At 69.8% G+C, this 115343-nt stretch carries 113 protein-coding genes and 3 tRNA genes (2 of these 116 only partly in view); 34 read left to right on the top strand and 82 right to left on the bottom strand.

Annotated features, from left to right (window positions below; all coding sequences use genetic code 11):
• From PIR02_13180 to paaA, 14 genes are all read right to left on the bottom strand, one after another.
• Positions 1-1488 carry the 5' portion of an MDR family MFS transporter gene (locus PIR02_13180; protein ID WZH35719.1) on the bottom strand. It extends 276 nt beyond the left edge of the window, so the window shows 1488 of its 1764 coding nt (coding positions 1-1488); the start codon lies at positions 1486-1488; its stop codon lies off the left edge, out of view.
• A 1-nt stretch (position 1489) separates the two neighbouring features.
• Entirely contained in the window at positions 1490-2815 is a 1326-nt protein-coding gene (locus PIR02_13175; GenBank protein ID WZH39004.1) for an NtaA/DmoA family FMN-dependent monooxygenase, read from the bottom strand.
• Between the two features lie 5 nt (positions 2816-2820).
• Complete coding sequence (locus PIR02_13170; protein ID WZH35718.1) at positions 2821-3474, bottom strand: cysteine hydrolase; 654 nt, start codon at positions 3472-3474, stop codon at positions 2821-2823.
• Positions 3471-4532: an LLM class flavin-dependent oxidoreductase gene (locus tag PIR02_13165; protein WZH35717.1), complete on the bottom strand. Its 1062-nt coding sequence runs from the start codon at positions 4530-4532 to the stop codon at positions 3471-3473. Before PIR02_13165 ends, PIR02_13170 begins: the two co-directional genes overlap by 4 nt.
• Before the next feature lie 63 nt (positions 4533-4595).
• Positions 4596-5705, bottom strand: coding sequence for an ABC transporter substrate-binding protein (locus tag PIR02_13160; protein WZH35716.1), 1110 nt, complete (start codon positions 5703-5705; stop codon positions 4596-4598).
• Between the two features lie 111 nt (positions 5706-5816).
• Positions 5817-6680: an ABC transporter permease gene (locus tag PIR02_13155; protein WZH35715.1), complete on the bottom strand. Its 864-nt coding sequence runs from the start codon at positions 6678-6680 to the stop codon at positions 5817-5819.
• A gap of 13 nt (positions 6681-6693) precedes the next feature.
• Positions 6694-7512 (bottom strand): ABC transporter ATP-binding protein, encoded by an 819-nt coding sequence (locus tag PIR02_13150; GenBank protein ID WZH35714.1) that lies wholly within the window; start codon positions 7510-7512, stop codon positions 6694-6696.
• A 224-nt stretch (positions 7513-7736) separates the two neighbouring features.
• Positions 7737-8156, bottom strand: a complete 420-nt coding sequence (locus PIR02_13145) for a hypothetical protein (GenBank protein WZH35713.1) — start codon at positions 8154-8156, stop codon at positions 7737-7739.
• Positions 8157-8205: 49 nt separating this feature from the next.
• Entirely contained in the window at positions 8206-8976 is a 771-nt protein-coding gene (locus PIR02_13140) for an enoyl-CoA hydratase-related protein (protein ID WZH35712.1), read from the bottom strand.
• 7 nt (positions 8977-8983) lie between these two features.
• A complete protein-coding gene (gene paaK, locus PIR02_13135) occupies positions 8984-10162 on the bottom strand; it encodes a phenylacetate-CoA oxygenase/reductase subunit PaaK (GenBank protein ID WZH39003.1) in 1179 nt (392 codons plus the stop codon).
• A gap of 5 nt (positions 10163-10167) precedes the next feature.
• A complete protein-coding gene (gene paaJ / locus PIR02_13130) occupies positions 10168-10650 on the bottom strand; it encodes a phenylacetate-CoA oxygenase subunit PaaJ (GenBank protein ID WZH35711.1) in 483 nt (160 codons plus the stop codon).
• A complete protein-coding gene (gene paaC, locus PIR02_13125; GenBank protein WZH35710.1) occupies positions 10647-11483 on the bottom strand; it encodes a phenylacetate-CoA oxygenase subunit PaaC in 837 nt (278 codons plus the stop codon). Before paaC ends, paaJ begins: the two co-directional genes overlap by 4 nt.
• 65 nt (positions 11484-11548) lie before the next feature.
• Entirely contained in the window at positions 11549-11854 is a 306-nt protein-coding gene (paaB, locus tag PIR02_13120) for a 1,2-phenylacetyl-CoA epoxidase subunit B (GenBank protein WZH35709.1), read from the bottom strand.
• Positions 11854-12837 (bottom strand): 1,2-phenylacetyl-CoA epoxidase subunit A, encoded by a 984-nt coding sequence (gene paaA, locus PIR02_13115; protein WZH35708.1) that lies wholly within the window; start codon positions 12835-12837, stop codon positions 11854-11856. The genes paaB and paaA overlap by 1 nt, the downstream gene beginning before the upstream one ends.
• A gap of 104 nt (positions 12838-12941) precedes the next feature.
• Between paaA and PIR02_13110 the strand changes: the two genes are divergently transcribed.
• On the top strand, positions 12942-13604 hold the full coding sequence (locus tag PIR02_13110) for an HAD family hydrolase (GenBank protein WZH35707.1): 663 nt from the start codon (positions 12942-12944) through the stop codon (positions 13602-13604).
• A gap of 215 nt (positions 13605-13819) precedes the next feature.
• Here PIR02_13110 and paaF read toward each other — a convergent pair whose 3' ends face one another.
• From paaF to PIR02_13070, 8 genes are all read right to left on the bottom strand, one after another.
• A complete protein-coding gene (gene paaF / locus PIR02_13105; GenBank protein ID WZH39002.1) occupies positions 13820-15124 on the bottom strand; it encodes a phenylacetate--CoA ligase in 1305 nt (434 codons plus the stop codon).
• A 2-nt stretch (positions 15125-15126) separates the two neighbouring features.
• Positions 15127-15621 carry a hydroxyphenylacetyl-CoA thioesterase PaaI gene (gene paaI / locus PIR02_13100; GenBank protein WZH39001.1) on the bottom strand — a complete coding sequence of 165 codons (495 nt, stop codon included), beginning with the start codon at positions 15619-15621 and terminating at the stop codon, positions 15127-15129.
• Positions 15622-15632: 11 nt separating this feature from the next.
• The gene (gene paaZ, locus PIR02_13095; protein ID WZH35706.1) at positions 15633-17684 is read right to left on the bottom strand and encodes a phenylacetic acid degradation bifunctional protein PaaZ; all 2052 of its coding nucleotides are present in this window, start codon (positions 17682-17684) and stop codon (positions 15633-15635) included.
• Positions 17684-18577: a 3-hydroxyacyl-CoA dehydrogenase family protein gene (locus tag PIR02_13090; GenBank protein WZH35705.1), complete on the bottom strand. Its 894-nt coding sequence runs from the start codon at positions 18575-18577 to the stop codon at positions 17684-17686. Before PIR02_13090 ends, paaZ begins: the two co-directional genes overlap by 1 nt.
• A complete protein-coding gene (locus PIR02_13085; GenBank protein ID WZH35704.1) occupies positions 18574-19311 on the bottom strand; it encodes an enoyl-CoA hydratase/isomerase family protein in 738 nt (245 codons plus the stop codon). Before PIR02_13085 ends, PIR02_13090 begins: the two co-directional genes overlap by 4 nt.
• Positions 19304-20494, bottom strand: coding sequence for an acetyl-CoA C-acyltransferase (locus PIR02_13080; GenBank protein WZH35703.1), 1191 nt, complete (start codon positions 20492-20494; stop codon positions 19304-19306). Before PIR02_13080 ends, PIR02_13085 begins: the two co-directional genes overlap by 8 nt.
• A 286-nt stretch (positions 20495-20780) precedes the next feature.
• On the bottom strand, positions 20781-21029 hold the full coding sequence (locus tag PIR02_13075; GenBank protein WZH35702.1) for a hypothetical protein: 249 nt from the start codon (positions 21027-21029) through the stop codon (positions 20781-20783).
• Between the two features lie 22 nt (positions 21030-21051).
• Positions 21052-21180, bottom strand: coding sequence for a hypothetical protein (locus PIR02_13070; GenBank protein WZH35701.1), 129 nt, complete (start codon positions 21178-21180; stop codon positions 21052-21054).
• 154 nt (positions 21181-21334) lie between these two features.
• On the opposite strand from PIR02_13070, the gene PIR02_13065 reads away from it, so the two are divergent.
• Positions 21335-22300 (top strand): NAD(P)-dependent oxidoreductase, encoded by a 966-nt coding sequence (locus PIR02_13065; GenBank protein WZH35700.1) that lies wholly within the window; start codon positions 21335-21337, stop codon positions 22298-22300.
• Positions 22301-22306: 6 nt separating this feature from the next.
• On the opposite strand, the gene PIR02_13060 is transcribed toward PIR02_13065, so the two are convergent.
• From PIR02_13060 to PIR02_13020, 9 genes are all read right to left on the bottom strand, one after another.
• The gene (locus tag PIR02_13060; GenBank protein ID WZH35699.1) at positions 22307-23533 is read right to left on the bottom strand and encodes an LCP family protein; all 1227 of its coding nucleotides are present in this window, start codon (positions 23531-23533) and stop codon (positions 22307-22309) included.
• Positions 23534-23606: 73 nt separating this feature from the next.
• On the bottom strand, positions 23607-24863 hold the full coding sequence (locus PIR02_13055; GenBank protein WZH35698.1) for a ribulose-bisphosphate carboxylase large subunit family protein: 1257 nt from the start codon (positions 24861-24863) through the stop codon (positions 23607-23609).
• Entirely contained in the window at positions 24860-26611 is a 1752-nt protein-coding gene (locus PIR02_13050; GenBank protein ID WZH35697.1) for a hypothetical protein, read from the bottom strand. Before PIR02_13050 ends, PIR02_13055 begins: the two co-directional genes overlap by 4 nt.
• A 17-nt stretch (positions 26612-26628) precedes the next feature.
• Entirely contained in the window at positions 26629-27462 is an 834-nt protein-coding gene (locus PIR02_13045) for a phosphogluconate dehydrogenase C-terminal domain-containing protein (protein WZH35696.1), read from the bottom strand.
• Positions 27463-27490: 28 nt separating this feature from the next.
• Entirely contained in the window at positions 27491-28858 is a 1368-nt protein-coding gene (locus PIR02_13040) for a four-carbon acid sugar kinase family protein (GenBank protein WZH35695.1), read from the bottom strand.
• Positions 28855-29841: an ABC transporter permease gene (locus PIR02_13035; GenBank protein WZH35694.1), complete on the bottom strand. Its 987-nt coding sequence runs from the start codon at positions 29839-29841 to the stop codon at positions 28855-28857. Before PIR02_13035 ends, PIR02_13040 begins: the two co-directional genes overlap by 4 nt.
• Complete coding sequence (locus PIR02_13030) at positions 29838-31370, bottom strand: sugar ABC transporter ATP-binding protein (GenBank protein WZH35693.1); 1533 nt, start codon at positions 31368-31370, stop codon at positions 29838-29840. The genes PIR02_13035 and PIR02_13030 overlap by 4 nt, the downstream gene beginning before the upstream one ends.
• Entirely contained in the window at positions 31367-32488 is a 1122-nt protein-coding gene (locus tag PIR02_13025; GenBank protein ID WZH35692.1) for an ABC transporter permease, read from the bottom strand. The genes PIR02_13030 and PIR02_13025 overlap by 4 nt, the downstream gene beginning before the upstream one ends.
• A 32-nt stretch (positions 32489-32520) precedes the next feature.
• The gene (locus PIR02_13020) at positions 32521-33585 is read right to left on the bottom strand and encodes a sugar ABC transporter substrate-binding protein (protein WZH35691.1); all 1065 of its coding nucleotides are present in this window, start codon (positions 33583-33585) and stop codon (positions 32521-32523) included.
• 187 nt (positions 33586-33772) lie between these two features.
• Between PIR02_13020 and PIR02_13015 the strand changes: the two genes are divergently transcribed.
• Both PIR02_13015 and PIR02_13010 read left to right on the top strand, forming a co-directional pair.
• Positions 33773-34492: a FadR/GntR family transcriptional regulator gene (locus tag PIR02_13015; GenBank protein ID WZH35690.1), complete on the top strand. Its 720-nt coding sequence runs from the start codon at positions 33773-33775 to the stop codon at positions 34490-34492.
• On the top strand, positions 34489-35235 hold the full coding sequence (locus PIR02_13010) for an SDR family NAD(P)-dependent oxidoreductase (protein ID WZH35689.1): 747 nt from the start codon (positions 34489-34491) through the stop codon (positions 35233-35235). Before PIR02_13015 ends, PIR02_13010 begins: the two co-directional genes overlap by 4 nt.
• Before the next feature lie 22 nt (positions 35236-35257).
• Here the strand turns inward: PIR02_13010 and PIR02_13005 are convergent.
• Positions 35258-35330, bottom strand: a tRNA-Arg gene (locus tag PIR02_13005).
• 14 nt (positions 35331-35344) lie between these two features.
• Positions 35345-36079 (bottom strand): NRDE family protein, encoded by a 735-nt coding sequence (locus PIR02_13000; protein ID WZH35688.1) that lies wholly within the window; start codon positions 36077-36079, stop codon positions 35345-35347.
• 119 nt (positions 36080-36198) lie between these two features.
• Between PIR02_13000 and coaBC the strand changes: the two genes are divergently transcribed.
• Positions 36199-37401 (top strand): bifunctional phosphopantothenoylcysteine decarboxylase/phosphopantothenate--cysteine ligase CoaBC, encoded by a 1203-nt coding sequence (gene coaBC, locus PIR02_12995; protein WZH35687.1) that lies wholly within the window; start codon positions 36199-36201, stop codon positions 37399-37401.
• Positions 37402-37408: 7 nt separating this feature from the next.
• Here the strand turns inward: coaBC and PIR02_12990 are convergent, their stop codons facing one another.
• The 9 genes from PIR02_12990 to PIR02_12950 all read right to left on the bottom strand — a co-directional run bounded on the left by PIR02_12990 (position 37409) and on the right by PIR02_12950 (position 48895).
• A complete protein-coding gene (locus PIR02_12990) occupies positions 37409-38074 on the bottom strand; it encodes a peroxiredoxin-like family protein (protein ID WZH35686.1) in 666 nt (221 codons plus the stop codon).
• Positions 38075-38235: 161 nt separating this feature from the next.
• The gene (locus tag PIR02_12985; protein ID WZH35685.1) at positions 38236-39462 is read right to left on the bottom strand and encodes a DUF2510 domain-containing protein; all 1227 of its coding nucleotides are present in this window, start codon (positions 39460-39462) and stop codon (positions 38236-38238) included.
• Between the two features lie 58 nt (positions 39463-39520).
• Entirely contained in the window at positions 39521-42934 is a 3414-nt protein-coding gene (locus PIR02_12980; protein WZH35684.1) for an error-prone DNA polymerase, read from the bottom strand.
• 243 nt (positions 42935-43177) lie between these two features.
• On the bottom strand, positions 43178-44722 hold the full coding sequence (locus PIR02_12975; protein WZH35683.1) for a DNA polymerase Y family protein: 1545 nt from the start codon (positions 44720-44722) through the stop codon (positions 43178-43180).
• Positions 44722-45378: a hypothetical protein gene (locus PIR02_12970; protein WZH39000.1), complete on the bottom strand. Its 657-nt coding sequence runs from the start codon at positions 45376-45378 to the stop codon at positions 44722-44724. The genes PIR02_12975 and PIR02_12970 overlap by 1 nt, the downstream gene beginning before the upstream one ends.
• Before the next feature lie 167 nt (positions 45379-45545).
• Positions 45546-46103, bottom strand: a complete 558-nt coding sequence (locus tag PIR02_12965; protein WZH35682.1) for a cysteine hydrolase family protein — start codon at positions 46101-46103, stop codon at positions 45546-45548.
• A 50-nt stretch (positions 46104-46153) separates the two neighbouring features.
• The gene (locus PIR02_12960; protein WZH35681.1) at positions 46154-46651 is read right to left on the bottom strand and encodes an HNH endonuclease; all 498 of its coding nucleotides are present in this window, start codon (positions 46649-46651) and stop codon (positions 46154-46156) included.
• Positions 46652-46992: 341 nt separating this feature from the next.
• The gene (locus tag PIR02_12955) at positions 46993-47700 is read right to left on the bottom strand and encodes a M23 family metallopeptidase (GenBank protein ID WZH35680.1); all 708 of its coding nucleotides are present in this window, start codon (positions 47698-47700) and stop codon (positions 46993-46995) included.
• A 496-nt stretch (positions 47701-48196) separates the two neighbouring features.
• Positions 48197-48895, bottom strand: a complete 699-nt coding sequence (locus tag PIR02_12950) for a metal-dependent transcriptional regulator (protein WZH35679.1) — start codon at positions 48893-48895, stop codon at positions 48197-48199.
• A 99-nt stretch (positions 48896-48994) separates the two neighbouring features.
• Here PIR02_12950 and serC point away from each other — a divergent pair, with 99 nt between their 5' ends.
• On the top strand, positions 48995-50116 hold the full coding sequence (gene serC, locus PIR02_12945) for a phosphoserine transaminase (protein ID WZH35678.1): 1122 nt from the start codon (positions 48995-48997) through the stop codon (positions 50114-50116).
• 54 nt (positions 50117-50170) lie between these two features.
• Here the strand turns inward: serC and PIR02_12940 are convergent, their stop codons facing one another.
• Both PIR02_12940 and PIR02_12935 read right to left on the bottom strand, forming a co-directional pair.
• A complete protein-coding gene (locus PIR02_12940) occupies positions 50171-50854 on the bottom strand; it encodes a DUF3027 domain-containing protein (protein WZH35677.1) in 684 nt (227 codons plus the stop codon).
• A complete protein-coding gene (locus PIR02_12935) occupies positions 50838-51221 on the bottom strand; it encodes a cold shock domain-containing protein (protein WZH35676.1) in 384 nt (127 codons plus the stop codon). Before PIR02_12935 ends, PIR02_12940 begins: the two co-directional genes overlap by 17 nt.
• Positions 51222-51329: 108 nt before the next feature.
• On the opposite strand from PIR02_12935, the gene PIR02_12930 reads away from it, so the two are divergent.
• The 6 genes from PIR02_12930 (at position 51330) to PIR02_12905 (ending at position 58442) form a co-directional block, all read left to right on the top strand.
• Positions 51330-51596, top strand: a complete 267-nt coding sequence (locus PIR02_12930; GenBank protein WZH35675.1) for a multidrug ABC transporter ATPase — start codon at positions 51330-51332, stop codon at positions 51594-51596.
• A 2-nt stretch (positions 51597-51598) separates the two neighbouring features.
• Positions 51599-53320, top strand: a complete 1722-nt coding sequence (locus PIR02_12925) for a helicase-associated domain-containing protein (GenBank protein ID WZH35674.1) — start codon at positions 51599-51601, stop codon at positions 53318-53320.
• Between the two features lie 45 nt (positions 53321-53365).
• Positions 53366-55015, top strand: a complete 1650-nt coding sequence (locus PIR02_12920) for a DEAD/DEAH box helicase (GenBank protein ID WZH35673.1) — start codon at positions 53366-53368, stop codon at positions 55013-55015.
• A gap of 69 nt (positions 55016-55084) precedes the next feature.
• Positions 55085-55777 carry a response regulator transcription factor gene (locus tag PIR02_12915; GenBank protein ID WZH35672.1) on the top strand — a complete coding sequence of 231 codons (693 nt, stop codon included), beginning with the start codon at positions 55085-55087 and terminating at the stop codon, positions 55775-55777.
• Positions 55778-55907: 130 nt separating this feature from the next.
• A complete protein-coding gene (locus PIR02_12910) occupies positions 55908-57569 on the top strand; it encodes a HAMP domain-containing sensor histidine kinase (GenBank protein ID WZH38999.1) in 1662 nt (553 codons plus the stop codon).
• 45 nt (positions 57570-57614) lie between these two features.
• On the top strand, positions 57615-58442 hold the full coding sequence (locus PIR02_12905) for a MerR family transcriptional regulator (protein ID WZH35671.1): 828 nt from the start codon (positions 57615-57617) through the stop codon (positions 58440-58442).
• A 65-nt stretch (positions 58443-58507) separates the two neighbouring features.
• Here PIR02_12905 and groL read toward each other — a convergent pair whose 3' ends face one another.
• The 5 genes from groL to PIR02_12880 all read right to left on the bottom strand — a co-directional run bounded on the left by groL (position 58508) and on the right by PIR02_12880 (position 62510).
• Positions 58508-60127, bottom strand: coding sequence for a chaperonin GroEL (gene groL, locus PIR02_12900; GenBank protein ID WZH35670.1), 1620 nt, complete (start codon positions 60125-60127; stop codon positions 58508-58510).
• A 170-nt stretch (positions 60128-60297) separates the two neighbouring features.
• Positions 60298-60501 carry a cold shock domain-containing protein gene (locus tag PIR02_12895; GenBank protein WZH35669.1) on the bottom strand — a complete coding sequence of 68 codons (204 nt, stop codon included), beginning with the start codon at positions 60499-60501 and terminating at the stop codon, positions 60298-60300.
• 134 nt (positions 60502-60635) lie between these two features.
• Positions 60636-61220 (bottom strand): LytR C-terminal domain-containing protein, encoded by a 585-nt coding sequence (locus PIR02_12890; GenBank protein WZH35668.1) that lies wholly within the window; start codon positions 61218-61220, stop codon positions 60636-60638.
• Between the two features lie 35 nt (positions 61221-61255).
• Positions 61256-61510, bottom strand: coding sequence for a DUF3263 domain-containing protein (locus PIR02_12885; GenBank protein WZH35667.1), 255 nt, complete (start codon positions 61508-61510; stop codon positions 61256-61258).
• 10 nt (positions 61511-61520) lie between these two features.
• Positions 61521-62510 (bottom strand): DUF2332 domain-containing protein, encoded by a 990-nt coding sequence (locus tag PIR02_12880; protein ID WZH35666.1) that lies wholly within the window; start codon positions 62508-62510, stop codon positions 61521-61523.
• Between the two features lie 73 nt (positions 62511-62583).
• Here PIR02_12880 and msrB point away from each other — a divergent pair, with 73 nt between their 5' ends.
• Positions 62584-62991, top strand: a complete 408-nt coding sequence (msrB, locus tag PIR02_12875; GenBank protein ID WZH35665.1) for a peptide-methionine (R)-S-oxide reductase MsrB — start codon at positions 62584-62586, stop codon at positions 62989-62991.
• Positions 62992-63005: 14 nt separating this feature from the next.
• Positions 63006-63542, top strand: coding sequence for a nitroreductase family protein (locus PIR02_12870; protein ID WZH38998.1), 537 nt, complete (start codon positions 63006-63008; stop codon positions 63540-63542).
• Between the two features lie 228 nt (positions 63543-63770).
• Here PIR02_12870 and PIR02_12865 read toward each other — a convergent pair whose 3' ends face one another.
• Entirely contained in the window at positions 63771-64709 is a 939-nt protein-coding gene (locus PIR02_12865) for a DMT family transporter (GenBank protein ID WZH35664.1), read from the bottom strand.
• A gap of 161 nt (positions 64710-64870) precedes the next feature.
• Between PIR02_12865 and PIR02_12860 the strand changes: the two genes are divergently transcribed.
• Complete coding sequence (locus PIR02_12860; protein ID WZH38997.1) at positions 64871-66709, top strand: alpha-amylase family protein; 1839 nt, start codon at positions 64871-64873, stop codon at positions 66707-66709.
• Position 66710: 1 nt separating this feature from the next.
• On the opposite strand, the gene PIR02_12855 is transcribed toward PIR02_12860, so the two are convergent.
• The 5 genes from PIR02_12855 to PIR02_12835 form a co-directional block, all read right to left on the bottom strand.
• Positions 66711-67388: an SGNH/GDSL hydrolase family protein gene (locus tag PIR02_12855; protein ID WZH35663.1), complete on the bottom strand. Its 678-nt coding sequence runs from the start codon at positions 67386-67388 to the stop codon at positions 66711-66713.
• Between the two features lie 30 nt (positions 67389-67418).
• Positions 67419-67622 (bottom strand): hypothetical protein, encoded by a 204-nt coding sequence (locus PIR02_12850; protein ID WZH35662.1) that lies wholly within the window; start codon positions 67620-67622, stop codon positions 67419-67421.
• A 69-nt stretch (positions 67623-67691) separates the two neighbouring features.
• Positions 67692-67874 (bottom strand): alternative tryptophan synthase beta-subunit, encoded by a 183-nt coding sequence (locus PIR02_12845; protein ID WZH35661.1) that lies wholly within the window; start codon positions 67872-67874, stop codon positions 67692-67694.
• Positions 67875-68017: 143 nt separating this feature from the next.
• Positions 68018-68093 (bottom strand) — tRNA-Thr (locus PIR02_12840).
• Between the two features lie 46 nt (positions 68094-68139).
• On the bottom strand, positions 68140-69147 hold the full coding sequence (locus PIR02_12835) for a thioredoxin domain-containing protein (protein ID WZH35660.1): 1008 nt from the start codon (positions 69145-69147) through the stop codon (positions 68140-68142).
• A gap of 214 nt (positions 69148-69361) precedes the next feature.
• Between PIR02_12835 and ugpC the strand changes: the two genes are divergently transcribed.
• Entirely contained in the window at positions 69362-70465 is a 1104-nt protein-coding gene (gene ugpC / locus PIR02_12830) for a sn-glycerol-3-phosphate ABC transporter ATP-binding protein UgpC (protein WZH35659.1), read from the top strand.
• An 84-nt stretch (positions 70466-70549) separates the two neighbouring features.
• Positions 70550-71872 (top strand): DUF4032 domain-containing protein, encoded by a 1323-nt coding sequence (locus PIR02_12825; protein WZH35658.1) that lies wholly within the window; start codon positions 70550-70552, stop codon positions 71870-71872.
• Positions 71873-72078: 206 nt separating this feature from the next.
• Here PIR02_12825 and PIR02_12820 read toward each other — a convergent pair whose 3' ends face one another.
• From PIR02_12820 to cysS, 3 genes are read right to left on the bottom strand one after another with little or no spacing between them, the layout of a single operon-like run.
• A complete protein-coding gene (locus tag PIR02_12820; GenBank protein WZH35657.1) occupies positions 72079-72720 on the bottom strand; it encodes an NAD(P)H-binding protein in 642 nt (213 codons plus the stop codon).
• 30 nt (positions 72721-72750) lie between these two features.
• Entirely contained in the window at positions 72751-73749 is a 999-nt protein-coding gene (rlmB, locus tag PIR02_12815) for a 23S rRNA (guanosine(2251)-2'-O)-methyltransferase RlmB (GenBank protein WZH35656.1), read from the bottom strand.
• Positions 73742-75136 (bottom strand): cysteine--tRNA ligase, encoded by a 1395-nt coding sequence (gene cysS, locus PIR02_12810; protein WZH35655.1) that lies wholly within the window; start codon positions 75134-75136, stop codon positions 73742-73744. The genes rlmB and cysS overlap by 8 nt, the downstream gene beginning before the upstream one ends.
• A 68-nt stretch (positions 75137-75204) precedes the next feature.
• Between cysS and PIR02_12805 the strand changes: the two genes are divergently transcribed.
• On the top strand, positions 75205-75666 hold the full coding sequence (locus tag PIR02_12805) for a GNAT family N-acetyltransferase (protein ID WZH35654.1): 462 nt from the start codon (positions 75205-75207) through the stop codon (positions 75664-75666).
• On the opposite strand, the gene ispD is transcribed toward PIR02_12805, so the two are convergent.
• Together ispD and PIR02_12795 are read right to left on the bottom strand one after the other, a co-directional pair.
• On the bottom strand, positions 75663-76844 hold the full coding sequence (ispD, locus tag PIR02_12800) for a 2-C-methyl-D-erythritol 4-phosphate cytidylyltransferase (protein WZH35653.1): 1182 nt from the start codon (positions 76842-76844) through the stop codon (positions 75663-75665). The genes PIR02_12805 and ispD overlap by 4 nt on opposite strands.
• A 61-nt stretch (positions 76845-76905) precedes the next feature.
• On the bottom strand, positions 76906-77388 hold the full coding sequence (locus PIR02_12795) for a CarD family transcriptional regulator (GenBank protein ID WZH35652.1): 483 nt from the start codon (positions 77386-77388) through the stop codon (positions 76906-76908).
• Positions 77389-77531: 143 nt separating this feature from the next.
• On the opposite strand from PIR02_12795, the gene PIR02_12790 reads away from it, so the two are divergent.
• Positions 77532-78131 carry a DNA modification methylase gene (locus tag PIR02_12790; GenBank protein ID WZH35651.1) on the top strand — a complete coding sequence of 200 codons (600 nt, stop codon included), beginning with the start codon at positions 77532-77534 and terminating at the stop codon, positions 78129-78131.
• A 66-nt stretch (positions 78132-78197) separates the two neighbouring features.
• Here the strand turns inward: PIR02_12790 and PIR02_12785 are convergent, their stop codons facing one another.
• Entirely contained in the window at positions 78198-78881 is a 684-nt protein-coding gene (locus tag PIR02_12785) for a response regulator transcription factor (GenBank protein WZH35650.1), read from the bottom strand.
• Entirely contained in the window at positions 78878-80095 is a 1218-nt protein-coding gene (locus PIR02_12780) for an ATP-binding protein (GenBank protein WZH35649.1), read from the bottom strand. The genes PIR02_12785 and PIR02_12780 overlap by 4 nt, the downstream gene beginning before the upstream one ends.
• A 169-nt stretch (positions 80096-80264) precedes the next feature.
• Between PIR02_12780 and phoU the strand changes: the two genes are divergently transcribed.
• Positions 80265-80942, top strand: a complete 678-nt coding sequence (phoU, locus tag PIR02_12775; protein WZH35648.1) for a phosphate signaling complex protein PhoU — start codon at positions 80265-80267, stop codon at positions 80940-80942.
• A gap of 59 nt (positions 80943-81001) precedes the next feature.
• Here phoU and PIR02_12770 read toward each other — a convergent pair whose 3' ends face one another.
• Positions 81002-81748 carry a phosphoglyceromutase gene (locus PIR02_12770; GenBank protein ID WZH35647.1) on the bottom strand — a complete coding sequence of 249 codons (747 nt, stop codon included), beginning with the start codon at positions 81746-81748 and terminating at the stop codon, positions 81002-81004.
• A 50-nt stretch (positions 81749-81798) separates the two neighbouring features.
• On the opposite strand from PIR02_12770, the gene PIR02_12765 reads away from it, so the two are divergent.
• Positions 81799-82596, top strand: coding sequence for a class I SAM-dependent methyltransferase (locus tag PIR02_12765; protein ID WZH35646.1), 798 nt, complete (start codon positions 81799-81801; stop codon positions 82594-82596).
• 60 nt (positions 82597-82656) lie between these two features.
• On the opposite strand, the gene PIR02_12760 is transcribed toward PIR02_12765, so the two are convergent.
• The 4 genes from PIR02_12760 to PIR02_12745 form a co-directional block, all read right to left on the bottom strand.
• A complete protein-coding gene (locus tag PIR02_12760; protein ID WZH35645.1) occupies positions 82657-83769 on the bottom strand; it encodes an FUSC family protein in 1113 nt (370 codons plus the stop codon).
• Entirely contained in the window at positions 83766-84854 is a 1089-nt protein-coding gene (locus PIR02_12755) for a glycine cleavage T C-terminal barrel domain-containing protein (protein ID WZH35644.1), read from the bottom strand. Before PIR02_12755 ends, PIR02_12760 begins: the two co-directional genes overlap by 4 nt.
• Before the next feature lie 2 nt (positions 84855-84856).
• A complete protein-coding gene (locus PIR02_12750) occupies positions 84857-85456 on the bottom strand; it encodes an FABP family protein (GenBank protein ID WZH35643.1) in 600 nt (199 codons plus the stop codon).
• 133 nt (positions 85457-85589) lie between these two features.
• Positions 85590-85880, bottom strand: a complete 291-nt coding sequence (locus PIR02_12745) for a hypothetical protein (protein ID WZH35642.1) — start codon at positions 85878-85880, stop codon at positions 85590-85592.
• A 115-nt stretch (positions 85881-85995) separates the two neighbouring features.
• On the opposite strand from PIR02_12745, the gene PIR02_12740 reads away from it, so the two are divergent.
• The 4 genes from PIR02_12740 (at position 85996) to PIR02_12725 (ending at position 90362) form a co-directional block, all read left to right on the top strand.
• On the top strand, positions 85996-86688 hold the full coding sequence (locus tag PIR02_12740) for a response regulator transcription factor (protein WZH35641.1): 693 nt from the start codon (positions 85996-85998) through the stop codon (positions 86686-86688).
• 70 nt (positions 86689-86758) lie between these two features.
• Entirely contained in the window at positions 86759-88927 is a 2169-nt protein-coding gene (locus PIR02_12735; GenBank protein ID WZH35640.1) for an RNA degradosome polyphosphate kinase, read from the top strand.
• The gene (locus PIR02_12730) at positions 88924-89862 is read left to right on the top strand and encodes an NUDIX hydrolase (GenBank protein WZH35639.1); all 939 of its coding nucleotides are present in this window, start codon (positions 88924-88926) and stop codon (positions 89860-89862) included. Before PIR02_12735 ends, PIR02_12730 begins: the two co-directional genes overlap by 4 nt.
• Complete coding sequence (locus PIR02_12725) at positions 89859-90362, top strand: hypothetical protein (GenBank protein ID WZH35638.1); 504 nt, start codon at positions 89859-89861, stop codon at positions 90360-90362. Before PIR02_12730 ends, PIR02_12725 begins: the two co-directional genes overlap by 4 nt.
• 94 nt (positions 90363-90456) lie before the next feature.
• On the opposite strand, the gene PIR02_12720 is transcribed toward PIR02_12725, so the two are convergent.
• Both PIR02_12720 and PIR02_12715 read right to left on the bottom strand, forming a co-directional pair.
• Complete coding sequence (locus tag PIR02_12720) at positions 90457-91758, bottom strand: M1 family metallopeptidase (GenBank protein ID WZH35637.1); 1302 nt, start codon at positions 91756-91758, stop codon at positions 90457-90459.
• Positions 91755-95693, bottom strand: a complete 3939-nt coding sequence (locus PIR02_12715; protein ID WZH35636.1) for an amino acid adenylation domain-containing protein — start codon at positions 95691-95693, stop codon at positions 91755-91757. Before PIR02_12715 ends, PIR02_12720 begins: the two co-directional genes overlap by 4 nt.
• A 158-nt stretch (positions 95694-95851) precedes the next feature.
• On the opposite strand from PIR02_12715, the gene PIR02_12710 reads away from it, so the two are divergent.
• The 4 genes from PIR02_12710 (at position 95852) to pstB (ending at position 100042) form a co-directional block, all read left to right on the top strand.
• Positions 95852-96979: a phosphate ABC transporter substrate-binding protein PstS gene (locus tag PIR02_12710; protein ID WZH35635.1), complete on the top strand. Its 1128-nt coding sequence runs from the start codon at positions 95852-95854 to the stop codon at positions 96977-96979.
• A 224-nt stretch (positions 96980-97203) separates the two neighbouring features.
• A complete protein-coding gene (pstC, locus tag PIR02_12705) occupies positions 97204-98157 on the top strand; it encodes a phosphate ABC transporter permease subunit PstC (GenBank protein ID WZH35634.1) in 954 nt (317 codons plus the stop codon).
• The gene (gene pstA, locus PIR02_12700; GenBank protein ID WZH35633.1) at positions 98154-99242 is read left to right on the top strand and encodes a phosphate ABC transporter permease PstA; all 1089 of its coding nucleotides are present in this window, start codon (positions 98154-98156) and stop codon (positions 99240-99242) included. The genes pstC and pstA overlap by 4 nt, the downstream gene beginning before the upstream one ends.
• A gap of 20 nt (positions 99243-99262) precedes the next feature.
• Positions 99263-100042, top strand: a complete 780-nt coding sequence (gene pstB, locus PIR02_12695) for a phosphate ABC transporter ATP-binding protein PstB (GenBank protein WZH35632.1) — start codon at positions 99263-99265, stop codon at positions 100040-100042.
• 104 nt (positions 100043-100146) lie between these two features.
• On the opposite strand, the gene PIR02_12690 is transcribed toward pstB, so the two are convergent.
• The 4 genes from PIR02_12690 to sigK form a co-directional block, all read right to left on the bottom strand.
• On the bottom strand, positions 100147-101031 hold the full coding sequence (locus tag PIR02_12690) for an aminotransferase class IV (GenBank protein ID WZH35631.1): 885 nt from the start codon (positions 101029-101031) through the stop codon (positions 100147-100149).
• Positions 101032-101363: 332 nt separating this feature from the next.
• The gene (locus PIR02_12685; GenBank protein ID WZH35630.1) at positions 101364-102002 is read right to left on the bottom strand and encodes a DNA-directed RNA polymerase subunit beta; all 639 of its coding nucleotides are present in this window, start codon (positions 102000-102002) and stop codon (positions 101364-101366) included.
• 199 nt (positions 102003-102201) lie between these two features.
• Complete coding sequence (locus tag PIR02_12680; GenBank protein ID WZH35629.1) at positions 102202-102987, bottom strand: anti-sigma factor; 786 nt, start codon at positions 102985-102987, stop codon at positions 102202-102204.
• Positions 102984-103586 carry an ECF RNA polymerase sigma factor SigK gene (sigK, locus tag PIR02_12675; protein WZH35628.1) on the bottom strand — a complete coding sequence of 201 codons (603 nt, stop codon included), beginning with the start codon at positions 103584-103586 and terminating at the stop codon, positions 102984-102986. Before sigK ends, PIR02_12680 begins: the two co-directional genes overlap by 4 nt.
• A 310-nt stretch (positions 103587-103896) precedes the next feature.
• Between sigK and PIR02_12670 the strand changes: the two genes are divergently transcribed.
• On the top strand, positions 103897-104568 hold the full coding sequence (locus PIR02_12670) for a fasciclin domain-containing protein (protein WZH35627.1): 672 nt from the start codon (positions 103897-103899) through the stop codon (positions 104566-104568).
• A 111-nt stretch (positions 104569-104679) separates the two neighbouring features.
• Here PIR02_12670 and PIR02_12665 read toward each other — a convergent pair whose 3' ends face one another.
• Complete coding sequence (locus PIR02_12665) at positions 104680-105732, bottom strand: iron-siderophore ABC transporter substrate-binding protein (protein ID WZH35626.1); 1053 nt, start codon at positions 105730-105732, stop codon at positions 104680-104682.
• Between the two features lie 23 nt (positions 105733-105755).
• Between PIR02_12665 and PIR02_12660 the strand changes: the two genes are divergently transcribed.
• From PIR02_12660 to PIR02_12645, 4 genes are all read left to right on the top strand, one after another.
• Positions 105756-106805: an iron ABC transporter permease gene (locus PIR02_12660; GenBank protein ID WZH35625.1), complete on the top strand. Its 1050-nt coding sequence runs from the start codon at positions 105756-105758 to the stop codon at positions 106803-106805.
• A complete protein-coding gene (locus PIR02_12655) occupies positions 106802-107818 on the top strand; it encodes an iron chelate uptake ABC transporter family permease subunit (protein WZH35624.1) in 1017 nt (338 codons plus the stop codon). Before PIR02_12660 ends, PIR02_12655 begins: the two co-directional genes overlap by 4 nt.
• Before the next feature lie 39 nt (positions 107819-107857).
• Positions 107858-107933, top strand: a tRNA-Lys gene (locus PIR02_12650).
• Positions 107934-108657: 724 nt separating this feature from the next.
• Positions 108658-108858 (top strand): hypothetical protein, encoded by a 201-nt coding sequence (locus tag PIR02_12645; GenBank protein ID WZH35623.1) that lies wholly within the window; start codon positions 108658-108660, stop codon positions 108856-108858.
• Positions 108859-109839: 981 nt separating this feature from the next.
• On the opposite strand, the gene PIR02_12640 is transcribed toward PIR02_12645, so the two are convergent.
• The 8 genes from PIR02_12640 to PIR02_12605 all read right to left on the bottom strand — a co-directional run.
• Positions 109840-110286: a hypothetical protein gene (locus PIR02_12640; protein WZH35622.1), complete on the bottom strand. Its 447-nt coding sequence runs from the start codon at positions 110284-110286 to the stop codon at positions 109840-109842.
• Entirely contained in the window at positions 110283-111140 is an 858-nt protein-coding gene (locus PIR02_12635) for a replication-relaxation family protein (GenBank protein ID WZH35621.1), read from the bottom strand. Before PIR02_12635 ends, PIR02_12640 begins: the two co-directional genes overlap by 4 nt.
• Positions 111141-111357: 217 nt before the next feature.
• Positions 111358-113535, bottom strand: coding sequence for a type IV secretion system DNA-binding domain-containing protein (locus PIR02_12630; protein WZH35620.1), 2178 nt, complete (start codon positions 113533-113535; stop codon positions 111358-111360).
• On the bottom strand, positions 113528-113788 hold the full coding sequence (locus tag PIR02_12625) for a hypothetical protein (protein WZH35619.1): 261 nt from the start codon (positions 113786-113788) through the stop codon (positions 113528-113530). The genes PIR02_12630 and PIR02_12625 overlap by 8 nt, the downstream gene beginning before the upstream one ends.
• A gap of 13 nt (positions 113789-113801) precedes the next feature.
• Entirely contained in the window at positions 113802-113996 is a 195-nt protein-coding gene (locus PIR02_12620; protein ID WZH35618.1) for a hypothetical protein, read from the bottom strand.
• Between the two features lie 53 nt (positions 113997-114049).
• Complete coding sequence (locus PIR02_12615; GenBank protein WZH35617.1) at positions 114050-114712, bottom strand: MT-A70 family methyltransferase; 663 nt, start codon at positions 114710-114712, stop codon at positions 114050-114052.
• A 327-nt stretch (positions 114713-115039) separates the two neighbouring features.
• On the bottom strand, positions 115040-115324 hold the full coding sequence (locus tag PIR02_12610; protein ID WZH35616.1) for a hypothetical protein: 285 nt from the start codon (positions 115322-115324) through the stop codon (positions 115040-115042).
• Between the two features lie 4 nt (positions 115325-115328).
• Positions 115329-115343: the 3' end of a hypothetical protein gene (locus tag PIR02_12605; GenBank protein WZH35615.1), read on the bottom strand. 294 nt of this gene lie beyond the right edge of the window; only the last 15 of its 309 coding nucleotides appear in the window; its start codon lies beyond the right edge, outside the window — the gene reads right to left on this strand; the stop codon is at positions 115329-115331.

Raw genomic sequence — 115343 nt, 5'->3', positions numbered from 1 at the left:
GAACCATCCCGCGTACACCCCGTCGGCCGGCAGCGCGCTGTCGGCATCCAGGCGAAGGTTCGCCGTCGGGTAGGACAGCCCCCGGCCGCGACCGGCACCGTGGACGACCTCTCCGCGCAGAACCCGCGTCGGATCGCCGCCCCGATCGGTCGACAGCCCCGCGGCGGCGACGACGGCGATCAGCGACACCCCCGCGAGCATCGCGAGAGCCGCGGTGCTGGATCCGAAGCTGAGGACGAGCGCCGTGGCGGCCGACCCGACGACGGCCCCGCCCTGCTTGATCGCGTTGAAGGCCCCGGAGGCCGCGCCGAGCAGCGACGCGGGCACGGTCGAGACCGCGCTGATCGACAACGGAGACCAGACGAAGGAGTTCGCGATGCCGAACGCGGCGAATGAGACGGCCACGGTCCACAGGGGTGCGCCGACCGCGACCAGGAGCGCCGTCGCCGCGATCGAGACCACCAGGGACGTCCCACCGATCAGGCCCACGAACCTCAGACCGCGCCGGTTGTTGCAACGCGCGGCGAGCGGTGCGCCCACGATGCACACCACCCCCATCGGAACCAACAGCAATGACGCCGCCCCCACACTCAGCCCGCGCTCGGTCTGCACCACCAGCATCACCGGCACGGCCGCCGAACCGACCGCGAAGGCGGACGCGGCGGCCCCCGTCGACGCCACGACGAAGGAGCGCTCGCGCAGCAGGCGCACCGGGAGGAGCGCCGCGTCTCCCCGCCGACGTTGCAGGAACACGACCGCGACGACCAGAGCGATTCCGGCGACCGCCCAGACGACGCGCGGCACCCCCCACACATCGGCGGCGGCCTCGTCGAGACCGTGCACCCCGAGGACGAAGGCGGCGCCGCCCGCCGCGTTGAGCACGATCGCCCACGGGGCGAGGGGCACGGCGACCCGCGAGGATGCCGGGAGGAAGAGGAGAGCCGCCCCGAGGGTGAGCACGCCGATCGGAAGGTTCACGGCGAAGATGGCCCTCCAGTCCCACGTCTGCACGAGCAGACCGCCCAGCAGGGGTCCCGCTGCGGCGGCGACCCCGCCGATGGACCCCCAGAGGCCCAGTGCCAGCGCGAGACGCGGCGGCTGGAAATGCGTCCGGATGATCGCCAGACACTGCGGCGTCATCAACGCCGCTCCCAGTCCCTGCAGACCGCGCCAGACGACCAGCCAGGTCGCGGTCGGAGCGATCGCGCACAGCAGTGAGCCGAGCACGAACACCGAAAGCCCCCCGACGAACAACCGCCGGTGGCCGTACCGGTCCCCCACGCGCCCGGCGACGAGCAGAGGAACCGAGTAGGCCAGGAGGTAACTGCTGTTCACCCACAGCACCGCGGATGCACTCATGCCGAGTTCGGCAGCGATGTCGGGCAGGGCGACCGAAGTGATGGTGCTGTCCAGCAGCAGCATGAAGAAGCCCGCGCACAGGGTCGCGAGCGCCAGCCACTCGCGCCGGGCACCGATCGTCGCCGCCACCTCAGACCGCCAGGTTCTCGCGAAGGGTGCGGCCGGCGTACATCGGCGCGAGCGCGCCGCGCCGGCGCAGCTCCGGGACGAGGAGTTCGCTGAAGTCCTGGAAGCCCGACGGCGCCGCTGCCGGGCTCGACAGCATGTAGCCGCCTCGCTCACCCGTCGCCGCGAAGTTCTCCTCGAGGTGGTCGGCCACCTGCGCCGCGTCGCCGACGAGGGTGTGATCCATCCCGGATGCCGCGAGGAAGCCCCGCTCGAAGAACTCGGCTCTCGTCATCTGCGTCTCGGCGCCCAGGGTCTGCACGAGACCTCCGACGAAGCCGGCGGGACTCGCGTTCGCCCGCACGATCTCTTCGTGCAGTTCCCCCAGGCGGAAGGTCTCGGGCAGACGCGAGAAGTCGAACCCGGCGTTGTGGGACAGCATCACTCCGACCGCCTCCGGGGTCCAGAACTCCAGCGCTGCGTCACGACGGGCGGCGGCCTCGGCGGGCGTCCGCCCGACGATGGCCTGGGTGGCCCACAGGATGCCGACCCCCTCGGCATCACGACCGTTGGCGACGAGCGCCGCATCGAGCTCCCGACGGTGGCGCTGCTGACCGGCGAGGTTCGCCCCGAAACCGAAGACGACGTCGGCGAACCGCGCCGAGGCGGCGATGCCCCGGGGGCTGTTTCCCGCCTGGACCAGGACGGGGTGTCCCTGGGGGCTCGGCACCGCCGACAGGGGCCCACGCACCGTGAAGTGCGCACCGGCATGATCGATCGCGTGCACTTTGCTCGGGTCGGCGAACCGTCCCGTCTCGGGGTCGGCGACGATCGCGTCCGCTTCGACCGAGTCCCAGAGCGACTGGCAGACCTCGACGAACTCCTCCATGCGCTCGTACCGTTCGCCGTGATCCGTCAAGCTCGCGTAGCCGTAGTTGGCGGCATCCGCTCCCCGCGTCGAGGCGACCACGTTGAAGGCGATACGCCCCTGGGTGACGTGGTCGAGGGAGTTCAGCAGCCGAGCGACGTAGAAAGGATGCAGGAAGGTCGAGGAGTAGGTCAGCCCGAACCCGATGCGAGTCGTCGACATCGCCAGCGCCGCGATCACGGGGGCCATGTCGTGACGCGGCCACTGGATGCCGAGCTCGACAGCCGTGTCCAGCGAACCGCGCCACGTGTTCGGGATTCCGGAGCCGTCGCCGAAGAACAGCATGTCGACGCCGGCGCGTTCCGCGGCGGACGCGATCTCGGCGAAGAGGCGCAGGTCGGGAAACGCCGTCCCGGCCCACGACCCCGGCTGATTCCAGCGCCCCTCGGTATGGGTGAACGACAGGTCGTACGCCACGTGCATCCCGCTCACGCGTCGCCCCCCGCCCAGAGCGAGACGACTTCGTCGACGGATGTCACGAGGGCGACGTTCAGCGCGAGCGCGGTCAGCGCGGCCTCGTGGAGGGGGGTCTCGTACGCCGCGGTCGCGTCGGCGGGCACGACGACAGGCCAATCCGCCTGCATCGCATCCTGCGCGGTCGCCGCGACGCAGCACTCGGTCGTGACCCCGCACACGCTGACCCACCCGACGCCGTCGGCTCGCAGCCGCTCGGCGAGGTCGGTGCCGAAGAAGCCGCTGTATCCGGTCTTCACGACCCGCTGTTCACCGAGCGCGGGGGCGACACCGAACCACTCCGCACCGTCGGTGCCCACCACGCAGGGCTCCCCCTCGACCGGTGAGACGTCGCCCGATCTCAGCCACCGGCTCGATCGCCACGGGTGGTCGGGGTCGCTGCCCAGCTCGACCCAGAACACCGGCACACCGGCCTGTCGCGCTGCGGCCACGAGGTCGCCGATTCGCTCGACCGCCGCGGCGAGCGCGACGAACACGTCGTCGGTGAGGCCGTACTCGCTCAGACGTTCGGGATCGGCGAAGTCGCGTTGCACGTCGACCACGATCAGCGCGGGTCGCCCGGCGCGCGAGCGCAGGAAGTCGTCTTGGTTGCGGCGAAGGGGGTTCATCGCTCTCCCCTGTCGATCGCGCGCAGAGCGGGCAGCACCGTCTCACCGAAGAGCACCATGTCGCCGTCGTACTCCGGGAAGATGAGCATGAGTCCGTCGAGGTGCGCCTCCGCCACGATGTAACGGATGTGCTCGGTGATGGTCGCCGCCGACCCGGCGACGTAGGGGGTCTGGAATGCCGCTTCGCCTACGGCATCCGCCGCCCACGCCCGCGCCTGCTCCTCGGCGATGCCCCACGAGGCGCGCATGAGCGCGAGCGCCTCACGGTCGAGGCCCGCGCCCCACTGCGCGACCTTCTCGGCCGCGGCGGCGTCGGTGTCGTCCTGCACGACCGTCAGCATCGAATAGGTCTTGCACTCGCGACCGAGCGCCCGCGCCCGCTCGTGCACGTCGTCGGACAGCTCGCGCATCTCGTCGAGGCTGTCGCTGGCCAGGAAGGCCCCGTCGGCGAACCGGGCTTGGAAGGCGCGAGCGGCGTCGCTGCGCCCGGCCGAGATGATGGTCGGCCGCGTGTCCGGGTGCGGGCGCGACTCACAGTCGACGAGGTCGAAGTAGGGCGTCTGCATCGTCACGCTGTCCTCGCTCCACAGGCGTGTCACCGCTTCGGTCCACTTCTCGGCGAGGTCGTAGCGGTCGTCGTGAGTGAGCGAGGTGTCCCACTCGCCGAACTGCGCGAACTCCGCGGCGTACGAGCCGTTGACGACGTTCATTCCGGCGCGGCCGCCGGAGATGTCCTGCAGGGTCGTGAACATCTTCGCCGCGATCGCGGGGTTGTGAACGTTCGCGTGCATGGTCGCCCAGATCTTGACGTTCTCGGTGGCCTCGGCGAGGGCCGCCATCATCGTCATCGACTCCAAGGACCGCCCCCAGTGATCGGTCGTTCCCCCGAAGCCACGCCACTTGGCCATCGACATGACGAAGTCGAGCCCGATGCGATCGGCGTGCACGGCGGCTCGTCTGTTCCAGGCGTAGGACGCCTCGGGGTGCGGGGCCGTCTCGGAGAGCATCCAGCCGCCGTTACCGATCGGGAGGAACACGCCGTACTCTTTGGCTGCCATGGGTGGGACCTTTCTTCGCGGCGAGGAGGGGTCCCCGGGGGCCGCAGCCCCCGGGGAGAGGGGTCAGGGAGCGGGCCAGACGAGGGTGTCGCCGTCGTAGATGGCCGAGACGAACGATCCGTCGAAGCCCTCTGCCGCCTGCGCCGAGGTGACGTCGGCCGGCACGATCTCGTACTTCTGCAGCATCGCCAGCAGGGCGTCGACATTGGCCTCGTCGATGCCACCGAGCGGGAGAGCGCCGGGGAGCGGGTTGGCCGCGATGACGGAGGTCTCGGTCGACCAGATCTTCGCGTTGAGGTCGGTGTCGTAGGTCGCTCCGCTGAGCTCCTTGGCGTAGCCGACGCACTCCTGGGTGTGCTCGTCGCTCTCGCTGCAGTAGGCGTAGGCGTGAAGAGCCGCCCGCAACACGTCCTGCACGGCGGTGGGGTGCTCCTTCGCGAAGGTCGGGTTGACGGCCATCGCGCCGATCGATCCGGGGATGCCGTAGGTCACGGGCTCCCAGACGGTGACGTCGTCGCCCGCTGCGGCGAGCTGGTTGGGCTCGTTCGAGATGAAGCCGGTGAGGGCGGCGAGACCGTCCTGTCGCCGGGGCAGCACCGAGGGGTCGTACCCCTGCTTGACCAGGGTGAGGGAACTCCAATCGACACCCTGGGACTCCATCATCGCTCGCACCGTTGCGGGCACGTAGCCCTTGTGACCGACGACCTGCCCGTTCAGCTGCGACAGGGCGGTGATGTCGGGGTTGGTCATGAGGATGTCGAGCCCTGCGTCGGAGTACGAGGAGATCCCGACGATGTCGATGCCGTTCGCCCGCGCCTGCAGGACGTCCTGCTGCGAGACGGCGGAGACGGTGGCCTGTCCGCTGGCGAGGAGTTTGGTGTTCTGAGCCGTGTCCCCGCTGCCGGGCTGCAGCTGCACGTCGAGGCAGAGGTCGTCGAAATAGCCCAGCTTGTCGGCGGCGATGTACTCGAGGATCGAGGCCGACGACTGGAACTGGTAACCGGACAGGTAGGTGATGGCGCCGGCATCCTTGTTCTCCGCGCAGCGGGCGGAGGAGATGGCGGAGCCCTCCGTCGTCGAGGTGGAGGCCCCGCTCGCGCAGGCTGCGAGTGAGGCGGCCGTCATGACGGTGAGGGCGAGGGCGGCGGTGAGACGGAGAGGACGTGCATTCATGCGGATACTCCTGATTTCGGGTCGATGGAGCCGGGTTATCGGTGCAGGACGGAACGGTGGAGCACCCCGCCGCGGACGCGCGGGGAGTCGAGGGCCTCGAGGCGGGCGAGGTCAGGTCGTCGCGGCGGCGTGCCAGCGCAGGGCGCGGCGCTCGACGAGCACGACGACGCCGAGGAGCAGGATGCCGAGGAGCGCAAGAACGAGAATCGACGCGTAGACGACCGCGAGCTGGTTCATCGACGACGCCACGGAGATCACCGTGCCGAGGCCTCCCATCGCGCCCGATGCCGAGAGCTCGGCGACGACGGCACCGATGATCGACAGGGGGAACACGATGCGCAGCGCGGCGAAGATGTACGGCAGTGCACTGGGCACGCGCAGATACAGGAGGATCTCGAAACGCGAGGCGTCGATCGTCCGATACACCTGCATCACCGGGGAAGGAACCGAGCGCAGGCCCGTCGCGGTGTTGATGAGGATGGGGAAGAAGCAGATCAACGCGGCGATGACGATCTTCGGCAGCGGGCCGAACCCGAACGCCACCACGAGCGCGGGAGCGATCGCCACGATGGGGGTGACGTTGAGGACGACCGCCAGCGGGAGGATGGCCCGGCGTACGACGGGGAGTTCGCTGACCAGGACGGCGACGAGGAAGGCGGCGGCGAAACCGATCCCCAAGCCCGCGAGTGCCTCGCCGAGGGTGATCGCGGCGTTGGCGACGTAGTAGCCGGCATCGGAGACGAGCGTCTCTCCCACCTCCGAAAGCGGCGGCAGCAGGTAGGGCATCGTCTCGGCGACGCGTTCCCACACGAACCCCAGAACCGCCAGGGTCACCACCAGCGGCAACCAGACGAACGGGTGGAGGGGGCTGAGGATCGCGCGAAGACGACGCGTCCGGCCGGCGGATGGCGCGGCGATCGGCGCGGATGCCTCGACCGGCGAGGCGGGGGCGGTGGTCGCGGTGGGAGCACTCATGATCGTCGCCCTCTCACGCCGCATCCGTCAGATGCCCCGCGTCATGCAACCGTTCGCGGATGAGATCTTCGTACGCGTGGAAGCGGCTCTCTTCGAACAGTCGCGCGTTCCGGGGCCTGGGCAGGTCGATGTCGATGACATCGACGATCCGCCCGGGCCGCGGAGCCATCACGACGACGGTGTCGGAGAGTCGCACGGCCTCGGCGATCGAGTGTGTGACGAAGAGCACCGTGGTCTTCAGGTCGTCCCAGAGGTCGAGCAGCTGGTCCTGAAGGCTCTCGCGGGTGAACTCATCGAGCGCCGAGAAGGGCTCGTCCATCAGGAGCACATCGGGTCGCAGCGCGAACGCTCGAACGATCGCGGCCCGTTGCTGCATGCCGCCGGACAACTGCGCGGGGAGCTTGTGCACGGCATCCCGCAGGCCGGCCTTGTCGAGAAGGATATCGACGTCGACGGGCGGCAACTGCTCGCGTTCGTCGAGGATGCGACGCCGTCGACGGTCGGACGAGCGGTTCACCCGGAGCGGAAGAGTGACGTTCGCCCGCACGTCGAGCCAGGGCAGCAGAGCAGGGGTCTGCGGAACGAGACCGAGCAGCTTCGCGGCGCACGCCTCTCGGGGCGTGACGTCATGGACGAGCGCTTCACCGGAGTCGGGCTGCTCGAGGCCCGCGACGATCCGCAGCAGCGTCGACTTCCCGCAGCCGCTGGGTCCGATCAGACTGACGAATCGGCCGGGGCGGATCGAGAGGTCGACCCCGGACAGGGCCGTCATCGCACTCTCGCCGGTTCCGTACCGCTTGACGACGGAACGCAGGTGCACTGCTGACGTCATGATGCCCTCCATATCGCGCACGGCTCGGGAAGCCGGCTACTGGTATGGCGGAGAGCGTGCGAAGCGAGTTCTCGACCTGCTTCGCGGAGTCCGCTGGTTGCACGACCGACGATAGCGACGCCATGTTGCGCCCAAGCGACACAGCGTGTTTCAGCGACGTAAACGTCGTCAGGCCGTCGCGCGCAGGGCAGACCGGAGCACCGCGTCGGCTGCAGGTCGCCCTGTCAGGTCGTCGCGCGCAGGGGGCGGACCACGTCGTCGTCGTACACGAGCACCTCGACGCCGAGGTCGGCCGCGGCCACGGCGACCCAGCCCCCGAACGCGGGGATCACCTCCGCGGTCGCGATGAGGACGGCGCGCTCGGCGCGGGGCAGCTGCGATCGCACCCACAGCAGCTTGAGCATGTCGGCCAGCGCCTTGTTCCGGAAGGCGGGCTTGTACGCGCCCTGGTTCGCGATGAGCTGGGCGATGACTGTGTCATCGTCGGCGATCCCCTCGACCTCGACGCGGCTCCCGCCGCTGAGGGTCAGGGCACGCGGACGCAGACGACAGCCGATCTCGACCTCCGCGGCCACGAGCATGCGCCGCTCCACCGAGTCGACACCGAAGCGCCCCCAGTTCTCGGCCTCGTGCGGGTCACTCATGCCCTCAGTGTACGAAGCGGTCTCGGTGGCGGTGGAGCACGCCGGCGCGTCAGCGCCCCGTGAACTCGGGCGCGCGCTTGGCCTGGAACGCGGCGAAGCCCTCGCGATAGTCCTCCGTGCGGGTCAGCGCCGCTTGCGCGCGATTCTCCAGCGCCATCGCCTCCCACAGGCCGAGGCGCTCGTCGCGGATCGCGGTGACGATGCGCTTGCTCGCGCGGAACGCTTCGGTGGGCCCTGCCGCGGCACGACGGGCGGCCAGCTCGGTGGCATCCTGAAGCTCGGAAGCCGGGACCACCCGTGAGAAGAGACCGGCGCGCACGGCCTCCCCGCCGGTGAGCATCCGGCCGGTGTAGATGAGATCGAGGGTGGCGTGGGTGCCGAGACGCTCGACGAAGAGGGCGTGGCCGCCGGAGTCGAGGGTCGCCCCGAGAGCGGCGAACGGCGAACCGATCTTGGCGTCGTCGGCGACGAAGACGACGTCGGTGGCGATGAGCAGTCCCAGCCCCACACCGAGGCACGCACCCTGGGCGGCCGCGAAGGTGGGAGCGGGGAACGATGCCATGCGGCGCAGCAGCGGCGTGAGGGTGATGTCGAGGTATCCGGCGACGTCGTCCGTCGCAGGATCCACCCCCGCGATGTCGCGGCCGGCGCAGAACGACGGCCCCTCCCCGCGGAGCAGCACAGCGCGCGCGCCGTCGGCCTCGGCGCGGTCGTAGGCCCCGGCGAGCGCGCGCAGAGCGTCAAGGCCGAGAGCGTTCCGGCGGGAGGGGGCGTCGAGCGTGATGAGGGCGAGGTCGTCACCGAAGGCGTAATCGATCATGGCATCCCTATCCGTCGTAGTCGACGCGGACCGCGTCGGACGTCGGGTGCGACTGGCACGTCAGGACGTAGCCGCGCTCGATCTCGTCGGGTTCGAGGGCGTAGTTCTCGGTCATCGACACCGACCCCTCGATCACGCGGGCGCGGCACGTGCCGCACACTCCCCCGGCGCACGCGAACGGCACGTCGGGACGCACGCGGAGTGCCGCGGCGAGGATGGTCTCGTTCGCCGCGACCGGGCTCTCCACCGAGGCCGACTGCCCGTCGAGCGTGAGATCGATGCGGCGCACGGGTTCGTCGGCCCGCACCCGCACGGGGCGGGCTCCCCCGGTCTGCGCGGGAGCGTCACCGTCGCCGGCGGTGAACAACTCGAACCGCACGCGCTCGCGCGGCACACCCGGGTCGGCGAGCGTCTCGCGGCACAGTTCGACCAGCGCGAACGGGCCGCAGAGGAACCACTCGTCGACGGATGCCGGGTCGATCAGCCGCGACAGGATGAGACGCAGACGTTCCTCGTCGAGGCGCCCCGAGAAGACCGGCGCCGCGCGCTGCTCGCGCGAGAGGACGTGATGCAGCGTGAGGCGAGAGGGATAGCGGTCTTTCAGATCGGCCAGCTCATCGACGAACATCACGTCGGTCGACGAGCGGTTGGCGTAGACGATGGTCATGCGGCTGTCGGCCGAACGCTCGAGGACGCCTGCGGCGAGCGCCATGATCGGGGTGATCCCGGATCCGGCGGCGATCGCCACCACGTGCCCCGTGGCGGTGGTCGCTCTCGACACGAACGTGCCCTGCGGGCTCATCACCTCGATCTCGTCTCCGGGGCGGAGGCCCTCGTGCGCCCAGGCGGAGAAGCGGCCGTCGGGGTCGCGTTTGATGCCGACGCTGATCGCGCCGCGCGCGGGCGGACGACACAGCGAGTACGAGCGCCGCAGCTCGTCACCGTCGACGGTGGCGCGAAGGGCGACGTACTGCCCGGGCGCGTAGTCGAAAGCATCCGCGATCTCGTCGGGCACCGCGAACGTCACCTCGATCGCCGTCGGGGTGAGCGGGCGGACGGCGGCGACACGAAGCGTGTGGAAGCGCGCGCGGGCACGGGTCTCCCGCACGGCGCCCGGACCCGAGGCCGCGTGACCCGACGTGGAGGCGTTCGTCGACGCGGGGCCCGCGGGCGTGGCATCCGTCATCGTCATCAGAGGGCCTTGAAGTGGTCGAAGGGCTCGAGGCAGGCGCGGCACTCCCACAGCGACTTGCACGAGGTGGAACCGAAACGCGACACCTCGCGGGTGTCGAGCGAGCCGCAGCGCGGGCAGGCGACGCTGAGCTTCAGCCGGATCGGGCCGGCGGGAGCACGCCCGGTGGGCGGGGCGATGCCGTAGGCGGTGAGTTTGCGGCGGCCCTCGTCACTCATCCAGTCGGTCGTCCACGCGGGGGTCAGCGTCGTTCTCACGACGGCGTTGTCGAAGCCGGCCGAGGTGAGGGCGAGCACGATGTCGTCACGGATCGCTTCGACGGCCGGGCACCCCGAATAGGTCGGCGTGATCGTCACGGTGACGGTGTCGTCGTCGACGCGCACGTCGCGGAGCACTCCGAGGTCGTCGATCGTGAGCACCGGCACCTCGGGATCCACCACGGCAGCGACGACCTCGCGGGCGCGGTCGAGCGTCGCGGTCACCACGTCGCCCCCGGGTGACGGCGAGCCAGCACCTGCATCTCGGCGATCAGCGGACCGAACGAGGGGTGATGGATGCCACGGCGTCCGCCCGCGGACGAGGCGGGGATCGCCGGCGCGGCCACGTCCTCTTCCCGCAGCACAGCGGAGAGCACCTCGTCGACCCGCGAGCGCAGGGCCGAGGGACGGACGGCGATGCCGTCCAGGCGATCGTGCAGCGGCTCGTCGCGGAGCAGCTCGTCGAGGTACGGCCACGTGTCGTCGAGGGCGACGAGGAAGCGGCGGCGCGACTCGTCGGTACCGCCGGCGAGACGGAGGGTCCACTGCACGGCGTGGTCCCGGTGGTAGTCGACCTCTTTCTCGGCCTTCGCGGCGACGGCGGAGAGCACCGGGTCGGAGGAGGCCACGAGGTCGCGGTACAACTCCAGGAGGAAGGTCGAGGCGAGCAGCTGACGGGCGATGGTGTGCGCGAAGTCTCCGTTCGGAACCTCGAACAACCACGCGCTACGGAACTCCCGCTCGTCGCGCCAGTAAACCAGATCGTCTTCGCCGCGCCCGTCGTAGCTGCCGGCGTAGCGGAGCAGCGAGCGGGCGTGGCCGAGGAGGTCGAGGGCGATGTTGCCGAGGGCCACATCTTCTTCGATCTCGGGGGCGCGAGCGATCCAGCCGCAGAGGTTCTGCGCGAGGATCAGTGCGTCGTCGCCGAGGCGCAGCGCGTAGGCGGCGACGTCGGGATCGGTGGCGCGGTCCTCTCCCCCGGCGAGCTCGGCGGAGAGCTCGCGCGCGTCGAGGGAGACGTCGCCGTGGGGGTCGATGGCTTCGACGAGCTCAGCCACCGACGCGTGAACGCCTGGTCCCTGAGCCTGTCGAAGGGACCGGGACTCGTGATCGGTCGAGGTGTTCACAGGTGCGGCACCCCCTCGGACGCGGTGTAGTAGACGGCGTGCCGGTAGTTCTTGCCCGCGGGCGATTCGAAGAACGCACCCTTCGCTCCCGGGTCGCTCGTGGTCACGGCATCCGAGGGCACGACCCAGACCGACACACCCTCACCACGGCGCGTGTAGAGGTCCCGCGCGTTGCGGACAGCCAGTTCGGCGTCGGGGGCGTGCAGAGAGCCGACGTGCACGTGGCTCAGACCGCGGTTCGCGCGCACGAAGACCTCCCACAGGGGCCAGGTCTCGGCCGGGCTGCCGCCGGGAGTCGCCATCAGGCGGCCGCCGCGTCGGTGCCGGCAACGCTCTTCTTGGCCGCATAAGCCGCCGCGGCTTCGCGCACCCACGCACCCTCTTCGTGGGCGTCGCGGCGGTGCTGGCGGCGCATCGTGTTGAGCGGTCCGCGGCCGGCGAGCACCTCATGGAACTCGCTCCAGTCGATCTCGCCCATGTCGTACTGGCCCGTCTCCTCGTCGAAGCGCAAATCGGGGTCGGGCAGCGTCACGCCGAGTACCGCGGCCTGCGGCACGAGCATCGACACGAAGCGCTGGCGCAGCACGTCGTTGCTGAAGCGCTTGATGTTCCACGCCGTCGACTGCGCGGAGTTGGGGGAATCGTCGTCGGGGGGACCGAACATCATCAGGCTCGGCCAGTACCACCGGTTCACGGCATCCTGAGCCATCTCGCGCTGCGCCTCGGTGCCCTGCATGAGCGTCAGCAGGATCTCGAACCCCTGGCGCTGGTGGAACGACTCCTCTTTGCAGATGCGCACCATCGCGCGGCCGTACGGCCCATAGGAGGCGCGGCACAGCGGCACCTGGTTGCAGATCGCGGCTCCGTCGACGAGCCACCCGATCGCGCCCATATCGGCCCAGGTGGGGGTGGGGTAGTTGAAGATCGACGAGTAGCGCGCCTTCCCGTCGACGAGCTGCTGCGTCATCTCGTCACGCGTGATGCCGAGGGTCTGCGCCGCCGAGTAGAGGTAGAGGCCGTGGCCCGCTTCGTCCTGCACCTTGGCGAGAAGGATCGACTTGCGCTTGAGACTCGGCGCCCGGGTGATCCACGCTCCCTCGGGCTGCATGCCGATGATCTCGGAGTGCGCGTGCTGGGAGATTTGCCTGATCAGGGTGCGGCGGTAGCCCTCCGGCATCCAGTCCCGGGGTTCGATCCGACCGTCGGCCTCAATCAGGGCGTCGAACATCGCCTCGCCGTCGCTTGCGGCGGGCACGGCATCCGTACGGGGTGCGGTCATCGTCATCGTCGACTCCTTTTACAGACCGATCGTTCAGTAAAAATGTAGCGGAGGGTGGGAAGCACCGCAACGGGCGTGATTCTCGGAACCCGAGAGTGTGAGGTGGATACATGGCCGACACCGCGATCTTCGACGTCGACGGCACCCTCGTCGACACCAATTACCAGCACGCCCTCGCCTGGTATCGGTCGTTCCTCCGGTTCGACATCGTCCTGCCGATCTGGCGGATCCACCGGTCGATCGGCATGGGCGGCGACCAGCTCGTCCCCTCCCTCACCGACGATGACATCGAACGCGAGCACGGCGACGCGCTGCGCGAGGCGTGGACGGAGGAGTTCGCGCCTCTCATCGACGAGGTCCGCCCCTTCGACGGGGCGCACGACCTGCTCGCCGCGGTGAAGAAGCGCGGATTCCAGGTCGTGCTCGCGAGTTCCGGCAAGAGCGAGCACGTCGAGCACTTCCTCGACCTGGTCGACGCGCGCGACCTCGCCGACGCGTGGACCACCTCCGACGACGTGGAGGCGAGCAAGCCCGCCCCCGACCTCGTGCAGACGGCGCTCGAGCGCGTCTCGGGGACGGGCGGGATCATGATCGGCGACTCCCCCTGGGATGCGATCGCCGCGGCGAAAGCCGACATCGACACGGTCGCGGTGCGCACGGGCGGCTTCTCCCCCGAGGAGTTGCGCGAGGCCGGGGCCACGCACGTCTTCGACAGCCTCCGCGACCTGATCGCCGGACTCGACGACACGCCGCTCGCACGCGCGGGCGCCTGAGCGGCCGGTGCGCGCGGCCGGGGCGCGCGGCCGGCGCGCGCGGCGGCACCGACCCGCGATCGCCGGCGAGGACGCATCGGTTCGTCGAGACCGCACTCGATCCACGCGAAACGGGTACGTCCTCGGCGAACGGGGACGTCCTCGGCGAACGGCACGGCCCCGCGGGCGTGGCGTGCGCGGGCGCGGCGCGCGCGGCACCGGCCCGGGCCGCGAGGTCAACGCAGGTCGTACACGCGCTTGTACTTGCCCTCGCTGCGCGGCAGCACCCCGGGCTCTTCGACGCGCACGTCGACACTCGTGCCGATGAGCACCTTGATGCGCTGCTGCAGCACGACACCGGCCGCCTCGCAGACCTCGCGCTCCAGGGCGGGATGCCGCTCGATGCGCACGGTCATGGCATCCATGCGCCCCTCGCGACGCAGTTCGAGAACGAAGTGCGGCGTGAGCTTCTCGATACCGAGCACGATCTCCTCGATCTGCGTCGGGAAGAGATTGACGCCGCGCAGGATGATCATGTCGTCGTTGCGGCCGGTGATCTTCTCGATGCGCCGCATCGCGGGGAACGCCGTGCCCGGCTGCAGACGCGTGAGGTCGCGGGTGCGGTAGCGGATGACGGGGAACGCCTCCTTGGTGAGAGAGGTGAAGACGAGTTCGCCGAGTTCGCCGTCGGCGACCTGCTGACCGGTTTCACCGTCGATCGTCTCGGGAAGGAAGTGGTCTTCCCAGATGTGCGGTCCGTCTTTCGTCAGGGCGCTTTCGGATGCCACCCCCGGGCCCATCACTTCGCTCAAGCCGTAGATGTCGACGGCGGTGATGTCGAGGCGACGCTCGATCTCGCGGCGCATCTCGTTGGTCCACGGCTCCGCTCCGAGGACCGCGACCCGGAGCGACGTCGAGCGCGGGTCGACGCCCGCCGCCTCGAGCGCGTCGGCGATGGTAAGGAGGTAGCTCGGCGTGCAGAGGATGGCATCCGGTTCGAAGTCCTGGATGAGCTGCGCTTGCCGCGCGGTCTGGCCGCCCGACATCGGGATGACGGTCGCGCCGAGTCGCTCGATGCCCGCGTGGGCGCCGAGTCCGCCGGTGAACAGCCCGTAGCCGTAGGCGTTGTGCACCCGATCACCGGGGCGGATGCCTGCGGCGCTCAGCGACCGTGCCACGAGGTCGGCCCAGCGGTCGAGGTCGCCCGCGGTGTAGCCGACGACGGTGGGGCGGCCGGTCGTGCCGGACGAGGCGTGGATGCGGCGGACGTCGGGCATCGGCACCGCGAACATGCCGAAGGGGTAGGTCTCGCGCAGGTCGGCCTTGGTCGTGAACGGCAGCAGGCGGATGTCGTCGAGGCTGCGGATGTCGTCGGGGTGCACCCCGGCCTCATCGAAGGTCCGCCGGTACAGCGCGACGTTCTCGTACGCGTGGCGCACGGTCCAGCGCAGGCGCTCGAGCTGCAGCGCGCGCAGGCGCTCGAGCGGGATGCCGGTGGGATCGGTGGATGCCCGCAGATCGGGGCGCGAGGAAACGGTCATGGTCATCGAGACACCTCCGTGGTGGAGAGCGCGGCGCTGCGCTCGGGGTCGAGGTCGCGCGGGGGGCGGGGGCCGGAGGCTTCGACGGGCTCAGCCACCGGCGCGGGGGGCTCAGCCGCCGGCGGCCTCCGATCCGTCGTGATGCTGCGGCCGCGCACCTCGGCGACGAGGTCGCCCGTCTCGTCCGTCACGCGGATGTCATACAGGCCCGTGCGGCCGCTCCGCGCGCGGCGGGCGGCGGTCGCCGTGAGCGTCTGCCCCGCCGTCGTGGACTTCAGGAACGTGATGTCGGCGCCGCCGGCGACCGTCACGCGCTCGTCCTCGTTGCAGGCGATCGCGAACGCGGTGTCGGCGAGGGTGAACACGAGCCCGCCGTGAGTGATCGCGAAGCCGTTCAGCATGTCGTCGCGCACGGTCATCGACACGCGCGATTCTCCCGGCGCGTCGTGCTCGACGACCATGCCGAGCATCGCCGACGCCCGGTCGTTCCGCATCATGGGCCGGAGGGTCACGCGGGCACCGCCACGGGAGCTGGGGTCCAGGTCTTCGCGACGAGCGTGAGCACGTCGTATTGCGCGACGATCTCGTCGTCCTGGTTGCGGATGACGGCATCCCACCGCACCTCGCCGTAGGCGTCGGTCTCGCGCGGGGTGATCTGCTTCGCGGTCAGCGCGACGCGGATGCGGTCGCCGGGTGAGACGGGGGTGAGAAAGCGGAGGTTCTCCAGGCCCGAGTTCGCGAGCACCGGGCCGGGCGCCGGATCCACGAACAGACCCGCCGCCCACGACACGAGCAGGTAGCCGTGCGCGACGCGCCCCGGGAAGAAGGGGTTGGCCGCCGCCGACTCTTCGTCCATGTGGGCGTAGAACGTGTCGCCGGTGAAAGTCGCGAACACCTCGATGTCGTCGAGGGTCACCTCGCGTTCGGCCGACTCCACGGCATCCCCGATCCGCAGGTCCGAGAGCGGCTTGCGGAACGGGTGGGTGCCGACGGTGTCGGTCTCGGCTCCCGGATGCCAGACCCCGGTCAGCGCGGTCAGCATGCGCGGGGAGCCCTGGATCGCGGTGCGCTGCATGGAGTGGAGCACCGAGCGGATGCCGCCGAGCTCCTCGCCGCCGCCCGCGCGGCCGGGTCCGCCGTGCACGAGGTGCGGCACGGGGGCGCCGTGACCGGTCGAGGTGCGGGCGTCGTCGCGGTCGAGGAAGAGCACGCGACCGTTCATGGCGCCCATGCGGGTCAGCAGTTCGATCGCGACGTCGGGGTCGTGGGTCGCGACGCTGGTGACGAGCGAGCCGCCGCCGCGCCCAACGATCGCCGCGGCGTCCGCGACGTCGGCGTACTCGACGATGCTCGCGACGGGTCCGAAGGCCTCGATCTCGTTGACGGCCGTGGTCGTGGCATCCGCGAAGGAAAGGACCATCGGTTGCAGGAACGCACCGCCCTCGGGCAGCCCCTGCGGTGCCTCGTCCGAGCCGACCACGAACCGTCCGCCCGCATCGCGGAGCGCCCGCACCTGACGCAACACCTCGTCGCGCTGCGCGATCGAGACGACCGGACCCATCGTCACGCCCTCGGCGCCGGGGTCGCCGATGACGACGCGCTCGGCGATCCTCTCCCGCAGCGCGTGGGCCACGGCATCCGTCATCCCGCTCGGCACGATCGCACGGCGGATCGCGGTGCACTTCTGGCCCGCCTTGGTCGTGAGCTCGACGAGCAGTTGCTTGACATAGGCGTCGAACTCGGGGGTGCCAGGCGCCGCGTCGGGGCCGAGGATCGAGGCGTTGATCGAGTCGGTCTCGCTCGTGAAGCGCACTCCGGGCTTCGCCTGGGCACGGAGGCGCTCGGCGGTGGACGCGCTGCCGGTGAAACCGACGGTGTCGCCGAGGTCGAGGAGGTCGAACAGGCCCGGGACGCTTCCGCTCACCAGCTGCAGCGACCCCTCGGGGAGCAGCCCCGTCTCGACGACGATCCGCACCCACGCTTCGGCGATATACGCCGTCGGGGTCGCGGGCTTGACGATCGTGGGGAGTCCCGCGAGGAACGCGGGCGCGAACTTCTCGAGTGCTCCCCACATCGGGAAATTGAACGCGTTGATCTGCACCGCGACGCCCGGAAGGCGTGTGTAGACGTGACGACCGAGGAACGATCCGTCTTTGGACAGCGGCTCGATGGGCCCGTCGAGCACGACCTGTCCGGCGGGCAGCTCGCGCCGCGCCTTCGACGAGAAGGTGAACAGCACGCCGATGCCGCCGTCGATGTCGCTGAGCGAGTCACGGCGCGTCGACCCGGACCGCTCCGACAGGGCGTAGAGCTCTTCGCGACGCTCGTTCAGCGTGATCGCAAGGCTCTTCAACACCATCGCGCGCTGGTGGAAGGTCAGGGCGCCGAGGCTCTTCTGGCCGGTCGAGCGGGCGTAGGCGACGGCTCCCGCCAGGTCGAGCCCCTTCGTGCTGACCCGCACGATCTCCTCACCCGTGGAGGCATCGCGCACGATCGCGGCGTCGGGGTCGTCCGCCGGCGTCCACCACGCGCCGTTCACGTAGCTGGGGAGATACGTCATCACTCGCTCCATTCGTAGAATCCGCGGCCGCTCTTGCGGCCCAGGTGGCCCTCTGCGACGAGCTCTCGCAGCAGCGCGGGCGGGGTGAAGCGTGCGCCGAACGCGCGCTCGAGTTCTTCGGCGATGCCCAGGCGCACGTCGAGGCCGACGATGTCGGTGGTGCGGAGCGGGCCCATCGGATGCCGGTACCCCAGCTCCATCGCCGTGTCGATGTCTCGTGCCGAGGCGACGCCCTCCTCGACCATCCGGATCGCCTCGAGGCCGAGGGCGACCCCGAGGCGGCTCGACGCGAAGCCGGGCGCATCGCGCACCACGACGGCGGTCTTGCCGATGGCCTCGACCCAGGTCGTGGCCGCGCTGACGACCTCCGGCGCGGTGGCCGCTCCCGTGACGACCTCGACGAGCGCCGAGGCGGGCACGGGGTTGAAGAAGTGCAGGCCGAGGAACCTGTCGGGCCGGGCGAGCGACCCGGCGAGCGCATCGATCGAGATGGAGGAGGTATTGGATGCCACGACCGCTCCCGCGTCGACGACGCCCTCGATGCGGGCAAGGGCATCGAGTTTGAGGGCGCGATCCTCGGGAACGGCCTCGATCACGAGGCCGGCGCCGGCGAACGCGGCGAGGTCGGCGCTCGTCGTCAGCGCCTCGGCATCCGGAACCGTCGTCCCGCGGGCGGCGGAGCGGGCAAGAGCCGTCTCGACGCGGTCACGGGCGGCGTCAGCGGCCTCGACGTCGCGCTCGACGACGTGTACGCGGGCGCCGGCGAGCAGGAACGCGTGCGCGATCCCCGCACCCATGCGGCCTCCGCCGAGCACGCCGACGGCCGCGGGGAGGGATGCCGCGGGCCCGGCCGACGTGGCCTCGGGCGCGGACGTGGTGTCGGGAAGGGTCACTTCTTCTTCCTCTCGAGGAACGCGGTCATCCGCTGGTGCTTGTCGGCGCTGTCGAACAGCTCGGCCTGGAGCTCCCCGTCGATCGCGGGGTGCTCCGCGCGAGGCGCGAGGAGAGCGCGCTTGGTGAGGATGATCGCGCGCGGGGAGTTCGCCGCGACGCGATCGACGATCGCGTGCGCAGCGTCGAGCAGATGGCCGGGCTCGTGGATGCTCGACAGCAGACCCCACGCCAGGGCCTCGTCGGCGTCGATCACGCGCGTGGTGAGCAGCAGCTCGCTCGCGCGGGCGTGGCCGACGATCTCGGGCAGCCGCCACGACGCTCCCGCGGCGGCGATGATGCCGAGACCCGGCTCGGGGTTGCCGAAGCGCACGCGCGGGGTGCCGATCCGGATGTCGGCGGCGTACGCGAGCTCGGCTCCCCCGCCGAGCGCGTACCCGTCGACGGCGGCGATGACCGGCATCGGCAGGTGGCGGATGCGGTCGAAGACGGTGGCGTTGATGCCGCGGCGGGCGTCGTCGCCGGTGCGCTCGCGCAGCTGGGCGATGTCGGCTCCGGCGGCGAAGATGCCCCCGGTGCCGGTGACGATGAGGGCACGCGGGCGCTCCTCGAGCTCTGCGCAGAGCGCGTGGAGGTCGTCGACCATGGACTGATCGATCGCATTGCGCCGCTCGGGTCGGTCGAGGGTGGCGACGACGCGGTCGTCGCGGGTCTCGATGCGGAGGGTGTCAGCCATCGATCCGCTCCACGATCATCGCGGTGCCCTGGCCGACGCCGACGCACATCGTGGCGAGGCCGTACCGCGCGTCTTCGCGCTCCAGGCGTCCGAGCAGCGTCACGAGCAAACGGCTGCCGCTGGACCCGAGCGGGTGCCCGAGCGCGATCGCCCCACCGTCGGCGTTGACGATCTCGGGGTCGAGGCCGAGCCGGCGGATGCACGCGAGCGACTGCGAGGCGAACGCCTCGTTGAGCTCGACGGCCCCGAGATCGGATGCCGAGAGCCCCGCCTTCGCGAGTGCCTTCTCGGTCGCGGGGACGGGTCCGAGCCCCATGACCTCGGGCGCGACGCCCGCGGAGGCGTGCGCGACGATTCGGGCGCGAGGACGCAGACCGTAACTCTCGACGGCGGCCGCGCCGGCCACGACGATCGCGGACGCTCCATCGTTGAGCGAGCTGGAGTTCCCCGCCGTCACCACCGCCCCGCCCGCGACGACCGGCCGCAGCCGCGCCAGCGCGTCGAGGGAGGTGTCGCGGCGCGGACCCTCATCGGTGTCGACGACGCCCCGGGCGGTCTCGACGGCGACGATCTCGTGCGCGAAGTGCCCGGCATCCTGAGCGCGGACCGCGTGTTCGTGGCTGCGCAGAGCGAACGCATCGGCGTCGGCGCGCGAGACGCCGTCGACGCGGGCCACCTCCTCGGCGGTCTCGGGCATGGCGTAGGTGGCCTTGTCGCGCGCGGCGAGGCGCGGGTTGGTGAGGCGCCAGCCGATCGAGGTGTCGAACACGGCCCCCGGCTTCGCCCACGCGCGTTCCGGCTTCGCCTGCACCCAGGGGGCCCGCGTCATCGACTCGACGCCCCCGGCCACGACGACATCGGCATCTCCCGCGCGGACGGCCTGGGCGGCGAGCGCGATCGCGCTCATGCCCGAGGCGCAGAGTCGGTTCACCGTCAGCCCCGGAACGGCGTCCGGCAGCCCGGCGAGGAGGACGGCCATGCGAGCGACGTTGCGATTGTCTTCGCCGGCCTGATTCGCCGCGCCGAGGATCACGTCGTCGATCGCCTCGGCGGGAACGCCCGCACGGGCCACGGCTTCGCCGACGACGAGGGCCGCGAGGTCGTCGGGACGCACGGATGCCAGAGCCCCGCCGTACCGGCCGACCGGGGTGCGCGCACCGCCGATGAGAAACGCCTCCGACATCGCCATCCTCTCCCCCGCCGACTCTGGCGGGGTCGCCTCCCTCGCCCGCGAGGTTTTCCGACCGATCGTTCAGTAATCATGTCAGACGATGCCGCCGGAGGCAACGAGGCGGCGCGGCGGCCCCGGCTCCGACAGCGGCCGGTGCTGGCGCGCATGCCGCTGCCGAAATCACGCGATCCCGTCGAGCGCACACGTCACGACGGTGCACGAGCGTGTCACCTCGCGCGGATCGTGTGATCTCGCGGGAGGTGAGGGCGCGGGCGGACGGAGGGGACGGGGCGGGGGCTCAGGCGGGGCCGCGCCGCCACCAGGCGATCACGAAGATCACGAGCGAGATCTCGGTCGGGGCGACGAGCGCGTCCGCCTGGTCCTCCACGGCCTTCGACCCCGCGATCGCCGAGACCAGCACGACGAACGGCTTCTCGACCACGATCCCGTCCGTGTAGTCGTTCTGTCCCGTCTGTCCGGGCAGCATCGACAGGGTGAGGCGGTTGGTGGTGGCATCCATCTTCTCGGGGGTGAGCACCAACGACACGGCGCCCGGCGGGACATCGTCATCACCCCGCGAGACGACCTCGCTCCCGCGCGTACAGCACGACGACCGTGACGTAGAGCGCGACGATCGCCACGACGAGGCCGCCGACGCCGACGACGGTGCGACGACGGGGCCTCACAGTGCTGGTCACGGTGTCAGTGAGGCAGAGGGACGAGCCGGCGCACGGTTCTCCGCGCAGCGCGCGAACCGTGCCACGACGACCGCGCAAGCGAGCGCGCCCCGATAGCCTGGGACAGCACGCGTGGGGAGCTCGCCCGGCGTCGGACACTCGACGAGGAGGGGCCATGATCCTCATCACCGGAGCGACCGGATTCATCGGCGCCTACACGGCGCGGGCCGTGCGCGACCGCGGCCACGAGGTGATCGCCGTGAGCCGCTACGACTGGCGCGACGAGGCGAGGTTCATCCTCGGCGGCGACCTCCCCGACCTCGCACGGATCGACACCGGTGACCCCGCAGCCCTCGAGAGGCTGGTGCGGGAGCGGCGGCCGGACACGATCATCCACCTCGACGCGTACGTCAACCCGGTCGGACTCCGCGACGACCCCGTCCGCGCGGTCGAGGCGAACGTCGAGCCGACCCTCGCGCTGCTCGAGCTGTGTCGGCGCTACGGCGTCGGGCGGTTCGTCCTCGCGTCGACCGTCGCGGTCCTGCCGTCGATCAGATACGAACCGATCGACGCCGCGCATCCCCTGGTCACCCCTCGTGAGGGGCCCGCGGGCGGTTTCTACGGCGTCTCGAAGGCCGTGTCGGAGATGCTCGCCCTCGGGTATGCGGATGCCTTCCCGCTCGATGTCCGCATCGTTCGGCCGAGCGCGGTCTACGGCTTCGGCATGCAGTGGCCGATCGGCGTCAAACCGGTGGTCGAAGGCATCAGTGACGGACGCGAGGTCGACATCTCCACGAGCGGCCCGCCGCGAGACTTCACCCCGGTCCACGACGTCGCCGCGATCTTCGCAGCGGCCGCGGAGTGCGCCGCGGACAGCGACCGCGTGTTCTTCGCCGGAACCGGGCGGCCGCTCATCACGCCGGCCGAGTACCTCGACATCGTTCGCGCGACCTTCCCGCGAGCACGCGTGCGGGCGGTCGACGAGAACGCGGATCCCGCGGGGGTCGAGAGTCGATACCGCGGGGTGGTCGACATGACGCCCGTGCGCGAGCAGCTCGGGGTGGAGCCGGCCTTCGCCACCCTGGGTGACGGACTCGCGCATTACGCCGAGGCGTACCGGCGGTTCCGCGACACGCGGTAAGCGACGTCAGCCGAGGCCGACCGTGCACGTCTGCTGATCGGCGTTGGTCCCCGTCACGTTCTCGGGAAGATCCACGCGCACCTCGGGAGTCCCGGTGGAGGTCGCGCTCGGGTCAGGCGTCGGGGCGGTCTCCACGACCTCGACACCATTCCCCCCGGAGGGCTTGCCCGTGACGTTGAGAGGCTGGTTCGCCATCACGGCGGCGACGAGGGCGGTCGCCGAGTCGGTGTCGGGATCGACTTTGTTGGGGTTGGCGGAGTCATAGAACGTCGGGTACTGCACGAAGACGATGTCGGCGAAGGGGATGTCCTTCAGCGCCATGGCGAGCTGCACCATCGTCAACGGCTGGCGCAGGGATTCCGAGGGGGCGACGGCATCCGTCGCCGCGTAGGCGAGGCGGAGCATCGCGGCCGGGTCGGACAGGACGCCCTCGCTTCGTACCTTGCGCACGAGCGAGGTCATGAACTGCTGCTGGTTGCTGATGCGGCCGAGGTCGGAACCGTCACCGATGCCGTACCGCACGCGCAGGAAAGCCAGTGCCTGGGCCCCCTGCAGCGTGTGTTGGCCGGGCTCGAGCGTGAGCCCCGAGTCGGGGTCGTCGATGCCGTCGCCGGCGACACAGACGTCGACGCCGCCGATCGCGTTCGACATCTCGATGACGCCGCCCCAGGTGATCTTCGCGGCGAACTGGATCGGGATGCCGGTCAGCTCCTGGATCGTCAGCCAGGTGCACGGCATCCCGCCGTAGCCCATGGTGGCGTTGAGGGGCTGACCCGACATCTCCGGATAGTCGCCGCTGCCGTCTTCGCGGGGGCACGCGGGGACGGGCACGATCATGTCGCGCGGGAAACTGATGACCGTCGCGCGGCGCGGAGCGTCGGAGACGTGGACCAGCATCGTGACGTCGTTGCGCTCGCCACCGTCGTCTTCTTCGCAGCGGGCCCCGAACTGCCCGGCGATCTCCGGCTCGCAGAGGTCACTGCCTACGAGAAGCATGCTGAAACCGCCTTTGAGCGCACTGATGTCGGGCGGCAGCTCCACGCCGTCAGGAGCGGCGAAGGACTCCTCGGCGAGTTGTCCGTCGAGCTGACCGACGATGAACGCGCCGACCCCGGCAGAGCTCGCGACGAGCACCAGGGCGGAGATGCCGAGCACGGCGAGCAGGCGTTTCCAGGCGTCGGCGGGCGACGACTTCGCGTGTCGAGCCCCGATGACAGATGTTCCGCGTCGCATTCGTCCCCCTCATGACCGGCCCGCTGATTGTGCCAGACGAGCCTGCGAGACGGCGGGTACCCGCGTGCGCGGCTCAGCCGCCCGTCGCTCCGCGGAAGGTGCGCAGCGCCGCGGCGAGCTCGGGGTGGTCGGCGGCGTAGGTGTCGAGGTCGATGCCCGCGAGCGCGGCATCCCAGGCCTGCCGGATACTGCGCACCCCCGCGGCAGGGCCCTCGGGGTGCGCCATGATGCCCCCGCCGCACACGTACATGAGGTCGTCGGTCCCGACCGCCGCATAGGTGTCCGCCGCCTGCTCGGCCGACTGCGCGGAGGAGAACACGGGCATCGCCGCGGGACCGCCGTTGATCGGCTCGAGGACGGCGCGCGCCGAGGCGATGACCGAGTCGTCGGGCTCCCAGAACTTGTTGCGCAGACCGTTGACGTGCAGGTGGTCGGCGCCCGCGAGGCGCCACAGCTGCTGCCAGACGCGATACGAGTAGCCGAGGACGGGGAAACGGGTCATGGCTCCCCAGCCGTTGCGGTGCGCGTGGATCGGCAGGGAGCTGTGCAGCCGCAGGTCGCGCAGCCCCGCGATGCCGACAGCGTTGACGCTCACCATGAGGCAGTTGCCCCCGCGCTCGGCGACGAGGTCCGCACGGCGGCGCATCTCGTCGATATCGCCGCTGAGGTTCACCGCGTAGAGCGGTCGACGGCCGGTCACCTCCGCCGCGCGGTCGAGACCACGCAGCACCGCGTCGAGACGATCCTCGAACGGCGAGTGCGGCGAGTCCGCCATGAGTTCGTCGTCCTTGATGAAGTCCAGGCCCGCCCGCGCGAGGTCTTCGGCCAGCGCGCCCGTCTGTTCGGGGGTCAGCCCGACGCTCGGCTTGATGATCGTGCCGATGATGGGGCCGGTGCGCACATCGGCGATCTCCCGCGTGCCGTCCACGCCGAACTGCGGACCGGGGTGCGCCGCACCGAACGCGGGAGGAAGGTCGAGATCGACGAGCCGGATGCCGGAGAGCTGCTGAAGTTCGAAGAGGTTTCCCGCCACGGTGGCCAAGAGATTGGGAAGGGCGGTGCCGACGTTCTCGAGGGGGAAGGACAGCTCGACCTCCCCACGTTGCACGGGACCGGCCCCTCGAGACCCCGACAGGGACGGCTCCCCGCCCTCACTCGTGAGCGTGACCCTCTCGACGCGCGCCGCGTGCCGGCGATGCAGCTCGGGCGTCTCCCCCGGGAGCGCGATGAACGTGCCGGTGGACTGCTCGCCCGCCATGGCCGCGGCGGCGCGATCGAGGCCGATCGAGGTCTCGATGACGTAGTGGGCGTGGATGCGGTCGGAGGTCATGAGGATGCTTTCGAATCGGGTGAGGGCGCGGACGCGATGACGCGCACCGCGTAGGGAGAGAGGGCGACGTCGATGCCGTCGACCGCACCGCGGCGCGAGCAGCCCGAGAGGTCGCCGATGAGCGTGCCGGTCTCGAGGGGAAGGGCCACGAGCCCTGCGCGCAGGTCCAGGATCGGTGCGCCGACGGTCGCCGAGCCGGCGACCGCGGCCCATACCTCGCCCGACGGGGTGAGGCGGCCGGTCGTGGCATCCGTCGCTCCGCGGGGACCGCTCAGCTCGAGCGCGGTCACCCGGGACACCCCCTCGGCGATCAGCGCCGCCAGGGTGGCGAGCAGCCACGCGGCGGCGAAGTCGTCGTGCTGGCGCGGGTCGACCGACTCGGGGTCGCGGCCGAGGCGATCGATGCGCCGCCCCTGCCGGTAGAGCGATCGCCGGGGCCGGAGGGTGAGGGCGCCGATGCCCACCGGCCGTCCCCCGCCGAGACGCCGAGCGGTGCGCAGCATGGTGGGCAGCGCCTCGGTCGTCTCGATGATCGACCGCTCGAAGCCGTCGTGCACCTGCGGCGTGAGGCTGAAGGTCACCTCGTCGGCCCCTTCCGGGTCGGGCGCACCGCGGGTGAACTCGGCGAGGTTGTCGTCGGTGCCGACGATGACCGCCGCGGTGCCGAGGTCATCGCCGAACGCGCGACGAACGCGGGCGGCGGAGCCCGCCGCCGTCACCGGAACGTCGACAGCGAAGACCAGCACCGCGCGCAGAGCCGCACCTCGCCGCCCGAGGCACTCCCGGATCACACCGAGACCGGGGTCGGGGTCGGAACCCAGGTGCAGCGCGAGTTCCAGCGGGACGTCGTCGCACGCGTCCAGCACGTCGAGACCTCGCACGCCGCCGCCCTCGCAGACCACGTCGACGCGCGCGTGGTCCGCGTGCAGCAGCGCGGCGCGGGTGCGGACGTCGTCGCCGCCGAGCGCGGCATCCGGGGGTCCGATCTGCACCCCCAGATCCGGGCGGGGACGCAGCGACGAACGATCGAGCTCGAGAGCGAAGTCATCTCGGGGGCCGTCTTCCGAGGCGACGGACTCGGCGGGACGCTCCCCGGTCACCCGCAGGTCGACCGCCTGACGCACCCCGTCCCCCGCCTCGAGTCGGTACGGGTAGGGCAGGGCGAGGGGGCGACTGTAGGTCTTGAACGACGCGTCCGACCAGTTGCGCTGGTCCTCGGTCTCGAAGACGTCACCCTCGAGAGCGATGTGCAGCCGACGCGCCTCGGCGACGTCGACGGCGAGACCCGTGATCGCCGACCACGGTTGATGGGGCGAGACGTCCACCGGAAAGCGGGAGCGGGAGCGGGTTCCGTCGGCGTGCGTCAGATCGACCTCCGCGCCGGACTGCGTCAACGGGTGCAGCACCACCAGACCGATGCGATTCGTCTCCACGGTTCCCTCGATGGCAGCGTCGGCGGAGTATCGCAGGCGATCCCCGCCGACGCGGATGCGCGTCGTCGCCTCGACAGCTCCCCTCGGAAAGTCGTGACGCGACCGCATCTCCACGACCACCTCCTCGTCGGCACGGCGGGTGACGCGCACCTCACGGTTGCCGACGACGGTCCCCCAGGCGTCGTCGCGGACGACGAACTGGATGCCGCGCGCGACTTCCGTCCCCGCGTAGGCCACGTGGCCGAGATCGCCCGTCGGGGCGAGGTCGAACTCCCAGCCCCCCACCGAGAAGCGTTCCGTCGTCGTCCGCGTCATCCGTCCCGCCCCCGCCGTCAGTGGTTGACGATCTCGTCGACGCTGGCCGCGATGATCTCGTCGTCGAACACGCGCTTCCAGTCGTCCTTGAACAGGATGTCCTTGGCCGTGGCGATGGCCTTGAGGGCCCCGTCGGAGAACGGCGACCCGATCTCCCCGAACACGATGGCCAGCTCGACGTTGACGTGGCCGAGGATGAAGGCGCGCGCCGCCTCCGCGGGAACGCCCCGGCGGACGGCCTCGTCCATCGCCTCCTTGATGATCGTCACGCACGTCGCCGCGGTGGTCTCGGCCAGCACCGGCTCGAGGAGGACCATGTTCTCCACGGTGATGCGATGCGCCGTCAGCACCGGGGCGAAGAAGGCGCGCACGACCTGCTCGGCCCGGTCGTAGTCGGCCTCGTCTCCCGAGATGAGCGCGATGACGACGTCCTGGCGGGCGGCGACGCCCCCGAAGTAGTCGGTCTGGGCGACCGGGTCGGTCTCGGAGTTGTTGAACACCGAGGGGTGGCACGGGTGGCAGGCGACGAAACTGACGTCGTCACGCTCGGGCAGGTGACCCGCGTACGGAGCTGCCGCGTCGAGGACGATGAGGGTCGCCCCGGTCTTCATCAACGGCACGGCCTGCTCGGCCACGACGCCGATGCGGTTGTCGGGCACCGCGAGGATCACGACATCGGCGGCCGAGACGGCATCCGCCAGGCTCGTCGGCGTCGCGCCGCGCTCGGCCAGTCGCGCGATACCGGCCTCGCTGGGCTCGACGAAGAGGAGGTCGTAGTCGGTGGAGAGGAGGTTGTCGGTGAGCCGGGAGCCCATCTTCCCTCCGGCGCCGACGAGGGCGATCGTGGTCATTGTTTCCCTTTCTGGTGGTTCGTTCGCGTCACCGCGGAGCGTCCGCGACGAGAGCGCCGGTTCCCAGCTCGGCGAGCTGGACGAAGTAGTGGGGGCCTCCCACGCCCCCACCCTTGAGGCACACCTCGAGCCCGTCGATGCGAGGGTCGTCGCTCACGACGGAGCACAGGGGCGACCCGGGTGCGAGGCGCCGGATCATGCGGAGGGCCCGGATGCCGAGTCCCCGCGCCACGTGACCGGAGGTGTCGCCACCCGCGACGACGAGACGTGAGACCTCGGCCCGCGCGAGAACGCGACGGGTGACGTCGGCCAGGGCGAGGGACAGGTCTCCGCCCGCAACACGCGGTGCGCCGGGAGCGGGCGGCGGCGCGAACACGAGGACGCGCTCGCGCTCGGTGATCGCGCGCGCCGCGCGCGCGGCGACGTCGACGCGGGCTCGCTCCCCCGTCTCCGGGTCGGTGACGGCGACAGGGTCGAGATCGACGCGCTCGAAGCCCGCCGCGAGCGCCACCTCCGCCTGTCGCTGCGTCGCCGGAGAGCGCGAGCCGGAGACGACGAGCGTCGAGCCGGGTGCACGGACCGCGCCCGCGGGCGCGAGGCCCCGCCGGCCCCAGGCGGCGCCGAGCGCGTACTCCACCCCGGAGGAACCGACGACCGCGGCGGTCGTGCCGCTCGCGGCGGCGCGGACGATCACCCGGTCGAGGGCGAGACCCGCCTGACGCTGCGTCCCCGCGCCATCGACGTCGAGCAGCACGACTCCGGCTTCGTCGCGGAGGACCGCATCGACGCGCTCCTCCACCTCGTCGTCGGAGCCGTCGAGGGCCGCGACGTCGACGAGCGCGATCGGCAGCGCGGTCTGCGCTCCGAGGTGGACGCGGAGGTCTGCTTCGGTCATCGGCGTGATGGGGTGAACGGTCATCGCCGGGTGCCGGTCGAGGCGGTACACCGCACCTTCGAACGTCGCGAAGAGTGTGCCGAACGCCGTCCAGCGTCCCAGCTGCGGAACGCCCACGACGAGAGGCACGGCGTCGTCCGACCCGACCGCGGCGCGGAGGATCTCGGTCGCCCGGCCGATGCTGCCGATGTCCGGCGCCGAGTCGAACGTGGAGCACATCTTGTAATGCAGCAGCGGGGCGCCCAGGCGCGAGAGCGCCTCGAGGACGGGCGGGAGCTCGGCATCCATCTCGTCCGGTGACAGGGTCCGCCCCACCCCGGCGACGCCGACCGCGCGGATCCCCTCGTGGGCGGCGACCTCCGCGGGCGTCGGCGGGTCGAGGAACAGCAGCGTCGGGAGCCCCAGGTCTTCCAGGGTTTCCATGACGTCGGTCGAGCCGGTGAAGTCGTCGCCGTAGAACGTGACGACCAGGCCCTCCGCGGGCGGCTGCGGCCGGGTCATCCCTCCGTCCTCTCCGACATGACGACCCGCCGCGTCAGTTTCTCGAGCCGGCCGGTGCGCGCGGCGTCGATGAAGACGGCGAGCAGGATGATGCCCGCTTGGATCATCGGCGTCACGTACAGGTCGACCTGGAGGAACTGCAGGCCCGTCTGGATGAGCTGGATCAGCAGAGCGCCCACCACCGTCCCGGGGAACACCGAGCCGCGGCCGCCGAAGAGGCTCGTTCCCCCGAGGACCGCCGCCGCGATCGCGTCGAACTCGTCACCGGAGCCGAAGCCCGGCGCGGCGGTGCGCAACTGGGTCATCGCGACGAAGGCCGCGAGCCCGGTCAGCGCACCCGCGATGACGTAGACGGTGAAGAGCACACGACGGACCGGGATGCCGGCCCGCTCGGCCGCCGCCCGGTCCTCGCCCGTCGCGAGGAGCTGACGTCCGAACGGCGTCCGCGTGACGACGAGGTGCGCGACGAGGACGACGAGGGCGAAGACCCACACGGGCAGCGGGATGCCGAGGAGCGGCTGCGCCCCGAGCTGGGTGATGACGTCGGGATAGTTGACCTCGCGCGACTGCGACAGCCCGAGACCCGCACCCCGGAACACCGTGAGCATCGCGAGCGTGACGATGAACGGCACGAGCCGGAGGAAGGAGATCGCGAACCCGTTCACCGCTCCGAGCACCACGCCGACACCGATCGCGATCAGCGGGACGACGAAGACGGGCAACGCGGCGGCATTGATGACCTGGCCCACGATCACCGCGGTGAGGTACAGCATCGACCCCACCGACAGGTCGATGCCCGCCGTCATCAGCACCAGCGTCATTCCGACCGCGACGATGCCGATGTAGGCCGTGCTGCGCGCCACGTTGGCGAGCGTCTGCACGTCGAAAAACCGCGGGTCCCACAGGGAGAAGATCACGAACACCACGATGAGCAGGATGATCGGCACGTTCGCCAGAGCGAGCTGGCGCAGTCTCTGGGTCATCGCGTGACCTCCTCGGTCGAAGAAGCGGCGGTCTCGCCGAAAGCGGCGCCGAGGATGCGGCGCGCGTCGAAGTCCCGCCGGGCGAAGGAGCCCACGAGCTGCCCCATCCGCATGACGAGGATGCGATCGCAGATGCCGATCAGTTCGGGGAGCTCGGACGAGATGACCAGGACGGCGGTCCCGGCATCCGCGAGCTCGAGCGTGGTGCGGTAGACCTCGTACTGCGCTCCGACGTCGACGCCTCGCGTGGGTTCATCGAGGATGAAGACGCGCGGAGTGGTCAGCAACCACTTCGCGATCACGACCTTCTGCTGGTTGCCGCCCGAGAGGGAGCGCACCGGTGCACGGTCGAGGTCGGACGACTTCAGGCGCAGGCTCTCGGTCACCTCGGCGACGTCGTGGGCGACCGCGCGGCGACGCACCGGACCGAGCGCTCCCCCGGCCCAGCGGGTCAGCGACGGCAGCGCCGCGTTCGTGAGGACCGAGGAGTCCATCAGCAGCCCCTCGCCGCGACGGTCCTCGGTCACGAAGGCCAGTCCCCGCGCGATGCGTCCGCGGGTGGAGTGCGGCGACAGATCCTCGCCGTCCACGAGCACCGACCCGCGATCGGTCGGGTCGAGCCCGTAGATCATCCGCGCCAGTTCGGTACGTCCGGCGCCCATGAGGCCGAACAGGCCCACGACCTCGCCCTCGTGGACGGTGAGGTCGATGGCATCCACGACCCCCTTCGTCGAGAGGTCGCGCACCTCCAGGACGGGCGTTGCGGTCGCCGTTCCCGCACGCTGCGGGAACCGGTCGTCGAGGGTGCGGCCCACCATGAGAGTGATCACCTCGCTCACCGGCAGTTCGGCCTGAGGCCGGACGTCGACGAGCGCGCCGTCACGCATGATGGCGATGCGGTCGGAGAGGCGAGCGATGTCTTCGAGGATGTGCGAGACGTAGATGATCGAGGTCCCTGCCGCGGTGAGGGAGCCGATGAGCTCGAACAGCCGCGCGGTCTCGCGGGAGGTCAGCGACGTCGTGGGCTCATCCAGGATCACGAGCCCCGGAGACCCGACGGCGGCCTTGGCGATCTCGAGCATCTGCCGCTGCCCCGGGCTGAGGTCCTCCACGAGGGTCGACGGCGAGAACGGCAGATCCATCAGTGCCAGGGCCTCCGCAGCGCGGACACGAGCCGCGCGACGGTCGGTGAAGACACCGAAGCGCCGGGGCGAATCGGTCAGGAACATGTTGTCGGCCACCGTCAACGGGGCGAACAGGTTGAGCTCCTGGTGCACGTGGGCGATGCCGGAACGACGAGCCTCGGCCGGGCTGTGCGGCTCGTACGCTACACCGTCGATGAAGAGCGCCCCCTCGTCGGGGCGGAACACGCCGCCGACGATGTTCATGAGCGTGCTCTTACCAGCGCCGTTCTCGCCGACGAGGCCGAGCACTTCACCGGGGGCGATCTCGAGCGAGATCCCCTTGTTGACGGGCACTCCGTAGAAGCTGTGCGAGACGGCGTCGACGAGCAGACGCGGGGTGGTCATCGCCTACCTCCCAGGAGACGGGTCCGAGCGACGTCGAGCAGAGCGGCCGCCACGATGACCAGGCCCTTCACGATGAAGACCACGGTGAACGGGAGGTTCAGCAGGTTCAGGCTGTTCGACAGGACGACGAAGAACAACGCCCCGAGAGCAGCCCCGAGCACCGAGCCTTTGCCGCCGAAGATCGACACGCCGCCGATGACGGCCGCGCCGATGACGTCGAGGAGCAGGTCGTCGGCCAGCGTCGGGCGACCGGCCTCCAGCCGGGCCGAATAGAGCAGACCGCCGACGGTCGCGAACACCCCCGACAAGGCGTACGCGGTGACGACCACCCGCTTGTACGGGACGCCGGAGATGATCGCCGCCTCCCGGTTGGTCCCCGCGGCGTACAGCCACCCGCCGAAGGGCGTGCGCCCCAGCAGGTAGTGGGCGACGACGCCGAGCACCACCGCGATGATGGCCGGGACGGTGAGCGCTCCCCACACCTGCGCCTGACCGATCGCGACGTAGTCGTCGGGGAGGTTCGTGACGTTCTCGCTGCGGGTGAGCCACACGGCGACCGCGCTGAACAGCAGCATCGTGCCGAGGGTCACCATGAACGGGGGCATCTTCAGCCGCGCGATGGCGAGGCCGTTGAGCGTGCCCAGCAGCGCCCCGATGAGCACGACGATGAGGAGCGCGAGCAGGATGCCGGGCCAGCCCCCGCCGAGCGGGCCGCCCTGGGGTCCGATGACGGTGTTCCACAGTGCGGAGTTCTGGAACAGGGTCGGTTCGAGAGCCCGGGCGACCAGCAGCGCACCCACCGTGTTGGTGAGGTTGATGATCGCGGTCTGGGCGAGGTCGATGCCGGCCAGCACGAGCACGAAGGTCTGCCCGATGACGATGATGGCGAGCGGCCAGAAGTTGGACAGAACGTTGAGCATGTTGCGCTCGGACAGCAACCCGCGAGCGAAAGGGGCCATCGCGAGCACGAAGACGACGATGAGGATCGCGACGAACCCCTCCCCGAGGAGGAGTCGGCGGAGGCGCCGCTGAAGGAGCGCCCGATACCGTGGCGGCGGTGCCGAGCCGTTCGACGACGAGGTCGTCGAGGCGGCCGGGGCGGGGGTGGTGGTCGGCACGAGCGAGCGCTCCTTCCTGAGAGGGGTGGGGGTCAGCTGGCGGGCGGGGTGATGACGCAACCCCACATGTCCTGCGAGCGGTCGGCGAAGTTGCTCGCGGTGAGGGCGAAGCCGGGGTCGACGATGGTGTCGTCAGGATCGGTCTCGCCGTTCTCGATCGCCGTACCGAGAGCGTCGAGCAGGGCCGAGGCTTCCGAGAAGAGGTCCTGGACGCCGGTCGCATCGACGTACCCGGTCTCGATCAGGCCGCAGGCGCGGTTGTCACCGTCGAGGCCGCCCATGATGACGTGTCCCTCTTGGCCCACCGGCTTCCACTTGCCGAGCGGTTCGAGCACCGCCTGGATCTGCGGGAAGAGGAAGTCGCTCGAGGTGAACAGCACGTCGACGTTCGGGTTCGCCTGCATCGCCGCCTGGAGGTTCGCCTGACCGGTCGCGGCATCCCAGTTCGTCTGCACTTCGATCGGGGCGAGGAACAGGTCGGGGTTGGCCTCGATGACGTCCATGAACCCGTTCCGGCGTTGGACGGCGTTCTGATCGCTGAGGTTGCCGACCATGATCAGGGGCTGCACCTTGCGTCCCAGCTTCGTGGCCTCGTCCGCGAGGTACTGCACGGTCTGCGCGGCGACGTCGCGGTTGTCGGCGACGGAGATGATGGCCGCGCCGTCTTCGGACGCCGGCGGCCGGTTGAAGATGCCGATCGGGATGTCGGCGTCGTTCGCCTCCTTGATGATCGTGTTCGCGCTCGACCCGTCTTCGGGAATCACGATGATGCCGTCGACGCCCTGCGTGATGCAGTCGCGCACCTGCTCGAGCTGGCGGTTCGGGTCCTCGTTCGAGTTGTGCTCGATCACGGTGGCGTTGGCGGCGGTGAGGGAATCGCCGATGGATTTGATACCCGCCGCCCAGAACTCGGTCTCGCTCCCGGAGAAGCCGAAGCAGATGCGCTTGCCGCTCAGGTCGGCTCCGACCTCGACGCTGATGTCTTCGTCGACGGCGGTCGTGCTCCCCGCGCTCCCCCCGGTGGTGCCACAGGCGGTCAATGCGGTGAGCAGGGCGAGGGCTGCGGTGGCAGCTCCCCAGGTTCGATAACGGATCACGAGGCCTCCTTGACTCGGAATGCGGCAAACCACTGTTGCCTTTGGTCTACCGAAACGTATCCGCGTAAGTCACCAATTGCAAGCTTAGTAGAAAGACAATGCACGTTTTGGGCTTTGGTATACCAAAGACACTGCTAGCGTGGACACGGGCCGTCGTCGATGATGGACCTGAGCGAAAGCGAGACTGATGAGTGACTTCGGACCTCTGACCCGCCAGCCGTCACTGGCGACCCGCGTGTCGGACGAACTGCAGGAGGCGATCGCCTCGGGCCGCTTCCGCGCGGGAGAGCGGTTACCCAGCGAACGCGACATGAGCGAGCGCTTCGGCGTGTCACGGACCGTCATCAGGGAAGCGATCCGAACCCTCTACGCCAAGGGAGTGCTGGAGGTCTCCGAAGGTCGAGGAACGCAGATCGCGACGGTGTCGGCAAGCCGCGTGACCGAAGCGCTCGAGGTGTATCTCCGCGGCGCACAGTCGCAAGATCTGCTGCGCCCCGAGCACATCGCCGAGGTTCGAGAGACGCTCGAGACGAGACTCGTCGAGCTCGCCTGCAGCCGCGCCACTGACGACGACATCGCCGCGATCACGGCCGCGCACGAGCGGATGGCGGCTGCCCGCGATCCCGAGACCGCGGCCACACACGACGCCGAGTTCCACCGCCTCCTCGCGCGGTCCACCCACAACGCGCTCATGCTGACGCTGATCGAGTCCATCAACGCCACGATGAAGGCGATCCGTTCGACGAGCCTGTCGGTGGAGGGGCGTCTGCCCGTGGCCCTCGACGAGCACGCGGCCATCCTCGACGCGGTACGAGCGCGAGATGCCGAGGCCGCGCGCCGGGCGATGCGACACCACCTCGACGGGTCGGAACGGTTCTACGACGCCGGCGCCGAGGCGTCGTCGTGAACGACCGGCTCGCCGGCAAGGTGGCGCTGGTCACCGGTGCCGCCTCCGGGATCGGTCTCGCCACGGCGCTGCGCTTCGCCCGCGAAGGGGCGCGGGTGTTCGGCCTCGACCGTGACGGAGATCGGCTCGCCGCGGCTCTCGGAGTGCTCGCTCACCCCCTCGTCGCCGACATCACCGACGAAGACTCGGTCGCCTCCGCCTATTCCGCCGTGCTCGCCGCGGCCGGTCGGCTCGACGTCGTGGTCGCCAACGCGGGTGTGCAGCTCTTCGGCGCGGACGCTCCGATCGCCGATCTCGACCTCGCCGTCTGGCAGCGCACCGTCGACATCAACCTCACCGGAACGTTCCTCACCGTCAAGCACGCGGTACGCGCCATGCTGCCCGCGGGCGGAGCCATCCTCGTCACGGGCAGCCCGACCGCCCTCACCGGCGAGGGGGCGCCGTACACCGCGTACTCGACGACGAAGGCGGGCGGGATGGGCCTCGTGCGAACGGTCGCCGCGGCCTACGCCTCGGCCGGCATCCGCGTCAACAGCGTCGTCCCGGGATTCACGACCACGCCTCTGGTCTCCGCTCTGGCCGACGACGCCGCCTCGCGCGCCGACATCGTCTCGCGCGTGCCCCTCGGTCGCGCCGGGACGCCCGACGACGTCGCCGGGATGATGGTGTACCTCGCGTCCGACGAGGCCTCCTTCGCCACCGGCAGCACGTACTTCGTCGACGGAGGCATGACGACCCTGTGACCGCGATTCACGGGTGATGGTGTGCCCCCGACAGGATTCGAACCTGCGACGCCCGCGTTAGGAGTGCGGCGCTCTATCCCCTGAGCTACGGAGGCGGGATGCCACCAGCCTACCGCCGTGTCGTGGGGTCGCCCGCGAGGAGCCGAGCGGGAAGCTCGGGGTCCCACCGCCCGGGTTCGGCCAGCGCCGCTTCGCGCACCTCGACCCCGTCGGCCCCGATGCTCGCCGCGCACACGAGGAGCGACTCCAGCACGAGATCGTCGTGAGCGTCCCGACGTAGGACCGACGAGCCGGGATCGGAGGTCGACTCCTGCACGACCCGCATCCACGGCTCCCACCATGCGGCACCCGTCTGGATTCCCGCCCGCCGGAACTCCTCGAGCCAGCGGGCGATGCGCGGAGTGCTCGGATCGTCGACGGCGTGGTGCGCGATCATGTGGGTGCCGGGACCGAGACGTGTCCGGCGCGAGCGAAGTCCGTCCCATTCGACGAGGTGGGCGCCCGTGGCATCCACCTCGACGAGGTTGAAGCCGCGGGTGGGGGGCATGTCAGGGATGCCGTCGCCCAACGCGTCGAGGGCGATGGCGCCGCGGCTGACGACCTCGTCGTCACCGCGCGTGGACAGGTCCTCTCGGTTGAGCAGGACGGCGAGCCGGCTCCGGACGGGATCGATCGCGAGCCACGCGCCCCCGGCGCGGTCATCTCGAACGCCCAGGACGTCGGGGCGATCGGGCCACCACGGTCCGAGCCCTCGCCAGGGCCGCTCCCGGTCCTCGTCGCGGACGGCGAGGAGACGCACCGGGTCACCCGGCTCGGCGGGGACATCGATGACGACGGTGCACACCCGTCCCACGCTACCCGCGCCGCCACAGTGTCGGCCGCGCGCCTCCCCCTGCCGTTCCGCACATCCGCCACGGCGGCGCCGTGCCGCCGCCAGCGACCCCCACCTGAAAGACTGGGGCGATGTTCATCGTCGTCGGAGTCACCGGAGGAATCGCCGCGTACAAGACCGTGGGTCTCGTGCGGCTTCTCGTGAAGGCCGGGCACGACGTCCACGTCATCCCCACCGACGACGCGCTGCGCTTCGTCGGATCGCCCACGTGGGAGGCGATCAGCCGCAATCCGGTCACGACGTCCGTTCACGACGATGTGGCCCGCGTCCGCCACGTCGCCCTCGGGCAGTCGGCCGATCTCGTGATCGTCGCCCCCGCCACCGCGAACACCCTCGCCGCGATGACCGCGGGCCTCGCATCCGACCTCCTCGGTACGACGCTGCTCGCAACGACCGCTCCGGTCGTCGTGGCGCCCGCGATGCACACCGAGATGTGGCGGCACCCCGCGACGACGCACAACATGGAGGTGCTGCGGGCACGCGGCGTCCACGTCGTGGGTCCTGCCGACGGAGCGCTCACGGGCGGAGATTCCGGGCCGGGCCGGATGTCCGAGCCCGAGGAGATCGTGGCGGCCGCCCTCGCCCTCGTCGAACGCCCCCGCGATCTCGACGGGGTGTCCATCGTCGTCAGCGCCGGGGGGACACGGGAGCCGATCGATCCCGTCCGTTTCCTCGGCAACCGCTCGAGCGGGCGCCAGGGCGTCGCGATCGCGCGTGCCGCCGCCGACCGCGGAGCCGACGTGACGCTCGTCGCCGCCCACCTCGACGCCGACGTCCATCCCGATCCGCGCGTCGAGGTCATCGCCGTCAGCACCGCCGACGAACTCGGCAGGGCAATGGATGCCACGGCCCCCGACGCCGATGTCGTCATCATGGCCGCAGCGGTGGCGGACTACTCCGTGGCGTCGGTGTCGGAGCACAAGCTCCGCAAGCAGGAGACCCCCGGCGGCCTGACGCTCGAACTCGTGGAGAACCGCGACATCGTCGCCGGTCTCGTCGCGTCGCGTCGCGGCGGGCAGACGATCGTCGCCTTCGCCGCCGAGACGGTCCGCGACGACGATGAGCTCCTCGAGCGTGCTCGCACGAAGGCTGCCCGCAAGGGCGTGGATCTCCTCGCCGCGAACGCCGTGGGGTGGACGCGGGGCTTCGAGTCGACCGACAACGCACTGATGATCGTCGGGCGCGACGGGGAGGTCGTCGCGACGGCATCCGGATCGAAGGACGAGACGGCGCACGCGCTCCTCGACGCCGTTCTCGCCGCGCGCCGGACCTGAGGCGTCGTCACTCGCTCCGCAGGCGATCGACCGCGGCGACGATCTCGTCCACCTCGGTGCGCGTCGTGTAGTCGACGTGGACGTCGGCGAAGCGCACGATCCCGGCCGCATCGATGACGTAGACCGAGGGGAACGGGATGCGCGCCGTCTGGTCGGCGTTGCTGTCCGCCACGTCGAAGCCGAGCTCGGTGTGCGCCGCTCGCGCTTCGGCGCTCGGCTCGGTGACGATGCCGAACTGCTCGGCGAGCACGTTCGTCGGATCGGAGAGCACGGTGAACTCGAGCGCGCCGTTGGTGATGCTCTGCGCGGAGCCGTCGGGGGTCTGCGGCGAGATGGCGATGAGCTTCGCGCCTCGCTGCGCGAGGGCGGGAACAAGGTTCTCCTGATAGGAGCGCAAGGCGATGTTGCAGTAGGGGCACCAGGCACCGCGGTAGAACACGACGACCGACACGGTCCCGTCGAGCGCGGCGGAGAATGTGACCGGCGCACCGTCCGCGGTGAGCAGCTCGGCATCGGGGGCGGCATCACCGACCCCGCGAGCGGCGGAAGGCACTCCCGCATCCCGCAGGTCGGATTGCTCGCCCGCGAAGACCGCAGACAACCGGTCACCGATCTGGGCTTCGAATCCCGTGTTGAAGTCGTCGACCTGCTGAGCGATGGATGGGGTGGACACGCGTCGCCTCCCGGGCGGGATCGGCGTCGAGCGCCGGTTCCAGGAGCGTACGTGTGCGGGCGAGGTCCGGGCCGGTCGGCGTCACCCACGGAGACACGGCGTCACCGCACGTCACACGAGCCGACGGCGGGAGGTGTTTTCCCCGCCGTCGGCCCTGAGACTCAATAGCTGTAGTAATAGGCGATCTGCTGGATGAGCGAGAGGACGTCACGCAGGAGGATGACAGCCCAGATCGTCGTGATGACGATCGACACGGCCGTCACGCCGATGAAGCCCCAGACCGGGCCGAGGCCCTTGCCGGTCTGACGACGCAGCACGATGCCGCGGCCGATCACGTAGACACCCGCGGTGACCACGAAGACGAAGAAGGCCCATGCCCAGTGGAAAGGCTTCTGGATGCCACGGGCCCGCAGCTGGCGCCAGTCGAGGAACGCGAAGAGCACGCTCAGGCCGCCGATGAGCAGCCCGAGAAGGCTGGCGCCCAGTCCGAGGAAGGTCGTTTCCAGGGAGAAGTTCATGACCGACGACGAGTACGAGCCCTGCTCGGAGAGCATGGCCGTGTAGATGCTCTGTTCGATGAGGGAACGCCAGTCGAACAGGAACAACGCGATCAGTTGCACCAGCGGCAGGGCGACGATCAGCCACACCCAGATCGTGTCGGTGGACGCCTCGGGTCGGGCCGGCGTCGCGGCACCCGTCGGGGCGACGGGGTAGCCGGGTGTTCCCCCGGGGGCAACGGTTCCGGGGGCGCCAGGGTGGCCGGGCGCAGCCCCGGCGGCCGCGGCGTAGCCCGTGGCGGTGACGGCCGCGGCGTAGCCCGGGGCACTGGAGTACGCGGGCGCCCCCGTCGGTGCCGCGGGGGCGGCCGGATACCCGGGGGCGGCGGCAGGGGGTGCCGCCGGTCCGGCGACGGGTGCTGCCGGGGCGGGCGGCACCGCAGGCGCGGCCGGCGCGGCGGGCGACGCGGATTCGCCGGGCTCGCGGGACGCAACGGCGTCGGTCGTGTGCGCGCTGGACGCGGCGGAAGCATCGGCGGTGGGCGCGACGGGTGCTGCCGGCGCAGAAGGCGCCGTGGGCGCGGAAGCAGCCGGTGTCTCCGACCCGGCAGTCACTGCCGACGCGACATCCGATTCCGCCACCGCGGGAACCTCCACGGCGGGAACATCCGCCGCGGTGTCGCTCCGCGAGGCGGTTTCAGCCGAGCGCTCGCCCGCCGAGGCCTCGCGCTCACCCGGGGCGGAACCGGCGTCGGCGGTCGCGGCATCCGCCTGCTCCAGCCCGGCCGATCGCACGTCGTCCGTCCACGCGGTCCCGTCCCAGCGGCGGGTGCCGCCGCTTCCGGCGGGGTCGGGATACCAGCCTTCCGGCGGAGTCGGAGTGTCGGTCATGGTGATCCCCCTCGTTGAATCGTTGCGGGTGCCCCGAGTCTAGTGAGGGAGCGCGATGTCATCGGAAGTCCCGCGAGGCGTGGGACACGCCCACGCGAAGATCGGTGAACGCGTCGGCGACGACGTTGGTGACACCTTCGACCGAGCGTTCGAGCATCCCCCGCACGATCAGCGCGGGCGATTCGCGCGCGATGCGCCGATAGCGGTTCCAGACCCCCACCGAGCAGATGATGTTCATCAGGCCGTGCTCGTCTTCGAGGTTGAGGAACGTGATTCCGGATGCCGTGGCCGGGCGTTGACGATGGGTGACGAGTCCCGCCACCTCGATGCGACGGTCGGTTTCGGCCGTATGGAGCTCGCGCGAGGTGAGCACGCCGCGCGCATCGAGAGCCGAGCGGAAGTGCGTGAGGGGGTGATCGTCGGTGGACAGTCCCGTGGCCCACAGATCGGACGCGAGCAGTTCGTAGCTCGTCGGGTCGGTGAACAGCGGCGGCTGCACCGCCACGAGCGAGTCGGGCAGGAACTCGAGGCGGTCCTGGGCCGCAGATCCCGACAGCCAGATCGCCTCGCGCCGCGAGTGGCCCAGGCTCTCGAAGGCCCCCGCGGTGGCGAGCGCCTCGAGCTGAGAGGTGATCAGCCCCGTGCGCCGCACGAGGTCCCGCATATCGCGGTACGGACCTCCCCGCTCTCGCTCGGCGACGATCCGTTCGGCCACCTTCACGCCAATCCCCGTGACCCCCGCCAGCCCCAATCGCACGGCGAACGCCCCGTCCCGCCGGTGTGCGGCGGTCTCATCGGGGGCGGAGCGATCGAACTCCCCCGTCGGCGGCTGGTGGGTCTCGGTGCACGCATCGAGCCCGGTGGCCCCGCGCGACCCGGCGTCGTCGAGGAGCTCCATCCCCGCCTCCACCCCCGACCGCAGCAGGTCGGGTCGGCGTACGCGCACGCCGTGCCGTCGCGCATCGGCTGTCAGGGTCGCCGGTGAGTAGAACCCCATCGGCTGCGCCCGCAGCAACCCCGCGAGGAAGACCCCCGGATAGTGCAGTTTGATCCACGAGCTCGCGTAGACCAGCAGCGCGAACGACAGCGAGTGCGACTCGGCGAAGCCGAAGTTCGCGAACGCCTGGATCTTGGCGTACAGATCGTCGGCGACCTGCCCGACGAGCCCGTTCTCGGCCATGCCGGCGTACAGCTTCTCGCGCAAGGTGTCGATCCGTTCGTGCCCGCGCTTGGAACCCATGGCCCGGCGCAACTGATCGGCATCCTCCGCGGAGCAGTTGCCGATCGCCACGGCCATCTGCATGAGTTGCTCCTGGAACACCGGCACCCCCATCGTGCGCTCCAGCACCGGCTTCAGCTTGGGATGGACGTAGGTGATCTTCTCCTCCCCGAGCTTGCGCCGCACGAAGGGGTGGACGGCACCGCCCTGGATGGGTCCGGGTCGGATGAGGGCGATCTGCACGACGAGGTCGTAGAACTTCCGCGGCTGCAGGCGCGGAAGCAGGCCCATCTGCGCGCGGGACTCCACCTGGAACACGCCGATCGAGTCGGCGCGACACAGCATGTCGTACACGGCCTTCTCTTCTTTGGGCAGCGTCGACAGCTCCCACGTCTCGCCCGTGGCATCCCGGATCAGGTCGAAGCAGTACTGCAACGCCGCGAGCATGCCGAGCCCGAGCAGGTCGAACTTCACCAGCCCCATCCACGCGGCGTCGTCTTTGTCCCACTGGATGACGGTGCGGTCCTCCATGCGCGCGTGCTCGATCGGCACGACTTCGCCGACGGGGCGATCGGTGAGCACCATGCCCCCCGAATGGATACCGAGATGCCGCGGTGCCTTCAGCAGTTCGGCCGCGAACTCGATGACCTGGTCGGGGATGTCGTGATCGGCCCCGGTCTCCAGCGTCGCGCCCCACCGCTCGACCTGCTTCGACCACGCGTCCTGCTGGCCCGGGGAGTGCCCGAGCGCGCGGGCCATGTCGCGCACGGCGTTCTTCGGCCGGTACTGGATGACGTTCGCCACCTGCGCCGCGCGCTCGCGCCCGTACTCGCGGTAGACCCATTGGATGATCTCCTCACGCCGGTCCGAGTCGAAGTCGACGTCGATGTCGGGCTCCTCGTCGCGCAGGCTCGACAGGAACCGTTCGAAGGGCAGCTTGTAGAAGATCGAGTCGACCGCGGTGATCTCGAGCAGGTAGCAGACCGCGCTGTTCGCGGCGGAGCCGCGCCCCTGACACAGGATGCCGCGATCCCGCGCCTCTTTGACGATGCCGTAGACGATGAGGAAGTACCCCGGGAAGTCCTTCATCTCGATCACGGCGAGCTCGCGTTCAATACGGTCGCGGTCGTCGGCGGAGAGGTTCGGGTACTTGCGCGGCACGGCTTCCCACACCAGGTGCCGCAGCCACGACATGGGCGTGTGTCCCTCGGGAACCTTCTGCGTGGGCAGGGCGGGCTTGGCCCGGCGGAGCGGGAAGGCGAGCTCGTCGGCGAGTGTGACGGTGCGCGCCACCGCACCGGGATAACGGGCGAACCGGGCCGCCATCTCGGCGCCCGAACGCAGGTGCGCCCCGGCGTGCGCGGGAAGCCACCCGTCGAGCTCATCGAGACCGCGATTGGCTCGGACAGCGGCGACGGCCGCGGCGAGCAGTTCTTTCTCCGGGGCGGCGTAGTGCACGTTGTTCGTCGCGAGGATCGGGAGCCCCCGCTCGGCCGCGAGTCCGACCAGCACGTCGTTGTGGCGCGAGTCGAGGGGATTTCCCTGGTCGATCAGCTCGACGTTGACGGCGGCGACGCCGAACAGGTCGACGAGTGCATCGAGTTCGCGAGCCGCCCCCGCCGGACCCTCGGATGCCAGCGCGGTGCGCACCGCGCCCTTCCGGCATCCGGTGAGCACCGCCCAGTGCGGGTCCCCGGGGCCGCCGGCACGATCGGCCAGCTCGGCGAGGTCGTAGACGGGGCGCCCCTTCTCCGCCCCCGTGAGCTGCGCGTGGGTGATCGCCGCAGCGAGACGGTGGTATCCCTCCCCCCCGCGGGCGAGAACGAGCAGGTGGGATCCGGCAGGATCGGCCTCGCCGTTCTGCGGGCCCGGGAGTCCGAGGGAGAGTTCCGCCCCGAAGACGGTGTGCACCGCCCGCGCCTCGGCCGCTTCGGCGAAACGCACGATCCCGTAGAACCCGTCGTGGTCGGTCACCGCCAGCGCGTGCAGTCCCAGACGCTCGGCCTCTTCGACGAGCTCCTCGGGAGACGACGCCCCGTCGAGGAACGAGTACGACGAGTGCGCGTGCAGTTCGGCGTAGGGCACGGCATCGGCCGGGCGTTCGATCGTCGGGGGCACGTACGCCCCCCGTTTGTGCGACCACGCGGGACTGTCTCCGCCGTCACCGTTCGGCGGAGCACCGGTCGGCCGCCGGGCATCGCTGAGCAGTCGCTCCAGCTCCGACCACTTCACCGGCGGGTTGGCCCATCCCATCAGCGCGCCCCCGACCCGATGCGCCGCCCGGCCGCGCCCCGACTCCAGGTCGAGTGTCCAGGAAACGCCGTTTCGCCCGGGGGCGTTACGGCGTGTTCTGGACAGTCGACCGAGTCGACGGCGCGCACACGGTCGACGGCACCCAAAGAACCGGCGGCGCGCGGGGCGCCGACAATGTGCGGGGACTCGGCGGTGCGCCAGGGGCCGACGGCGCGCGCGGATCCGACCCACATGGCACCAGGCTCAGTCATAACGCCCCTCCGCCCGCCACTCCCCTTCTTCGACCACCAGCAGCCACGCACCCCCGTCGGCATCGACCACCTGGAACCGGTGGGCGCGGCGGCGCCGCAGAGGATCCCACCCCCGCTCGCTGATGGGCCAGGGACCCGCCCACTCCCGGATACGACGACGCTGTTCTCCCGTGACGAGTACCGCGGGCGGAGCACTCAACACGTCGCGTTCTCCGACCGTGACGGGCGCACCCGCGATGTCGGTGACCTCTACGAGCCGCGGCTCCGGGTAGACGGTGGCCGGCAGAGGATCGGGCAGGCTCCCCGGCCACGGACGGGCGCGGTCCTTCGCCGTCACCGCCCGATCCCCCCACGGCACGAGCACCTGCCGTTCGGCGAGCCAGCGCCCCCCGCCGATCGTCGGCGTGACCACGCCGCGGTGGCCGAGCATGGCCTGCACACGCGAGAGAGCGTGGTGCACCCGCTCATCGGGACCGGCGCCGAAGAGCCCCTTGCTGTGGTGCGCGGCATCATCCACCGCCTCGGGCTCGATGTGCACACCGGCCACCCCGCTGCCGAAGATGCCCTGACCGTCTTCCGCGAGTTGCCATCGCACGCGGTCGACGACCGCGGCCGCGTCGAAAGAACCGGGGTGCAACCACACGCGTTCGCTCCGTTCGCCGCGCTCCCCCGACAGCACGACCCGGAGTTCGGTGCACACGAGATTCTGGGCGCCGAGGTGGGCGATGAACTCCTCGGCCGCCACACGCATGCCGAAGGCGACCTGGTCGGCGAGGTCGAGGGGAGGCTCGAACGCGACGTCGCGATGCAGTTCGGGCGGAGGGATGCGAGGCTCGACGGGTTGCGAATCGCGCCCGCCGGCCAAGGCGTGCAGGCGGATGCCACGTGGACCGAAGCGCTCGAGCACACGCTCCATCGGCATCGCGGCGAAAGCTCCGAGCGTATGAACACCGAGGCGGGCGAGCAGGCTCGCCAGGTCGTCGTCGTCGAGGGCCGCCACCGACAGCGGCGCGAGGAAGGACGCGGACTCGCCCGGAGCCACCACCCGTACCGGTTCGTCGGCGGAGGCGGCCCGGGCGGCGTGCCCGGCGGTGAAGACCCCGTCGGCGACGCTCGCCCTCATCCCGGAGAACCCTTCGGCGGTGAGGAGGTCGACGAGTGTACGCGCGGCCTCGGCCTCGCCTCCGTAGTACCGCGCGGGCCCCCGCGCACGCAGCGCGCACAGCCCGGGGCGGACGATCTGCACCCCCGGCGCGTGGTCCTCGATGCGCGCGACGACGGGGGCGAACACACGCGCATCGCGGACGGGGTCGGTGGCGATCACCACGAGGGCCGGGCAGAGGGCTTGCGCGTCGCGTCGGCGCTGCCCCCGGCGCACCCCATGGGCACGGGCGACGGCCGAGCAGGCGACGACGGTGTTGTTCGCGAACACCGCGACCGGGGCGTCGGCGCGCGGGGGCGAGGACGCCTCGTGGGCGAACGCCGTGATCGGCCAGTCGGGGAACCAGATCACGAGGCTGCGCGTGGGTGCCTGCATCACCCCACCGCCCGGGGGAGATACGTCTCCGAGACCCGTGGGACCAGACGTTCGGCGGGGGCGCCGAGCAGCTCGATCGTGCCGTCCGCCGCGGGCAGGAGCATGCGCGCACGTCGTGCGTTCGGGGAGCGACGGCTGCTCACCGACACCGTCAGCTCACGCCCGGCCAGGTAGCCGCTCCCCTGCCCCAGCCCCGTCCACCGCGGGTCGGCCACATCGATCACGGCCTCCGCCTGCGGCCATGACCCCTGGACCAGCAGCACTGTTCCCCGATCGCGAAGCCGCGCGGCCAGCCGCGTGGCCTCGGCACCTCCACGCGCGGCGGGCGAGCCCGCCGGGGGACGGACGGCGACGACGGGCAGCACCTCGGCGATCGTCGCGGTCACGGCGAGCCAACGAGGTCCGGGGGCGGGGATGAACACGAGCCGGTCGAGATCGAGCCCGTACTTCTCGGCGGCCTCGGCCCCCAGCTCGGGCATGCCGATCACCCCGCACCAGGCGCCGTCCTGCGAGGGCCGCGCCATGAGGGCGAGCAGGAGCGAGGCAGACCGAGCGATCGCATAAGCCGAGCCCGAGCGCAATCCACCGCCGGGCAGAAGGGACGTGAACGCGGGGTGCGTCGGCAGGATCGGGGCGTCCATCCGCCGCCCCTGCATGCGCTCGAGCTTGTCTCGCAACGCATGGACGTCGGGGACCGCCTGCACCTGGTCTCGCACGATCGCCCTCACTCCCACAGGTTAGAACATCTGTTCTACTCTCTCAATCCCTGTGGTTCGAAGATACGATCTACCTCCGACATCGCCCGGGCGGGCATCGCCGACCGTCAGAGCAGGTCGGCCGTCCGCGCGATCCGCGCGAATCCCCCCTGCTGCAACACCAGCGCGGTGTCGGCCATGAGCTCCGCGGCGGTGCGGCTCACCGCCCCGATCCCCGCGATCTCTCCCGTCAGATCGAACGTGCGCGTGGCATCCAGAGCGACGGTGACGTCGTACCCGAGATTGCCGGCCATCCGTGCCGTCGTCTCGACGCACATGTTGGTCTGGATGCCGCAGATGACCAGATCCCGGATGCCACGCTCCCCCAGCCACGCGTGCAGATCGGGGTCGCCGTAGAACGCCGAGTTCACATTCTTCGTCACCAGGACATCGGGGTCGACGGCCGCCACCGCGTCGACGAGGGCATGCCCCGGCGCGGACGGGTGCAGCGGCGAGCCCGCGGCGAGCGAGTCGTGACGCACGACGACGATCGGCTCCCCCTCGCTCGTCCACCGCTGGATGAGCGCTGCGACATTCGCCTCGCACGCGGGATTGGCCGTGGGACCCCAGAACGCGAGGTCATCGAAACCCCGTTGCATGTCGATGACGACAAGAGCACGTGTCATGGCTCCATCCCATCACCGACCAGCGACACCCGCCAGCCGCAGACGAGCGGTCAGGCCGCGAGCGTGAGGTACGGCTCCCACCGCGGGTCGCTCTTGTCGACGCCGCGCACCGTCCACGACGAACCGCGCGGAGGAGCCGGGATCACCCTCAGCTCCCATGACATCTCCTGCGGCGTGCGGTCGCCCTTGACGTTGTTGCACCGCAGGCAGCAGGCCACGAGGTTCTCCCATGTGTCCTTTCCGCCGCGCGAGCGGGGCAGCACGTGGTCGATGGTGGTCGCCGCTTTGCCGCAATAGCCGCACCGGTGGGCGTCGCGACGGAGCACTCCCCGTCTGGTGACCGGCACGCGACGAGCACCCGGCACGCGGATGTAGCGCGTGAGGATGATCACCGCCGGCCGGTCGTAGGTGCCGCCCGCGGCCCAGACCGGATCTTCGTCGATGCATTCGACGACGGTGGCCTTCTCGTTCATCACGAGCACGAGCGCTCGCTTGAACGACACGACGGCGAGCGGTTCGTAGCCCGCGTTCAGCACCAGAGTGCGCATGAGGTTTCCTCTCGAATGGCCGAGACGGCTTCTCGGATGTTCGACTCGCGACGACGAAAGGGGCCGCAGGGCATGAAAAAAGGCGCTGTCTAGACAGACAGCGCCTCGGAAGTCGCGGCGAGACCGCGGCATCCGAACTCACGATGCCGAAGAACGAGCAGCCCGAGCGCATCCATGGTGCGGATGCGTGGCCTGGCGTCCATCGGCGATTCCCTCCGGTTGTTCCGACGTCGCTGACAGGCTAACCCACCCGCGACGCGCCCGGCTCCGCGAGATCGGGAAACAAGAAACGGCGTGTCGGAGAACAGGAGTCTCCGACACGCCGTCTCGCGTGCTGAGGGTCAGCCGGCGTTCTGCTGCAGCCAGGCGTACGGGTCGACGACCGAGCCGTTGATGTGGACCTCGAAGTGGAGGTGGTTGGCGGTCGAGCTTCCCGTCGATCCGACCAGACCGATGAGCTGGCCCGCGGCGACGGTGTCACCGGCCTGCACCTGACGGCTGCCGTACGTCATGTGCCCGTACGTGGTCGAGACCTTCTGGCCGTTGATGACGTGCTCGATGACGATGCCGACGCCGTATCCGCCGAAGCTCTCCGACGACGTGCTGACGACACCCGCAGCGGCTGCGAAGATCGGCTGCCCGCCGGGAGCGAGAAGGTCGACGCCCTGGTGGTAGCCGGAGTCCCAGAGACCACGTCCGAGCACATAGCTCGTCAGGGGCCAGCGGACCTCGCCCGAGCCGGGAGCGGTCATGTTCAGATCGATGTTCGACAGCTGCTGACCGGCGTTGGCGGCGAGCTGACGAGCACGCTCGGCCGCGGCGGCGGCAGCGGCTTCCTGATCCTTCTTCTTCTGGATCTCCTCGGCGGTGGTCGCCGAGTAGCTGCTGCGATCGAGCGACTCGTTCGCGGCATCCGAGGCGACGACGAGAGACTGGTTGTCAGGAGCGGACATCTCGCCCAGTGTCACGGTGTTCGCGGTGGGAACCGTCGCGGCGTAGGCCGGGATCGCGACCGTGGCGACGAGACCGGCGACCATCGACAGGATCACGGCGCTGCGAAGCGGCTTCGCGCCGCGGCGGGGGGCGGGCAGCGAACGGGCAGGGGGCGCGGTCCGTGGGACCGGCGGTGCCGCTGCAGTTGTGGAGCGAAGGGGTCGGCGCGAGGGTCGGGCTACCGCTGCGCGCGCGCTCTTCCGGGTCTGACCCGTCGGGGAGACCTCGGATCGGTCGTCGACGGGGTCGGTGTGTTCAGCCAAATTTCCTCCGGCGCCTCTGCGTCCGTCAGGACGCTGGCTCGTCAGCACTCGATTGGGGGCACGATGTGCGGGCTTCACCCTCTGCAGACGACGAGCCGGGGAGGCAAACCGCGAGGGGTCCGACGGCGGGCTTCTCGCCTGTGGACCCTCAGAGGCTACCCGAAGATAACGAACATGTCACGCCTCGGACATCGCGCACAGGCGATGCACGGCCTGGGCGCGCGCGGTGCCCGCGGGGCGAAGCGATCGGCCGGAACACGACGTCCCCGACCCCCTCGAGGCGCCTCGCTCAGCCCTCGTCGACCAGGAAGATGTGCGACGCGACCTCGACAGGGAGCTCGAGTCCCTCGTCGGTGCCCTCCATGTGGACGAGCACGTAGCCCTCGTTGAAGCGGTAGTCTCCCCGCGCCCCCGGCAGCACCCCGGCCGCCTTGAGCTGCTGGAGGAGCTCGGGATCGACCTGAGCGGGCTCGGCGAGACGACGCACGGTGCCGCTGATCGGCTGGCCCGCGTCGTTCAGCTTGCGGACCAGGCCCACCACGCCTTCCTCGAAGGTCGAGCTGGGCACGTCGCCGAGCTGGTCGAGACCCGGGATCGGGTTGCCGTAGGGCGACTCGGTGGGGTGTCCGAGCAGCTCGACCAGGCGACGCTCGACCTGCTCGCTCATCACGTGCTCCCACCGGCACGCCTCGTCGTGCACGTAGGCCCAGTCGAGACCGATCACGTCGCTGAGCAGACGCTCGGCCAGACGGTGTTTGCGCATGACGTCGACGGCCTTCTGACGCCCGGCGTCGGTGAGCTCGAGGCGACGGTCTTCCGAGACCACGACGAGACCGTCGCGCTCCATGCGTCCGACGGTCTGCGAAACGGTCGGGCCGGAGTGGCCGAGTCGTTCGGAGATGCGCGCGCGCAGCGGCACGATGTTCTCTTCCTCGAGCTCGAGGATCGTGCGCAGGTACATCTCGGTGGTGTCGATGAGATCGGTCATTCAGGAGTCCTCGGCTTCGCGCGGCTGGTAAGGACAGCCTACCGACCCCATCCGACACAGACTCCGGATGCCACCGCCCCGCGCCCTAGAATCGAGCCCATGCCGCACGTGGACCTTCCCACCGACCTCCTGCCCACCGACGGCCGCTTCGGATGCGGCCCCTCGAAGGTGCGCGGGGCGCAGCTCGAATCTCTCGTCACCCGTGGCGCGAGCATCCTGGGCACATCGCACCGCCAAGCCCCCGTGAAGAACATCGTCGCGAGCACGCGCGAGCGCCTCGCCGAGCTGTTCCGGGTGCCCGAGGGATACGAGATCATCCTCGGCAACGGCGGATCGACGGCGTTCTGGGATGCCGCGGCCTTCGGACTGATCGAGAACCGCAGCCAGAACCTCGTGTTCGGCGAGTTCGGCGGCAAGTTCGCCTCGGCCGCCGCCGCCCCGTGGCTGGAGGCTCCCGACGTGCGCAAGGCCGAGCCCGGCACGCGCACCGTCGCCGGGGTCGTCGAGGGCGTCGATGTCTACGCCTGGCCCCACAACGAGACGTCCACGGGCGTCGCGGCGCCGATCGAGCGCGTCCACGGCGACGCCGGTGCGCTGACGGTCATCGACGCGACCAGCGCCGCCGGCGGCATCGACGTCGATGTGACCCAGGCGGATGTCTACTACTTCGCTCCGCAGAAGAACCTCGGTTCGGACGGCGGGCTCTGGTACGCCGCGGTGTCGCCCGCGGCGATCGAGCGCATCGAGCGCATCGCGGCATCCGGTCGCTACATCCCCGAGTTCCTGAGCCTGAAGAACGCGCTCGACAATTCGCGCCTGCAGCAGACCCTGAACACCCCGGCGCTCGCGACGCTGCTGCTGCTCGACGACCAGCTCGGCTGGATCCTCGACAACGGCGGCCTGGCCTGGGCCGGCGCCCGCACCGCCGAGTCCTCCTCGGCGCTGTACGAATGGGCCGAGGCGAGCACCGTGGCGAGCCCCTTCGTCGCCGATCCCGCCGACCGCTCCCCCGTCGTCGTCACGGTCGACTTCGACGACAGCATCGACGCCGCGGCGATCGCGAAGAGCCTGCGCGCCAACGGGATCGTCGACACCGAGCCGTATCGCAAGCTCGGCCGCAACCAGCTGCGGGTGGCGACCTTCGTCTCCATCGAGCCCGACGACGTGCGCCGTCTCATCGGCGCGATCGACTACACGATCGAGCACCTGCCCCGCGCCTGATCAGATGACGAAGGCCGTCCCGCATCCCGCGGGACGGCCTTCGTCATGGAAGCGTCAGTAGCTGCGCTCGCGCTCGTCTCCCTCGATGTCCTCGTCGTCCGCGTCTTCGTCGTCCGCGTCGACGTCATCGTCATCGTCGTCGGCCTCATCCGCGTCGACGCCGACCTCGGCGCTCGCGTCGCTCTCGCCCGAGTCGACCTCGTCGGAGTCGACATCGTCGGAGTCGACATCGTCGGACTCGTCGAGCTCATCGATGTCGACACCGTCGAGGTCGCCGGCGTGGAACCGCGCCTTGGGCTCGTCGTCGGTGTCTTCCTCGTCGTCGCCGTCGGCATCGTCGTCGAGGTCGTCATCGTCGATGTCGTCGTCGTCGATGTCGTCGTCATCGGACTCGCCGCTCTCGGCTGCGGCCGCCTGCGCGGCCTGGTAGTCCGCCAGGCGCGTCGCCCAGGGCACCCAGTCGGGCGCCAGCAGCGCCCCATCGCCGGGCATCAGCTCGGCTTCGAGGACCGTGGGCTCGGCGTCCTCGACCACGGCGACACTCACCGTCCAGTACCACCCGGGGTACCCGAGCAGACGCGTCTGGAAGCGCAGCGACACCACACCGTCGTCCTCCAGCAGGTAGTCCGCGGGCGGACCGACCGTGTCGGGCGGGGTGATCTCGTGGAGAGCGCTCAGCGCGAGGTCATGGGCGTGGAGCAGCCGATCGTCGACCGGCTGCTCAGGCTTCGAAGTCATCGGCGACCTTGCGCAGGACGGCGGCGATCTTGCTGGCGTGCGCGCCGCTCGGGTAGCGGCCGCGACGCAGGTCGCCGCCGATGCCATCGAGGAGCTTGACGAGGTCCTCGACAATGATCGCCATGTCGTCGGCCGGCTTACGCGAGCGCTTGGCCATGCTCACGGGGGCCTCGAGAACACGGACCGACAGAGCTTGGAGACCGCGCTTGCCGTCGGCGACACCGAACTCCAGGCGCGTGCCGGCCTTGGGCGCGGGGGTTCCGGCGGGCAGGGCGGTGGCGTGCAGGAACACGTCCTGGCCGTCATCGGTGGCGATGAAGCCGAAGCCCTTCTCTTCGTCGTAGAACCTGACCTTGCCGGTGGGCATGGACACCTCGCTGAAAGACGTGCGCGAACGCGCGGTGGAACTCGGGAACCGATCGGATCCCGGCCCTTCAGCCTACGCCACGCATGCCAGGCAGTAGGCTGACAGGCGATGAGCACACGCACCCCCGACGGCGACGTTCCGATTCGCCGCGTCGATCGCATCCTGGCGTTCATGTCGCTCGGACTGCTGGTCCTCTCGGTCGTCTGCTTCTTCGCGATCATCATCGCGTCCACCGCCAAGGCCGATATGAGTACCGGTGTCTGGCCGACTGTCGGCGTCCTCCTCTACATCGCACCCCCGGTGGCCTTCGCGTGCCTGGTGGCCGTGCTCATCATGAGCTTCGTGCGAAGGGCACGGGCGAACAAGGAACGCTGATCGTGCCCGAGACCTCCGACCAACGCGCACTGGCGGTCTCGTTGAGCGCGCGAGCCGACGACGATCTGGCGCGCCTGTTCCTCGAGCGTGACGTCTCCCCCTCCGCGACATGGCGCGACACCTTCGACGCCGCCGACGCCCTGCTGGATCCCGCCTCCATCGCACGAGCGCTCCCGCCGCTGACCCGCCCGGAGGCCGCAGCCCTCGCGGCCGCCTCCGCGACGGGTGCCGCCGTCCCGTCGAACGATCGTGCCGCCCTCGTCGCCCGCGCCCTCGTGCGCGACGACGGCGTGCCCTATGCAGCGGTCGCCACCGCGGTGACGGACGCATTTCCCGAGGGTCTCGCGGATGCCGTGACCCCGCGCCACGGCCGAGCGGTGGCATCCGACACCGCCGCGGAAGCCGCGTTCACGAACGCCGCGGCCCTCGCCGACGTCATCCTGCTGACCCTCGACGTGCCTCTCGGGCGGATCGGCTCCGGCTCGCTCGGTGCGACCGAACGACGACGGCTGGTCGATGCCGGCGCCGTCGCCACGCCCGATGAGGCCGACCTCTTCGTCGGCATCGCGGCATCCGTCGGGCTCCTGGGGAGCACCGGACGCGCCTGGCTCGTCACCGCGGCCGGACGCGCCTGGCTGCGTCTGCCGACCCTCAACAGGTGGGGGAACACCGCGCGTGCTCTGCGTGGGGCGCTCCCCCGCGCGTATCGCACCGCCGAGGGCGGATGGATCCCCAGCACCGCATGGGCCGATGCCCTCCCCTTCGATCCGGCGGGCCGCGAGCGCGCCGCACGATGGCGTGAGCGGTTCCGCGCGTGGGGGCTCATCGACGCCGACGGCGAGGTCCCGCCGTGGGCGGCCGGTCTCGCGGAGGGGGGCGACGTCGATCTCTCGGCTCTGCGCGACCTCCTGCCACCTGAGGTCGATCGGGTCTATCTGCAGAACGACCTCACCGCGATCGCCCCGGGCCCGCTGGCCCCGCATCTCGACGTGCGCCTGCGCAGCATGGCGACGCGCGAGTCGCGCGCGCAGGCGTCGAGCTACCGGTTCAGCGCCGCGACGATCGGCGCGGCCATCACGGGCGGCGAGACCGCTGAGTCGCTCCGCGAGTTCCTCTCGGGACTCTCCCTCACGGGACTCCCCCAACCGCTGGCGTACGTGATCGAGCGCACCTCCGCTCAGCACGGACGCGTCAGGGTGGACAGCGACCCCGCATCGCGACTGACCCGTGTCACCACGACCGATCCGACGCTCCTGCAGGCGATGGAGGTCGATCAGTCGCTGCGGTCGGTCGCCCTGGCACGCGACGGCGAGACCCTCGTCTCGCACGTCTCCGCCGACGTGGTCTTCTGGGCGCTCACCGACGCGCACTATCCGGCCGTCGCCATCGGCGACGACGGCGTACCCCGCACCCTCGAGCGTGCACGGCTCGCCGCCGACACCGCGGCGACCGACCCGCTCGACACCTACGGCCCGCTCATCACGCGCATGCGGGCCGGAGGAGAGGACTCGGATGCCGCCTGGCTCGAGCGCGAACTCGATCAAGCCGTGCGCGCCCGCGCGGTCATCGACGTGACCGTGCGCCTGCCCGATGGGTCGACTCGCGTCTTCCGCCTCGAGGCCACCGGCCTGGGCGGGGGCCGTCTGCGCGGACGCGATCGTGGCGCCGACGTCGAACGCACGCTGCCGCTGTCGCACATCGACGGGGTCGCGCCCGTCGAGTGACACGCGTGAAGCCCGACCGCCGCGACCCCGGTAGACTCGAACGCTATGTCTGACGGCCCCCTCATCGTGCAGAGCGATCGCACCGTTCTGCTCGAGGTCGCGCACCCCGAGGCGGAGACGGCGCGGCACGAGCTCGCGGTCTTCGCTGAGCTCGAACGCGCACCCGAACACATCCACACGTACCGCATCACGCGCCTCGGCCTGTGGAACGCCCGAGCCGCCGGCCACGATGCCGATGCCATGCTCGACACGCTCGACCGATGGTCGCGCTTTCCCGTGCCGGCCTCGGTGAGCACCGACATCCGCGAGACGGTGAATCGCTACGGGCGCCTCGTCATCGAGCGCAACGACGAGAACGACCTCGTGCTCCGCTCGACCGACGCGGCCGTACTCGGCGAGGTCTCCCGCAACAAGCGCATCGCGCCGCTGCTGATCGGGCACCCGACCCCCGACACGTACCTCATCGACGCCTGGGCGCGCGGACACATCAAGCAGGAGCTGCTGAAGATCGGGTGGCCCGCCGAAGACCTCGCGGGGTACACCCCCGGCACCCCGCACCCCATCGACCTCGCCGAAGACGGGTGGAGCCTGCGCCCCTACCAGCGCCAGGCTGTGGACTCCTTCTCGGAAGGCGGCTCCGGTGTCGTCGTGCTCCCCTGCGGCGCGGGGAAAACGCTCGTGGGGGCCGGTGCCATGGCCGACACCCGCACCACCACGCTGATCCTCGTGACGAACACCGTCAGCGCGCGCCAGTGGCGCGACGAACTCCTGCGCCGCACGAGCCTGACCCCCGACGAGATCGGCGAGTACTCCGGCCAGGTCAAAGAGATCAAGCCGGTCACCATCGCGACGTACCAGATCCTCACCGCGAAGAGGAAAGGCGAGTACGCCCACCTCGCCCTCCTCGACGCGCTGGATTGGGGCCTGGTGCTCTATGACGAGGTCCACTTGCTCCCGGCACCGGTGTTCAAGCTCACCGCCGATCTGCAGGCGCGTCGCCGTCTCGGACTCACCGCCACCCTCGTGCGCGAGGACGGCCGCGAGGGCGACGTGTTCAGCCTCATCGGGCCCAAGCGTTTCGACGCCCCGTGGAAAGAGATCGAGGCGCAGGGATTCATCTCACCGGCGGCCTGCTACGAAGTGCGCATCGACCTGCCCGCGTACGAGCGGCTCGAGTACGCCGCCGCCGCAGACGAAGACCGTTACCGACTCGCCGCCACGGCTCCCGCCAAGATCGATGTCGTTCGCCGCCTCGTCGCTCGACACCCCGACGAGCGCGTCCTCGTGATCGGTCAGTACCTGGATCAGATCGATGAGCTCTCCGAGGCGCTCAACGCCCCGAAGATCACGGGCGCGACGCCGGTGGCCGAGCGTGAGGAACTGTTCCAGGCGTTCCGCGTCGGCGAGATCTCGCTCCTGATCGTGTCGAAGGTCGCGAACTTCTCGGTCGACCTGCCCGAGGCCTCTGTCGCCATCCAGGTGTCGGGCTCGTTCGGGTCGCGCCAGGAGGAGGCGCAGCGTCTGGGACGCCTGCTGCGACCGAAGCAGTCGAACCACACGGCCAGCTTCTACACCCTCATCGCCCGCGACACCGTGGACCAGGATTTCGCGCAGAACCGCCAGCGTTTCCTCGCCGAGCAGGGCTACGCGTACACGATCCTGGATGCCGACGGGATCGACGCCGCCGCCGCGTGAGCCATACCAGCGCACGGCTTTCCGTTCCATATCCAGCACATTGCTGGGTGCAGTCACGATAATGAGGGCATGACAGCTCCTCGCATCCTCGTCGTGGACGACGAACCGAACATCCGCGACCTGCTCATCACTAGCCTGCGCTTCGCCGGTTTCCAGGTGCGAGCCGTGGCCAACGGCGCGCAGACGATCTCGGCTGTGCTCGAAGAAGAACCCGATCTCATCGTGCTCGATGTGATGCTGCCCGACATGAACGGGTTCAGCGTCACGAAGCGACTGCGCGGGGCGGGTTACACGGCTCCGATCCTCTTCCTCACCGCGAAGGACGAGACCGAAGACAAGATCATGGGCTTGAACGCCGGTGGCGACGACTACGTCACCAAGCCGTTCAGCCTCGACGAGATCGTCGCGCGCATCCAGGCGATCCTTCGCCGCACGATGCAGGCCGATGAAGAATCGATCATCCGCACGGGCGAGCTCACCATGGACCAGGACACGCACGACGTCAGCGTCGGCGACGTCTCGATCGACCTGAGCCCCACCGAGTTCAAGCTCCTGCGCTACCTCATGCTCAATCCCAACCGCGTGCTGTCGAAGGCGCAGATCCTCGACCACGTATGGGAGTACGACTTCAACGGCGACGCCGGCATCGTCGAGAGCTACATCTCGTACCTGCGTCGCAAGATCGATCCGCACTCCTCCGAGCCCCTCATCCAGACCAAACGCGGCTTCGGCTACATGCTGAAGTCGGGCAAGACCGTCTGAGCGGAGCTCTCTCCTGCATACCGACGATGCCCTGACGCGCTGGTGGCGCCGGTTGAGCCTGCGGGCCAAGGTCACCGGCGTCACCGTCACGCTGCTCGCGGTCGGGTTGTTCGCGGCCGGAATCGGCACGATGGTGTTCCTTCGCACCACCCTGGTGAACAATCTCGACGAGCAGCTCGGCCAGCAGGCAGCGGGCAACATCGCCAGCAGCATCTTCACGACCTCCTCGGAAGACGGGAAGCTGACCTTCACACCCGTGGAGAACGCGCCGCAGATCGGGTCGATGGTGGTCGTCTACAACTCGGAGGGTCATCGCGAAGCGTTCTTCAACGGCACCTCGACGAAATCGACCCCGCAACTGCCGGACACCTTCACGACGCCGCAGACATACACCCAGCTCGACAAGCGCATCGAGCTCGACGACCCCGTCACCGGTCAGCACTTCATCGCCCGTGTGGGTCTGTTCGAAGTACCCAACAGCGGGTCCTACACGCAGATGGTCATCCAACCGCTCGGACCGACCGACCGGATCGTCGCGGCGTACGTCGGCATCTACGGCTTCGTCGCTCTCCTCATCCTCATCGCCAGCGCTCTGTTGACCAGGTGGCTCGTCACCCTGACCTTCCGCAGCCTGACGCAGGTGGAGACGACCGCGATGGACATCGCCGCGGGTGACTTCAGCCAGCGCCTCACCGACATCGTCCCCGACACCGAGGTCGGACGGCTGAAGACGGCGATCAACGCGATGCTCGCGCGCATCGACGGCGCGCTCGGGCAACGCGATGCCACCGTGCGGCAGATGCGACGGTTCATCGGCGACGCCAGCCATGAGCTCCGGACGCCTCTGGTCACGATGCGCGGTTACGCCGAGCTCTACCGGATGGGCGCCATCCGCTCCGACGAAGACGTGGCCCAGTCGATGGAGCGCATCGAGAAGGAGGCGATCCGCATGGGCGCCCTCGTCGAAGACCTCCTGGCCCTCGCCCGCCTCGACGAGCGTCGCGACGTGAGCATCACCGCGATCGACCTGCGTCCCATCGCGCGCGATGCCGCCCTCGACTTGCGCGTCACGTCGCCCCAGCGCGAGGTCACGGTCGACGACACCACGAGCCGCAACGAGCTCGTGCTGCCCGTGATGAGTCTCGAGGTGATTCCGGGCGAGGATGCCAACGGCACGGCGGCACGCAGGCGTGCTGTGCCGACCACCTCGGCGATGGCGATCGCGGGAGCGACCCTGTCCCGTCTGCGCCGGCGCTCGAAGGACCCCGGCGATGCCGCGGAGTCCGCAGCCCCCGAGACGACGCCGACGTCCACGCCGCCGACGGGAACCGTGCGTACCGCCGCTCCCCGCCTCGCGCCGATCGTGCTCGGCGACGAGAACAAGGTGCGCCAGGTCGTGACCAACCTCCTGGGCAACGCGCGCCGCTTCACGCCCGACGACTCACCCATCGGTTTGCGCGTGGGCGTCGACGCCGACGCCGACATGGGATGGATCGAGATCATCGACCACGGCGAGGGTGTTCCCGCGCAGATCCGCGATCAGATCTTCCAGCGCTTCTGGCGCGCCGACACGTCGCGGACGCGCGAGACGGGTGGCTCCGGTCTCGGCCTGTCGATCGTGGCATCCATCGTCGACCTTCTGCACGGGAAGGTCGAGGTCGTCGACACCCCCGGCGGAGGAGCGACCTTCCGTGTGTCGCTCCCGCTCGCCGACCGGCGGGATGCGCAGGAGCACGCCCTGATCGAGACGCAACCGCTCCAGCGCCTGCCCGAGGACTACCGCCCCGAGTGACGGGCGCCTTGACCCTCACACGGTGTCACACGGCACGATGACGACATGGCCGAGACCTCGACGCTCATGACGATCGGTCGGTTCAGTTCACTGACCCGACTCTCCGTCCGGATGCTTCGTCACTACGACACCCACGGGGTGCTCGTTCCCGCCGTCGTCGATCCGGCGACGGGATACCGGCGCTACGCCCCCCACCAGTTGGAGGACGCCGCCGCTGTCCGGAACCTCCGCGACGTGGGCTTCGGCGTCTCCGCCATCGGCACCCTCCTGGACGCCCGCGGAACTCCGGCATGGACACGCGCGCTGCAGCTGCAGTACGCGGAACTCCAGAGCGAGGTGCGGGATGCCCGGGAGCGGGTGTCGCTCATCACCCGCCTTCTCGAACACGGAGACACACCCATGTCCATCACCGTCACCCGGGCCACCGTGCCCGCCATGACCGTCGTCGCCCTCCGCGGCACGGTCCCGACCTATGCCGACGAAGGTCGCCTGTGGGAGCAGATGATGCCGCTCCTCGCTCGCCGCGCGATCGCCCCCGTCGGGCCCTGCGGCGTCATCGAGCACGATGACGAGTACGTCGAGACCGACGTGGATCTGTCGATCTTCGCCCCGGTCGCTCCGGGAACGCAGGCCGATGCGCCGCTGCGCGTCATCGAGCTCCCCGCTCGCGACTGTCTCGTCGCGCGGGTGCGGGGACCGTACGACCAGATCAGTCAGGCGCACGACCTCATCAACAGCCGGATGGCCGCGGAATCGTTGGCACCGCGCGCGGGAGACGACCTCACCGCGCGCGCCTTCAACGTCTACCTGTCGACACCCGACCGCGTCGCCGAGACCGACCTCGTCACCGACGTCTACCTCCCGCTCTCGTAGAGCGGAGAAAGACGAGTGGCCCCCTCCCGAAGGAGGGGGCCACTCGTCTCAGGCCTCGGCGTGGATCAGAAGTCCATGCCGCCGGTCGGGTCGCCCGCGGGAGCGGCGACCTTCTCGGGCTTGTCGGCGACGACGGCCTCGGTCGTGAGGAAGAGACCGGCGATCGATGCCGCGTTCTGCAGAGCCGAACGCGTCACCTTGGCGGGGTCGATGATGCCCTGTGCGAACAGGTCACCGTACTCGCCCGTCGCGGCGTTGAGGCCGTGGCCCACGGGGAGCTCCGCGACCTTGTTCGCGACGACACCGGGCTCGAGACCGGCGTTGAGCGCGATCTGCTTGAGCGGGGCCTCGATGGCGACCTTGACGATGTTGGCTCCGGTCGCCTCGTCACCGACGAGCTCGAGGTTCGCCAGCGCCGTCTTGCCGGCCTGGATCAGCGCGACGCCACCACCGGCGACGACACCCTCTTCGACGGCGGCCTTCGCGTTGCGAACGGCGTCCTCGATGCGGTGCTTGCGCTCCTTGAGCTCGACCTCGGTGGCCGCGCCCGCCTTGATGACGGCGACGCCACCGGCGAGCTTGGCGAGACGCTCCTGGAGCTTCTCGCGGTCGTAGTCGCTGTCGGTGTTCTCGATCTCGCGACGGATCTGGGTCACGCGACCCTCGATCAGCTCCGACTCACCGGCACCCTCGACGATCGTGGTCTCGTCCTTGGTGATGATGACCTTGCGCGCGCGGCCGAGCAGGTCGACGGTCGCGTTCTCGAGCTTGAGGCCCACCTCTTCGGTGATGACCTGGCCGCCGGTGAGGATCGCGATGTCCTGCAGCTGCGCCTTGCGACGGTCGCCGAAGCCGGGGGCCTTGACGGCCACCGACTTGAAGATGCCGCGGATCTTGTTGAGCACGAGCGTCGCGAGGGCTTCGCCCTCGACGTCCTCGGCGATGATGAGGAGCTCCTTGCCCTCCTGGATCACCTTGTCGACGATCGGCAGAAGGTCCTTGATGTTGGAGATCTTCTGGTTGGCGATCAGGATGTACGGGTCTTCGAAGACCGCTTCCTGGCGCTCGGGGTCGGTGACGAAGTAGGGGTTGATGTAGCCCTTGTCGAAACGCATGCCCTCGGTGAGCTCGAGCTCGGTGCCGAAGGTGTTGCTCTCCTCGACGGTGACGACGCCTTCCTTGCCCACCTTGTCGATGGCCTCGGCGATGAGCTCGCCGATGGCGGGGTCAGCAGCGGAGATCGACGCGGTCGCGGCGATCTGCTCCTTCGACTCGACCTCCTTCGCCGAGGAGAGGAGCTCGTCGGTGACGGCCTTGACGGCCTTCTCGATGCCCTTCTTGAGCGAGATGGGGTCGGCGCCGGCCGCGACGTTGCGCAGGCCCTCGCGCACGAGCGCCTGAGCGAGCACGGTAGCGGTGGTGGTGCCGTCACCCGCGACGTCGTCGGTCTTCTTGGCGACCTCCTTGACCAGCTCTGCGCCGATCTTCTCGTACGGGTCGTCGAGCTCGATCTCCTTGGCGATCGAGACGCCGTCGTTCGTGATGGTGGGGGCGCCCCACTTCTTCTCGAGCACGACGTTGCGACCGCGGGGGCCGAGCGTCACCTTGACGGCGTCGGCCAGCGTGTTGAGGCCGCGCTCGAGGCCGCGGCGGGCCTCCTCGTCGAAAGCGATGATCTTTGCCATAAGTGTGTCGTCCCTCCCGGACGGGTGACTTCCAGATTTGGCACTCGACGAAAGCGAGTGCTAACTCATTCTGGCACTCGCCCCTAGGGAGTGCAAGCCGCGTCGCCGCCCGCACAGCACGACGCCGTGGCATCCGTCGAACGGATGCCACGGCGTCGGGAAACGTGGTCTCAGGCCATCAACCGCACCGACTCGGCCTGCGGGCCCTTCTGGCCGGAACCGACGGTGAACTCCACCGCCTGCCCCTCCTCGAGGACGCGGAAGCCCGACATCTCGATGTTCGAGTAATGAACGAAAACGTCCTGGCCGTCCGTCACGGTGATGAAGCCGTAACCCTTCTCGGCGTTGAACCATTTGACGGTGCCCTGCGTCATGCGAATCTCCTGTGCTGCTGGATGACGAGGTCATCGTAAGCACGCGGATACGGCGCGAAACGGCCGTCAGCGGCATTGTTGACACGCGTGCAGCCAACTTGTTACGCCGCGGAAACACGCGGGCGCCGGGAGCCTCAGGGAGTGGGCTGAGCGGCCGCGCGGTCGAGGCCGATGACGACGATGAGGCGCTTCTCGGCGCTCTCGTCGTCGGGCGTTCCCGGGTCGTCGGTCGGCTGCAGGAAGTCGCTCTGCGCGACCTCGGCTCCCCCGATCGCGTCGGCGAGACCACGCGCGGCCGCCTCGTCGTCGGCGCGGAGGTAGTAGATCGTGGTCGACGCGAAATCGGTCGTGTCGGAGTCACCGGTCTGCACGGTGTCGGCCGCCCACCCGGCCTGGATGATCTGGTCGCGGAGGTTTCCGGCCAAGCCCTCGTCACTCGTCCCATTGAGCACGACGACCGAGTACGAGGTGTCGATGGGCGCCGGCGTCGACGGAGCGATGGTCGGGGTGGCGACGGGCTCCGAACCCAGCGAGATCCGCCCCGAGACCACGAGGGTTCCGAAGATCCCGACCACGATCAGAACGACCGTGGCCACGGCGGCCCACAGGAAGACCACCCATCCGCGCAGATGCGGGTTCTCGGCGCGATGGGCACCGACGCGGCCGGATTCGGCGGGGAGGTCGTCGAAGCGATCCCGAGGGAAGGTCGATCTGGCCATTGGACGATGCTACCGGTCGTTGCCTTTGTCCCCCGTCAGAGGGTCATCGCACGGTCACGGTGTGCGCGACCTCGGTCTGCTTCCCCATCGCGCAGACGCCGCAGGCGGCGTACGAGCATGGGATCGTGCGCGAGGGCCTCAGGCTGATCGATGAGGCGCCCGAGCAACTGGTAGTAGCGGGCGGGCGGCATGTCGAACCTGCTGCGGATCGCCTCTTCCTTCGCTCCTCCGTGCCGCCGCCATTCACCCTCGAAGGCGAGGATGTCGCGGTCTCGGTCGGAAAGGATCACGAAACCTACGCTACTGCGGCCCGCTCCAGCGCTCCGGATGCCACGCCACCCATGCCCCGAGCGGATCGGCTTCCCCCAGAACCTCGCCGTCGAGGGCGAGGGCGAAGCCGCCCCGGCGGACGGTGGGCGTCGTCGTCCATCCGGCGTGCAGCCCCGGCGCATCGAGGGTGATCCAACGCCCCGCGGCCCGCGCGGCGGCGATGATGTCGGCGCGTCCCACCCGCGGCACATGCGCGAGGACGCCGGGGGTCGTGACGACGAGGGTGGCGTCACGCGGTGCCTCCGCGGCGAGCGCGGGGATGTCGGTCGCGCCATCGCCCTCGACGAGCAGGGGCGGATCGGATGCCGCGATGTCGAGCGCACCGACGATCCGCTCGCGCCGCCCCTCCTCCCCCGGCCAGACGAGCCCCGCCAGCCAGGTCCGGTCCTCAGACGCGCGGGCATCCAGCGGATGCAGGTCGATGCCCGCGCGCCAGACGATCTGTGGCATCCGGAGGACGGGAGAGCCCTCCAGCTCGCTGTCGAGCACGACCGGGCTCGGGCCGTCCGCCGGATCGAGAGCGACCTCGCCGCCATCGCGGTGGTACCGGTACGAGTAGCGGTCGGGGAAGAGGCACAGACCGGCGCTCGCCCCGACCTCGAGCAGCGCGAGAGGACCGTCGATGAGCGAGAGGGCCGGCAGAAGCGCGGCGCAGCGGAGGGGTTCGTTCGTCTGCACGCTGCGGCGTCCGCATTCGGCCACGAGGGCATCGGCGTTGTCGACGACCCACCGGGTCCACTCATCGAGGTCCTGCTCGGGAGCCCCGAGCAGACGCATGACGGCGAAGACCAGCGGCGGCTGGCGTCGCGTCTCCGGAATGCGGGCGAGAGTCGCCGCGAGCGGTTCCTCCTCGACGACGCGTTCGGCCCAGAGCGCGTACAGGGCGGAACGGCCCGTCGCCTCCTCGCGCGCGAAGCGTCGGTAACGCTCGACGACGGCGGTCGTGGCATCCAAGTGCATCCGGGAATTATGCCGCGCCGACCTGACCGCGCTCTGGCGCGAGAGAATGGGGACCGAAAGAAGGGGACCTTCCATGACTTACGCCGTCGACAAGTCCGACGACCAGTGGCGCGAAGAGCTCACGCCCGAGCAGTACGCGGTGCTGCGCCAAGCGGGGACCGAGCGCGCCTGGACCGGTGAACTGCTCGACGAGAGCCGCGCCGGTCTCTACACCTGCGCCGCCTGCGGCGCCGAGCTCTTCCAGAGCGGAACGAAGTTCGACTCGCACTGCGGGTGGCCGAGCTTCTACGAGTCGGTGCGCCCGGAGGCGGTCGAGCTCATCGAAGACAACAGCCACGGCATGCAGCGCACCGAGGTGCGCTGCGCGAACTGCGGTTCGCACCTGGGCCACGTGTTCCCCGACGGCTTCGGCACCCCGACCGGCGACCGCTACTGCATGAACTCGCTGTCGCTCTCCTTCACCCCGGACGAGAAGGCGTGAGCGCACTCGAGGCGATGCGCGATCGCCGCTCCTGGTCGAAGGTCACCGATCTGGCTCCCACCAGTGTCGAACTCGAGGCGTTCGTCGCCGCGGCGGGGCGCGTCGCCGACCACAAGTCGCTGCGACCCTGGCGGATCATCGAGATCCGGGGTAGTGACCGCGACATCCTCGCGCGCGCGCTGAACAAGGCCGACGGCAAGAAGGGATACTCCTCCAAGCCCCGCCGCGCCCCCCTCGTCCTCGCCGTGGTCGCGAACCTCGAGTCGAAGAAGATCCCGGCGTGGGAGCAGGAGGCCGTGGCATCCGGTGTCGCCCACATGCTGAGCCTCGCGCTCGACGAGGCGGGCTTCGGCGTCTTCTGGCGCACGGACGACAAGACCCGCAGCAAGGCGCTGGCGAAGGCGCACGGCCTCTCGAAGCACGAGGTCCTGCTGGGGTGGCTCTACGTCGGCGGGAAGCCGCAGCGCTCACGACCGATCCGACGCAAGACCGTGGACGCCGCGAAGCACATCTCGCGTCTGCCCGGCGCGAAGAAGCGCAAGGCCGACTGACCCGCGAGACCGCGCGCGCTTCGCGAGAGCGCGTGCGGCCGTGTACGGCTGCGCCGAGACCGTACACGTTTGTCCGAGACCGCACTCCTTTCGCGATAAAGGCAGGCGGTCTCGACAAACGCGTGCGGTCTCGGCGGCCGGGCGGCCTCTTCGGCCGTACGCGGCCTCGCCCACCGTGCGCGGTCGCGGAGACCCGGCACGCAGCCCGGGCCGGGCCGGCCCGCCCCGTCAGCCGCGCCGTCGTCGCGGCAGGGCCGCCACGACGACCCCGGCGATGGCCACCGCCGCCGCGATGACGGCGATGAGAGTCGACGGAGCAGCGGGCGCCGGCCAGAGGGCGTCGAGCACAACCGAGGTGCTCAGCAGGCCCACGACGGACCCGAGACCCAGCAGGAGCACGCCCGTGCGCCGGACGACGACCGCCGACAGGAAGATGTACACCACGCCCACGGCGCCGCCGGCATAGAGCCACGGATCGGTCGGGACGGTGCGGGGTGCCCCCACCGCTGCGACGTGCACCGCCGCGGCGACGACGAGCACGAGGGTGCCGCCGACGAAGTTCACCAGAGTCGCCGTCAGCGGGCTCTCGACCCGCACACGCAGGCGTCCGTTCGTGCCCTGCTGCCAGGCCACCCCGGCCCCGGCGACCGCGGGCACGACGAGCATCCACCAGGGCACGCCTCCGAGCGCGTCGCCGGAGAGGCAGACGACGACGCCCGCGATCGCCAGCAGCGCGCCGATGAGGCGACGCGGCGTCACGGGCACCACCCCCGCGGGACCGTATCCGACCCGATCCAGCACGAGCCCGCCGGTGGTCTGTCCTGCGACGAAGCCGACGGTGAAGAGGGCGACTCCGATGGTCGCGACGGTCAGACCCTGACTCGCGACGGTGAACGCGCCCGCCAGGCCGCCCAGCAGCATCCAGAACGGCAGCGACCGCGACCGGACACCGTGCACGAGACGGCCGAACCCGCGTCGTCCCTCCGGCAGCAGCGCCGATAGGGCGATGAGGATGAGCAGACCGGAGCTGAACGAGATGGCCGCGGCGACGATGCCGTCTCCGAGCTCCGCGCCGAGGGTGCCGTTGATGCGCGCCTGCAGCGCCGTGAGCGCGCCGATGAGCACCGCTCCCCCGACGGCCACGCCGATCGCACCGCGCTCCGACACTCTGCTCCTCTCGCGCCCTCGGCCGAGGGTCCTCGTCGATCGTAGGGTGCCGACCGCGCGACGCGCGCCGAACCCGACCGCGCCCGCCGTGATGCGTCAAGCTGTCACCCGTGACCCAGCTCAGCCCCGGACCCCACGACGTCACGCAGCTGCTCGGCGAGCTGCATGCGGCCGACAGCGACGGCGAGTTCCTTGCCCACGGGGAGCTGCACCTGCCACGGCTGCACGACCTGTTCCACCGTCTCTACGGCGAGCGCCCCGACGGTCTGGAGCGCTTGGCATCCGTCGTCGACCTCGCCCGCCGGTCGTGGGCGCAGCGCCCGGCGGACCTGCGCGCCCTCGACCGTGAGCGCGACAGCTCACCCGACTGGTTCGAGAGCGAACGGATGCTCGGCGGGGTCTGCTACGTCGACAGATATGCGGGCGGGCTCAGTGGCATCCGGGAGCGGATCCCGTACTTCCGCGAGCTGGGACTGACCTACCTGCACCTCATGCCGCTGTTCGAGAGCCCCGAGGGCAACAGCGACGGCGGCTACGCGGTGTCGAGCTACCGTCGTGTGAACCCCGCGCTCGGCACGATGGACGAACTCGCCGCGCTCGCTGCCGACCTGCGGCGTGCGGGTATCTCGCTCGTGGTCGACTTCATCTTCAACCACACGAGCAACGAGCACGAGTGGGCGCGGAAGGCCGTCGCGGGCGTCGCCGGGTACGAAGACTTCTACTTGATCTTCCCCGACCGCGAGAAGCCGGATACCTACGAGCAGACCACGCGCGAGATCTTCCCCGACGACCACCCCGGGTCGTTCGTGCAGCTCGACGACGGCCGCTGGATCTGGGCGACGTTCTACCGCTTCCAGTGGGACCTCAACTACGCCGATCCCGCGGTCTTCGAGGCGATGGCCGGCGAGATGCTCTTCCTGGCCAACAAGGGCGTGGAGATCCTACGGATGGATGCCGTGGCCTTCATCTGGAAGCAGCTCGGCACGCCGTGCGAGTCATTGCCCGAGGCGCACCTGCTGCTGCAGGCGTTCAACGCCGTGCTGCGGATGGCCGCTCCTGGGCTCCTGTTCAAGTCGGAGGCGATCGTGCACCCCGACGAGGTGATCTCGTACATCTCGCCCGACGAATGCCAGCTCTCGTACAACCCGCTGCAGATGGCCCTCACCTGGGAGGCGCTCGCCACACGCGACGGCCGTCTGCTGCAGCAGGCCCTCGAGCGTCGACACGCGCTGCCCGAGGGCACCGCGTGGGTGAACTACGTACGCAGCCACGACGACATCGGCTGGACCTTCGCGGACGAGGATGCCGCCGAGCTCGGTATCGACGGCTATCCGCACCGTCGCTTCCTCAACGACTTCTATGTCGGTCGCGCCGAGGGGACCTTCGCGCGGGGCGTGCCGTTCCAAGAGAATCCCCGGACGGGTGATGCCCGCGTCATCGGCACCACGGCGTCCCTCGCCGGTATCGAGGCGGGCGATGCCGGTGGAGAGGACCGCGTGGTGCTCGCGCACGCTCTGGCGCTCTCGACCGGCGGCATTCCTTTGCTCTACCTGGGCGACGAGGTCGCACAGCTGAACGACTATGGGTTCCGCGACCGCCCCGACGAGGCCGGCGACAGCCGCTGGGTCCACCGGCCGCACCGCCCCGAGCGGGCGTACGCCGACCGGGGGGATGCCACGACCCCCGCGGGACGCGTTTTCGCGCGGCTGTCACGCCTCATCGACGTGCGTCGCGGCACGCCGGAGTTCGGGGGCAACGAGCTGATCGCCTTCGATGCGCACCACGATCGCGTGGTCGGATTCCTGCGCCCGGGCAGCGCGGGGAGTGCGGTGCTCGTGCTCGCGAACGTCGGCGATCACGCCGTCCACATCGCCCCGCTGACCCTGTCGGGCCTCATGCCCGACGCGGTCGACCTCGTGGCGGGCACACCCACCTCGCTCCGCGCGGGCCGTACGCTTTCCGCGCACGGTGTGGCGTGGCTGCGGGTCGCGTTGCGCTGAGTCAGGGCTTCAGCACCGCCAGGATCGCATCCGCGATCGCGCGGTGACCCGCGTCGTTGGGGTGGAAGTCGTCCCCCGCGCCGAGGAACGTCTCACGCCCCTCGGGGCCCCGGTTCGTGGTGTCGCGGAACAGCCCGCCGAGGGCCACGTAGCGTCCGCCGTGGCCGACGCACGCGCGCTCGATGAGGGTGTCGTAATCGTCGCCCCATCCGGTCCACGTGCCGAGGCAGACGATCGCGGCCTCGGGCGACGACGAACGGATGCGGTCCAGCAGGGCGCCGTATTGCGCGTCGAAGTCGCTCAGCGGAGTCTGTTCGCCGACGTCGTTGGTTCCGAGCTCGACGATGGCGAGGTCGACGTCGGCCGGGACGTCGGTGATCGCCGCGACCGTCGTGAGGGTCTGATGCGCTTGCGCGGCCTCGGTGATCGTGGCGGGACCGATCGCGTCGGTGACGAGGGGGACGAAGCCCTGGTCGGGAGTCGTGGCGAAGAAGGCCGCCGCGAGGGAGTCGCCGCTGACCAGCACCGTCGCGACCCCGTCATCGCCGCGGGACACCTCGAGGGGACCCGATCCTCCTGACAGGCGAACGGCCGCGGCTCCCGCGGCCACCAGCGCCACGGCAACGAGGACGGCACCCACCGCCCATGCGACTCGTCGCCGGTTCGTCGTCTCCCCCACCCGGCGATCCTATGCGGTGAGTGAGCCGGGTCAGCTCTCCCCCGGACCCGTGGAGTCCTCAGCGTCCGGAGTCGACGGTTTCGAGAGCCCGATCACCAAGAAAGTCAGCGCAAGGACCCCGAACGGCAATCCCAGCGCCCAATTGTTCATCGCGAGTCCCATTGTGAGCGCCAGCGTGAAAAAAGGAATCGCGACCCAGATGTACGTCGAGTTGTCGGCTTTGTCGGTCCCCATCCTGCGACGCTACGACAGGCCGACGTCCTCCCGCCTCCCCCACAAGACGGATCCGACGGTGTCGGCCTCTCAGGCGGTGTACCAGCTGAGCGAAACCTCGCGGACGTCGAAGAATCCGCGCCGGGCGCGCACCATGGTGAATCCCTGCGCGCTCAGTCCCTGCGCGTACTCGCGCGTGAGCCGTTCATGTTTGACTGCCTCCCACCCCCCGGGAAAACGATAGGCGTGCGTGACGACGCGCGTGCGAGCCATGAGTCCTCCTCTTCGGGAGGATCCCACCGCCAGCGAAAGGCGCGGCACCGGGAATGTTCCGGACGTGTGAACAGTGCATACGAATTCGCTGACACGACCGGACGCCACGAGCCCGGCCGCGCTGTGCGCTCGAACGGGTCTTCTGGTGCCGGCTACAGGACTTGAACCTGCAACCCCCGTATTACAAGTACGGTGCGCTACCAATTGCGCCAAGCCGGCAGACCACCAAGTCTAGCGATCGCGGGAACCTGCTCCCGCGCCCGGCTCAGCCGGCGGGTGTCGTCGACGGGGTCGGCGTCGGCGTGGCCGACGACGTCCCCGAGGGCGCGGGCGTCGGGGTGGGCGTCGCCGTGGAGTAGTACGCGTTGCTGTCGATCGTCAGGACGAACTGCGCGAACTCCTTCGGGTCGTCCATGTGTCCCACGTACGGCGTGCCGTTGACCAGCACCGTGGGCAGCGTCGTCAGAGCGAGCCCCTTGGTGTCGGGCAGACCCTTGATCGCGCGGTCCGTGGCGGCCTTGGCCCACCCGGTGTACGTCTCGTCTTCGATGCAGGAACGGACGGTCGCGATGTCGCTGACACCGGCGCCCTGCGCCATGTCGGCGAGCTTCTCGTCGCTGTAGCCCTCCGAGTCCACCGCGGGCTGGTTGGTGAGCAGCTCGTGGTTGAACGCGAAGAAGCGGTCCGAGGCGTGGGTCGCGACGCAGGCCGAGGCCCCGGCGGCCCGCAGGCTGTACTTCGTGCCGTTCGACTTGGAGGTCAGCATCGCGACCGGGTAGTACGTCAGGGTCGCGGCATCCTCGTCGACCCATTTGGAAAGCTGCTCGGCGTTCGCCACCTGGAACTCGCGCGCCTCGGTCGAGAGGTAGTCGACGTAGACGCGGATGTCGACGGGGGCGGCGGTCGACGTCGGCGACGGTGTCGGAGTGGTCGAGGGCTCGGGCGTCGCCGTCGCTCCGGCGGCCAGGGTCGACGCGTCTCCGTCGATCGTCTGGGCCGCCAGCGGGTCGGCGAGGCCTGTCGCGCTCGAGACGACGAATCCGTCGTCGGATGCCGCGTCGGGAAGCGCCTGCGAGCGGGAACCGTTCGACGACACCGCATAGGTCACGGCCACGGCACCGACCGCGACGACCGCCGCCGCGCCCACACCGAGCAAAGAGCGACGGACGATGCGCAGGCGAGCCTGTCGAGCCTTCACCTGCTGCGCCTTCTCACGCACCGCCTCCCGGCGATCGCGTTCGGCGGGCACATTCGGTGTCTGGTCGTTGGACATGGAACCTCTCGGGCACGGACAGTGGCCGCAACAAATCTGGGGAACGCTCGGGTTGGGGCGAACGAGCATCGATGCTAGCCAGGCTGGCTGAGAAAAGCCCAGACGCATGACATACTGACCCTTGCGTCCAACGTCGGGCGCGCGGGGTCGCCCCCGCTCATTCCATTCACTACGGATCGTCCGGCACGTACCTGCCGGTGAAGGAGAAGAGAAAATGGCGTCCGTCACATTTGACAACGCAACCCGTCTGTACCCCGGTGGCACTCGTGCCGCGGTCGACAAGCTGAACCTCGAGGTCGCCGACGGCGAGTTCCTGGTCCTGGTCGGCCCCTCCGGCTGCGGAAAGTCCACGTCGCTGCGCATGCTGGCCGGTCTCGAAGAGGTCAACTCGGGTCGCATCCTCATCGGCGACCGCGACGTCACCGACGTGCCCCCGAAGGACCGTGACATCGCCATGGTCTTCCAGAACTACGCGCTGTACCCGCACATGACCGTCGCCGAGAACATGGGCTTCGCGCTCAAGATCGCCGGCGTCGGCAAGGAGGAGCGCGCGGCTCGCGTGCTCGAGGCCGCCAAGCTCCTCGACCTCGAGGAGTACCTGACCCGCAAGCCGAAGGCCCTCTCGGGTGGTCAGCGTCAGCGCGTCGCCATGGGCCGCGCCATCGTGCGTCAGCCCCAGGTGTTCCTCATGGACGAGCCGCTGTCGAACCTCGACGCCAAGCTCCGCGTCCAGACGCGCACCCAGATCGCGTCGCTGCAGCGCCGCCTCGGTGTCACCACGGTCTACGTCACGCACGACCAGACCGAGGCGCTCACCATGGGCGACCGCATCGCCGTGCTCAAGGACGGCCTCCTCCAGCAGGTCGGCACCCCGCGCGACCTCTACGAGAAGCCGAAGAACGTCTTCGTCGCCGGCTTCATCGGCTCGCCCGCGATGAACCTGTTCGCGGTCGACCTCGCCGAGGGTGGCGTGCGCTTCGGTGACCTGGTCGTCCCCGTCGAGGCCGACGTCATCGGCAAGGCCAACGGGTCCGAGGTCACCATCGGTGTCCGTCCCGAGGACATCCAGGTCGCCCCGGCCGACGGCCGCGGCCTCTCGGTCGTCGTCGACCTCGTCGAGGAGCTCGGCGCCGACGGCTACCTCTACGGTCACACCGACATCAACGGCAAGCGCACCGACCTCGTCGCCCGTGTCGACGGCCGTCGTCACCCCAACGCCGGCGAGACCGTGGTCCTCGCCCCGGTGCCCGGACACGTTCACGTGTTCGACGCCACCTCCGGCGACCGCCTGACCGACAAGGCCATCGCCTCGGCCTGACCGACGCACCGCTGCGGCGCGTCTTCGTTCCTGACTCAGGTCACGGGACGAAGACGCGCCGCACCTGTTTTCCCCGGAGACACCGTGTCCGAATCCCTCCGCATCACCGCCAGCGCCGTCGACCCCGGGCTCCTGCAGCTCCCCTGGTCGACCTCGCTGGCCGACTGGCCGAGCAACCACATCGTGGCGCTGCCCAAAGGCATCTCTCGACACCTCGTCCGCTTCGCGAACCTGTCCGGCCGCGTCGTCGCGATCAAAGAGACCACCGAAGAGATGGCTCGCCGCGAGTACGACATGCTCGGCAACCTCGACCGGCTCGACGCGCCCTGCGTCGACCGCATCGCCGTCATCGCCGGACGCACGGATGCCTCGGGCCGCCCCCTGCCCGCGGCGCTCGTGACCGCGCACCTGCGCTTCTCGCTCCCCTACCGCGCCCTGTTCACGCAGGTGCTGCGGCCTCATACCGCCACCCGTCTGGTCGACGCTCTCGCCGTGCTCCTGGTGCGACTGCACAACGTCGGCTTCTACTGGGGCGATGTCTCTCTGTCGAACACCCTGTTCCGCCGTGACGCCGGCGAGTTCGCGGCATACCTCGTGGACGCCGAGACCGGCGAGTTGCACGGCAACCGTCTGAGCCCCGGGCAGCGGGCACACGATCTCGACATCGCGCGCACCAACATCGCCGGCGAGATCATGGACCTCGAGGCCGGCGGTCGCCTCGAGGGCGGACTGGATGCGGTGGCCATCGCTGACGGACTCGTGTCGTCCTACCACTCCCTGTGGGGCGCTCTCACCGACAAGGAATCGTTCGCTGTCGACGAGTCCTGGCGCATCACCGAACGCGTGCACCGGCTGAACGCCCTCGGGTTCGACATCGGCGAGATGTCGATCAGCACGACGAGCGACGGCACCCGCGTCTCGATCCAGCCGAAGGTCGTGGATGCCGGACACCACCAGCGCCGTCTGCTGCGGCTGACCGGACTCGACGTCGAAGAGAACCAAGCCCGGCGTCTGTTGAACGACCTCGACGAGTTCCGTGCCCGAGTCTCGCGGCTCGGCGCCGACGAGGAGATGGTCGCCCACGAGTGGCTCACCCGGGTGTTCGAGCCGATCGTGATGTCGATCCCCTTCGACCTCCGCGCCAAGCTCGAGCCCGCCGAGGTGTTCCATCAGGTGCTCGAGCACCGCTGGTACATGTCGCAGGCGCGGGGGCGCTCGGTGCCCCTGGCCGAGGTCGTCACCTCCTACATCGACGACGTGCTGCGTCACCGGCGCGACGAGGCCACGGTGATGGGCCCGCCGACGGACACGATGTCGCTGCCGACCGTCTCCGACGCCGATGCCCCCGCCACGGGCGAAGTGCCCACGACAGACACCGACGTCGTGGACTGGCGCGACCTCGTCTGAGTCGCCGCCCTCCGCGCGCACGACGCATCGCGAGATCACACGATCCCGCCGAGGTCACGCGATCGTGGCATCGCGGATCGTGTGACCTCGCGCCGATCGGGTGATCTCGCGATGCACCGCCGGCCCGGACGTCCAGCCGAAACGACGGAGGCCGTGGCATCCGGAAACGATCCGGGATGCCACGGCCTCCGTCGTGGACGAGCGGGTCAGTACCCGACGGTGAAGCGACCTCGGGTGTGCTTCGGGTTCTCGATCTCGTCGAGGACGGCGACGGCGAAGTCGGCGCCGCCGATGAACGAGTCGCCCTTCTCGTCGACGACGAGCACGTCGCCGCCGTCGCGGTAGGAGCCGGTGCGCTCCCCCGGGGCCCACGAGCCGAAGCCGCCGGCGGGGTGGATGTAGAACCAGTCGCGACCGGTGTCGTCGGCCTGGAGGTCCTCGAGGATGCCGATGGCCTCGCGGGCCTCGGGCTTGTACTCCTCGGCGAAGCCCTCGGTGTCGATGAGGCGCGGCCCACCCTCGGCCACGAGCGATCCGCCGGCGCCGCCGACGACGCCCACGCGGACGTTCTCGGGCAAGGCCGTCACGAGCTCGGCGATGGCGGGGCGCAGCTTGCCCTCCATGTCACCGCGTGGTGCGACCGCCGACACGACGACCTCGACGCCCTCGAGCTGGGCGATGAGGCCGGGCACGTCGAGGACGGTGCCTTCGAGATATGTCGCCCCCTCGATGCGCTCGGCGGGAACCGAGCGGGCGATCGAGACCACGGTGTGTCCGCGGCGGACGGCCTCGGTGACGATGTGGCTCCCGGCGTAGCCGGTGCCTCCGATGACGGCGATACGGGTCATGTCGTTCCTCTCGGGATCGGTCGGGTGGGGTCAGCGCGCCGCGCGGAGCGTCGACACCTGGTACAGGGCCACGGATGCCGCGATGCCGGCGTTCAGCGATTCGGTGGCGGTGGAGATGGGGATCGACACGACCTGGTCGCACGTCTCCGTGACCAGGCGCGACAAGCCCTTGCCCTCGGAGCCGACGACGATCACCACGGGACGATCGGCCAGCTCGAGCTCCGGCAGGGAGACATCGCCGTCACCGGCGAGACCGAGCACGAAGACGCCCTGCTTCTTGAACTCTTTCAGCGTCGCGGTGAGGTTCGCCGCGAGGGCCACCGGGATGCGCGCCGCCGCGCCCGCGCTGGTCTTCCACGCGGCCGAGTTGACGCTCGCGGAGCGGCGCTGCGGAAGGATCAGCCCCTGCCCGCCGAAGGCACCGGTCGAGCGGATGATCGCGCCGAGGTTGCGCGGGTCGGTCACCCCGTCGAGGGCGACCAGCAGCGGAACCTCTCCGCGGTCGATGATCTGCTCGAGGAGATCTTGCGGGTGCGCGTACGTGTACGGCGGCACCTTCAGCGCGACGCCCTGGTGCACGCCGTCGAACCCGGCCATACGGTCGAGCTCCGGACGCGTGACCTCGAGGACGGGGATGCCCCGGTTGGTCGCGATCGACAGCATCTCTTTGACGCGGTCGTCCATCTCGACGCGCTGCGCGATGTAGAACGCGGTGGCGGGGATCTTCGCGCGCAGCGCCTCGAGCACCGAGTTGCGGCCGGTGACGGTTTCGGTGTCGTCGGCAGCCTTGGGACTCTTGCGGGTGGAGTTGCTCCCGACCGCGCGGACACCGGGCCGGCCCTTGCCGCCGGCAGCGGCGTACCGCTCCTCTGCGGCCTTGCGCTTGCCGGCGGGGTGCCAGGCGCGGTCCTCCGCCTTGGGGGTGGGGCCGCGGCCCTCGAGCGCCTTGCGGGAGTGCCCGCCGGTCCCCTTGAGGGGGCCCTTCTTCTTGCCGGGGTTACGTGCGCCCGGGCGTCCTGGCTTAGCCATCGATACTCCAATGAGTTCCGGCCGGAGTGTCCTCCAGCGTGATTCCGGCGGCGGCGATCGCATCGCGGATGCGATCGGCTGCCGCCCAGTCCTTGTCGGCGCGCGCCTGGGCGCGCTGCGCGATCATCTCGTGCACGAGGGCATCGAGAGCGGCCTCGCTCGATCCCGTCGCGACGGCGGGCTCGCCGGCATCCAGTCCCAGGATGCCGAGCATCGCGGCGACCGCGCGATGAGCCGCGATCGCGGCCTCGAGGTCGTCCGCGTCGAGCGCGACGTTACCCGCGCGCACCGTCTCGTGCAGGACGGCGAGCGCCTGGGGCACACCGAGATCGTCGTCCATGGCCGCGGCGAACGCCGCCGGGATCTCGCCAGGAATGACGACGATCGGCTCGGCGTCGGCGGCGCGCAGGACGCGCTGCCCGAACGTCGCGATGCGCTCGAGGGCGCTGGCCGCCTCCGCGAACGCGCGGTCCGAGATGTCGAGGCTCGAGCGGTAGTGCGCCGCGGCGAGTGCATACCGCACCACCCGCGGGTCGTGCGCGTCGAGCACGTCGCCGGCGAGCGTGAAGTTGCCCAGCGACTTCGACATCTTCTGCCCGTCGACCGTCACGAGACCGTTGTGCACCCAGTAGCGCGCAAACGCATCGCCCGCCGCGGTCGACTGCGCGATCTCGTTCTCGTGGTGCGGGAAACGCAGGTCGAGACCGCCGCCGTGGATGTCGAACTCCGCGCCGAGATAGCGGCGCGACATCGCCGAGCACTCGATGTGCCAGCCGGGTCGCCCGGCCCCCCACGGCGACGCCCAGGTGGCCGACGCGGGCTCGCCCTCCTTCGTCCCCTTCCACAGGGCGAAGTCACGGGGATCGCGCTTACCGCGGGGATCCGCGTCAGCGGCGGGCTCCATGGCATCCAGGCTCTGGCGGGTCAGCTCCCCGTAGGCGGGCCACGAGCGCACGTCGAAGTAGACATCACCGGCGGCGGCGTAGGCGTGACCCCGCTCGATGAGCTCGCCGATCAGCTCCTGCATCTGCGTGACCGAGGCGGTCGCGCGGGGCTCGTACGTCGGGGGCAGGATGCCGATGGCCGAGTAGGCCCGCGTGAACTCGAGCTCCATGCGATAGGCCAAGGCCCACCACGGCTCGGCGTCGGTGGCGTTCGCGAGCACCTTGTCGTCGATGTCGGTGACGTTGCGCACGAAGGTGACCCGGCCGAAACGGTGGGAGAGCCATCGACGGAGCAGGTCGAAGGCGAGAGCGGCGCGCACGTGACCGATGTGCGGTCCGGACTGCACCGTGGGACCGCAGACGTAGACCGTGACGTTCGAGGGGTCGAGAGGGACGAAGTCGCGCAGGGCTTGCGCTTTCGTGTCATACAGCCGAACAGTCACCGCCCTAGCCTACCGGCCGCCCCTGTCCGCGACCCGAGCCTGTAACACGACCTCAGTACGCTCGACAGGTGCCCCTCGAGATCCGCCCCGACGACCTCTCCGGTGTCGCCACGCGCACCCTTGTCACCGCCCACCTCAGCGGCATGCTCGAGAACACCCCGCCCGAGAGCATGCATGCGCTCGACCTGGACGGGCTCAGCGGCGCCGGCATCCAGCTGTGGTCAGCCTGGGTGGACGGGGAGCTGGCGGGGATCGGTGCCCTGTCGGTCCTCGACGACGATCGGGCCGAGCTCAAATCGATGCGGGTCGAGGACCGGTTCCTCGGCCAGGGGATCGGACGGGCACTCCTGCGCCACCTCGTGACCGAGGCGCGAGAGCGTGGCATCCGGAGTCTGTGGCTGGAGACCGGGAGCACCGACGATTTCGTCGCCGCCCGCCGGCTGTACGCCAGCGAGGGCTTCGTCGAGTGCCCTCCGTTCCCGCCGTATGAGCCGGATCCTCTGTCGACCTTCATGACGCGCGAGCTCTAGAGCGCGATCACCATCGCCGTCGCGAACGCGGCAACCCCCTCGGTGCGGCCAGTGAAGCCGAGACCGTCGGTGGTGGTGGCGCTGACCGAGACGGGCGCTCCGCCGAGAGCGCTCGACAGCACCTGTTCCGCCTCGAGACGGCGACCGGCGAAGCGTGGGCGGTTCGCCTGCACCTGGACGGAGACGTTGCCGACGCGCCACCCGGCCGCCTCCAGCAGCCCCAGCGTGTGCGACAGGAACGCGGGGGCATGGGCGCCGGCGAACTCGGGGCGATCCGTGCCGAAGTGCGTCCCGATGTCGCCCAGGCCGGCCGCGGCCAGCAGGGCGTCGACGATCGCGTGGGCCACGGCGTCTCCGTCGGAGTGACCGGAGAGGGCCTGCTCACCCGGCCACTCGAGGCCTGCGAGCCAGAGGGATCCCTCGCCGCCGAACCCGTGGACGTCGGTACCGATACCGACACGCGGCGCGAGCAGGGCCGAGCGGTCGGCGCGAACGAGACCCCGCGCGCGCTCGAGGTCGGGGGTGGTCGTGATCTTGAAGGAGTTCGCATCCCCGGCGACCGTCACGACCGTGTGGCCGGCGGCAGCCACCAGGGCCGCGTCGTCGGTGTGGTCGGCGTCTGCGGCCGAGACCGCCGCCGCGAGCACCTCGCGCCGGAAGCCCTGCGGCGTCTGCGCGGCCGCGAGCTCGGCGCGATCGACAGCGGCGACGATCACGCCGTCGGTGTCCACGCGTTTGATGGTGTCGACCACGGGGAGCGCGGGGATGACGGCCGGGGCTCCGTGCTGGAGGGAGTCGATGACCCGCTCGAACACGGCGACGGGAGTCAGGGCGCGCGCCGCGTCGTGCACGAGGACCCATTCGACCTCGTCGCCCAGGGCCGCGAGGCCGGCAGCCACCGACTCCTGACGGGTCCGACCGCCGACGACGATGCTCAGAAGATCGTCGCGATCATCTGCCACGGCGAGAGCATCAGCGCGGGCGGCGTCCTCGAAGCCGGAAGGGACCACCACGACCACCTGCGCCGGGGGCGCGGCGAACACCCCCGCGAGCGCGTGCCGCAGAATCGTCCACTCATCGAGGGCGACGAACGCCTTGGGCGCCCCGCCGTTCAGGCGAGTGCCGGAACCGGCGGCGACGACGACGACTGCGAGGCGCGGAGGGGGCACGGGGATCACTCCCCCACGCTAGCGCGACGACGCCCGCCACTCGGAGGGAGCGGCGGGCGTCGGAAGCGTCTCAGGACGCGAGGACCTCGTCGAGCACGACGCTCGCACGGTCTTCGTCGGTCTTCTCGGCCAGAGCAAGCTCCGACACGAGGATCTGGCGCGCCTTCGCGAGCATGCGCTTCTCGCCCGCGGAGAGGCCACGATCCTGATCACGGCGCCAGAGGTCACGCACGACCTCGCTCACCTTGATGACGTCGCCCGAAGCCAACTTCTCGAGGTTCGCCTTGTAGCGACGCGACCAGTTGGTGGGCTCTTCGGTGAACGGTGCGCGCAGCACGTCGAAGACGCGATCGAGACCCTCTTTGCCGATCACGTCACGCACGCCGACCAGGTCGACGTTGTCGGCGGGAACCTCGATCACGAGGTCGCCTTGCGTGACGTTGAGCTTCAGATACTTCTTCGTCTCGCCCTTGATGACGCGTTCTTTGACCTCGATGATCGTGGCCGCGCCATGGTGCGGGTAAACGACGGTCTCGCCAACCTCAAAAAGCATGGAGTTATGTCCTTTCGGCAACATCCAGGATACCACAGGCCCTCATGCGCTAAGGTTCCGCCCTCCCCGCCGAGGGGCAACGCACGCGCGCGAGAGGGCGCCCACGAGCGGACCGCGGTGCAACGACCCCGTAGGATGATGTCGTGCCGTCTGTCGTCCTGGGAGGATCCGTGAAATCGCGCCTGATCGCGTCCATCGCCGTGGGTGCCGCCGTCGTGCTGGGCACGACGGGTTGCAACATCCTTGCGCCCCAGGCGACGACGATCGACTATTCCGCCTCTGACGGCGTCAACGTCCCCGCGGCGTCCGGCCCCCTCGATGTGCGCAACGCCCTCATCGTGGCGAACGACGAGGGCGACCTCGGCAACTTCGTCGCCGCAGTGGTCAACTCGACCAACGATCCGCAGACGCTGCGCCTCGAGGTCGGCGAGGGGTCGACGGCCGTGCGGGCCTCGGTCACCGTCCCCGCCAATCGCACCCTGAGCCTCGGCGACCTCGCCAACGGCGTCGAGCCGCTCCTGCTCGAGGGGATCGACGCGGCCCCGGGTTCGACCGTCCCCGTCTACTTCCAGTCCGGCGACGGAGAGGGGGCCCTCATCCAGGTGCCCGTCCTCGACGACGCCGTCCAGTACCTGAGCACCCTCGCGCCGACCCCGGTGCCGACCTCGCTCACGCCGGCACCGATGCCGAGCTCGTCCTCGACGCCCATCACGTCGACCCCGACGCCCACTCCCTCTTCCTGAGACACGAGGAAGACCACGAAGGCGCCGACGGATCTCCGTCGGCGCCTTCGTCATTGCTGTCGGGCTTCAGGACTCGAAGCGGTACCCGAGCCCCCGGACCGTGACGAGCATGGTCGGCTCGCTCGGGCTCTGCTCGATACGTGAGCGGATGCGCTTGATGTGCACGTCGAGGGTCTTCGTGTCGCCGAAGTAGTCGGTCCCCCAGACACGGTCGATCAGCTGGCCGCGGGTGAGGACGCGACCGGCGTTGCGCATCAGCACCTCGAGCAGCTCGAACTCCTTCAGCGGCATGTTGATCTCGCTGCCGTCGACCGACACGGTGTGCCGATCGATGTCGAGGGTCACGCGACCCCCGCTGAGCACCCGATCGTCGAGGTCGGTGTCATCCGGCGTCCGCCGCCGCAGCACCGCGCGCATGCGGGCGAGCAGCTCCCGCGTGGAGTACGGCTTCGTGACGTAGTCGTCGGCCCCGAGCTCGAGACCCACGACGATGTCGACCTCGGAGTCCTTCGCGGTGAGCATGATGATCGGCACGTGCGACGACAGTCGCATCTGGCGGCACACCTCGGTGCCCGGCATCCCCGGGAGCATGAGGTCGAGCAGCACGATGTCCGCACCGCGGTCGTGGAAAGCGGCGAGCGCCACGGCGCCGTCTTCGGCGATCTCGACCTCGTACCCCTCTCTGCGCAGCAGATAGGCCAGCGGGTCGGCGAGGTCGGGCTCGTCCTCGACGATCAGAACGCGGGTCATGCGGTGTCTCCGTTCTTGGGGGCGGTGCGCGATGCGGACGCGGCCTTGCGGCCCTTGCGCCCGGACTTGGGTCGTGCGGGTTCGAGTTCGGGCGGTTCGGACATGGGCAGCCGAATGGTGAAGGTCGACCCGCGATCGGGGCGCGACCACAGACGCACTTCGCCGCCGTGACGCTGCACGGCGTGCTTGACGATCGACAGGCCGAGTCCGGTGCCGCCCGTGCGCCGCGACCGCGCCTGATCGGCACGGTAGAAACGCTCGAACACCCGATGCTGGTCGGCTTCGGGGATGCCGATCCCCCGGTCAGTGACGGCGATCTCGACGACGGTGTCGTCGAGCTTCACGCCCACGCCCACCTTCGACCCGCTCGGCGAGTAGGCGATCGCGTTGGCGACGAGGTTGCCGAGAGCCTCGGTGAGGATCTGCGGCTCACCGCGCACCCACAGTCCTTTCGTCCCGCCGCGCACGACCGTGACCTGGGCGGAGTCGGCGGCGATCGCGTACGCCTCGACGGCGGAAGTGACGACCTCGTCGATGGACACGTCACGGACGTCGCGCAGTTCGTCCGACGCCTGAAGGCGCGACAGGCTCAGGATGCGATTGACCAGGCCGGCCAGTCGCGTGACCTCCGCCTGCAGACGCGTCGAGAAGTACCGCACCTGCTCGGGATCGTCGGACGCCGACTCGATCGCCTCGGCGAGCAGGCTCACCGCACCGACGGGCGTCTTCAGCTCGTGGCTGGTGTTGGCCACGAAGTCTCGGCGCATCTCTTCCACGCGCTCGCGCTCGGTGATGTCGCGGAGCACCAGGAGCACCAGCCGCGGAGAGATCGGCGTGGCCCGCACGGCCACCAGGCGCGGTTCCGCGGGAGCGGCGCCCCGGCGAAGGCGGAGGTTCTCGCTGACGGCCACCCCGGTGTCGCGCGACGCGCGAGCGACCCGTCGCAGCTCGTCGCTCGCGATCACTTCACCGGCGACGAGTCCGAACACCCCGGCGGTCGACGACAGCGCGAGCACCGTCGACGACATGTCGCAGACGAACGCCGGGTCGTCCATGGCACCGAGCATCGCCTCCACGCCCTCGGGCAGATCGACGGTGGTCTGCGCCAGCGAACGATGCCGCGCTCGCAGGGCTCCGACGACGAGGGCGACGATGCCGCCTCCCAGCAGGAGGCCGACGAGGAGCGCGAGCAGCGAGAGCTGCGGTGGTTCCATGCCTCCAGCGTAAAGGCGAGGTCACGACGTCACCGGCCGTTCAGGCACGGGATGCCGAAGCCGAACGTTACTATTCACTGTTACGGCACCGTTCGTTCATCTTCGCTGGAAACAATCCCCGGAGGTAGCGGGACGCGACTGTGCCGTGCCGCCGACGGAAGGTACCGCGATGCGCGAAGTATTCCACCAGTCCCTCGAGGACGTCCAGAGCCGCCTGGTCGAGATCGCCGAACTCGTCACGGTCGCCATCGACCGCGCCACCCGCGCGTTCGGATCGAGCGATGTCACCCTGGCCGAAGAGGTCATCGAGGCCGACGCCATCATCGATGAGAAGGCCTTCGAGCTCGACGAGCTCGCCATCGAGATCCTCGCGCGCCAGCAGCCGGTCGCCCGCGACCTGCGCATCGTCGTGACCGCGCTTCGCGTGAGCGCCTCGCTCGAGCGCATGGGCGACATGGCCGAGCACATCGCGCAGCTCGCCCGCTCGCGCTTCCCCGAGCGCGCCATCCCCCGCGGGCTGAAGACCACCTTCACGCGCATGGGCGAGTACGACGTCGAGGTCGCCCGCAAGCTCACCGAGCTGCTGCGCACGCAGGACCTGCGCATCGCCGACGAGATCCGCAACGCCGACGACTCCATCGACGAACTCCACATCAGCGTGTTCGAGAAGGTCCTCGGCGACACGTGGAAGGGCGAGGCGACGGCCACGGTCGACGCGACCCTCGCGAGCCGCTACCACGAGCGGTTCGCCGACCACGCGGTCTCAGTCGCCAAGAAGGTCGTCTACCTCGCCACCGGCGACTGGGCCGGCGCCGACGACGAGACCGAGCCTTCGCCGGTCATCTGATCGCAGAACGGAAAGGGGGTGGATGCCGACTGGCATCCACCCCCTTTCCGTTCTCCGCGTCAGTGCTTGTTGCCCTGTGCGGCCACGGCCGCGGCGCCGGCCGCAGCGGCCTCGGGGTCGAGGTACTCGCCCGGGCCGAGGGGCTTCAGCTCGTCGTCGAGGCGATAGACCAGCGGAATGCCGGTGGGGATGTTCAGCTCCGCGATGTCAGCGTCGCTGATGCCCTCGAGGTGCTTCACGAGACCGCGCAGCGAGTTGCCGTGGGCGGTGACGAGCACGGTCTTGCCGGCCTGCAGGTCGGGGACGATGTCGCTGTGCCAGTACGGCAGCATGCGGTCGATGACGATCTTCAGCGACTCGGTGTCGGGCACCTCGCCGTCGATGCCGACGTAGCGGGGGTCGCCGACCTGGCTGTACTCGTCGTCCGCGGGCAGCGGCGGCGGCGGCACGTCGAACGAGCGTCGCCAGAGCATGAACTGCTCGTTGCCGAACTCCTCGAGCGTCTGCGCCTTGTCCTTGCCCTGCAGCGCGCCATAGTGACGCTCGTTGAGGCGCCACGACCGCTTGACGGGGATCCAGAGGCGGTCGGCGGCATCGAGGGCGATGTTCGCCGTCTGGATCGCACGACTGAGCACCGAGGTGTGCAACACGTCGGGCAGGATGCCGGACTCGGCGAGCAGCTCGCCGCCGCGCTTCGCCTCGGCCTTGCCCTGGTCGGTGAGTCGCACGTCGACCCAGCCGGTGAACTGGTTGGTCTTGTTCCACTCGCTCTGCCCGTGGCGGAGGAGGATCAGCGTGTGAGGCATGAGTCCATGCTATCGACGCGCGGAGGCTGACCCCGAGCCGAACTGGCATCATGTGGGACGTGAGTTCCTCGCCCGTCGGCCGCCCCACGCGGGGCACGACGGGAGTCAACCGCCTCCGCCGCGTCGATCGCTGGATCGCCCGGCATCCGGTGCTTCGACGCGCGGAGGATCCGCTGGTCGTCGACCTCGGCTTCGGCGCGAGCGCCGTGACGCCCGTCGAGATGCTCGCGAGACTGCGGTGCGAACGCCCCGACGTACGCGTGGTGGGTCTCGAGATCGATCCGGAGCGCGTCGAGCGGGCGCGAGCACAGGCGGTGGGGATCGACGGCGTGAGTTTCGCGCGCGGCGGGTTCGAGGTCCCCCTCCCGCGCGGGGAGCGCCCGGCCGTCATCCGCGCCATGAACGTGCTGCGCCAGTACGACGAAGCCGATGTCGCTCACGCCTGGGCTCTCATGACCCGGCGGCTGGCTCCGGACGGGATCCTCGTCGAGGGAACGTGCGACGAGATCGGTCGGGTCGCCACGTGGATCGAGGTGGGACCGGATGCCGCGCCCCGAAGCCTCACCATCTCGCTCCGTCTTGCCGAGCTCGACGCGCCCTCGATCGCGGCGGAACGTCTCCCGAAGGCGCTCATCCACCGCAACGTCGCGGGCGAACGCGTCCACGACCTCGTGGCATCCCTCGATCGGGAGTGGACGCGCGCGGCGGTCGTCGCCCCCTTCGGCGCGGTGCACCGATGGCGGACGGCGATGATCGCGCTCGCCGATGCCGGCTGGCCTCTTCTCCGCCGCGAGCGCTGGCGTCTCGGCGAGGTCGGCGTGGCCTGGGATGCGGTGGCGCCGCGCTGAGACGGACCCAGCGCGGGCAGTTCCCGCCGTCGTCCACCCGTCGGGGCGCTTCGCGCCCTGTCAGATGCGGGGCAGCAGCGCCCGCGCCTCGGCCGAGGGGAGACCTGCGGCGACCAGGAGATCGACGGCGAGGGGGCGCATCGCCGCGATGAGGTTCAGTTCGCCCACGCCGCCGTGCGGCAACAGCGCCGCCGGGTCGAGACGCCGGGTCACGGCGACGAGGGCCGATCGCGCGGCCGGTTCGAGCGAGATGTCGTCCAGGCTGTCTCGGACGAGTGATGCCCCACGGGCCAGCTCCGCCAGCAGGTCGGCGGGCACCGGACGCGTCTCACCATCGGCGCACAGGTACGCGGAGCGGCGCGCGACGACGCGGAGGTTGCGGGTTGCCAGATCGAGCGCTTCGCGCACCCGGGCGTGCCGCTGCAGCTCGGTGCGCTGCCGACGGAGGAAGGGCGAGATGCGCGCGACCTCCTGCCCCGACTCGAGCGAGCCGCTCCACGCGTCGACATAGGTCTGCAGCGAGCGCGCGCGCTCGAGACCGCGCTCGGCCCGCGCCCGGTCGCCCTTGCGCAGCGCCCGCACGATCGTCGCCATGGCCACGTCGAGAGCGTCGAACAGCTCGTCCGCGTCACGCAGCTCGGTGCGCCGGAGCGTCCTCGGGATGAGTGCCGTCACGATCAGGGCGGCAACTCCCCCGACGGCGCCGTCGACGAGGCGGAGGAACGGCACACCCGAGACGAGGACCAGGGCGATCAGCGACTGCACGACGGCCGCGAGGGCGAAGCCGGGCTGGGGCGACAGGAAGCGCGCGGCGATGAGAGTGATGGTCATCGCGATCGCGATCTGCCACCACCCCGCACCGGCGATGAGCAGGACGAGTTCGGCGATGAGGATGCCGACGAGCATTCCCGCGACGGTCTCGGCGACGCGCCACGGCCGCGCGTCGCGCACGAGCCCGAGGCTCGAGACCGTCACGGTGGCCGCCAGCAGCGGGACCGGGTGCCCGAGCACGAAGTGGGCGAAGCAGTAGGCGGCGGTCGCTGCGACGACGATCTGCGAAATCGCCGGGAGCGACTCGCGGACCCGGGTGCCGCGACGCGTCAGCGCCGTGCGCCACGGCGAACGCGAGACCACCACCCCGACGGTGGTGGTCGACGAGTCGTCCGACGTCATTCCGCGGCGCGACGACGCCCGAGGCGCGGGAGCCGCGGAATCGCGGCGGTGGCGCCCGCGTCAGCAGGGACGACGGTCTCCTGCGCGGCAGCGAGGGGACCGTCGGCGGTGTCGACGACGAGCGGAACGCCCTCGGGCGCGGTGCGCTTGATCAGCGCCAGGGCGATGGGGCCCTCCTCGTGATGCACGGCGACCGAGGTGATGGTCCCGACCACCGCATCTCCTGCGCGCACCTGGTCCCCGCGGGCGGGCAGGAGATTGTCACTGCCGTCCAGCTGCAGCGCGACCACACGGCGCGGCGGGTGGCCGAGGTTGTGGACCTTCGCCACCGTCTCCTGGCCGCGGTAGCACCCTTTCGACAGGTGGACGGCAGTGCGCAACCAGTCCACCTCGTGCGGGAGCAGCCGCTCGTCGGCGTCGACCCCGACGCGGGGACGCCAGGCGGCGACACGCAGGGCCTCGACGGCATCCAGACCCGCCAGCGCCATCTCACCGCGGGCGGCTCCCTCGATCACCCGGTCCAACTCGGCGGCATCCACGATCGCCTCAGCCCAGTCGCGGTCGGAACCGGGGTGCGGCTCGACGCGGGCGTACGCCCACCCACCCGGAGACACGTCCGGCCAGGGGTCGATCCACACCGGCGCCACCGTCGCCAGAGAGCCGACGGCGTCGCGGGTTCCGCCGACCACGAACAGGTCGTCGGAGCGATCGGTCACCTCGACGCGCAGGCGGAACCGCATGCGCGTCAACCACGCGGCGAGCGCCTCGACGTCGCTCGCGTCGACGATGAGCCACACCGTCTCGCCGTCGTCGACCACGGAGGCGGCGTGCTCGACCCGACCCTGCGGGTCGAGGATCAGCATCTCGGTGGAGACGCCGGGCGCCAGGTGCGTCAGCGCCTGCGACGACAGCGAATCGAGCCACCCGCGCCGGTCTTCGCCACCCACCGAGATGACACGGCGGTCGCCGAGCGGCGCGAGGGCGGCCCCGGATGCCAAGCGTCGCTGTTCCGCGACGGGCGAGCCCACATGGCGCAGTCCACGCTCGTCGATCACGGCGCCGGGGACGTCGGTGAGAACCGCCATGCTCACTCCGCTCGAGCCAGACGCGCCGACGCGTGCGAGCCGAGCTCGCGTCCGAACGCCGCGATGTCCCACGCCCACAGCAGGTGGTTGTCGACGAGACCGTACAGACGTGTCGCCGCTGTGTAGGGCTTCGCGCCCGCGGTGCGAACCACCGCGTCGGTGGCGAGGTCGATGCGCGGACCCTTCACCTGACCGACGTACAGCTCGAGCACCCCGTCGGAGTGCACGAGGCTCACCTCGAGGTCGAATCCACCGTCGCCGTTGCGAAGAGCCTCCACGTCGTCCGCCGAGCGGACGGCCGCAGGCTCGGTGGGCGGAAGGAGGGCCGGGCCGGCATCGGCCGCGGAGGACGGCCGGGCGAGGCGCCAGTAGCCGATCTCGGACACGAGCGCACGCCGCTCCTCGCCGTCGAGAAGCCACGCGTCCGCGGAGTAGTTGAGGAAACCGCCGCCATCGTGGCTGAAGCTGACGCGATGCGCGAACTCGCCCGAGAACGTGCGTCCGTCCGCCTCGTAGTCGATGACCCCCGTGCCCTCCCAAACCCCGAGGAGCCACGAGAGCGGAACAAGGTCGGCGGGAAGGTCCGTCGGGATCTCGATCACGAGATGCCGATCAGCGCTGGCCGCGGTAGAGGTTCCAGATGACCGTTCCGGACACGAAGGCGATCGCCAGCGAAGCCAGGCCGAGAAGTCCCACGAAGAACAGTTCGAGCGCGAGGAGGTTCATAGCCCGATTCTAGCCGGGAACGATGGATGCCAGACCGAACCCGGCCGTGATGAGTCCCAGCACGACGAGCGCACCCAGGACGCTGGCGGCCATCCGCTGGATGAAGGCCTGCGAACGGCCGTACCAGAGCTGGATCGCGAACGCCACGATCACGCACGCGCCCAGCGACACGGTGATCCACTGCGCCCGCCAGGGCGAGGGCACGACGATGCCGATGACGATCCCGGCCACAGCGGCCAGAACCCACACGGCGACGACGCCACCGTAGGTGCGGCGCGGCACGAGGTCGGGGGTCGACATGCCCCCATCATTGCCCACACGGCGCCGAGGCGCACGTGACGCGGCCGGTGCGGCGCGGTGGCGCGGCTGACCCTAAGATGGGCGGGTGTGCGGCAGCCCGCACTGGGAGGTCCGTGTGGCTCAACTTCTCGTTCTCAGCTCCGCCCCCGGCGGCGGCGCGGTGTTGCCTGCGCTCGAACTGCTGAGCCATCGCGTGCGGCAGATCCCCGCCGAACCCGCGCAGCTGGTCAACGCGCCCAGCGCCGACATCGTCTTCGTCGACGCACGCTTCGACCTGGTCGGCGCGAAGTCGCTGTGCAAGATCCTGACGACCACCGGGATCGAGGCCCCCCTGGTCCTCGTCATCACCGAGGGCGGGCTCACCGCGGTGTCGACCGACTGGGGCGTCGACGACGTCGTCCTCGTGGGGGCCGGCCCCGCCGAGATCGACGCGCGTATCCGTCTCGCGATGGGTCGCCGCAGTGCCGATCAGGTGTCGACGCGCATCCAGACCTCGGGCATCACGATCGACGAGTCGTCGTACTCGGCCAAGGTCCACGGCAAGCCCCTCGACCTCACGTACAAGGAGTTCCAGCTGCTGCACTTCTTCGCGACGCACCCGTCGCGGGTGTTCACACGCGAGCAGCTGCTGAGCGAAGTGTGGGGCTACGACTACTTCGGTGGCACGCGCACCGTCGACGTGCACGTGCGACGCCTGCGCGCCAAGCTCGGTGATCTCGAGCAGCTCATCGGCACGGTGCGCAACGTCGGCTACCGCTTCAACGTCTACGAAGACGAGCAGCCGCCCGTGGCATCCGCCCCCGCCTGACGACCCCCGCCACCGTACGCGCGTACCGCGTGTTCACTCGCGTGTCACCGACCCCTGCAATGATGTGGGAATGATGGAACACGACGCGCTCGACACCGGCCTTGGCGACGCGGACGACGACGACTTCGACGAGGCGATCGAGGTCGCGGACGATCAGCTCCCCGACCACCGTTACCTCGACCGCGAGATCAGCTGGCTGGCGTTCAACCAACGGGTCCTCGAGCTCGCCGAAGACCCGACGGTGCCGGTCCTCGAGCGTGCGAACTTCCTCGCGATCTTCGCGAGCAACCTCGACGAGTTCTTCATGGTGCGCGTCGCGGGTCTGAAGCGCCGCATCATCACCGGGCTCGCCGTGCCGACCAACGTCGGCCGCGCCCCGCAAGACGTGCTGGCGGACATCTCCGCCGACGCCCATCGCCTGCAACTGCGGCACGCCGCGGCGTGGACCGAGAAGGTCCGCCCCGCCCTCGCGGAGGCCGGGATCGAGGTCGTCACGTGGGACTCGCTCGACGAGGCGACCGCGGAGCGCCTGACGGAGTACTTCCAGCGCAACGTCTTCCCCGTCCTCATGCCGCTCGCGGTCGACCCGGCACACCCGTTCCCCTACATCTCGGGACTGTCGCTGAACCTCGCGATCCGTATCCGCAACGCGCGGACGGGGCGCCAGGAGTTCGCGCGCCTGAAGGTGCCTCCGATGCTCCCCCGCTTCGTCGAGGTTCCCGGCGACGGGCCCGGGGTGCGGTATCTGCCCCTCGAGGAGCTCATTTCCAACCACCTGGGAGATCTCTTCCCGGGTATGGAGGTGCTCGATCACCACGCCTTCCGCCTCACGCGCAACGAGGACATGACGATTGAGGAGGACGAGACCGAGAACCTCATCCAGGCGCTCGAGGCCGAGCTGCTGCGTCGCCGCTTCGGTCCGCCGATCCGCCTCGAGATCACCGAGGACATGGACGATGTGACCCGCTCCCTGCTGCTGAGCGAGCTCGACATCACCGAGCAGGAGGTCTACCGCCTGCCCGGCACCCTCGACCTGCGCGGGCTGTTCGACCTCTCCCGCATCGACCGGCCCGACCTGCACTATCCCCCGCACGTTCCGAGGACCGCCCTGGCTTTCCAGCCGCCCGAGCAGAACGGCCGCGCCGACCTCTTCGGCGCGATCCGCAAGGCCGACGTCCTCGTCCATCACCCCTACGAGTCGTTCGCGACGAGCGTGCAGGCGTTCCTCGAGCAGGCCGCCCGCGACCCGCACGTGCTCGCCATCAAGCAGACGCTGTACCGCACGTCGGGTGACAGCCCCATCGTGCAGGCGCTCATCGACGCCGCCGAGGCCGGCAAGCAGGTTCTCGCCCTGGTCGAGGTGAAGGCGCGTTTCGACGAGGCGAACAACATCGTCTGGGCCCGCAAGCTCGAGAAGGCGGGCGTCCACGTCGTCTACGGCCTCGTGGGGCTCAAGACCCACTGCAAGCTGGCGCTCGTCATCCGCGAGGAAGAGGGACGGCTCCGTCACTACAGCCACGTCGGCACGGGCAACTACAACCCCAAGACGAGCCGCATCTACGAGGACTTCGGCCTCTTCACGATCGACGACCAGGTCGGGCGCGACCTCACCCGCCTGTTCAACGAGCTGAGCGGCTACGCGATCGAGAAGAAGTTCAAGCGCCTTCTCGTGGCCCCTCTGCACCTGCGCAAGGGGCTCCTTCGTCAGATCGACAAGGAGCGCCGCAACGCCCTGGAGGGCAAACCCGCGAAGGTGCGCATCAAGGTCAACTCGATGGTCGACGAAGAGATCATCGACGCGTTGTACCGCGCGAGCCAGGCAGGCGTCCCGGTGGAGGTCTGGGTCCGCGGCATCTGCTCGATCAAGCCGGGCGTCCCGGGGATGAGCGAGAACATCACGGTGCGCTCGATCCTCGGCCGCTACCTGGAGCACTCGCGCATCTTCGCCTTCGCGAACGACGGCGACGAGCAGATCTACATCGGCAGCGCCGACATGATGCACCGCAACCTCGACCGCCGGGTCGAAGCGCTCGTGCGGGTCGTCGACCCGAATCAGCTGCAGGAGCTGTCGACGCTGTTCGACCTCGCGATGGACGACGGCACGATGTCGTGGCACCTGGGTGCGGACGGCGAGTGGACGCGTCACAGTGTCGACGCCGACGGCGCGCCGCTCATCGATCTGCAGGAGCACACGATGGCACGCGTGCAGCGCAAACGACGCGTCCGGGCGACACGGTGAGTGAAACCGCCGTCTACGCGGCGGGTGGTGTGGTCTGGCGCGAAGTCGAGGGAAAGCTGCGTGTGCTGCTGATCCATCGCACGAAGTACCGCGACGTGACACTGCCCAAGGGCAAGGTCGATCCCGGCGAGACCCTCGCGGAGACCGCCGTGCGCGAGATCCGTGAGGAGACCGGCATCCGGGTCGCCCTCGGAGTCCCGGTCGGCGTCTCGCGGTATCGGATGCCGAGCTCGCGGACGAAGATCGTGCACTACTGGGCGGCTGAAGCGTCGGACGCGGCCGTGCGCACCTCGACCTTCGTGCCGAACAAGGAGGTCGCCGCGATCGAATGGGTGAGCGTGAAGAAGGCGCGAAAGCACCTGAGCTACCCGGTCGACCTCGAGATCCTCGACGAGTTCATCCGGCTCGTCGATGAGAACGCGCTCCCGACCTTCCCGATCATCGCGCTGCGGCATGCCAAGGCGCGTCCGCGCGATGAGTGGGACGGACCGGATGCCGCACGCCCGCTGACTCCGCGCGGGCGTCGGCAGGCGAACGCCATCGTGGGGCCGCTCCTCGCCTTCGGAGTTCGGCGCATCGTGTCGAGCCCCGCCGAGCGCTGCATCCGCACGGCGACTCCCCTCTCGCAGGCACTGGCTCAGCATGTCCACACCTCCGCCGCGATCAGCCAGGACGCGTGGGAAGAGGGGCGCGCAGACGTCCGTCGCGTCGTCGGCGAGCGGGTACGGGCGCGCAAGCCTGTCGTTCTCGTGAGCCACGGGCCGGTGCTCCCCGACATCATGAACGAGCTGGCGCTGGCCACCGGCACGATGCGAGGGTCCTACCTCGGCAGCTCGTCGGCGCTGGACACGGCGGCGTTCTCGGTCGCGCACATCCCCGTCGCCCACCCCGGTTCGGGCATCGTCGCCATCGAGACGCACGAGCCGCAGGTGTGACCCTCCCCCGTGGCGTGCGCGTCGCGTGGCGCGAGGTCGCCGGCGCCGCCTCGCGCCGCGAGGTGTCGCGGGCCTTGGTGACGGAACTCCTTCCCGGAGCGCGGCTGTCCTCGCGCTGCGTGCGGTGCGGGGGTGACCATGGCCGCCCGCGTGTCTCGGGCGTGGAGGCCGCGACATCCGTGTCCTATGCCGCGGGCTGGGCAGTGGTCGCAACGCTCGAGGGCAGCGGACGCGTGGGCCTCGATGCCGTGCCCGCCGGTGCGTCAGACCTGGACCGCGTGGTGCCCGGCGCGGATGCGCGGACATGGGCACGCGTGGAGGCGGTACTGAAAGCCGACGGGCGTGGTCTCGAGATCGATCCTGCGCGCGTGCGCGTCGCGGAACGACAAGACGGCACCTGGGACGGCGCGATCGACGACGGCCCCGCGTTCGACGGATTCGACGTCGAGGGGCCGGATGGTGTCGTCATCGCGCTCGCGGTACTGACACGGCATCCGTGACGTACGTGTGATGGGCGGAGGATCAGGGACGAGCGGAGGGCCGAAACCCGCACCCGGGAGCTCCCCTCGTCCCTGATCCTCCGCTCGCCGCGCGTCAGCGCACGGCGACGGGGAGCTCGGTCCGATCGATCCACGCCGACAGCAGCGTCGCGGCATCCGCTCCCCCGGCCTGCTCCACGACGCCGCGGAAATCCGCGGTCGTCACGAGACCGTGACGGTGGGTGGCGGTCCAGGTCCGCAGTAGCGTGAAGAAGGAGTCGTCGCCGAGGGCGCGGCGCAGCGCATGCAGGGTCAGCGCGCCGCGCTTGTAGACCCGGTCGTCGAACATGTCGTCGGGCCCGGGGTCCACGAGCAGGAGGTCCCGGGGCTTCGCGGCGAGCCGCGCGTAGTGCTCGGCAGCACAGGTGTCGACGGACGGGCCCCCCGAGGCATCCGACCACAGCCACTCGGCATAGCAGGCGAAGCCCTCGTTGAGCCAGATGTCGCTCCACCGCGCGATGCCGACGCTGTTGCCGAACCATTGGTGGGCCAGCTCGTGGGCGACGAGACGCTGGGCGGCGGGGACGAGGTGGTTCATGCCGAACACCGCGAGCCCCTGCGCCTCCAGCGGAATCTCGAGCTCGTCCGCGGTGACCACGAGGGTGCACGCTTCTTGCGGGTAGGGACCGAAGAGCCGGTCGAAGACGCGGAGCATCTCGGGGACGCGCGCGAACGCACGGTCGGCGGCCGCGGCGAGCGCCGGCGGGGCCGTCACCGTGACCGGGGGAACGACGTCGATGCCGCTCCCCGCCAGGAAACGGGTGCGATACCGCCCCACGTGGACGGCCGCCAGATACGTCGCCGTCGGAACGTCGGAGGTGAAGGTGGTCGTCACCCGTCCGCCCCGGCGCGAACTGGCCCCGGCGACTCCGGTCGCGGCGACCGCGTACCCGTCGTCGACCGCGATCTCCATGCGCATCCGCGCGCGGTTGTCGGGGCGGTCGTTGCAGGGGAACCACGTGGGCGCCCCGGTCGGCTGACCGGCCACCAGTGCGCCGTCGGTGAGCTCCTCCCACCCGACGGCGCCCCACCGCGAGCGCCGCGGCGCGGGCGAACCGGCGTAGACCACCTCGACCTCGAACGACGCTCCAGCCGGCAGGCGCTGCGGCAGGGTCACGCGCAGGGCCCGCGGCCCCGCCGCGAAGCGCGCGACAGCGCCACCCACGCGCACGCGCGAGGTGCGTAGACCCACCAGGTCGAGCGAGAAGGAACTCAGCGGCATCCGGGCGACAGCGGTGATGCGCGCCGTACCCTCGAGCCGGTTGGTGCGGACGCGGTACCCGAGCGTGAGGTCGTACGCCTCGACGTCGTACGAGGCGTCACCGCTCTGGGGGGCGTACGGGTCGGCGCCGCTCACGTCGTCGACTGGTACGCGCGCACCTTCACCGCACGCCACGGTCCGATGGGGTTTCCACTCCAACGGGAGCCCACCGGCACCGTCTCCCCGCGCATGACGAGCGAGGCCGGACCCACGGTGGCGTGGGCTCCGAGGGTGGATGCCGGCAGCACCACGCTGTGCGGACCGAGGGTCGCCCCGGGTTCCAGCTCGACGGTGTCCATACTCATGATTCGATCATGGAACAGATGCGTCTGAACGACACATCCGCGGTTGACCGTTGACGCGGCCCCCAACCTCACCAGGTCGGGCTCGGGCAGCCAGTAGCTCTCGCACCAGACGCCCGCGCCGATTCTCGCGCCCAGACTGCGCAGCCACACGGCCAGGGCGGGGGTTCCCGTCGCCGCGCGAGCGAACCACGGCGCCGCGACCATCTCGGTGAAGGTGTCGGACACCTCGGTACGCCACACGAAGCTCGACCACAGCGGCTGCTCACCCGCCCGGATGACGCCCACGATCGCCCACTTCGCTGCGGTCGAGACCCCCGCCGCGACCGCGCCCGCGGCCAGGAGCACGACGCCCGACAGCAGGAGGGTCCAGACCGGTCCGACCGCGTCCCAGAGTCCGGCGAGAGCGAAGAGCACCCCGAGACCGATGCCGCACGTCACCACGACCGGCACGAACCGGCAGAGTTCCCACAGCGTGCGCGCGAGACGGAGGGCTGCGGTGGGCTGATAGGTTCGCGACTCGTCGCCCTCGGCGGACAGGCGTCGCAAGCGCACGGCCGGCGACCCCAGCCACGACGATCCCGCCTTGGCCTTCAGCGGAGCTGCCGACAGCACGGCGACCAGACCGTCGCGCGGTACGCGGTGCCCGGGCGCCGCCATGCCCGAGTTGCCGAGGAACGCCCGCTTCCCGATGCGAACGGGGCCGAGACGCAGCCATCCCGCGCGCAGCTCGTAGGAGGCGACCATGGTGTCGTCGGCGAGGAAGGCCCCGTCTTCGATGCGCGCCATCGAGGGGATCAGCAGAACCGTGGATGCCTCGACGTCTCGGCCGACGCGGGCGCCGAGCATTCGCAGCCACACGGGGGTGAAGAGCGAGGAGTACAACGGGAAGAGGATCGTGCGCGCGGCATCCAGGAGTCTCTCGATGCTCCACGCCTGCCACGCCACGCGGCTGCGCACGGGGAAGGTCCCCTCCACGAGCCCGATCGACAGCAGACGGACGAGCAGCACCACGGATGCCGCGAACACGACGCCGGTGACCGCGACCGCCGGCACGAGCCAGGCGAAGGCTCGTGCCGTGGCCTCCCCGAGCGTCTCCGCCCCCTGGATGCCCTGGGCGATCACGAGACCGCCGACGGTGAACGCCGCGAGCGGCAGCAGGGCGAGCACGACCGCCGACGCGGCGTACGCCCAGAGCCACCGCGTGAGGGCGGGCGGGCGCTCGGTCGGCCATCCCTTCGCCGTCCCTCCCACGCGCACGGCCGGGGATCCCGCCCACGACTGGTCGGCCTTGACCCGGCCGAACACGGCCGAGCCGGGGGCGATCTCGGCGCGGCGACCGATGCGTGTGCCGGGGGCGAGGGTCGAGCGGGCACCGACCGTGGCCTCCGCGCCGATGCGTACCTCGCCGATACGGACGAGGTCGCCGTCGATCCAATACCCGGTCAGGTCGACCTCGGGCTCGATCGAGGCCCCGTCTCCGACCACGAGCATTCCGGTGACCGGCGGGAGCGCATGCAGATCGACGTTGCGGCCGATACATGCGCCCAGCGCGCGGGCGTAGTACGACACCCACGGAGCTCCGGCCAGGCCCACGGCATCCACCTGATCGGCGATCTGCTCCGCGAGCCACAGGCGGATGTGCACCCAGCCTCCGCGCGGATAGTCCCCCGGCCGCAGGCCCGAGAGAAGCAGACGAGCGGATGCCACGGCGATCCCCATGCGTCCGAACGGCGTCGCGAAGACCAGCAGGCCGATGAGGAGAACCGGCCATGGCACCGACGGCAGGACCTCGAAGCCCGGCAGGAGCTGCAGGATCGCCGAGGCGGTCAGCAGGTACAGCAGCCAGCGGACCCCCGACAGGATGAACAGCGGGGCCCCGAGCAGGGTCTGCGCCCACTGGGTGGTTCGAGGGGTGGGCACCGCGCGGTGGAACTCGGTGGGGGTCTCGTCGCCGAGCTGCGGTCCGAGGGCCTTCGCCATCGCCCCCAGGCGCGGGACGTCGTAGATGTCGGCGACGGAGAACTCGGGCACGCGGGCGCGGATCCGCGAGACCAGCTGCGCGGCGGCGAGGGAGCCACCCCCGAGATCGAAGAAGTCGGCCTTGCGCTCGGTGACGGGAAGGCCCAGGACCGCCTGCCACTGCTCGGCGAGCCAGGCCTCGTCGGCCGAGAAGTCCGTCGCCGCGGGCGCGTCGACGCCGGGAAGCGGCCACGGGAGCGCCGCCCTGTCGACCTTTCCCGACGTGCGGACGGGCAGTTCGTCGACCACGCCGAGCAGCGGAATGGTCGAGGCGGGAAGACGCTCGGCCAGCGCGGCGCGCGCGGCACCGCGGTCGAGGTCGACGCCGGGCTCGATCACGAGGTATCCGACGAGGACGGGGACTCCGGCCTCGGTCGTACGCACCGCGACGGTCGCCGCGCTCACACCCTCGAGGTCCTGGAGGGCCGACTCGACCTCGCCCAGCTCGATGCGGCGCCCGCCCACCTTCACCTGGTCGTCGGCGCGCCCCTGGAAGACGAGGCCTTCCGGGTCGAAGCGCACGAGGTCGCCGGAGCGATAGGCCCGCTCCCATCCGAGAGTCGGCATCGGCGCGTACTTCTCGGCATCCTTCGCCGGATCGAGGTACCGCGCGAGACCGACGCCGCCGATGATGAGCTCACCGACCTGCCCGTCGGCCACGGGGAGACCCTCGGCGTCGACGACGGCCAGAGCCCAGCCGTCCAGCGGCAGACCGATGCGCACCGGGAGCGAGCCGTCGAGAGGGGCGGCGCACGCGACGACCGTCGCCTCGGTGGGACCGTAGGTGTTCCAGACCTCGCGGCCGTCGGCGACCAGGCGTGCCGCGAGCTCGGGAGGGCACGCCTCCCCGCCGAAGATCAGCAGACGCACGTTCTCGATCGAATCCGCCGGCCACATCGCGGCGAGCGTCGGGACGGTAGACACCACCGTGATGCCCTGCCGCAAGAGCCACGGGGCGAGGTCTTCGCCCGAGCGCACGAGCGAGCGCGGCGCGGGCACCAGGCATGCCCCGTGGCCCCACGCGAGCCACATCTCCTCGCACGACGCGTCGAAGGCGACCGAGAGCCCGGCCAGGACCCGGTCGCCCGGTCCGAGCGGCTCCTGCTGCAGGAACAGGCGCGCCTCCGCCTCGACGAAGGCCGCCGCCGAGCGGTGTGTCACCGCGACGCCCTTGGGCACGCCGGTCGACCCGGAGGTGAAGATGATCCAGGCGTCGTCGTCCACCGTGGGTGGCGCGACGACCGGGACCGCGTTGGTGCTCGGGTGCGGGGCGTCGCCGTCGTACAGGCGCACGAGATCCTCGTCGTCGGCGACGAACTCGCCGTCGCCCGCGATGATCCCCTTCACCGCGGCTTCGCCGAACACCAGGCGGGCACGCTCGTCCGGGTCGTCGGCATCCACCGGCACGTACGCGGCTCCCGCCGCCATCACCGCAAGGATCGACACGTACAGTTCCTTCGACCCCGACGGCATCCGCACCCCCACGCGGTCGCCGCGACGGACCCCCGCCGCGTGCAGCGCCCCGGCCGTGCGCCACACCCGCGCGAGCAGTTCCCGGTAGCTGAGGGCTCCGGATCCGTCGTCGATCGCGGACGCCTCCGGATGCCGTGCCGCGACGTCGGCGAGGAGGTCGATGAGCGTGCGGGCAGGCGGGGCTGCGCTTACACGGTCGAGCGGCGCTTGCGCGGCGGAGGCGGAGGTCGTCACGGGGGTGAAGCGTATACCGCCCGGGAAAACGCCCCGGGAGGGCCAGACCGGTTCACCTTCCGTTCACCCGCACAACGCACTCTCGTAAGAGTCGGTGTTTACCGTGCGGGAGAACCCTGCACCGGGTTCGTGTCCCCGACATGCGAAGGATTCACACCGTGAAGCTCTCCCGATTCGTCCAGCTGGGCGCTGTGGCGGCCGTTGCCTCCCTGGCTCTCGCCGGTTGCTCCTCCCCCTCCGGCTCCGGCGACGCCGCCGGCTCGTCGCCGTCGGCCTCCTCGGCTGACGTGGCGTTCACGATCGACCCCAACCTCAGCGGCACGATCACCGCCGGTGGTTCCAGCGCCCAGTCCAACGCGCAGGCCGCGTGGACCGCTGCGTACAACGCTCAGGCCAAGGGCGTCACCATCAACTACGACAAGTCGCAGGGCTCCGGCGGCGGTGTCACCAACTTCCTCAGCGGCGCGTACGACTTCGCCGGTTCCGACGCTCCCCTGAACGCAGACCAGACCGCGCAGTCGAAGGCGCTCTGCACCGAGGGTGGCGTGAACATCCCCATCTACCTCGACGGTGTGGCGATCATCTTCAACATCCCCGGCGTGACCGACCTCAAGCTCTCGGGCGAGACGATCGCGAAGATCTTCGCTCTGCAGATCACCGACTGGTCCGACCCGGCCATCACCGCCGACAACGGCACCGCGCTCCCCGCCGGCGCCATCACGACCGTCGCCCGTTCGGACGGCTCGGGCACCACGCAGAACCTGACCAACTACCTCGCCGCGACCCAGTCGTCGGTCTGGACCGCTCCCGCGGGCAAGGACTGGCCGATCGAGGGCAACGTGTCGAAGCAGAAGGGTGGCTCCGGTGTCGTCGAGGCCGTCAAGGCCGGCTCGGGCACCATCGGCTACGCCGACCACTCCGCCATCGGCGACCTCAACGCCGCCGCCATCATCCAGGACGGCACCGCGATCCCCTACAGCGCCGAGGCCGTCACCGCGACGTTCGAGGCTGCGGCCGTCGACGCCAGCAACGGCGTCGCGGGCGACCTGTCGAAGAAGTTCGACTACTCGAAGCTGACCGCCGAGACCTACCCGATCCCGCTGGTGTCGTACGCGATCGCCTGCACCACCTTCAAGGACACCAAGCAGTCCGAGCTCGTGAAGTCGTACCTCGGCTTCGTCACGAGCACCACGGGCCAGGCGGTCGCCGCGAAGAACGCCGGCTCCGCGCCGCTGCCCGACTCGGTTCTCTCGGCTGCCGCCGAGACCCTCGCGGCCATCAAGTAACACCTCTCGGACTCGGCCCGGTCCGCACCTCGCGTGCGGACCGGGCCGGGCTGATCGGAGGGGTCGATTCAGCATCGACCGTTCCGCTGAGCCGAACATCCTCAGAGAGAACCCGACCGAGGAGCACCCCTTGATCCGTGCCGAGCGTGAGGTCCCCCGTGACTGACACCGTGAGTGACGCCACGACTGACACTGCGACCCCGAAATCCCCGAGAGCCAGCATCGTGGGGAAGCGTCGCGTCGGCGACACCGTCTTCCTCGGCCTGTCCACCACGGCCGCCGTGTCGATCATGGTGATCCTCGCCGGTGTCGCGATCTTCCTGATCATCCGCGGCCTGCCCGCGATCACGGCGAACTGGAGCGAGGGAGATCTCGCCGGGTATCAGAACCGCAACTGGTCCAGCTTCTGGGAGTACGTCGGCCCGCTGCTCTTCGGCAGCATCTGGGCCGCACTGATCGCCATGGTGATCGGCACCCCGGTCGCGATCGGTATCGCGCTGTTCATCTCGCACTACGCGCCCCGCAAGGTCGCCGGTGCCCTCGGGTACGTCGTCGATCTTCTCGCCGCGGTCCCCTCCATCGTCTTCGGCCTCTGGGGCATCATCGTGATGCGTCCGCTCCTGCTGCCGGTGAGCCAGTTCCTCAACGACTACCTCGGATGGATCCCGCTCTTCCAGGGGCCCGTCTCCACGACCGGCTCCACGATGTTCACCGGTGGCGTCGTGCTCGCGGTGATGATCCTGCCGATCGTGACCTCGATCACGCGCGAGATCTTCCTGCAGACCCCGCGCCTGCACGAAGAGGCCGCCCTCGCCCTCGGCGCCACACGCTGGGAGATGATCCGCCTCGCGGTCTTCCCCTACGCCCGCAGCGGCATGGTGTCCGCCACGCTCCTGGGTCTCGGTCGTGCCCTGGGCGAGACGATGGCGATCGCGCTCATCATCTCGCCGAGCCTCATCTACTCGGTGCTGTTGCTCACCGATGGCTACAACTCGCAGACCATCGCCGCGAACATCGCGCTGAACTTCCCGATCGCGACCGATCTGCAGCGCTCGGCGCTGATCGGAACGGGCCTGATGCTCTTCGTGGTCTCGCTCGCGGTCAACATGCTCGCGCGCTACATCATCTCCGCGACGGGCCCGGGTGCCAAGGGCCGCAAGAAAGGAAAGCGCTCGTGACCGCCACCGCCGTCCCGGCCTCTTCCCCGCTGGCGCTCACCAGCGGACAGCTCCCCCGCTTCATCGAACCCGCGCTCCTGGTCGGCGTCGCGATCGTCATCGCGGGCGTGCAGTTCCTCTTCGGCGGCTTCAACCTCGCCATCTGGCTCGTGCTGACCGCCGTCGTCTACCTGATCGCGATCGGCGTCGGCTCCTCGATCGTGGAGAACCGCCGCAAGGCCGTCGACCGCGTCGTGCGCGGCCTCGTGACCGCGGCCTTCCTGCTGGCCCTCGCCCCGCTCGTCTCGACGCTGTGGACCGTGGTCTCCAAGGGCCTCGCGGTGGTCAACTGGCAGTTCATCTCGCAGGTGGGCGGAACGACCTTCGATCCGAACACCCTCGAGGTCGTCGGAACGGCCGGCGCGTGGCAGGCCATCACCGGAACCCTGATCATCACGGGTATCGCAGCGCTCATCTCGGTGCCCGTCGGCGTCCTCGCGGCGGTCTACCTGGTCGAGTACGCCCTGCCGACCAACCCGCTGCGTCGCACGATCACCTTCCTCGTCGACGTGATGACGGGTATCCCCTCGATCGTCGCGGGTCTGTTCGCGTTCTCGCTGTTCAGCCTCATCGTCGGACCGAAGGCGTTCAGCGGGTTCTCGGCATCCATCGCCCTGTGCGTGCTGATGATCCCCATCGTCATCCGCTCCACCGAGGAGATGCTGCGCCTGGTGCCGGCCGACCTGCGCGAGGCCTCCCTCGCGCTCGGCGTGCCCCGCTCGGCCACGATCGTCAAGGTCGTGCTGCGCACGGCGGCCTCGGGCATCATCACCGGTGTCGTCCTCGCGGTTGCCCGCGTCGTGGGTGAGACCGCGCCGATCTTCATCGCGGCGAGCTTCACCGACAACTTCAACGCGAACCCCTTCGAGGGCCCGATGCAGACCCTCCCGGTCATGGCGTACACCGCCTACAGCTTCCCCGGCCAGGACATCGACGCCTCCCAAGCCAACGCCTGGGGCGCGGCGTTCCTCCTCGTCGTCCTCGTCGTCATCTTCAACCTGATCGCCCGGATCGTCGCGGCCCTGTTCGCGCCGAAGACCCGCTGAACGCGGAAAGGCACTCCCCCATGTCCAAGAGCATCGAGGTCCAGGACCTCAACGTCTACTACAGCGACTTCCTCGCGGTCGAGGGCGTCTCGATCGACATCGAGCCGCGTTCGGTCACCGCGTTCATCGGCCCCTCGGGCTGCGGGAAGTCCACGTTCCTGCGCACGCTGAACCGCATGCACGAAGTCATCCCCGGTGGTCACGTCAAGGGCCGCGTGCTCATCGACGGCGACGACCTCTACGGTCCCGGCGTCGACCCGGTGCTCGTGCGCCGCCACGTCGGAATGGTCTTCCAGCGGCCGAACCCCTTCCCCACGATGTCGATCCGCGAGAACGTGCTGGCCGGAGCGAAGCTCAACGACAAGCGCATGTCGAAGAGCGACGCCGACGCCCTCGTCGAGAAGTCGCTGCAGGGAGCGAACCTCTGGAACGAGGTCAAGGATCGCCTCGACAAGCCGGGCGGGGGCCTGTCCGGCGGTCAGCAGCAGCGCCTGTGCATCGCGCGCGCGATCGCGGTGTCGCCCGATGTGCTCCTGATGGACGAGCCGTGCTCGGCTCTCGACCCCATCTCGACGTTCGCGATCGAGGAGCTCATCTCTGAGCTGAAGAACGAGTACACGATCGTCATCGTCACGCACAACATGCAGCAGGCGTCGCGCGTGAGCGACAAGACGGCGTTCTTCAACATCGCCGGCACGGGCAAGCCCGGCAAGCTCATCGAGTACAACGACACCTCGACGATCTTCACCGCCCCCACCGTGCAGGCGACCGAGGACTACGTCTCGGGTCGCTTCGGGTGAGCCCCATCGCGCGAAGGCCCCGCTTCGGCGGTGCCTTCGTCGTTCCCGACCGGATCCGGATGCCGTGCACCGGAGCCGTGACGGAGATATCGGTCGCGAAGGGGTCAGTTCCGGGGCGAGAGCAGGTACGCGTTCAGCTCGTCGGTGAGGACGCGGTCCACGGTCTTGGCCACACCGTCGACCGCCGAGATCGGCGCGGCCAGTCGCACGCTCGACAGCAACCACGCGGCATCCGCGCTCGCCAGGTCGCTCAGGAGCACGGCCTCGTACGCGGTCGTGAAGCCGCGCGCCTCGAGATGGGCGAAGAGGCTCAGCTGGGTCGTGCCGTGCAGGATGCCGGCGTTCGGTGTCGGGGTGACGAACCGATCCCCGAGGCGAAGGACGACGGATGCCGTGGGCGCCTCGAGCACGTATCCGTCACTCGTGACGAAGACAGCGTCGTCGGCGCCGCGTCGCTTGGCCTCGCGGATCGCGGCCATGTTCATCGCATACGACAGCGTTTTGGCGCCGAGAAGCAGCCACGCCGCGCGGCCCGGCACGTCGCGGGCGTACCCCCGGTCGAGGGTCGCGACGCGCACTCCCTCTGAGCGCGCTCGGGTGTTGTCGGGCGCGTCGGCGAGGGTGATCCACGCGGTGGGTGTCGGACCGTCTTCCACGCCGCGGCTGAGGATGAGCTTGATGACGCTCTCCCCCGGCGGGGCCTCGGCGGCGACGCGGTCGATCGCCGCGCGCCACTGGTCGGGATTCGGCGTCGGCAGGTCGCACAGCTGGGCAGAATGGGCGAGACGCTGCAGGTGGGGCCCCACCTCCTGTGCGTGAGCGTCGACGACCCCGATCGACTCGAAGATGCCGTCGCCACGCTGGGCGCTCAGCTCCCCGAGGGGGAGCACGGGACCGGCGGGATCGACGACCGTGAAAGTGTCGGCGTAGCTTTCTCGTCGATCATCGGATGCCACGGGGTCGATCACGAGCGAGAAGCGCACTGCCATGGATCGAGCCTACGCCCGGCTTCTCGACACGCCCGGGTCTTGTCAACGGGGCCGTCGGAGGGAATGTCCGCAGCCGACGCTTGTTACACTTTTCATGCCGGGCCGCAGTAACCCCGGGCTCCATCTTCTGCCGCTTTGAGCGGCCATGCGCCGAGAGGCGTTCTGCGGTCCGGCACTTATCTTTTCTCCGGCCGTTCGCGCGCCTCGTCTCGCTCCTGCGCGCCGCTCCCTTTGCGGGACGCCTTGTCCGCGGGGGCGGTCTCGACCTCGCGCGCAACCTCACGCCGCGCGGTCGTCCCCCACTCCGTCGAGTGCGCGGCGCCCGCGCCGCTTCAGGTCAGTGCGTCGCGGCGCCAGAGCGCGGCGGCGGCGGCGAGGTCTTCCGCATACGTCGACAGCCGCAACGCCCGGGTGGTGAGAGCTGAGGCCCGGTCGGACTCGGTGTTCTCGTAATCGTCGGCCAGGTGCGTGGACCCCGATGCCTGCACGCGACAGAACGCGGCCGCGCGGTCCAAGGCCACGGCGAAGTCCCCCTCGAACAGTCCGCGCAGGATCGTGTCGATCACCTGCACGAGTTCCTCGGGACCCGCCGGAGCCGGGGCGCCGACCACGACGGGATCGACCGTCGCCATCTGTACGCGGCCGCGTTCGTACAACAGCGCCGCGGTCGGGGCGTCGTCGTGGATCATCAACTGCAGCAGGTAAAGGCGCCAGAGGGCGCCGGGCAGCGATCGGGCGGGAGAGCGCGACCACAGCTCGGCGATGTCGTCGATCCCATGGTCGTCGGTGAAGGCCACGAGACGCTCGACGACGTCGACGCTCGGGTCGGCGCGCACGCGCGAGAGCAAGGCATGGGCGGTGCTGTGCGCGACGCGCGACACCTCGGCAGGGTCATCGGCGGCGAACAGGCGGTCGAAGAGCTCGGCGGGACGTCGGATCGGCTTGTGGAACTCGCGCGGCGAATCGCTCATCATTCCAGGCTAGGCGGTCCGCTCGCGGACGGGGCCTGGTCCCTTCGACGGGCTCAGAGACCTCTCACCGACTCAGGGATGGGCCCCGGTCCTTTCGACAGGCTCAGGCTCCTCATCCAGGGGCCGGGCCTGTCCCCTCGACGGGCTCAGGGACCCCTCGAGCTGGGGACACCTCTCGGCCGGGTGAGGGCGGAGGTTCTCAGGCGGTCGCGACCGCGACCACGGGAGCTGAGCTGGGGGTGCCATCGGGCGAGCCCCCCGCGGGCTCGACCGTCACCGCGATGATGTCTCCCGAGTGGAACTCCCCGTCGAGGATCGCGGTCGCGCGGCCCTCGGCATCCGTGTCGAAGATCCCCGCGGCGATCGGCGTCTCACCGCGCACGAACCAGAGCTCGTAGGTCTGATCGTCACTGAGGGCGGGCATGCCGTCGGTCACGAGGACGCTCTGACCGGTCGAAGCCGACCAGTGCGCGGTCGCCGAGCCGCCGTCAGGCATCGACACCGAGGCCGATTGGGCATCGGGGGCCTTCTCGATCTGCTCGAGGGCAACGACCGCAGCGGGCCGCGTGAGGTACTGCCCCACCGAGACGGCACCGAATCCGAGAACGAGCACGGCGACGATGGATGCCGCGAGCGTGAACCACCGTCGAGGACCCCAGACCATGGCGCGTGGCGCGGCCAGCGGAACATCCGCGACCGGGAGAGAACCGGCGGCGGCGTAATCCTCGTCGTCGGGCGCGTCCGGCTCGGGGGTGTGCTGCGGGACGTCCGCGATGCGGGCCATCAACGAGGCGCGCACCGAAGCCGGCGGCTCGACGGACTCGACGACACCGCTCAGGGCGGCGACCGCGTCGGCCGCGTCGCGCACGTGCGTCTCCCAATGGGGATTGCTCGCAAGCGCCTCCTGGTACGCGCGTTCATCAGCCTCCGATAGCGCGTTCAGCGCGTGACCGGCTGCGAGGTCGGCGAAATCCCTCTCGTTCACTTGTCCACCCCCATCTCCATCCTCAAGCGTGACAGACCGTCGCGCATCCTCGTCTTGATCGTTCCGAGGGGCGCCCCGACGAGAGTAGCGATCTCACTTTGGCTGTATCCACCGAAGTAGGCCAACGTGAGGGCTTCTTTCTGCGCTTCGGGGAGCGCCGCCAGTGCATCGACGACGCGTCGTCCCTCGATCTTCATCTCGACTTTTTCAGAGACGTTGTCATAGGCAACGTCCATATCGCGGAATCCTGCGCGCACATCACGATCGACACTGGATTGCGAGGACCGCACGCGGTCCACCGCTCGCCGGTGTGCGATCGTGAGGACCCACGATCTTCCCTGTCCTCTTTTCGGAGTGAACCGCTCAGCGGATTGCCACACCTCGAGGAAGACTTCCTGGAGGACCTCTTCGCTCTGCGACCGATCGACGAGCACGCGAACGATGAGACCGAACGCGCGGGCCGACAGCGCGTCGTACAACTCGGCGAACGCCTCCCGGTCTCCCGTGGCAACGCGTTGGATCAGATCGCCCACGTGGTCGACGCGATCTGACCCTTCCTCGGGCAGGTCGAATCCATCGATCACCATGGCATCCATCATCGCCTACGTCGAAACCCCCACCCCGTCCTTTGCCCGCGCGTCGAGACATCGGGTAGCGAACCGTTACGAACGCTCCCCGGCGCCAGATTCCACTCACCCGGAAAATATTCTCCAGAATGTTTCCTGCCGCGTGACCTGGCATTTTTCATCCTGGGCACAGCGCTTTGACGGTGGATTCCGCGTTCTCGCCAATCCGTTCCCGAGGGAGCCCCGAAGACCTCGTGTAAGCCGCTCCACGGCGAACCACCCCTCGCACCGGGGTGTCCCTGACGGATCGCACCCGCGGTTCGAACGATTTCGGAGGAATGTCATGCTCACCAACAAGAAGCCCGTCGTCGCCGGTCTCGCCCTCGTTCTGGGCTCGGCCTTCGCTCTCACCGCATGTTCGGGTGGCACCACCTCGGGCGGCTCGACCGCTGAGGAGTCCAGCAGCGCCCCCTCGATGGCGGCGTCGCCCTCGGCCTCCTCGTCGATGATGGACCCGGCCGCCAACCTCGTGGGCCCCGGTTGCGCCGACTACGCCGCCGCCGTCCCCTCCGGTGATGGCTCCGTCGCCGGCATGGCCGCCGACCCGGTCGCCGTCGCCGCCTCGAACAACCCGCTGCTGAAGACGCTCACCGCAGCCGTGAGCGGTCAGCTCAACCCCGACGTCAACCTGGTCGACACCCTCAACGGTGGACAGTTCACCGTCTTCGCTCCGGTCGACGACGCGTTCGCCAAGCTCCCCGCCGATGCCGTTGAGGGCCTCAAGACCGACAGCGCCAGCCTGACCAAGATCCTCACGTACCACGTGGTCCCCGGCCAGATCGCTCCCGACGAGATCGACGGCACGCACGCCACGGTCGAGGGCCAGGACGTCACGGTCGCCGGCTCGGGCGACTCGATCACGGTCAACGGCACCGCCAACGTCATCTGCGGTGGCGTTCAGACCGCCAACGCCACGGTGTACCTCATCGACTCGGTGCTGATGCCCCCGGCGTAAGTCCTCGAGTGCGCGGTCACCGCGCATCCGACCGGTCGATGATCGACCGGACCTGACGGCGAGAGCCGGACCCCAGGCGAGGGGGTCCGGCTCTCGCTCTTTTGCGTCGCCTCAGTTCCCGTCGACCGCCTGCTCCATCTCGTCCTGTACGAGCCGCGCGGCGACGGGGCCTGCGTTCGTGAACCACGGGTCGTAGTCGACGGCCTGAGCACGACCGTCGGTGACCGCGCCGAGCGTCGACCACAACGGCGCGTCCTCGATGAAGGCGAGGCCCCCGCCGATCCCGGCGTAGAACACCCGATCGGCATCCGCGAGGTCGATCTGCTCCGCACTGATGTCCTGCGAGGTGTCATCGAACTGCTGAGATGCCGGGCGACCGAGCCCCAGGTCTTCGGCGATGCCGCCCGCGAACGACGGCACACCCATGATCCGCGTCCGGTCTCCCGTGGATTGCAGGAACGACACGGTCGGCTCCCCCGCCGCGTGCGTCTGAGAAAACGCCGCGCTGTCGGCGTGGAGAGAATCCAGGATGCCGCGAGCAGCCCCCTCATCGCCGAGCGCGTCCGCGATCAGGAGGAAGTCGCTCTTCCAGTTCACGCCGTTGCCCTTGGTGAGCACCGTCGGGGCGATGGCGGAGAGGGCGTCGTACAGCTCGGTTCCGCGCGTGGAGTTGATGAGGATGAGGTCGGGGTCGGCCTGCGCGATCGCCTCGAGATCGGGTTCGGTGCGGGTGCCGATGTCGGCCATCGCCCCCAGCGCGGATGCCTCACCGGGGAACGCATCGCTCAGGTACTGGGGAACGAGGCCGCTGTTCTCCGCCCGGGTGGCGGCCACGGGCACGACGTCGAGAGCCAGCAGAGCATCGAGCTGGCCGGTGGAGACGACGACGACGCGGGTCGGCTTCGCGGGGATCTCGGTGACGCCCCCGAAGTGGGTCACGTCGCGCGGGAAGACCCCGTCGGCGTCGTCGGAGCCCATGCCGGGCTCGAGGTCGCGGGACACCACCCAATCGCCGCTCGCGCCGGCTTCGGCATCGACGGTCGATGTGGGAGCCGCGGAGCCCGCGCAGCCCGTGAGAGCGAGAAGGAGGGCAGCACCGAGGGCGACGGCCGCACCGCGAGGACGAGAAAGGGCGCGAGGGGACGGAAAGCGAAAGACGTTCACATGGTTAGGATAACCTTACCTTCGTGCTCGACTCGTCCCCCGTCGCCTCAACGGCCGTCGCCGCACACCTCTCCTCCCGACGTCGCAGGGCTGCGCTCCGAGCGACCACTCTCACCCTCGCCCTGACCGCTGCCCTCGTCGGTCTCGTCATCCTCAGCCTGGCTGTCGGCTCGCGCGCTCTCGCTCCCGCCGACGTCGTGTCGGCGCTGTTCTCGGACCGACGGGATGCCGTGGGCGTCATCGTCCACGAGCTTCGCGTCCCGCGCACCCTGACAGCGCTCCTCGCCGGCTCCTGCCTGGGAGTGGCCGGTGTCCTGATGCAGGCGCTCACACGCAATCCGCTGGCCGACCCCGGACTCCTCGGCGTGAACGCGGGCGCCGCGGTGGGCGTGGTCGTCGCGATCGCCTTCTTCGGGGTCGGCACCGCGAGCGGGTACGTCTGGTTCGCGTTCGCGGGCGCCGCCGGCGCGGCCCTGCTCGTGAACACCGCCGCGCGACCCGATCGACGCGACGACACCGTCGGTCTGATCCTGGCGGGGGTGGCGCTCAGCGCCTGCCTCAGCGCCATCGTCGGCATCATCACGCTGGCCGACGACACCACCTTCGATTCCTTCCGGTTCTGGGCCGTCGGATCGTTCGAGCGGAGGGATGCCGACGTCGCCACGCAGCTTTTCCCGTTCGCCGTCACGGGGTTGGTGCTCGCCGTGCTCGTCGCGCGGGGCGTGGACCGCCTACAGCTCGGCAGCGACCTGGCGCGTTCCCTCGGGGTGTCCCCCGCACTGGTGACGATCGCGACGGGTGCCGCCATCACTCTCCTCTGCGCCACGGCGACGTCGGCGGCGGGTCCCCTCGCCTTCATCGGTCTACTCGTCGCGCACGGTGTCCGCGGCGCCGTCGGTCGCTCCGTTCCGGTCTCCTTGCCGCTCGCGACGGTCGGCGGCGCCGCGCTGACCCTCGCGAGCGACATCGTGGGGCGCGTGATCGCGATCCCCGGCGAAGTGGAGGCCGGAATCGTCGCCGCCTTCCTCGGTGCCCCCGTCCTCCTCTGGCTGATCCTGCGGAAACGAGCATGAGCACGTCCCTCTCGACTCGCGGACGACCCCGCTCGTCCCGACGTCGACGCACCGTCGTCGTCACCGCGATCACGCTCGCGATCGCGGTGCTCGCCGTCTTCATCGGCCTCACGACGGGGTCCTTCCACGCGTCGCTCGGCGAGGTGGCATCCGCGTTCACCGGCGGAGCCGACGGACGCACCACCGTCATCGTGATGGGCATGCGCGTGCCGCGCCTCGCCGCCGCGCTCCTGATCGGAGCGGCGCTCGGCATGGCCGGCGCGGTGTTCCAGACCCTCGCCCGCAATCCACTCGCCAGCCCCGACATCGTCGGGTTCAGCGCCGGGTCGGCCACCGGAGCGCTCATCGGCCTGACACTCATCAGTCCGCCGCCCTCCCCCGCCGTCGGCGCGTGGACGGGAGGCTTGCTCATGGTCGTCGTGGTCATGGCGATCGCCCGCAGTGCGGGCATCTCGCGCGAGCGCACGATTCTCGCGGGCATCGCACTGACGACCCTGCTGGCAGCCGTCAACGACTACCTGCTCACCCGCGCTCCGCTCGACGTCGCGCGAAACGCGGCGCAATGGCTGCACGGCAGCCTGTCTGCGACCTCAGCAAACGATGTCACGCTCCTCCTGGCATCCCTCGGCGTGCTCGGCTTCGTCTTGATCGCCGTCCACCGCGACTATCGAGCCCTCGAGCTCGACGACGACACCGCTCGTTCGCTCGGGGTGCGCACCGGACGGGTGCGCATGCTCCTCGTGATCGTCGCCGCTCTGTTGACAGGTACCGCCACGGCGGTCGCTGGCCCCATCGGCTTCATCGCCCTCGCCGCCCCGCAACTCGCCCACCGCGCGCTGGGGACGAGTGGCATCCCCATCGTGGGCTCGGCTCTGACCGGCGCCACCGTTCTGGTGGTGGCCGACGTGATCGCGCAGCGCGCCCTCTCACCCCTACAGATCCCGGTCGGCCTCGTCACCGCCGCGGTCGGCGGCGCCTACCTGTTCTGGATCGTCGCCCGCTCCCGCCGATGAGCGCGACGCGCCCGCCGCGCCCGCTAGGCTGGACGTCGAGGGCCTGTAGCTCAGTTGGCAGAGCATCGGACTTTTAATCCGCGGGTCGAGGGTTCGAGCCCCTCCGGGCCCACCACGTCAGCGTTACTCGAAATATCACCAAGAGCGATGTTTACGAGACTCGCTGCCTCGGCAGATACATCCCCGCCCCTGTTCTCAGGGGCGGTTTTCGTTGGGCTCTCGTACAACTCCCCCGCCGCTATCAGCATGTCGAACGGCTCGTTGAACTCGACGTCCGTGATCTCATCCGCGTATACGTAGATGCGCGAGAAGACCGCCTGATTCAGCATGCGCCGCTGCTCATCCGTCGCATTCGCATACAACTCGCCCGGGCGCTCGAGAAGCGACAGCGCCGCGTCCAGGTAGTCCACGACGACTGCCAACTTTTGCTCCGTCTTCTCGAGGCGTGCGCTCATCGCGGCTCGGTTTCGCAGGATGGCGTTCATCCGCTTCTGGATCGTCTCTCGTGGAAGCATGCCATCGGCGGCCAGGTCCAACAGGTTCTCTTCCTGCTGATCGAGCTTGCGCAGATTCTCCGTCAACTGCGCGTGCAGCGAGCGTGCCGCCGCCTGCCCCTTCTCGACAGTCTTACGGAGTCCCACACGAGCCGCAGCGATGAATCCCGGGCTCACCCGCAGCTGGTCCCAGTACCGTTCAACGGCGTCTTCGACACGGGCCATTTGCATGTACGGTGCGTCGCAAAGCTTGTCCTGACTCCGGCGACAGAAGAAGTAGTCGTACGTTCCGCCGCGCCCGTTCACGTGAGCCACGATGATCCGTCCGTGCGCATCATCTGTTGAGTGGCAGTTGCCGCAGTAGAGCGTGCTCTTCAAGTAGTGGTGATGAATGCGCTGCCGCTCGCCCGTGGCACGAACAGAGATGACTTCCTGAACACGGCCGAACAGATCTCCATCAACGAGCGGGTCATGGCGGCCGGGGTAGATGTTGCCCTTGAACCGCGTGAAGCCCAGATAGTACGGGTCTTGGAGGAGTCGAAGTAGCTGATTGTCGGAGAGCTGCTTGGACGGCCAGCGCGCCGAGGCGCGCGTCTTCAGCCCGCGAAGGTAAAGCTCATCTGAGAGCGCTGGGATGCTATACGCGCCCGTCGCGTACAGCTCAAACGCCAGCCTCACCAGATGAGCCCGGTCCGGGTCAGGCTTGACCACCCGAACCTCACGGTCTTGGATCCGCTCACCGGTGTTGATGTAACCGAGCGGCGCCATGAAGACGGTGCCGCCCTTCTTCGCCTTCTCGCCGAGCTTGTATGCGATGTCCGCGCCGTCCTCGGCCGAACGATACTGATTGAACGCGGAGAGGATGCCCTGCATGAGCTGGCCCACAGGACTTCCGTCGATGCTCTCTGTTGCTGAGACGAGCGTGACTCCCCGCTGCTGGAGCTGCATCATGGTGAACGCTTCGTCGTAGCGGTTCCGGTGGAGTCGCGAGAGTTTATAGACGATGACGTAGTCGACGTTGCGTTTCGCTCGAATCCGCTCAAGCATGTCCTGGAACTGCGGCCGCCCTGCGACGTCAGTACCAGAGAAGCCCGCGTCAACGTACTCATCGACGATCTGGAGCCCCATCTGCTCAGCCTTCTTCTCGCAGGCGAGGCGTTGGGCAGGGAGCGAGATTCCTTCTGGGTCGTAGTCAGTGTCGACTTGCTTCTTACTACTCACGCGGAGATAGATGACGGCGCGAGTCCTCTTGTCGTCAGGGTTGCCGTCGTGGGCCGGATCAGTAGCTTGCCGACCGCGAAGCACCTGTGGCGAATGAGCGAACTGCTCGACATCGATGACTGCCTGCCCGTCGCTCATTGACTCGACCACGGCTGGATGCGTTGACGAGTTGATGGTCATGGTTCCTCCTTTCTGCCCGCCTTCTGGGCGGACGTAGCTCCTTGATTTACGCTCACTTCACCTCTTAAGTCGAGATGTTTGGCGTTGTGCTTTTGTCTTCGTTGATCTGGGGAAAAATCGTGCTCGCTACTTGTTGAAGACGTGCCACCAGCCATCGAGGTGGACGATGTCGTAGGTGTCGAGGATCTGCTTATCGATGGCGGCGTGGTTCCAGGTGAGGTGGTCATCAGGGATGCCCTGCTCGCTCATCACCTTCTCCAGCGCATGCAGCCAGCCGAGTCCTTCGAGGACGTCGTGTCGGAACTGGGCAAAGTACTCCCAGGCATCGGCGTAGCTTTCGTGGAACCGGTCGATGATCTCCGGATCGGCCAGGTTGGTGTCGGCGAGCAGGAGGAAGGCGGCGAAAGCGGCACCGTTCTCCTTCACCCCTTGGAGGATGCGCAGCGCGTCGTCGGGGTCGCGCAGGGCGGACAGCGACCGTTCTACCGACGCCGCCGACTCGGGGCCGAAGCGGGCGTTGCCGTTGGAGTACGACGGCTCGCGTTCTGGCGGGGGCGGTAGTTCGGGGGTCATGGGTTCCTCCTCTCTTGGGTGTCTGTTGTTGATGCCGCGGAGCCGTCTGGGTCTGCCAGGACGCCCAGCAGCCCGTCCGAGGTGGTGCAGGCGAAGAGCCGGCCATCGAGGTCCGCAGTGGCGTGGATGGCGGCGCGCAGGCGGGCTGTGCGGGCGGCCGTGGGCAGGATCCAGAGCACACGCGGGAACACCCCGTGTTCGGCCTGCGCGCGGCCGGTGGCCTTGTAGGCGGCGTAGGTGCGGCACTTGGCGAGCAGCACGGGGATGCTTTCGGTGCCGAGGTCGATCTCGAGGTACCAGTGGTCGTCGTAGTCCGGGGTGGCAAGGTGGACGTAGAGGTCGGGCTTGAGGATCCCGGCCATGCCGGGCCTGGTGACGAAGGACCGCCAGGTGTCGGGCTCGAGGTCGACGCGCTCGACTTGGAACGCCCCGGTGCGGGCGTGCTGCATCAGGGCGACGTGGGTGTCGGTGACGGCCATAGTGTGCGCGAGGAAGGGTGTGGAGACGGAGGCGAAGCGTCGTCGCCTCGCACCTTCGGGTCGGGTGAGGCGTTCGCCGGCGGCGTCGAGGTACCAGATGGTGGCCGCAGAGCCGCGGGCGGTGCCGCCGACGCGTCGCTCGAGTCGGGCGATGAGCCGGTTGTGCATGAGCCGGTGCAGGACTCGGATGCAGGCGCGGGTTCCGGCGGTGAGGGTGGCGTGGTCGGCGAAGAAGACATCACGCAGGTGCGTGGTCGCGGCGTACCGGTGCCGGTTGAGGAACGTCAGGATCTCTTCGTCGCGGACAGACAGCTCCGTCCGCAGCACCACCAGCCGGGACGGTCCGGCACCTGTGCGGGGCAGGCGCATCGTCATGGGCGTCCCCTCTCTGGTTGCGAGCGATGCTGATGGCGTCGGGTGAGTTCGCGGGCGGCCTGCAACTCCGCCAGAGGCGGAGTAGTCCGCTCCCAACTGAGGCCAGGAGCCGCAGAAACACGCCGGAAAGCGGGCGTGGAAGTTTCAGCGATCGGACGGGCGAACGGACGAGCGACCGGACACCAGTCCCCTCTTCTCAGGCGAACGAGTTGGGTGGTCATGGACGGGCCTTTCGGCGACGTCCGATGGGCTCGACGTCACCCCCGTCACCCACTCCGTCACCCTCACGGGTGATGCCCACGTCACCCTGCTTCGAGGTTGGGACGGACGAGTCGGTCGCGGTCGGGTTTTGCCCCTCGACCTGGGATCCGTAGCGGAGGCGGCTCTCCGCGAGGACGGCGTCGGGGTCGGAGAGGGTGACGGGCGGCGGCAGCGTCACCGCAGAAAACCAGCCGGACTGCACCCCACCCGACATCAGGTCGACGTAGACGTGGTACGGCGGCAGCTTCATGACGTCCTCCGGCGTGAGCGCGGAGTGCTTCGTGACGGAGGCGGCGTCGACGGGGTCAGCTTGGAACTGGATCTTGTTCCGCGCGTTCGCGGCGATACCGGCGAGCAGGCTGGCGGGCATCTGGGCGCGGTGTTGGTGGGCCAAGCACCACGCGACATTCATCGACCGAGACTGCTCTAAAGCTTCACCGAGATCGGACTCGTGCTTCACGAACATCTGCGCCTCGTCGAGGTAGATCGAGACGGGGCTACGCTGCTCCTTCGGCACGCCTGCCCGGGCGAGGGTCAGCTGCCAGAGCTGGCTCACCAGCAGCGACCCGACCAGCTCGGCGGCGACGGGTCCGAGCAGGCCGCGGTTGAGGGGGACGACGAGGATGCGGGGCTTGTCGAACAGGTCGCGGAGGTTGAAGCGCGGCGTCGGCTGGTCGAGCAGGGCACGGATGGAGGGGCGGAGCAGAAACTGGCGGAGCCGGGTGAGGACGGGGCCGATCATGGCCGAGCGCGCTCCGGCGCTCATCGCGTCGTACTGCGCCCAGAACTCGCTGAGCGAGGGGTCGGTGAGGAACTTCGTGAAGCTGCGCCGGTACGGGTCCTCGGTAAGCAAGCGCGGAAGGTCCGCCAGCGTCGAACCCTCCTTCCCCGCGAGCGTCAGGAGCGACGCATGAACGGCGTCGCTCGTGCGCGGCCCGAACGCCGACGGGAAGAGGCTGCGGAAGACGGCCAGTAGCCGGTCAGCAACGAGGGGCGCTTGATCGCCTGCCCCGGCGAAGGGGTTCAGCCCGACTGGGTTGGGGCTGATCGGGTCGAGGACGACGACGTCGCCCGCGCGGGCCTCCGGGATGACGGTGAGGACATCCATGGCGAGGTCGCGCTTGGCGTCAATGACGACCACGCTGCGGCCTGCGGCGATGTCGGCGGCGATGAGGTTAAGGAGCACTGTGCTCTTACCAACTCCATTTGGTCCCATGACGTGGGTGTGGCGGACAGCGTCCTTCACCGAGATCCCCACAGGCCGACTCGGGCCGGGTGCGCTGGTGCGCGCGAACACCCGCTCCCCGCTCGACTTGTAGCCCGTAGGCGGCGCGACCAGCCGCGGGTAGATCGGCGGCATGCCAGGGAGAGCAGTTTCGCCGGTCGGCCAGCCGACGAGGCAAAGCGCTTCGGCGGCGGTAAGACGCAGCGGCTTCTTCGCCGGGATAACGGCCTCGTCGACGAGTTCGGGGCGGTCAGAGACGAGGTCGATGCGGGTGGAGCCGGTCTGGAGTTGGCGGAGGGCTGCGAGGACGGCGTGGACGAGGAGACGGCGGCGGACGGGGCTCGCGGCGGTGACGCCGATGCGGATGGTGGCGCGGAACCGGTACTGGGCGAGCTTGTCGCGCAGGTCCGCCCGGATCTCGAGCGGCGCGGCACGGGTGCCTTTCGTGATGAGGTCGAACAGGCTGAGGTTGGGATCCGGTGTCGAGGCCGGCAAGGGCTGGGGCGGGACGCTGGCACCGAGGATGACCTGTAGCACCAATACATCCCCCTTCCCCACCGCGCCGGACAGAGCGGCGTACAGGGCGCGGAGGGCAGCACCGTTCGTGTCGAGGCTGAGGCCGAGGTTCCGCTGGCGGATGCGCACGCGCCCGGCCCGCTCCACCGGCTCGCGGCCCTCGTCGAGATCCGTGACAGTGACCCCTGGAAGGAGTCGGCGCAGGCTGCTGCTGATGCCCGAGAGCGTGGTGCGGTGTCCGCCCATAAGGTGTCGAATGGTGCCGCCCTCGGCGCGGGCTTCGAACACGACCGGCCCACGGGACTCGTCGGCAGCGAGCGTCTCAAGGAATCCGAGGGCACTGACCGCGTCGAAGGGGCGCGGCCAGTGCAGCTGACGCCAGGAGTCACTCATCGGCGTCCCCATTGACCTCAGTGTCCACCGACGAGATGTCGCCGCCGTCGATCTTGGTGCCCGACGTCGCCGTGGTATCGGTCGTGTCGGTGAGGTTGGTGCGGCGCGTGGCTTCTTCCATGGCGGCGTGCTCGAGGAGGGCGCGGGCGAGCTTGTCGTAGTCCGGGTGCTCGCGGCGTTCGCCGCGGACGCGGATGCGGTACTCGCGGCGGGGACGACCCCGCCCCCGCTTCGGCGAGGATGAGCGGCTCATCGGCGGACCTCCTTCACCAGCGGTCGCGGCGCACGCGCAGCCACCACACCAGCCCGCCCGTGACCAGGACGACGGCGAGGATGACGAGCAACCACACCCACACCTGCTGGATGAGCCAGACGGCTCCGGAGAGCAGCACGGCGACGAGGAATACGGTCCAGGCGAAGGCCTTCGCGGCCTCCAGCGGGCCACGGTCGGAAGAGGACATGAAGCACTCCAGTCAGATGGTCGAAGAGGCGGGTGAAGAACGGGGCGAGGTGGCTAGGCATCGGTGGCCTCCTCGTCGATGACGACGGCGGTGTTGCTCGAGACCTTCGTCGTGATGTCGCTGGGCACGGGGTAGCCCGGGATCGAGATGTCGGAGGCGACCTGGTTGCCCCAGACGTCCCAGCCCGGCATCGGGCGTCGGGCAAAAAGCTCAAGGTAGGGACCGGGGCTGAGACGCTGGATCATGACGTGGCACTCCTCCGGCTTGTGGGAGTGGTCCTGGCGGGGCAGCATCGCGAACGACCGCTGCCCGCGGAACTTCACCGGCAGCTGCCCCTTCACGCCCAGCAGCAGCGTCTCGTGCGCGTGGCGGAAGTACTGGCCCAGGCCCATCTGGTCCTTGCCCCAGACGAACTCGTCCTTGAACTCGAACCCCCAGCCGCGCATGATGTCCTCCGCGATGTAGCGGGTAGCCGGGTAGCACCAGAGGTAGAGGTGGGCGTTGTCGGCGGCGAGGTCGCCGACCGGCATCGCCTTGATGCGCTCGAGGGTCATCAAGCTGTAGTGGTGCTCCGCGCCGTACTTTCCCTGCTGGCCGGTCGGCCAGGGCGGGTCGACGAGAATCGCCTTGTACTTGGCCAGGCAGTCCGGGGTCCCCGCGGCGGTGCCGTCGGTGTCCGTCGACGCGGGCGTGGTGTTGGTGTTGGTGGTGTGCATGAGAATGTGCTCCTTCCCGCAGCGGTCTTAACCCGCTGGGAATGACGGCCGAGTATGAGGGGCCGTGCGGGGCTGCCCCCTGGTTATGCGCTCTCAGCTGCGTTTCAGCAACCGTCCGATCGCGCCAGACGACAGCCCCCTCGACGGGCCGTCAGGGGTGAGGGTGTGGATAACCGTGAGCGTGTTGCACAAAGCACACGCCCTCATCCACAGGAAGAGGACGCCGCCCGCACCGTGAGTCGGTGCGGGCGGCGAGAGGAGGAAGGCCGGGGCGGTGCAATCCACGCACACGTTTGTGATGTCGCCGCCCCGACCGGCCATGGGGATCTACTCCTTCGGCACCTCGCCGCGGGCCAGGAACGACTCGCGGATGAGGGCCTTGCGGGCTTCCAGCGCGTCGCCGTTTAGGGCGGCGGCGAGCTGGAGGATCGTCTGGCGGAATTCGGCCTGAGTACGGTCGAGCTCCGCCTCGATACGGGCGCGCTTGCGATCCTGGCGGCGGCGGAACCAGTCCTCCACGGAGCCGAGGACGCCACGCTCGATCACGACCGCCACCGCGCACGCCCCGAGGACGACCGTGAGCCAGACACCAAACACAGCGAGGAGCGACACGGGATCACCAGCGCGTCAG

Origin of the sequence: Microbacterium enclense, assembly GCA_038182865.1 — a bacterium.
Lineage (GTDB): Bacteria > Actinomycetota > Actinomycetes > Actinomycetales > Microbacteriaceae > Microbacterium > Microbacterium enclense_B.
This window is presented reverse-complemented; position numbering and strand designations above follow the sequence as displayed.

Coding starts and splice junctions, on each gene's coding strand:
- rlmB (WZH35656.1), bottom strand. CDS start 73,749: ATGGCTAAGCCAGGACGCCCGGGCGCACGTAACCCCGGCAAGAAGAAG.
- paaZ (WZH35706.1), bottom strand. CDS start 17,684: ATGACGTATCTCCCCAGCTACGTGAACGGCGCGTGGTGGACGCCGGCG.
- PIR02_12755 (WZH35644.1), bottom strand. CDS start 84,854: ATGGCGGTTCTCACCGACGTCCCCGGCGCCGTGATCGACGAGCGTGGA.
- PIR02_12615 (WZH35617.1), bottom strand. CDS start 114,712: ATGCACACCACCAACACCAACACCACGCCCGCGTCGACGGACACCGAC.
- PIR02_12980 (WZH35684.1), bottom strand. CDS start 42,934: ATGGGATGGGCCAACCCGCCGGTGAAGTGGTCGGAGCTGGAGCGACTG.
- PIR02_13160 (WZH35716.1), bottom strand. CDS start 5,705: ATGAATGCACGTCCTCTCCGTCTCACCGCCGCCCTCGCCCTCACCGTC.
- PIR02_12920 (WZH35673.1), top strand. CDS start 53,366: ATGTCTGACGGCCCCCTCATCGTGCAGAGCGATCGCACCGTTCTGCTC.
- PIR02_13015 (WZH35690.1), top strand. CDS start 33,773: ATGAGTGACTTCGGACCTCTGACCCGCCAGCCGTCACTGGCGACCCGC.
- PIR02_12970 (WZH39000.1), bottom strand. CDS start 45,378: ATGCAGGGGCGGCGGATGGACGCCCCGATCCTGCCGACGCACCCCGCG.
- PIR02_12965 (WZH35682.1), bottom strand. CDS start 46,103: ATGACACGTGCTCTTGTCGTCATCGACATGCAACGGGGTTTCGATGAC.
- PIR02_12850 (WZH35662.1), bottom strand. CDS start 67,622: ATGGGGACCGACAAAGCCGACAACTCGACGTACATCTGGGTCGCGATT.
- groL (WZH35670.1), bottom strand. CDS start 60,127: ATGGCAAAGATCATCGCTTTCGACGAGGAGGCCCGCCGCGGCCTCGAG.
- PIR02_12845 (WZH35661.1), bottom strand. CDS start 67,874: ATGGCTCGCACGCGCGTCGTCACGCACGCCTATCGTTTTCCCGGGGGG.
- PIR02_12625 (WZH35619.1), bottom strand. CDS start 113,788: ATGAGCCGCTCATCCTCGCCGAAGCGGGGGCGGGGTCGTCCCCGCCGC.
- PIR02_13030 (WZH35693.1), bottom strand. CDS start 31,370: ATGACCACCCCGCGTCTGCTCGTCGACGCCGTCTCGCACAGCTTCTAC.
- PIR02_12835 (WZH35660.1), bottom strand. CDS start 69,147: ATGTCCAACGACCAGACACCGAATGTGCCCGCCGAACGCGATCGCCGG.
- paaK (WZH39003.1), bottom strand. CDS start 10,162: ATGACGGATGCCACGCCCGCGGGCCCCGCGTCGACGAACGCCTCCACG.
- paaA (WZH35708.1), bottom strand. CDS start 12,837: ATGACGATGACCGCACCCCGTACGGATGCCGTGCCCGCCGCAAGCGAC.
- PIR02_13170 (WZH35718.1), bottom strand. CDS start 3,474: ATGAACCCCCTTCGCCGCAACCAAGACGACTTCCTGCGCTCGCGCGCC.
- PIR02_12780 (WZH35649.1), bottom strand. CDS start 80,095: ATGGAACCACCGCAGCTCTCGCTGCTCGCGCTCCTCGTCGGCCTCCTG.
- PIR02_13155 (WZH35715.1), bottom strand. CDS start 6,680: ATGAGTGCTCCCACCGCGACCACCGCCCCCGCCTCGCCGGTCGAGGCA.
- PIR02_13080 (WZH35703.1), bottom strand. CDS start 20,494: ATGTCGGAGGCGTTTCTCATCGGCGGTGCGCGCACCCCGGTCGGCCGG.
- PIR02_13145 (WZH35713.1), bottom strand. CDS start 8,156: ATGAGTGACCCGCACGAGGCCGAGAACTGGGGGCGCTTCGGTGTCGAC.
- PIR02_12975 (WZH35683.1), bottom strand. CDS start 44,722: ATGCAGGCACCCACGCGCAGCCTCGTGATCTGGTTCCCCGACTGGCCG.
- msrB (WZH35665.1), top strand. CDS start 62,584: ATGACTTACGCCGTCGACAAGTCCGACGACCAGTGGCGCGAAGAGCTC.
- PIR02_12745 (WZH35642.1), bottom strand. CDS start 85,880: ATGTCGACCCCCGACCTCGTGCCGCGCCGCACCTACGGTGGCGTCGTC.
- PIR02_12950 (WZH35679.1), bottom strand. CDS start 48,895: ATGACCGATCTCATCGACACCACCGAGATGTACCTGCGCACGATCCTC.
- PIR02_12935 (WZH35676.1), bottom strand. CDS start 51,221: ATGCCCACCGGCAAGGTCAGGTTCTACGACGAAGAGAAGGGCTTCGGC.
- PIR02_12735 (WZH35640.1), top strand. CDS start 86,759: ATGATGGAACACGACGCGCTCGACACCGGCCTTGGCGACGCGGACGAC.
- PIR02_12940 (WZH35677.1), bottom strand. CDS start 50,854: ATGACTTCGAAGCCTGAGCAGCCGGTCGACGATCGGCTGCTCCACGCC.
- paaI (WZH39001.1), bottom strand. CDS start 15,621: ATGATGCGGAACGACCGGGCGTCGGCGATGCTCGGCATGGTCGTCGAG.
- PIR02_12880 (WZH35666.1), bottom strand. CDS start 62,510: ATGCACTTGGATGCCACGACCGCCGTCGTCGAGCGTTACCGACGCTTC.
- PIR02_12655 (WZH35624.1), top strand. CDS start 106,802: ATGAGCACGTCCCTCTCGACTCGCGGACGACCCCGCTCGTCCCGACGT.
- PIR02_12765 (WZH35646.1), top strand. CDS start 81,799: ATGTGGGACGTGAGTTCCTCGCCCGTCGGCCGCCCCACGCGGGGCACG.
- PIR02_12930 (WZH35675.1), top strand. CDS start 51,330: ATGAGCACACGCACCCCCGACGGCGACGTTCCGATTCGCCGCGTCGAT.
- PIR02_13085 (WZH35704.1), bottom strand. CDS start 19,311: ATGGCTGACACCCTCCGCATCGAGACCCGCGACGACCGCGTCGTCGCC.
- PIR02_13060 (WZH35699.1), bottom strand. CDS start 23,533: ATGCGACGCGGAACATCTGTCATCGGGGCTCGACACGCGAAGTCGTCG.
- PIR02_13175 (WZH39004.1), bottom strand. CDS start 2,815: ATGCACGTGGCGTACGACCTGTCGTTCACCCATACCGAGGGGCGCTGG.
- PIR02_12685 (WZH35630.1), bottom strand. CDS start 102,002: ATGAGCGATTCGCCGCGCGAGTTCCACAAGCCGATCCGACGTCCCGCC.
- PIR02_13055 (WZH35698.1), bottom strand. CDS start 24,863: ATGACCTCCGACCGCATCCACGCCCACTACGTCATCGAGACCTCGATC.
- PIR02_12890 (WZH35668.1), bottom strand. CDS start 61,220: ATGGCCAGATCGACCTTCCCTCGGGATCGCTTCGACGACCTCCCCGCC.
- PIR02_12895 (WZH35669.1), bottom strand. CDS start 60,501: ATGACGCAGGGCACCGTCAAATGGTTCAACGCCGAGAAGGGTTACGGC.
- PIR02_12960 (WZH35681.1), bottom strand. CDS start 46,651: ATGCGCACTCTGGTGCTGAACGCGGGCTACGAACCGCTCGCCGTCGTG.
- paaF (WZH39002.1), bottom strand. CDS start 15,124: ATGACCGTTTCCTCGCGCCCCGATCTGCGGGCATCCACCGATCCCACC.
- paaB (WZH35709.1), bottom strand. CDS start 11,854: ATGGCGACTCCCGGCGGCAGCCCGGCCGAGACCTGGCCCCTGTGGGAG.
- coaBC (WZH35687.1), top strand. CDS start 36,199: ATGTTCATCGTCGTCGGAGTCACCGGAGGAATCGCCGCGTACAAGACC.
- PIR02_13065 (WZH35700.1), top strand. CDS start 21,335: ATGATCCTCATCACCGGAGCGACCGGATTCATCGGCGCCTACACGGCG.
- PIR02_12770 (WZH35647.1), bottom strand. CDS start 81,748: ATGCCTCACACGCTGATCCTCCTCCGCCACGGGCAGAGCGAGTGGAAC.
- PIR02_13165 (WZH35717.1), bottom strand. CDS start 4,532: ATGGCAGCCAAAGAGTACGGCGTGTTCCTCCCGATCGGTAACGGCGGC.
- PIR02_12985 (WZH35685.1), bottom strand. CDS start 39,462: ATGACCGACACTCCGACTCCGCCGGAAGGCTGGTATCCCGACCCCGCC.
- PIR02_12670 (WZH35627.1), top strand. CDS start 103,897: ATGCTCACCAACAAGAAGCCCGTCGTCGCCGGTCTCGCCCTCGTTCTG.
- PIR02_12620 (WZH35618.1), bottom strand. CDS start 113,996: ATGTCCTCTTCCGACCGTGGCCCGCTGGAGGCCGCGAAGGCCTTCGCC.
- PIR02_12905 (WZH35671.1), top strand. CDS start 57,615: ATGGCCGAGACCTCGACGCTCATGACGATCGGTCGGTTCAGTTCACTG.
- PIR02_12820 (WZH35657.1), bottom strand. CDS start 72,720: ATGACCCGTATCGCCGTCATCGGAGGCACCGGCTACGCCGGGAGCCAC.
- pstB (WZH35632.1), top strand. CDS start 99,263: ATGTCCAAGAGCATCGAGGTCCAGGACCTCAACGTCTACTACAGCGAC.
- PIR02_13110 (WZH35707.1), top strand. CDS start 12,942: ATGGCCGACACCGCGATCTTCGACGTCGACGGCACCCTCGTCGACACC.
- PIR02_13035 (WZH35694.1), bottom strand. CDS start 29,841: ATGACCCAGAGACTGCGCCAGCTCGCTCTGGCGAACGTGCCGATCATC.
- PIR02_13050 (WZH35697.1), bottom strand. CDS start 26,611: ATGACGCGGACGACGACGGAACGCTTCTCGGTGGGGGGCTGGGAGTTC.
- ugpC (WZH35659.1), top strand. CDS start 69,362: ATGGCGTCCGTCACATTTGACAACGCAACCCGTCTGTACCCCGGTGGC.
- PIR02_13140 (WZH35712.1), bottom strand. CDS start 8,976: ATGATCGATTACGCCTTCGGTGACGACCTCGCCCTCATCACGCTCGAC.
- PIR02_12785 (WZH35650.1), bottom strand. CDS start 78,881: ATGACCCGCGTTCTGATCGTCGAGGACGAGCCCGACCTCGCCGACCCG.
- phoU (WZH35648.1), top strand. CDS start 80,265: ATGCGCGAAGTATTCCACCAGTCCCTCGAGGACGTCCAGAGCCGCCTG.
- serC (WZH35678.1), top strand. CDS start 48,995: ATGCCGCACGTGGACCTTCCCACCGACCTCCTGCCCACCGACGGCCGC.
- PIR02_13150 (WZH35714.1), bottom strand. CDS start 7,512: ATGACGTCAGCAGTGCACCTGCGTTCCGTCGTCAAGCGGTACGGAACC.
- PIR02_12635 (WZH35621.1), bottom strand. CDS start 111,140: ATGACGATGCGCCTGCCCCGCACAGGTGCCGGACCGTCCCGGCTGGTG.
- PIR02_12795 (WZH35652.1), bottom strand. CDS start 77,388: ATGCTTTTTGAGGTTGGCGAGACCGTCGTTTACCCGCACCATGGCGCG.
- sigK (WZH35628.1), bottom strand. CDS start 103,586: ATGATGGATGCCATGGTGATCGATGGATTCGACCTGCCCGAGGAAGGG.
- PIR02_12910 (WZH38999.1), top strand. CDS start 55,908: ATGGTGTTCCTTCGCACCACCCTGGTGAACAATCTCGACGAGCAGCTC.
- PIR02_12870 (WZH38998.1), top strand. CDS start 63,006: ATGCGCGATCGCCGCTCCTGGTCGAAGGTCACCGATCTGGCTCCCACC.
- PIR02_12640 (WZH35622.1), bottom strand. CDS start 110,286: ATGACCCCCGAACTACCGCCCCCGCCAGAACGCGAGCCGTCGTACTCC.
- PIR02_12630 (WZH35620.1), bottom strand. CDS start 113,535: ATGAGTGACTCCTGGCGTCAGCTGCACTGGCCGCGCCCCTTCGACGCG.
- PIR02_12760 (WZH35645.1), bottom strand. CDS start 83,769: ATGACGTCGGACGACTCGTCGACCACCACCGTCGGGGTGGTGGTCTCG.
- PIR02_13040 (WZH35695.1), bottom strand. CDS start 28,858: ATGACCCGGCCGCAGCCGCCCGCGGAGGGCCTGGTCGTCACGTTCTAC.
- PIR02_13045 (WZH35696.1), bottom strand. CDS start 27,462: ATGACCACGATCGCCCTCGTCGGCGCCGGAGGGAAGATGGGCTCCCGG.
- PIR02_12690 (WZH35631.1), bottom strand. CDS start 101,031: ATGGCAGTGCGCTTCTCGCTCGTGATCGACCCCGTGGCATCCGATGAT.
- PIR02_12915 (WZH35672.1), top strand. CDS start 55,085: ATGACAGCTCCTCGCATCCTCGTCGTGGACGACGAACCGAACATCCGC.